At 36.6% G+C, this 115,343-nt stretch carries 117 protein-coding genes, 1 tRNA gene and 11 pseudogenes (2 of these 129 running past the window's edge); 65 read left to right on the top strand and 64 right to left on the bottom strand.

Going from position 1 to position 115,343, the window contains the following annotated elements:
- The 10 genes and pseudogenes from EZY12_22995 to EZY12_23040 all read right to left on the bottom strand — a co-directional run.
- A protein-coding gene (locus EZY12_22995) for a phasin family protein (GenBank protein QSX67523.1) crosses the window boundary here: on the bottom strand, positions 1–316 show its 5' portion. The gene continues 8 nt to the left of window position 1, outside the view; the window shows 316 of its 324 coding nt (coding positions 1–316); the start codon lies at positions 314–316; the stop codon falls past the left edge of the window.
- Positions 317–433: 117 nt separating this feature from the next.
- Positions 434–994, bottom strand: coding sequence for a methylmalonic aciduria and homocystinuria type D protein (locus tag EZY12_23000; GenBank protein QSX67524.1), 561 nt, complete (start codon positions 992–994; stop codon positions 434–436).
- A gap of 499 nt (positions 995–1,493) precedes the next feature.
- Positions 1,494–1,670: pseudogene (locus EZY12_23005) on the bottom strand (pentapeptide repeat-containing protein).
- Between the two features lie 554 nt (positions 1,671–2,224).
- Positions 2,225–3,586 carry a trans-splicing intein-formed DNA polymerase III subunit alpha C-terminal partner DnaE-C gene (locus EZY12_23010; protein ID QSX67525.1) on the bottom strand — a complete coding sequence of 454 codons (1,362 nt, stop codon included), beginning with the start codon at positions 3,584–3,586 and terminating at the stop codon, positions 2,225–2,227.
- A 36-nt stretch (positions 3,587–3,622) separates the two neighbouring features.
- Positions 3,623–3,784, bottom strand: coding sequence for a hypothetical protein (locus EZY12_23015; GenBank protein ID QSX67526.1), 162 nt, complete (start codon positions 3,782–3,784; stop codon positions 3,623–3,625).
- A 119-nt stretch (positions 3,785–3,903) separates the two neighbouring features.
- Entirely contained in the window at positions 3,904–4,029 is a 126-nt protein-coding gene (locus EZY12_23020; protein ID QSX67527.1) for a type II toxin-antitoxin system HicA family toxin, read from the bottom strand.
- On the bottom strand, positions 4,026–4,271 hold the full coding sequence (locus EZY12_23025; GenBank protein ID QSX67528.1) for a type II toxin-antitoxin system HicB family antitoxin: 246 nt from the start codon (positions 4,269–4,271) through the stop codon (positions 4,026–4,028). The genes EZY12_23020 and EZY12_23025 overlap by 4 nt, the downstream gene beginning before the upstream one ends.
- A 49-nt stretch (positions 4,272–4,320) precedes the next feature.
- Entirely contained in the window at positions 4,321–4,632 is a 312-nt protein-coding gene (locus EZY12_23030; GenBank protein ID QSX67529.1) for a hypothetical protein, read from the bottom strand.
- Positions 4,633–4,744: 112 nt separating this feature from the next.
- A complete protein-coding gene (locus EZY12_23035) occupies positions 4,745–5,080 on the bottom strand; it encodes a XisI protein (protein QSX67530.1) in 336 nt (111 codons plus the stop codon).
- Entirely contained in the window at positions 5,068–5,484 is a 417-nt protein-coding gene (locus EZY12_23040; GenBank protein ID QSX67531.1) for a XisH family protein, read from the bottom strand. Before EZY12_23040 ends, EZY12_23035 begins: the two co-directional genes overlap by 13 nt.
- A gap of 197 nt (positions 5,485–5,681) precedes the next feature.
- On the opposite strand from EZY12_23040, the gene gatA reads away from it, so the two are divergent.
- The 3 genes from gatA (at position 5,682) to EZY12_23055 (ending at position 10,753) form a co-directional block, all read left to right on the top strand.
- Positions 5,682–7,142, top strand: coding sequence for an Asp-tRNA(Asn)/Glu-tRNA(Gln) amidotransferase subunit GatA (gatA, locus tag EZY12_23045; GenBank protein QSX67532.1), 1,461 nt, complete (start codon positions 5,682–5,684; stop codon positions 7,140–7,142).
- Positions 7,143–7,890: 748 nt separating this feature from the next.
- On the top strand, positions 7,891–10,245 hold the full coding sequence (locus tag EZY12_23050; GenBank protein QSX67533.1) for a ComEC/Rec2 family competence protein: 2,355 nt from the start codon (positions 7,891–7,893) through the stop codon (positions 10,243–10,245).
- A gap of 118 nt (positions 10,246–10,363) precedes the next feature.
- On the top strand, positions 10,364–10,753 hold the full coding sequence (locus tag EZY12_23055) for a hypothetical protein (GenBank protein ID QSX67534.1): 390 nt from the start codon (positions 10,364–10,366) through the stop codon (positions 10,751–10,753).
- Positions 10,754–10,865: 112 nt separating this feature from the next.
- Here EZY12_23055 and EZY12_23060 read toward each other — a convergent pair whose 3' ends face one another.
- From EZY12_23060 to EZY12_23070, 3 genes are all read right to left on the bottom strand, one after another.
- On the bottom strand, positions 10,866–11,339 hold the full coding sequence (locus EZY12_23060) for a TspO/MBR family protein (GenBank protein ID QSX67535.1): 474 nt from the start codon (positions 11,337–11,339) through the stop codon (positions 10,866–10,868).
- A 213-nt stretch (positions 11,340–11,552) separates the two neighbouring features.
- A complete protein-coding gene (locus EZY12_23065; GenBank protein ID QSX67536.1) occupies positions 11,553–13,367 on the bottom strand; it encodes an ABC transporter permease in 1,815 nt (604 codons plus the stop codon).
- Between the two features lie 42 nt (positions 13,368–13,409).
- Entirely contained in the window at positions 13,410–14,360 is a 951-nt protein-coding gene (locus tag EZY12_23070; GenBank protein QSX70797.1) for an ABC transporter ATP-binding protein, read from the bottom strand.
- A gap of 210 nt (positions 14,361–14,570) precedes the next feature.
- Here EZY12_23070 and EZY12_23075 point away from each other — a divergent pair, with 210 nt between their 5' ends.
- The 5 genes and pseudogenes from EZY12_23075 (at position 14,571) to EZY12_23095 (ending at position 18,671) form a co-directional block, all read left to right on the top strand.
- A complete protein-coding gene (locus EZY12_23075) occupies positions 14,571–15,092 on the top strand; it encodes a photosystem I assembly protein Ycf3 (GenBank protein QSX67537.1) in 522 nt (173 codons plus the stop codon).
- 230 nt (positions 15,093–15,322) lie between these two features.
- The gene (gene gatC / locus EZY12_23080; protein QSX67538.1) at positions 15,323–15,613 is read left to right on the top strand and encodes an Asp-tRNA(Asn)/Glu-tRNA(Gln) amidotransferase subunit GatC; all 291 of its coding nucleotides are present in this window, start codon (positions 15,323–15,325) and stop codon (positions 15,611–15,613) included.
- Positions 15,614–15,921: 308 nt separating this feature from the next.
- Positions 15,922–16,413 carry a GNAT family N-acetyltransferase gene (locus EZY12_23085; GenBank protein ID QSX67539.1) on the top strand — a complete coding sequence of 164 codons (492 nt, stop codon included), beginning with the start codon at positions 15,922–15,924 and terminating at the stop codon, positions 16,411–16,413.
- Between the two features lie 121 nt (positions 16,414–16,534).
- Entirely contained in the window at positions 16,535–17,626 is a 1,092-nt protein-coding gene (locus tag EZY12_23090; protein ID QSX70798.1) for a hypothetical protein, read from the top strand.
- Between the two features lie 4 nt (positions 17,627–17,630).
- Positions 17,631–18,671: pseudogene (locus tag EZY12_23095) on the top strand (hypothetical protein).
- 24 nt (positions 18,672–18,695) lie between these two features.
- Here the strand turns inward: EZY12_23095 and EZY12_23100 are convergent.
- The 3 genes from EZY12_23100 to EZY12_23110 form a co-directional block, all read right to left on the bottom strand.
- The gene (locus EZY12_23100; GenBank protein QSX67540.1) at positions 18,696–19,136 is read right to left on the bottom strand and encodes a DUF29 domain-containing protein; all 441 of its coding nucleotides are present in this window, start codon (positions 19,134–19,136) and stop codon (positions 18,696–18,698) included.
- A 322-nt stretch (positions 19,137–19,458) separates the two neighbouring features.
- Positions 19,459–20,475 carry an adenosyl-hopene transferase HpnH gene (gene hpnH, locus EZY12_23105; protein ID QSX67541.1) on the bottom strand — a complete coding sequence of 339 codons (1,017 nt, stop codon included), beginning with the start codon at positions 20,473–20,475 and terminating at the stop codon, positions 19,459–19,461.
- 69 nt (positions 20,476–20,544) lie between these two features.
- Positions 20,545–21,528 (bottom strand): NAD-dependent epimerase/dehydratase family protein, encoded by a 984-nt coding sequence (locus EZY12_23110; GenBank protein QSX67542.1) that lies wholly within the window; start codon positions 21,526–21,528, stop codon positions 20,545–20,547.
- Positions 21,529–21,641: 113 nt separating this feature from the next.
- On the opposite strand from EZY12_23110, the gene EZY12_23115 reads away from it, so the two are divergent.
- Entirely contained in the window at positions 21,642–22,919 is a 1,278-nt protein-coding gene (locus tag EZY12_23115) for a cytochrome P450 (GenBank protein ID QSX67543.1), read from the top strand.
- A gap of 22 nt (positions 22,920–22,941) precedes the next feature.
- Here the strand turns inward: EZY12_23115 and EZY12_23120 are convergent, their stop codons facing one another.
- Positions 22,942–23,151 carry a hypothetical protein gene (locus EZY12_23120; protein QSX67544.1) on the bottom strand — a complete coding sequence of 70 codons (210 nt, stop codon included), beginning with the start codon at positions 23,149–23,151 and terminating at the stop codon, positions 22,942–22,944.
- Between the two features lie 55 nt (positions 23,152–23,206).
- Between EZY12_23120 and EZY12_23125 the strand changes: the two genes are divergently transcribed.
- The 4 genes from EZY12_23125 (at position 23,207) to EZY12_23140 (ending at position 27,040) form a co-directional block, all read left to right on the top strand.
- The gene (locus EZY12_23125; GenBank protein QSX67545.1) at positions 23,207–23,380 is read left to right on the top strand and encodes a helix-turn-helix domain-containing protein; all 174 of its coding nucleotides are present in this window, start codon (positions 23,207–23,209) and stop codon (positions 23,378–23,380) included.
- 203 nt (positions 23,381–23,583) lie between these two features.
- Complete coding sequence (locus EZY12_23130) at positions 23,584–24,831, top strand: RRXRR domain-containing protein (protein ID QSX67546.1); 1,248 nt, start codon at positions 23,584–23,586, stop codon at positions 24,829–24,831.
- A gap of 99 nt (positions 24,832–24,930) precedes the next feature.
- Positions 24,931–26,394 (top strand): group II intron reverse transcriptase/maturase, encoded by a 1,464-nt coding sequence (ltrA, locus tag EZY12_23135; protein ID QSX70799.1) that lies wholly within the window; start codon positions 24,931–24,933, stop codon positions 26,392–26,394.
- Positions 26,395–26,446: 52 nt separating this feature from the next.
- Positions 26,447–27,040 carry a transposase gene (locus EZY12_23140; protein QSX67547.1) on the top strand — a complete coding sequence of 198 codons (594 nt, stop codon included), beginning with the start codon at positions 26,447–26,449 and terminating at the stop codon, positions 27,038–27,040.
- A gap of 430 nt (positions 27,041–27,470) precedes the next feature.
- On the opposite strand, the gene EZY12_23145 is transcribed toward EZY12_23140, so the two are convergent.
- The 8 genes and pseudogenes from EZY12_23145 to EZY12_23180 all read right to left on the bottom strand — a co-directional run bounded on the left by EZY12_23145 (position 27,471) and on the right by EZY12_23180 (position 31,336).
- Positions 27,471–27,776 carry a hypothetical protein gene (locus EZY12_23145; GenBank protein ID QSX67548.1) on the bottom strand — a complete coding sequence of 102 codons (306 nt, stop codon included), beginning with the start codon at positions 27,774–27,776 and terminating at the stop codon, positions 27,471–27,473.
- 84 nt (positions 27,777–27,860) lie between these two features.
- Positions 27,861–28,073: a type II toxin-antitoxin system Phd/YefM family antitoxin gene (locus EZY12_23150; protein ID QSX67549.1), complete on the bottom strand. Its 213-nt coding sequence runs from the start codon at positions 28,071–28,073 to the stop codon at positions 27,861–27,863.
- Between the two features lie 132 nt (positions 28,074–28,205).
- Positions 28,206–28,403: a DUF2283 domain-containing protein gene (locus tag EZY12_23155; protein ID QSX67550.1), complete on the bottom strand. Its 198-nt coding sequence runs from the start codon at positions 28,401–28,403 to the stop codon at positions 28,206–28,208.
- Entirely contained in the window at positions 28,400–28,660 is a 261-nt protein-coding gene (locus EZY12_23160; GenBank protein QSX67551.1) for a DUF4258 domain-containing protein, read from the bottom strand. The genes EZY12_23155 and EZY12_23160 overlap by 4 nt, the downstream gene beginning before the upstream one ends.
- Before the next feature lie 24 nt (positions 28,661–28,684).
- Positions 28,685–28,898: pseudogene (locus tag EZY12_23165) on the bottom strand (type II toxin-antitoxin system Phd/YefM family antitoxin).
- 129 nt (positions 28,899–29,027) lie between these two features.
- Positions 29,028–29,357, bottom strand: coding sequence for a ribulose bisphosphate carboxylase small subunit (locus EZY12_23170; GenBank protein QSX67552.1), 330 nt, complete (start codon positions 29,355–29,357; stop codon positions 29,028–29,030).
- Positions 29,358–29,430: 73 nt separating this feature from the next.
- On the bottom strand, positions 29,431–29,811 hold the full coding sequence (locus EZY12_23175) for a chaperonin family protein RbcX (protein ID QSX67553.1): 381 nt from the start codon (positions 29,809–29,811) through the stop codon (positions 29,431–29,433).
- A gap of 94 nt (positions 29,812–29,905) precedes the next feature.
- Entirely contained in the window at positions 29,906–31,336 is a 1,431-nt protein-coding gene (locus EZY12_23180) for a form I ribulose bisphosphate carboxylase large subunit (GenBank protein QSX67554.1), read from the bottom strand.
- Positions 31,337–32,194: 858 nt separating this feature from the next.
- On the opposite strand from EZY12_23180, the gene EZY12_23185 reads away from it, so the two are divergent.
- Entirely contained in the window at positions 32,195–36,283 is a 4,089-nt protein-coding gene (locus EZY12_23185; protein ID QSX67555.1) for a DUF3883 domain-containing protein, read from the top strand.
- Between the two features lie 65 nt (positions 36,284–36,348).
- On the opposite strand, the pseudogene EZY12_23190 reads toward EZY12_23185, so the two are convergent.
- Positions 36,349–36,594, bottom strand: a pseudogene (locus tag EZY12_23190) (isocitrate lyase/phosphoenolpyruvate mutase family protein).
- A 152-nt stretch (positions 36,595–36,746) separates the two neighbouring features.
- On the opposite strand from EZY12_23190, the gene EZY12_23195 reads away from it, so the two are divergent.
- Both EZY12_23195 and EZY12_23200 read left to right on the top strand, forming a co-directional pair.
- On the top strand, positions 36,747–38,168 hold the full coding sequence (locus tag EZY12_23195) for an aldehyde dehydrogenase family protein (GenBank protein QSX67556.1): 1,422 nt from the start codon (positions 36,747–36,749) through the stop codon (positions 38,166–38,168).
- Position 38,169: 1 nt separating this feature from the next.
- Positions 38,170–38,418, top strand: a pseudogene (locus tag EZY12_23200) (DUF3598 domain-containing protein).
- Between the two features lie 166 nt (positions 38,419–38,584).
- On the opposite strand, the gene EZY12_23205 reads toward EZY12_23200, so the two are convergent.
- The gene (locus EZY12_23205) at positions 38,585–38,911 is read right to left on the bottom strand and encodes a hypothetical protein (protein ID QSX70800.1); all 327 of its coding nucleotides are present in this window, start codon (positions 38,909–38,911) and stop codon (positions 38,585–38,587) included.
- Between the two features lie 773 nt (positions 38,912–39,684).
- Here EZY12_23205 and EZY12_23210 point away from each other — a divergent pair.
- Positions 39,685–41,073 (top strand): histidine--tRNA ligase, encoded by a 1,389-nt coding sequence (locus tag EZY12_23210; protein QSX67557.1) that lies wholly within the window; start codon positions 39,685–39,687, stop codon positions 41,071–41,073.
- Positions 41,074–41,241: 168 nt separating this feature from the next.
- Here EZY12_23210 and EZY12_23215 read toward each other — a convergent pair whose 3' ends face one another.
- Together EZY12_23215 and EZY12_23220 are read right to left on the bottom strand one after the other, a co-directional pair.
- Complete coding sequence (locus EZY12_23215) at positions 41,242–42,240, bottom strand: AAA family ATPase (protein ID QSX67558.1); 999 nt, start codon at positions 42,238–42,240, stop codon at positions 41,242–41,244.
- A complete protein-coding gene (locus EZY12_23220; GenBank protein ID QSX67559.1) occupies positions 42,204–42,773 on the bottom strand; it encodes a nicotinamide mononucleotide transporter in 570 nt (189 codons plus the stop codon). The genes EZY12_23215 and EZY12_23220 overlap by 37 nt, the downstream gene beginning before the upstream one ends.
- Before the next feature lie 395 nt (positions 42,774–43,168).
- Here EZY12_23220 and EZY12_23225 point away from each other — a divergent pair, with 395 nt between their 5' ends.
- Positions 43,169–43,567, top strand: coding sequence for a nuclear transport factor 2 family protein (locus EZY12_23225; protein QSX70801.1), 399 nt, complete (start codon positions 43,169–43,171; stop codon positions 43,565–43,567).
- An 11-nt stretch (positions 43,568–43,578) separates the two neighbouring features.
- On the opposite strand, the gene EZY12_23230 is transcribed toward EZY12_23225, so the two are convergent.
- Positions 43,579–43,908 (bottom strand): YnfA family protein, encoded by a 330-nt coding sequence (locus tag EZY12_23230; protein QSX67560.1) that lies wholly within the window; start codon positions 43,906–43,908, stop codon positions 43,579–43,581.
- On the bottom strand, positions 43,905–45,704 hold the full coding sequence (locus EZY12_23235) for an aspartate kinase (GenBank protein ID QSX67561.1): 1,800 nt from the start codon (positions 45,702–45,704) through the stop codon (positions 43,905–43,907). The genes EZY12_23230 and EZY12_23235 overlap by 4 nt, the downstream gene beginning before the upstream one ends.
- A gap of 540 nt (positions 45,705–46,244) precedes the next feature.
- Between EZY12_23235 and pstS the strand changes: the two genes are divergently transcribed.
- From pstS to EZY12_23290, 11 genes and pseudogenes are all read left to right on the top strand, one after another.
- A complete protein-coding gene (gene pstS / locus EZY12_23240; protein ID QSX67562.1) occupies positions 46,245–47,285 on the top strand; it encodes a phosphate ABC transporter substrate-binding protein PstS in 1,041 nt (346 codons plus the stop codon).
- A gap of 259 nt (positions 47,286–47,544) precedes the next feature.
- Complete coding sequence (gene pstC / locus EZY12_23245; protein ID QSX67563.1) at positions 47,545–48,537, top strand: phosphate ABC transporter permease subunit PstC; 993 nt, start codon at positions 47,545–47,547, stop codon at positions 48,535–48,537.
- A 286-nt stretch (positions 48,538–48,823) separates the two neighbouring features.
- A complete protein-coding gene (gene pstA, locus EZY12_23250; protein ID QSX67564.1) occupies positions 48,824–49,705 on the top strand; it encodes a phosphate ABC transporter permease PstA in 882 nt (293 codons plus the stop codon).
- Positions 49,706–50,075: 370 nt separating this feature from the next.
- Positions 50,076–50,855 carry a phosphate ABC transporter ATP-binding protein gene (locus EZY12_23255; GenBank protein QSX67565.1) on the top strand — a complete coding sequence of 260 codons (780 nt, stop codon included), beginning with the start codon at positions 50,076–50,078 and terminating at the stop codon, positions 50,853–50,855.
- A 101-nt stretch (positions 50,856–50,956) separates the two neighbouring features.
- Complete coding sequence (locus EZY12_23260; GenBank protein QSX67566.1) at positions 50,957–51,553, top strand: chromophore lyase CpcT/CpeT; 597 nt, start codon at positions 50,957–50,959, stop codon at positions 51,551–51,553.
- A gap of 122 nt (positions 51,554–51,675) precedes the next feature.
- Positions 51,676–51,746: transfer RNA gene (locus tag EZY12_23265), tRNA-Cys, on the top strand.
- 371 nt (positions 51,747–52,117) lie between these two features.
- Positions 52,118–52,423, top strand: a pseudogene (locus tag EZY12_23270) (formylglycine-generating enzyme family protein).
- Positions 52,424–52,666: 243 nt separating this feature from the next.
- Positions 52,667–52,855 carry a BrnT family toxin gene (locus EZY12_23275; protein QSX70802.1) on the top strand — a complete coding sequence of 63 codons (189 nt, stop codon included), beginning with the start codon at positions 52,667–52,669 and terminating at the stop codon, positions 52,853–52,855.
- 2 nt (positions 52,856–52,857) lie between these two features.
- Positions 52,858–53,037: a BrnT family toxin gene (locus EZY12_23280; protein ID QSX67567.1), complete on the top strand. Its 180-nt coding sequence runs from the start codon at positions 52,858–52,860 to the stop codon at positions 53,035–53,037.
- On the top strand, positions 53,027–53,320 hold the full coding sequence (locus EZY12_23285) for a hypothetical protein (protein ID QSX67568.1): 294 nt from the start codon (positions 53,027–53,029) through the stop codon (positions 53,318–53,320). The genes EZY12_23280 and EZY12_23285 overlap by 11 nt, the downstream gene beginning before the upstream one ends.
- 16 nt (positions 53,321–53,336) lie before the next feature.
- Positions 53,337–53,951 (top strand): 2OG-Fe(II) oxygenase, encoded by a 615-nt coding sequence (locus EZY12_23290; GenBank protein ID QSX67569.1) that lies wholly within the window; start codon positions 53,337–53,339, stop codon positions 53,949–53,951.
- Between the two features lie 13 nt (positions 53,952–53,964).
- Here EZY12_23290 and EZY12_23295 read toward each other — a convergent pair whose 3' ends face one another.
- Both EZY12_23295 and EZY12_23300 read right to left on the bottom strand, forming a co-directional pair.
- Positions 53,965–54,480 (bottom strand): DUF2085 domain-containing protein, encoded by a 516-nt coding sequence (locus EZY12_23295; GenBank protein ID QSX67570.1) that lies wholly within the window; start codon positions 54,478–54,480, stop codon positions 53,965–53,967.
- 517 nt (positions 54,481–54,997) lie between these two features.
- Entirely contained in the window at positions 54,998–55,699 is a 702-nt protein-coding gene (locus EZY12_23300) for a Uma2 family endonuclease (protein QSX67571.1), read from the bottom strand.
- A 108-nt stretch (positions 55,700–55,807) separates the two neighbouring features.
- Between EZY12_23300 and EZY12_23305 the strand changes: the two genes are divergently transcribed.
- On the top strand, positions 55,808–57,706 hold the full coding sequence (locus tag EZY12_23305; protein ID QSX67572.1) for an SUMF1/EgtB/PvdO family nonheme iron enzyme: 1,899 nt from the start codon (positions 55,808–55,810) through the stop codon (positions 57,704–57,706).
- Positions 57,707–58,272: 566 nt separating this feature from the next.
- Here EZY12_23305 and EZY12_23310 read toward each other — a convergent pair.
- Positions 58,273–58,551, bottom strand: a complete 279-nt coding sequence (locus tag EZY12_23310; GenBank protein ID QSX67573.1) for a UPF0175 family protein — start codon at positions 58,549–58,551, stop codon at positions 58,273–58,275.
- Positions 58,552–59,082: 531 nt separating this feature from the next.
- Here EZY12_23310 and EZY12_23315 point away from each other — a divergent pair.
- Positions 59,083–59,958 (top strand): Rpn family recombination-promoting nuclease/putative transposase, encoded by an 876-nt coding sequence (locus tag EZY12_23315; GenBank protein QSX67574.1) that lies wholly within the window; start codon positions 59,083–59,085, stop codon positions 59,956–59,958.
- Between the two features lie 42 nt (positions 59,959–60,000).
- On the opposite strand, the gene EZY12_23320 is transcribed toward EZY12_23315, so the two are convergent.
- Positions 60,001–60,618 carry a hypothetical protein gene (locus tag EZY12_23320; protein ID QSX67575.1) on the bottom strand — a complete coding sequence of 206 codons (618 nt, stop codon included), beginning with the start codon at positions 60,616–60,618 and terminating at the stop codon, positions 60,001–60,003.
- A 91-nt stretch (positions 60,619–60,709) separates the two neighbouring features.
- Positions 60,710–62,821 (bottom strand): TIGR00300 family protein, encoded by a 2,112-nt coding sequence (locus EZY12_23325; protein QSX67576.1) that lies wholly within the window; start codon positions 62,819–62,821, stop codon positions 60,710–60,712.
- A 272-nt stretch (positions 62,822–63,093) separates the two neighbouring features.
- On the opposite strand from EZY12_23325, the gene EZY12_23330 reads away from it, so the two are divergent.
- Both EZY12_23330 and EZY12_23335 read left to right on the top strand, forming a co-directional pair.
- Entirely contained in the window at positions 63,094–63,336 is a 243-nt protein-coding gene (locus EZY12_23330) for an antitoxin family protein (protein QSX67577.1), read from the top strand.
- A gap of 26 nt (positions 63,337–63,362) precedes the next feature.
- Entirely contained in the window at positions 63,363–63,581 is a 219-nt protein-coding gene (locus EZY12_23335) for a hypothetical protein (GenBank protein ID QSX67578.1), read from the top strand.
- A 161-nt stretch (positions 63,582–63,742) separates the two neighbouring features.
- Here EZY12_23335 and EZY12_23340 read toward each other — a convergent pair whose 3' ends face one another.
- The 6 genes from EZY12_23340 to EZY12_23365 form a co-directional block, all read right to left on the bottom strand.
- On the bottom strand, positions 63,743–63,955 hold the full coding sequence (locus EZY12_23340; GenBank protein QSX67579.1) for a type II toxin-antitoxin system HicB family antitoxin: 213 nt from the start codon (positions 63,953–63,955) through the stop codon (positions 63,743–63,745).
- Between the two features lies 1 nt (position 63,956).
- Complete coding sequence (locus tag EZY12_23345; GenBank protein QSX70803.1) at positions 63,957–64,154, bottom strand: type II toxin-antitoxin system HicA family toxin; 198 nt, start codon at positions 64,152–64,154, stop codon at positions 63,957–63,959.
- 193 nt (positions 64,155–64,347) lie between these two features.
- Positions 64,348–64,920 carry a Uma2 family endonuclease gene (locus EZY12_23350; GenBank protein ID QSX67580.1) on the bottom strand — a complete coding sequence of 191 codons (573 nt, stop codon included), beginning with the start codon at positions 64,918–64,920 and terminating at the stop codon, positions 64,348–64,350.
- A 7-nt stretch (positions 64,921–64,927) separates the two neighbouring features.
- Complete coding sequence (locus tag EZY12_23355; GenBank protein QSX67581.1) at positions 64,928–65,239, bottom strand: HigA family addiction module antidote protein; 312 nt, start codon at positions 65,237–65,239, stop codon at positions 64,928–64,930.
- 14 nt (positions 65,240–65,253) lie between these two features.
- Positions 65,254–65,589, bottom strand: coding sequence for a XisI protein (locus EZY12_23360; GenBank protein QSX67582.1), 336 nt, complete (start codon positions 65,587–65,589; stop codon positions 65,254–65,256).
- Positions 65,577–65,963 carry a XisH family protein gene (locus EZY12_23365; GenBank protein QSX70804.1) on the bottom strand — a complete coding sequence of 129 codons (387 nt, stop codon included), beginning with the start codon at positions 65,961–65,963 and terminating at the stop codon, positions 65,577–65,579. Before EZY12_23365 ends, EZY12_23360 begins: the two co-directional genes overlap by 13 nt.
- 407 nt (positions 65,964–66,370) lie before the next feature.
- Here EZY12_23365 and EZY12_23370 point away from each other — a divergent pair, with 407 nt between their 5' ends.
- Positions 66,371–66,670 (top strand): BrnT family toxin, encoded by a 300-nt coding sequence (locus EZY12_23370; protein ID QSX67583.1) that lies wholly within the window; start codon positions 66,371–66,373, stop codon positions 66,668–66,670.
- Positions 66,667–66,867 carry a hypothetical protein gene (locus EZY12_23375; GenBank protein ID QSX67584.1) on the top strand — a complete coding sequence of 67 codons (201 nt, stop codon included), beginning with the start codon at positions 66,667–66,669 and terminating at the stop codon, positions 66,865–66,867. The genes EZY12_23370 and EZY12_23375 overlap by 4 nt, the downstream gene beginning before the upstream one ends.
- A gap of 66 nt (positions 66,868–66,933) precedes the next feature.
- On the opposite strand, the gene EZY12_23380 is transcribed toward EZY12_23375, so the two are convergent.
- Positions 66,934–67,356, bottom strand: a complete 423-nt coding sequence (locus tag EZY12_23380) for a hypothetical protein (GenBank protein QSX67585.1) — start codon at positions 67,354–67,356, stop codon at positions 66,934–66,936.
- Between the two features lie 12 nt (positions 67,357–67,368).
- Positions 67,369–67,746, bottom strand: coding sequence for a hypothetical protein (locus tag EZY12_23385; GenBank protein ID QSX67586.1), 378 nt, complete (start codon positions 67,744–67,746; stop codon positions 67,369–67,371).
- A 215-nt stretch (positions 67,747–67,961) separates the two neighbouring features.
- Between EZY12_23385 and EZY12_23390 the strand changes: the two genes are divergently transcribed.
- From EZY12_23390 to EZY12_23430, 9 genes and pseudogenes are all read left to right on the top strand, one after another.
- Positions 67,962–68,234, top strand: coding sequence for a type II toxin-antitoxin system Phd/YefM family antitoxin (locus EZY12_23390; protein ID QSX70805.1), 273 nt, complete (start codon positions 67,962–67,964; stop codon positions 68,232–68,234).
- Positions 68,212–68,575, top strand: a pseudogene (locus tag EZY12_23395) (type II toxin-antitoxin system RelE/ParE family toxin). The gene EZY12_23390 and the pseudogene EZY12_23395 overlap by 23 nt, the downstream one beginning before the upstream one ends.
- Before the next feature lie 152 nt (positions 68,576–68,727).
- On the top strand, positions 68,728–68,961 hold the full coding sequence (locus EZY12_23400; protein ID QSX67587.1) for a hypothetical protein: 234 nt from the start codon (positions 68,728–68,730) through the stop codon (positions 68,959–68,961).
- A 6-nt stretch (positions 68,962–68,967) separates the two neighbouring features.
- Positions 68,968–69,060: pseudogene (locus EZY12_23405) on the top strand (twitching motility protein PilT).
- Positions 69,061–69,368: 308 nt separating this feature from the next.
- Positions 69,369–69,710 (top strand): annotated as a pseudogene (locus EZY12_23410) (twitching motility protein PilT).
- A 205-nt stretch (positions 69,711–69,915) separates the two neighbouring features.
- Positions 69,916–70,158 (top strand): type II toxin-antitoxin system ParD family antitoxin, encoded by a 243-nt coding sequence (locus EZY12_23415; GenBank protein QSX67588.1) that lies wholly within the window; start codon positions 69,916–69,918, stop codon positions 70,156–70,158.
- A gap of 5 nt (positions 70,159–70,163) precedes the next feature.
- Positions 70,164–70,490 carry a type II toxin-antitoxin system RelE/ParE family toxin gene (locus tag EZY12_23420; protein ID QSX70806.1) on the top strand — a complete coding sequence of 109 codons (327 nt, stop codon included), beginning with the start codon at positions 70,164–70,166 and terminating at the stop codon, positions 70,488–70,490.
- A gap of 124 nt (positions 70,491–70,614) precedes the next feature.
- Complete coding sequence (locus EZY12_23425; protein ID QSX67589.1) at positions 70,615–70,836, top strand: hypothetical protein; 222 nt, start codon at positions 70,615–70,617, stop codon at positions 70,834–70,836.
- Positions 70,824–71,267, top strand: a complete 444-nt coding sequence (locus tag EZY12_23430; protein ID QSX67590.1) for a PIN domain-containing protein — start codon at positions 70,824–70,826, stop codon at positions 71,265–71,267. Before EZY12_23425 ends, EZY12_23430 begins: the two co-directional genes overlap by 13 nt.
- A 98-nt stretch (positions 71,268–71,365) precedes the next feature.
- Here EZY12_23430 and EZY12_23435 read toward each other — a convergent pair whose 3' ends face one another.
- Together EZY12_23435 and EZY12_23440 are read right to left on the bottom strand one after the other, a co-directional pair.
- On the bottom strand, positions 71,366–71,578 hold the full coding sequence (locus tag EZY12_23435) for a type II toxin-antitoxin system HicB family antitoxin (protein QSX67591.1): 213 nt from the start codon (positions 71,576–71,578) through the stop codon (positions 71,366–71,368).
- Position 71,579: 1 nt separating this feature from the next.
- Entirely contained in the window at positions 71,580–71,828 is a 249-nt protein-coding gene (locus EZY12_23440; GenBank protein ID QSX67592.1) for a type II toxin-antitoxin system HicA family toxin, read from the bottom strand.
- A gap of 195 nt (positions 71,829–72,023) precedes the next feature.
- Here EZY12_23440 and EZY12_23445 point away from each other — a divergent pair, with 195 nt between their 5' ends.
- The gene (locus tag EZY12_23445) at positions 72,024–72,743 is read left to right on the top strand and encodes a hypothetical protein (GenBank protein QSX67593.1); all 720 of its coding nucleotides are present in this window, start codon (positions 72,024–72,026) and stop codon (positions 72,741–72,743) included.
- 241 nt (positions 72,744–72,984) lie between these two features.
- On the opposite strand, the gene EZY12_23450 is transcribed toward EZY12_23445, so the two are convergent.
- Together EZY12_23450 and EZY12_23455 are read right to left on the bottom strand one after the other, a co-directional pair.
- The gene (locus EZY12_23450) at positions 72,985–73,701 is read right to left on the bottom strand and encodes a hypothetical protein (protein ID QSX67594.1); all 717 of its coding nucleotides are present in this window, start codon (positions 73,699–73,701) and stop codon (positions 72,985–72,987) included.
- A gap of 337 nt (positions 73,702–74,038) precedes the next feature.
- Complete coding sequence (locus tag EZY12_23455) at positions 74,039–78,025, bottom strand: magnesium chelatase subunit H (GenBank protein QSX67595.1); 3,987 nt, start codon at positions 78,023–78,025, stop codon at positions 74,039–74,041.
- Between the two features lie 412 nt (positions 78,026–78,437).
- On the opposite strand from EZY12_23455, the gene EZY12_23460 reads away from it, so the two are divergent.
- The 3 genes from EZY12_23460 (at position 78,438) to EZY12_23470 (ending at position 81,338) form a co-directional block, all read left to right on the top strand.
- Positions 78,438–79,013 carry a Uma2 family endonuclease gene (locus EZY12_23460; GenBank protein QSX67596.1) on the top strand — a complete coding sequence of 192 codons (576 nt, stop codon included), beginning with the start codon at positions 78,438–78,440 and terminating at the stop codon, positions 79,011–79,013.
- 87 nt (positions 79,014–79,100) lie between these two features.
- Positions 79,101–80,159, top strand: a complete 1,059-nt coding sequence (locus EZY12_23465) for a hypothetical protein (protein ID QSX67597.1) — start codon at positions 79,101–79,103, stop codon at positions 80,157–80,159.
- 21 nt (positions 80,160–80,180) lie between these two features.
- Entirely contained in the window at positions 80,181–81,338 is a 1,158-nt protein-coding gene (locus tag EZY12_23470; GenBank protein QSX67598.1) for a DUF1768 domain-containing protein, read from the top strand.
- A gap of 387 nt (positions 81,339–81,725) precedes the next feature.
- Here EZY12_23470 and EZY12_23475 read toward each other — a convergent pair whose 3' ends face one another.
- Together EZY12_23475 and EZY12_23480 are read right to left on the bottom strand one after the other, a co-directional pair.
- On the bottom strand, positions 81,726–81,992 hold the full coding sequence (locus EZY12_23475) for a Txe/YoeB family addiction module toxin (GenBank protein QSX67599.1): 267 nt from the start codon (positions 81,990–81,992) through the stop codon (positions 81,726–81,728).
- Positions 81,967–82,215, bottom strand: a complete 249-nt coding sequence (locus EZY12_23480; GenBank protein ID QSX67600.1) for a hypothetical protein — start codon at positions 82,213–82,215, stop codon at positions 81,967–81,969. The genes EZY12_23475 and EZY12_23480 overlap by 26 nt, the downstream gene beginning before the upstream one ends.
- Positions 82,216–83,248: 1,033 nt before the next feature.
- On the opposite strand from EZY12_23480, the gene EZY12_23485 reads away from it, so the two are divergent.
- Positions 83,249–84,490, top strand: a complete 1,242-nt coding sequence (locus tag EZY12_23485; GenBank protein ID QSX67601.1) for a lipid-A-disaccharide synthase — start codon at positions 83,249–83,251, stop codon at positions 84,488–84,490.
- A 29-nt stretch (positions 84,491–84,519) separates the two neighbouring features.
- Positions 84,520–87,558 (top strand): Eco57I restriction-modification methylase domain-containing protein, encoded by a 3,039-nt coding sequence (locus EZY12_23490; protein QSX67602.1) that lies wholly within the window; start codon positions 84,520–84,522, stop codon positions 87,556–87,558.
- Positions 87,559–87,560: 2 nt separating this feature from the next.
- Here the strand turns inward: EZY12_23490 and EZY12_23495 are convergent, their stop codons facing one another.
- Positions 87,561–87,944, bottom strand: coding sequence for a hypothetical protein (locus tag EZY12_23495; GenBank protein ID QSX67603.1), 384 nt, complete (start codon positions 87,942–87,944; stop codon positions 87,561–87,563).
- Between the two features lie 148 nt (positions 87,945–88,092).
- Entirely contained in the window at positions 88,093–90,000 is a 1,908-nt protein-coding gene (gene ftsH, locus EZY12_23500; GenBank protein QSX67604.1) for an ATP-dependent zinc metalloprotease FtsH, read from the bottom strand.
- Positions 90,001–90,254: 254 nt separating this feature from the next.
- Between ftsH and EZY12_23505 the strand changes: the two are divergent.
- Positions 90,255–90,344 (top strand): annotated as a pseudogene (locus EZY12_23505) (hypothetical protein).
- 55 nt (positions 90,345–90,399) lie between these two features.
- On the opposite strand, the gene EZY12_23510 reads toward EZY12_23505, so the two are convergent.
- Positions 90,400–90,801: a PIN domain-containing protein gene (locus EZY12_23510; protein QSX67605.1), complete on the bottom strand. Its 402-nt coding sequence runs from the start codon at positions 90,799–90,801 to the stop codon at positions 90,400–90,402.
- Positions 90,802–90,809: 8 nt separating this feature from the next.
- Positions 90,810–91,091 carry a hypothetical protein gene (locus EZY12_23515; protein ID QSX70807.1) on the bottom strand — a complete coding sequence of 94 codons (282 nt, stop codon included), beginning with the start codon at positions 91,089–91,091 and terminating at the stop codon, positions 90,810–90,812.
- Between the two features lie 274 nt (positions 91,092–91,365).
- Between EZY12_23515 and aroC the strand changes: the two genes are divergently transcribed.
- Both aroC and EZY12_23525 read left to right on the top strand, forming a co-directional pair.
- Entirely contained in the window at positions 91,366–92,457 is a 1,092-nt protein-coding gene (gene aroC, locus EZY12_23520) for a chorismate synthase (protein ID QSX67606.1), read from the top strand.
- Between the two features lie 162 nt (positions 92,458–92,619).
- Entirely contained in the window at positions 92,620–92,769 is a 150-nt protein-coding gene (locus tag EZY12_23525) for a nicotinate phosphoribosyltransferase (protein QSX67607.1), read from the top strand.
- A 102-nt stretch (positions 92,770–92,871) separates the two neighbouring features.
- On the opposite strand, the gene EZY12_23530 is transcribed toward EZY12_23525, so the two are convergent.
- Positions 92,872–93,552: a tetratricopeptide repeat protein gene (locus EZY12_23530; protein ID QSX67608.1), complete on the bottom strand. Its 681-nt coding sequence runs from the start codon at positions 93,550–93,552 to the stop codon at positions 92,872–92,874.
- Between the two features lie 259 nt (positions 93,553–93,811).
- Between EZY12_23530 and EZY12_23535 the strand changes: the two genes are divergently transcribed.
- Together EZY12_23535 and EZY12_23540 are read left to right on the top strand one after the other, a co-directional pair.
- Positions 93,812–94,138 carry a YbjQ family protein gene (locus EZY12_23535; GenBank protein QSX70808.1) on the top strand — a complete coding sequence of 109 codons (327 nt, stop codon included), beginning with the start codon at positions 93,812–93,814 and terminating at the stop codon, positions 94,136–94,138.
- 255 nt (positions 94,139–94,393) lie between these two features.
- Positions 94,394–95,047, top strand: a complete 654-nt coding sequence (locus tag EZY12_23540) for a hypothetical protein (protein QSX67609.1) — start codon at positions 94,394–94,396, stop codon at positions 95,045–95,047.
- A gap of 8 nt (positions 95,048–95,055) precedes the next feature.
- Here EZY12_23540 and EZY12_23545 read toward each other — a convergent pair whose 3' ends face one another.
- Positions 95,056–95,616 carry a carbonic anhydrase gene (locus EZY12_23545; GenBank protein QSX67610.1) on the bottom strand — a complete coding sequence of 187 codons (561 nt, stop codon included), beginning with the start codon at positions 95,614–95,616 and terminating at the stop codon, positions 95,056–95,058.
- A gap of 6 nt (positions 95,617–95,622) precedes the next feature.
- A complete protein-coding gene (locus EZY12_23550; protein QSX67611.1) occupies positions 95,623–97,311 on the bottom strand; it encodes a SulP family inorganic anion transporter in 1,689 nt (562 codons plus the stop codon).
- 428 nt (positions 97,312–97,739) lie between these two features.
- Here EZY12_23550 and EZY12_23555 point away from each other — a divergent pair, with 428 nt between their 5' ends.
- The 4 genes from EZY12_23555 to EZY12_23570 all read left to right on the top strand — a co-directional run bounded on the left by EZY12_23555 (position 97,740) and on the right by EZY12_23570 (position 102,153).
- The gene (locus EZY12_23555) at positions 97,740–98,993 is read left to right on the top strand and encodes a sugar ABC transporter substrate-binding protein (protein ID QSX67612.1); all 1,254 of its coding nucleotides are present in this window, start codon (positions 97,740–97,742) and stop codon (positions 98,991–98,993) included.
- Between the two features lie 25 nt (positions 98,994–99,018).
- Positions 99,019–99,924, top strand: coding sequence for a sugar ABC transporter permease (locus tag EZY12_23560; GenBank protein QSX67613.1), 906 nt, complete (start codon positions 99,019–99,021; stop codon positions 99,922–99,924).
- 61 nt (positions 99,925–99,985) lie between these two features.
- Positions 99,986–100,837, top strand: coding sequence for a carbohydrate ABC transporter permease (locus tag EZY12_23565; protein QSX67614.1), 852 nt, complete (start codon positions 99,986–99,988; stop codon positions 100,835–100,837).
- 131 nt (positions 100,838–100,968) lie between these two features.
- Positions 100,969–102,153 carry an ABC transporter ATP-binding protein gene (locus EZY12_23570; protein QSX67615.1) on the top strand — a complete coding sequence of 395 codons (1,185 nt, stop codon included), beginning with the start codon at positions 100,969–100,971 and terminating at the stop codon, positions 102,151–102,153.
- A gap of 68 nt (positions 102,154–102,221) precedes the next feature.
- Here the strand turns inward: EZY12_23570 and EZY12_23575 are convergent, their stop codons facing one another.
- From EZY12_23575 to EZY12_23600, 6 genes are all read right to left on the bottom strand, one after another.
- On the bottom strand, positions 102,222–102,482 hold the full coding sequence (locus EZY12_23575; protein ID QSX67616.1) for a hypothetical protein: 261 nt from the start codon (positions 102,480–102,482) through the stop codon (positions 102,222–102,224).
- A gap of 206 nt (positions 102,483–102,688) precedes the next feature.
- Entirely contained in the window at positions 102,689–102,916 is a 228-nt protein-coding gene (locus EZY12_23580) for a type II toxin-antitoxin system HicA family toxin (protein QSX67617.1), read from the bottom strand.
- Positions 102,913–103,140 carry a type II toxin-antitoxin system HicB family antitoxin gene (locus EZY12_23585; GenBank protein ID QSX67618.1) on the bottom strand — a complete coding sequence of 76 codons (228 nt, stop codon included), beginning with the start codon at positions 103,138–103,140 and terminating at the stop codon, positions 102,913–102,915. Before EZY12_23585 ends, EZY12_23580 begins: the two co-directional genes overlap by 4 nt.
- A 61-nt stretch (positions 103,141–103,201) precedes the next feature.
- Entirely contained in the window at positions 103,202–103,483 is a 282-nt protein-coding gene (locus EZY12_23590; protein QSX67619.1) for a hypothetical protein, read from the bottom strand.
- Positions 103,484–103,668: 185 nt separating this feature from the next.
- Positions 103,669–103,902 carry a HigA family addiction module antidote protein gene (locus tag EZY12_23595; GenBank protein QSX67620.1) on the bottom strand — a complete coding sequence of 78 codons (234 nt, stop codon included), beginning with the start codon at positions 103,900–103,902 and terminating at the stop codon, positions 103,669–103,671.
- Between the two features lie 84 nt (positions 103,903–103,986).
- A complete protein-coding gene (locus tag EZY12_23600) occupies positions 103,987–106,200 on the bottom strand; it encodes a hypothetical protein (GenBank protein QSX67621.1) in 2,214 nt (737 codons plus the stop codon).
- A 737-nt stretch (positions 106,201–106,937) separates the two neighbouring features.
- Here EZY12_23600 and EZY12_23605 point away from each other — a divergent pair.
- Positions 106,938–107,174 (top strand): annotated as a pseudogene (locus EZY12_23605) (hypothetical protein).
- Positions 107,175–107,574: 400 nt separating this feature from the next.
- On the opposite strand, the gene sufR reads toward EZY12_23605, so the two are convergent.
- A complete protein-coding gene (gene sufR / locus EZY12_23610; protein QSX67622.1) occupies positions 107,575–108,246 on the bottom strand; it encodes an iron-sulfur cluster biosynthesis transcriptional regulator SufR in 672 nt (223 codons plus the stop codon).
- A gap of 207 nt (positions 108,247–108,453) precedes the next feature.
- Between sufR and sufB the strand changes: the two genes are divergently transcribed.
- The 5 genes from sufB to EZY12_23635 all read left to right on the top strand — a co-directional run.
- Positions 108,454–109,893 (top strand): Fe-S cluster assembly protein SufB, encoded by a 1,440-nt coding sequence (sufB, locus tag EZY12_23615; GenBank protein ID QSX67623.1) that lies wholly within the window; start codon positions 108,454–108,456, stop codon positions 109,891–109,893.
- 83 nt (positions 109,894–109,976) lie between these two features.
- Positions 109,977–110,762 (top strand): Fe-S cluster assembly ATPase SufC, encoded by a 786-nt coding sequence (gene sufC, locus EZY12_23620; protein QSX67624.1) that lies wholly within the window; start codon positions 109,977–109,979, stop codon positions 110,760–110,762.
- Positions 110,762–112,087: a Fe-S cluster assembly protein SufD gene (gene sufD / locus EZY12_23625; GenBank protein QSX67625.1), complete on the top strand. Its 1,326-nt coding sequence runs from the start codon at positions 110,762–110,764 to the stop codon at positions 112,085–112,087. Before sufC ends, sufD begins: the two co-directional genes overlap by 1 nt.
- Before the next feature lie 286 nt (positions 112,088–112,373).
- Complete coding sequence (locus tag EZY12_23630) at positions 112,374–113,639, top strand: cysteine desulfurase (protein QSX67626.1); 1,266 nt, start codon at positions 112,374–112,376, stop codon at positions 113,637–113,639.
- A gap of 283 nt (positions 113,640–113,922) precedes the next feature.
- Positions 113,923–115,343, top strand: partial view of a hypothetical protein gene (locus EZY12_23635; protein ID QSX67627.1) — the 5' portion only. It continues 997 nt past the right edge of the window; 1,421 of the gene's 2,418 nt are visible here — the first part of the coding sequence; its start codon is at positions 113,923–113,925; its stop codon lies beyond the right edge, outside the window.

Below are 115,343 nucleotides of genomic sequence, written 5' to 3' on the forward strand. Positions count from 1 at the left end.
ACAGCTTATTTTCCAAATCCCGAACTTGACGCTCTAAACGGTCAATTCTCCCCCGTAATTCGTCTACTTCTGACTGACGGGCCACTCCCAAGTCCTGCATCATATTCCGCATTTGTCGTTGCATTTGCTCATCCCAATTGCCTTGTTCAGACTGTAACTGATGGACAAGATCATCCATTACTGCCTTAGCTTGCTCAGGATTGAGTTTACCGTCTTTTACCAGTTCATCACTAACCTCTTTCAGTTTGTCAGCAACTAAGGAAGTTGTCCCAATACCCAACATCATTAGCTGTTGCAACCAATTGTTACTATCCATACTCCCTTCCTCTCACTTGTTGCTAAATGAACTAACCGGACTGATTCAGACTATGCTAAAAGCTTAGTAATTCTAACCTACACATTTATTTTGGCAAATTTAGTCCGTGACTCCTGGTTAATTCCCAATCTCTATCCATCCGTGCATTGGTGCTATGGCTTTAGTGACTGACTCAATGATGTTTGGGGGTGCTTCCGAAAGCATAACACTAGGATAAACAGCAGTTCCCCATTGGGGATGCACAAGGACATGGCATTTATTTTCAATGGCGGGATATTTAAGTAAGGCTTGTGCTACTGCTGTATCATCATGGGGTACTAACCCGGAATGAGATAGTAATGGATAACCTGTACGGGGATCTATCAGGTCTGTTAAGTATCCGCGATCGCGCAAATTAAATGCCAGATCGCAACCAAAACGCATAAATTTTTCCCGCAGCTTTTCTTTTTCTTGCTCAGTTTCTGTGGTCATTTCTTCAAGAGAATATTGTGATTGCTGTAAGACAACCATTACCCACAAAACCTGTTGCTGTTTCCAATCTGGTAATATCTGTTCGCAGTTGGCACAGATATATGGACTAGGAGTATGAATAGAAATCTCTACTGCTTGTCCGGTTTTGCCAACTAAATAAATAGGACAGCTAGGCTCGGAAATACAAACTTTGGGATAATACACCACATTTAATCGGTTTATAAAGGTTTTTAAATTTATCTTTGTTAAAAATAATAACCCTTAAATCTACAAATAAATCATCAAATTTTGGCAATATGTAGATTGGTACAATTATTTATAGTATAACTAGAGTGATAGCTCAATCCATCAATTTTCGGTTAAAAAAGACCACTTCGTAGCTTAAGAGCCATTTTATGAAGTAAGCAAAGCCAACAATATATTTTATTAAAATGGGACATCAATCAGCATTGTTTGCCATTCACAATTATTGTGGGGATTTTCTGCGTCATGTTCCCAGTTTTGAGGATTATCATAGATATATTGTCTAATATTACTTAAATGTTGTTCATCCCTAATCACCGATTCATAATAATTACGTTGCCAAAAAGGAATATCAGAATTATTACGAATCCGATTAATACATCGAGTTACAGAACATTTAAACCCATTAATAAATGAACCAAGAGAACGAGACTTCAGACATATTTTTTCAATCCGTAGGGGCTTACGGTGTAAGCCCCCTGAATGTAAGCCCCCTGAATGTAAGCCCCCTGAATGTAAGCCCCCTGAATGTAAGCCCTCTGAATGTAAGCCCCCTGAATGTAAGCCCTCTGAATGTAAGCCCCCTGAATGTAAGCCCTCTGAATGTAAGCCCCCTGAATGTAAGCCCTCTGAATGTAAGCCCTTTTTTTGATCCTCAGCCTGATTTTTAATCCAGACAATTCCATGTAAATGATTAGGCATTAAAACCCATTCATCCAATTCAATTTCTTGACGAATTTCTGAAGATTTCAACCATTCTTGCATAACTATTTGACCAATTTGATTTATTTGCATTTTGCCCTGCTTAATATCACCAAACCAACATTGTTTCTGATGAGTACATATCGTTACAAAATAAGCTCCAGATTGAGCATAATTATAATCAGGAAGCCGAATTGATCGCCGGTGATGTTTTTCAGGGTCGAATTTCATAACCAAATCAAGAATTGTTAATGTTGTAGGGGCTTACGGTGTAAGCCAAATAACGCTGTAACGCAAACAATGTAAGCCCAATAACGCTGCAAACGCAAACGATGCAATCTCAATAACGCTGCAATGCAAACGATGCAAGCCCAATAACGCTGCAAACGCAAACAGTATAAGCCCAATAACGTTTTATTATTATAGTGGGCTGGGGTTTACACCGTAAACCCCTACAATAACCGGATTTGATTTCAGGGCGATAATAATCCTTTAATCGCTGGTTAGTTGTTTGATATGAGCCGGAAATTTGGCGGTTTGTAGTGCTTGTACTGCTGTTCCCGAATCTTGTACCCAGAACTGTCTGCCAAAACGGACAATTTCCCGGTGATTTCCGGCTTGAATAATGCCAATTACAGGTATTCTTGATTTATCTTTATCCCCTGCTTGGGCTTTGAGAATTGTATTCAGACGATGTTGTTCTTCAATTGTCCCTGCTTGTTGTGGACTAAGTTCCACTAAAATCATTTTTACTGTTTCTACAGTTTCGGCATCTTCGAGAATAAATTGAGTTTGATCATCACGGCGATCTACTTTACCCCAAATAATCAATCTCGCATCAATTTCTAGTATAGAACTAATGCGTTCATAGGTTTTAGGAAAAACGACAACTTCCGAGGCAGCAGATAAATCTTCAACTTGCAAAATTGCCATAGAGTCACCTTTTTTTGTAACTACCTTTTTGACATTGTTCAACATTACCACTGCACAAAGAATGGAATCTTCTTTTTGTTCTCCTAATTGTGCAAGGTTAATGGGTGCAAGGACTGAGGATGATTGTCTGATAGATTTAAGAGGATGATCTGAGAGATAAAATCCTAATAATTCTTTTTCCATTCGTAATTTTTCTTGAGGTGGTAAATCATTGACAGGTGGAGCTTTAGGTGCAGATTCAAAACCATTCTTTTGGGGTTGATTATTATTTCCTGCAAATCCACCTCCTAATAAATCAAAGATGTTTCCCTGTCCACTAGCTTTGTCTCTAGCGCGGGATTGCGCCCATTCATAAACTAATTCTGAATCATGAATTAATTGATTGCGATTAGGTTGAATTTTATCAAAAGCACCGCAGTTAATTAATGATTCTAAAGTTCGGCGGTTCATAGCTCGTAAATCAACGCGATCGCAAAAATCAGCCAAAGACTTAAATGGGATTAATTCTCCTGATTCTTCTCTGGCTTCTAAAATTGAGGCGATCGCATTTTGTCCCACATTCCGCACCGCCGAAAATCCAAATAAAATCTTCCCATCTATGGGAGTAAAATCTAAACCAGAGCGGTTAACATCTGGTGCATCAATCACAATACCCATATTAGAACAGTTATCAAGATATTTCCGCACTTTGTCTGTATCTCCACTGTTAGCGGTTAACAGTGCCGCCATATACTCTAATGGGTAATTTGCTTTTAAGTATGATGTTTGATAAGTTACGTAAGCGTAAGCTGTCGAGTGGGATTTATTAAAACAATTAGAAGCGACAAAACCATTTTTAATCACAAAATTATGGTCATTTTCCACACCAATATCATAAACATTGGCTTGACCTACATAAGTACGAGAAATTATTTTAACCATGTTATTTAGCCTTGATATAATTTATTGATTTACACTTTAATAGTCATTATCAGCCACACAAATACCTTTACATTTAATACCGTTGGTGGCAGTGCGTTGACAATGAGGACATAAAACTTCTTCTTCTGTTTTTTGATTTCTCTCTATATTAGTGCTGTTTTGTGGCTTGTTTTTTTCAGTTTGGCGTTTTTCATTCATAGGAAGGGAGGAATTTTTTTGCTATAATTTGTTATACTTCTTCAAAGTCAGACCACTCAATTCCTAGTTGTTTTATGGCTGCGCGTAACGTTCCTAATTTTAAATCCCGGCCACTCCAATCAGGAATTACAGTTGCTTTTGTGAGTAATTGGATTAAACCACTTTCTATGTGAACCTCCACCACGTCTGGGGATTTCTTCACATCCAAGCCTAGATAATTTCTTAGCAACTTCTCTATAGTTCATCTGATGGAGATAATTGTTTCTATTAAAGCTGGTGAGTTTTGGTCTACAGATTGTAGGTTAAGCGGAAGCTCTTTACCTAAATCTTGATATGTTTCCAGAACCGCTTCAAAAGCATCTCTAACATTGACTAAAACTTCATCCATAGAATCTCCCTCGGTTATTAATTCTGGCAATAGTGGAGAAGTTACGGTGAACCCTCCTTCTGGTTGAGGTGTAAGCAGTAATGGAATTTTGTAGAACATAAAAATTTGTTTCTTTGCTTATTTTAGGTTAACAATTTAGGTAGCGAACTTACTCAGCCTCCTCTGCATACTCATCTAAAACACTATCTGATAGATGTGATAAATGCTTTTGCAGTGCCAATTCTTGAACACTTTCATAGGAAAGATATGTACATCTTTCTGACAAAGGTGCTACATCAAGTAATGAGAATACAGGCCGTCGAATCTCTTGAAAAACTTTGTCTCGTCGCTCAGGAGGTGCAACTATATGCAACTTTATATTCATGTTTGGTTGCAGTGCAAGCAAATCTGCCATTCTGAGAATACCTGAATAAATTGAAGTAGTAGTTTCTGGGGAGAAAATATTTAAGTAGTATGCCAATTTTTAATACTCCTTTTAGTCTGATGCTCTTAACTAATTGTATGGAACGAAATAGAACCAGTCATATTACAGATAACTCAATCTACTTATACTATTGGTAATGAGTTATACCTCAAATCACAGCATAGCCTGTATGTTGCCTAACATTTTGCGGGTGAAAACCTAAAACAATTTTATCTTTAGGAATTCCCGCTGCTTCTAATTCATAAGTAACACCATCTTCTGTATCATCTCTTTGTACCCAGACTTTACTATCAATAATGTCAAGATGAACTAAGCAACCGTGAATTCTTTTCGCCCCTTCCCAACCAAGAGTTATTAGTAAATAGCTATCATTTTCATCATCAAAAACTGTTTTACATTCAATCACTCCATAGGAATAAGGAATTTGTGTATAAGGTATTAACACTTCTTTAATAATCAGGCGATAGTTATCTAAGGTATCCATTGGGTAATCCTCTCAGTATCAGAATTAAAAACAAGTAAATTTAGATTTTCGCTTTCTCTTAAAAGTTTACCAATTGGTTCTTCAAATAAATCTGTGAATACAGTGTCACGCACTCCTAAATATAATATTCTATCAGGTTCTAGACGATTCATAACAGCACGATACAAAACAAATCCACCAATAGCATCTTTAAGATCAGCCATTTCCGAAGGACTGACAAAACTCTTAATTTCTACGGCAATTTTTCTAGTTCCTTGTTCTGCCGCTAAAAGTTGTTTTGCTCCTAAATCTACATACATATCTTTTTGACCCCATTTTAAATGTAGAGGGTCATTTGTAATTATCCAGCCTTCTTGAATTAAGGCATTTTTAACAGCATTGTGATAGATGTCCTTTGCCGGCATATTAAAATTGGCTTTTCCCAATGAACTATAAACTGATTATCCAACCATAACTAATATTTTTATTATAACTAAACTCTCTCCGTGCCTCTGTGCCTCTGCGTGAGAAAAAAATTCGCTGTAACTTCAAACGAAAATTCCCCAATCCCCACACCTGTAAATGCTAAAATCAATGACTTGATTCATTAAAAAGAGCAATTATGGCATCCATCCGCGAGTTACATGAACAGCTAATTAAAAAAGAACGTTCTGCCGTTGAAATTACTCAAGAAGCATTAAATCGGATTCAAGAGTTAGAACCGAAATTACGCAGTTTTCTCACTGTGACGACGGAACAAGCCTTAAAACAAGCTCAGGCTGTGGATGCAAAAATCGCAGCGGGAGAAGAGATAGGCATCTTGGCGGGCATTCCCATCGGGATTAAGGACAATTTGTGTACCAAGGGGATTGTCACAACTTGCGCTTCCCGAATTTTAGAAAATTTTATCCCACCTTACGAATCAACCGTCACCCAAAAACTAGCTGACGCTGGGGGTGTAATGGTCGGTAAAACCAACTTAGATGAGTTTGCAATGGGGAGTTCGACAGAAAACTCCGCTTACCAAGTTACCGCTAATCCTTGGGATTTATCCCGTGTTCCTGGTGGTTCTTCCGGTGGTTCAGCAGCAGCCGTAGCCGCAGATGAATGTGTGGTTTCTCTGGGTTCTGATACCGGGGGTTCAATTCGTCAACCGGCTTCCTTCTGCGGTGTGGTAGGGATGAAACCGACTTATGGATTAGTTTCCCGCTATGGTTTAGTAGCTTATGCTTCGTCTCTCGATCAAATTGGACCCTTTGGACGCAGTGTGGAAGATGCGGCTATATTGTTAAGTGCGATCGCAGGTTATGATCCTCAAGACTCCACCAGTCTCAAAGTTGCAATTCCTAACTATGCAGCTAATTTAAAACCCGATCTTAAAGTTAGGAAAAAATTGAGAATTGGTGTAATTACAGAAACCTTTGGTCAAGGTTTAGATCCAGAAGTAGAAGCTGCTGTCACCAAAGCCATAGATCAATTACAAGAATTAGGTGCAGAAATTCATCCTATTTCCTGTCCCAGTTTCCGCTATGGTTTACCAACTTACTACATTATCGCCCCCTCGGAAGCATCAGCTAACTTAGCGCGTTATGATGGCGTTAAATATGGTTTGCGTTCTCCTGATGCGGATAATCTTCTATCAATGTATACCCGGACTCGTTCTCAAGGTTTTGGGGCGGAAGTTAAACGCCGGATTATGATTGGTACTTATGCCCTTTCTGCTGGTTATTATGATGCCTATTATTTGCAAGCGCAAAAAGTCCGCACTCTCATTAAACAAGACTTTGAAAAAGCTTTTACAACAGTAGATGTTTTAATTTCTCCCACTGCACCAACTACCGCATTTCAAGCCGGAGAAAAAACCAAAGATCCTTTGAGTATGTATTTAAATGATTTAATGACTATTCCGGCTAATTTAGCTGGTTTACCAGGAATTAGTTTACCTTGTGGTTTTGATAGTAAAGGTTTACCAATTGGACTACAAATAGTGGGAAAAGTGCTAGGAGAAGAACAAATTTTCCAAGTAGCGTATGCCTATGAACAATCAACTAATTGGCATTTACAAAAACCAAAAATTGCTTAGTTTGTCAGTTGTTTTGATTAGACATCTGGTGAAAATTAAATATGCGTCTTTCCGAACCCTTGTAGAGCCGTTCCAGGTCACGTCTCTACATTCTTTTCCGGAGATGTTTATTAACCGGAAATAATGGGATACAAGCTAGGATGTTGATTTTGTGCCTTTTGAGTAGGTAAAAATTCATGCAAAATTTTTGGGATCTATTTTGGGCCATTGGTGTCAACTTAACGTGAAATCCTTGTAATGACGTTATATCAAACTTTATCATTTACCAATCAATCCCGAAGAACCCCACCCCCGTTTTTGCTAACGCAAAACCTCCCCTCCCCTCTTGAGGGGAGGGGATTGAGGGGTGGGGTAGAACGGTTGTGGGACAATGATTTGAGCCTAAGTTGACACCTATGATTTTGGGTAAACGCATACGTTACATGGACTTTGCGTTCATATAAATACAAAATTTGTATGAACTTACACTGGGGAAATTTCATCAAAATCAACAACCTAGTACAGTGCGGCGTAAGTAAATGAACCATTTTCAATCGCCAAAAAGCTTACTCCATGTTACTTTTGACTTTTGACTTTTGACTTTTGACTTCCGCCCTGCGGTACTAGCCTCATGCTTCCTGCTGTTGTGCGGGTGCGTGAGGTAGAGCTGATTATTGCCAAAGTCACCAAAGATGAATTATATCTTTCCAAAGCAGGTTAAATATTGATGCTATATTTTCTGTTTTGGGCGCTTTAGCAATAAATTTTTATGATGCAGACGAGTGGAGTAATTATCTGTCTTAGTTATATTTTGGGTTTGCTGTTTACCGCAATTCCCTGGGGTGGTATATGGATTTTGCTATTGGGTATAGTGGGAGCGGTTTTGTTTCGCCGAATATATGCTAATTTGCGGAAATTTGCTCTCAGAAAAGAAAATGCCGTTACGAAACAGAAGGCAGTAGTTAATAACTGGGCAGGTGTTCCCCATCCTAGAATATGGTTAATAGCTGGTGTTGTGGGTTTATTGGCAACTGTTTATTTTCAATTTCGAGTCCCTCAACCGGGAATCAAGGATATTAGTCAATTTGCGGCTGGGGATAATAGTAATCTTGAACAATTGGTGATTGTCCGGGGGTTGGTGGATAGTAATCCCCGCGTAACTCGTAGTCAACGAGGACAATTTTGGTTAGCAGCGACTCAGTTAGATGAGGTGAAAAATGATCAGGGCCCTGCGGGAATCCCTAAGGGGGTGACGGGTAGGTTATATGTAACTGTGCCGATTCTGCAATCTACTGGTTTATATCCTGGTCAACAAATTGCGGTGACTGGATTTTTGTATAAACCCACAGCAGCTTCAAATCCTGGTGCTTTTGATTTTCAGAAATATCTGCGGGGGGAGGGGACTTTTGCAGGTTTAATTGGTAGACAGATTAATATTTTAGATGATGAACGTCCTTGGGGATGGTGGCAAGTTCGTGAGAAAATTGGGCGATCGCAAGCTAGTGTTTTAGGTATTCCTGAAGGTCCCCTTGTCAGTGCTATGGTTTTAGGTGGTAAGGCTGTTGATTTACCTTATGATATCCGCGATTTATTTGTGAAGGCGGGTTTAGCTCACGCTTTAGCTGCGTCTGGGTTTCAAACTTCTTTAATTTTAGGTGTGATTTTACAGCTCACAAAACGGGCAAATAAAGCGACGCAGATTACTCTTGGTAGTTTGGGTTTAATTACTTTTTTGTTTTTATCAGGTTTTCAACCTCCGGTATTAAGAGCCGTAATTATGGGTTTTGCGGCTTTGCTAGGTTTGGCTTTGGAAAGAAATGTTAAGCAATTGGGGTCTTTATTAATAGCAGCAACGTTATTATTGTTGTTTAATCCTCTGTGGATTTGGGATTTAGGTTTTCAACTGAGTTTTTTAGCGACGTTGGGGTTAATTGTCACGGCATCATCAATCACACAACGTTTAGATTGGCTACCACCTGCGATCGCTTCTTTAATTTCCATCCCTTTAGCAGCAACGATTTGGACTTTACCGCGATTGCTGGAGTTTTCTAGTGTGATTCCCATTTATAGTGTGCCGTTAAATATTCTGACGACACCATTTATTTCTATCATTAGTATCGGGGGAATGATTAGCGGGTTAGCAAGTTTAATCTCACCAAATTTAGGGGGAACTTTAGCTGGTTTTTTATATTATCCCACCCATTGGTTAATTCAAATGGTGGAATTTTTTGCTAATTTGCCAGGAAGTTTAATAGCAGTTGGGAGTATATCAATTTGGCAAATGTTGATTATCTATATTTTAATTATTTTAGCTTGGTTAGTTCGGTGGTGGCAACAGCGTTGGTGGTTTGCGGGTTTAATGGCTTTTGGGTTGGTAGTTATTCCCGTTTGGCATTCTGCTAATAATTTGGTGAGCATTACTTTGTTAGAAACTAGAACAGAACCTGTTTTAGTGATTCAAGATAAAGGAAATATTTCCATAATTAATAGTGGGAATGAAGGGACGGGTAGATTCACGATTTTACCATTTTTAAGACAGCAAGGGATAAATCAAATTAATTGGGCGATCGCTAGTAAGTTTCCCGGTTATACCCATGATGCTTGGTTGGAAATTCTGCAAAATTTACCAATTAAAAATTTGTATGAATATACCTCTAATGTAGAAAACAATATTGAAACTCAGGTACTGCAACAGGAATTGCAAAAACAGCAAGGAATCTATCAAAATTTGGCACTTAGACAACCAATAAATACTCCAACAATGATGGCACAATTAATTAATGATCAAGTACCGATTTTAAAATTGCAAGTTTTGAATCAAAATTGGTTATTAGTCGGTAATATTAAGTCTCAACAAATTCAAGAATTGATTAAAAGTGGGGATTTGTCTTCTCCCCAGGTGTTGTGGTGTCCATCAGAATCTTTACAAGATTTAGTTTTAGCACTCAAACCACAAATAGCAATTTCTTCTGCAAATAATTTAGATAATAAAACCTTATCTTCGTTGAGTAAAGGAGGAACAAAACTTTTCTTTACTGGGAAAGATGGTGCAATTCAATGGACACCTAATGGGGATTTTCAAACTTTCATTCAGACAACAGAAAATAAATCTTCTGCGTTATAATTCATCTGTAGTTACTCAACTCTAGTTTTGATAATTCAACATTGAATATTAACAAATTAAACATCATCATCTAATGGATAAAATGTTAAAATTTAACTGATAATTTAGGATAAAAACAGTGAAAAAAACGGATATTATCAAAATACTCATTCCATCACTCAGTTGTTTAAGTATATTCGTCTCCAACCAAGCTGAGGCTCAAATTTTACCGCAACCCTGGGTATCAGTTGGGGGAAAGAATGACGAAGTTACTTATGGTGTGGGTGCTAGAGTTTTGAATTTTGGCGTTGAAGTAGGAAAAAGCACTGAAGGTGCTATAGGAGCGGATGTTTTAAAATTTATCAGTTTACCCGTTATTTCACCTTATGTCGGACTGGGTTGGTATTCAGAAAATAAGGGTGTTGCCGTTTCTGGTGGTGTCCAGATAGGCGCTACCGATCATGTTTTTGTCGGTGCTGGTTACAATTCCGTGCGAGGATTTAACGGTCAAATTGGAGTCAAATTTTAAGTTTTTTATATCTAGCCTCACAATAAGCCTATATTACGCACTTCATTTTGTAGCATATACACTTACATTAAGCCTTGTCATGTCTTTATCTATGATTCATCTTGATGAGTATTTAAGCATCCTGAGGATTAAGACGGCTCATTTGCCATGTGGTGTATGTACCTATGGGACTCCAAATTAAATAGGGCAATAATAGTAATGCTGCCCAGAAAGATACTGGTAAGACTGCCAGGGTGATTAACATACAAATAAGTAGTCCTGTACCACCGAGGATTGTACCAACGATGAGACTACGAAAACGTAACATGACAGGGCTGTAAGCTATAGTAAATATCTCTAAGAGTAGGTACAAACCCATCATTAAGCGAGTTATTTCAGTATTTGGATTGTGTTCCCAAATGATGTAAGCTGACCAAGCACCACAGATAAATATTATTGTCCAAATCAGGGGAATTACTGATTCAAAAGTTAACCATTTAGGTCTTTGTAATTGTCTAAACCATTGACTCTGATTTGGTGTAATCCAGTTACCAGCAAAGCCTACAAAGAATGCTATACTACCAATTATCATCCAAGATTTAATCATCGTTGCCTTGGTACTGACTTGCAAAAAGTCTGACGCATCAATACTACTATAAAATAGTTCCTAGAAGTCAATACCTTCGCCATTTTTTTTGTAGGTTGGTTTGAGCAAAGGGAAACCCAACATATTTGTTGGGTAACATCCTTATTGAGAATGTTGGGTTAAGAGTCGCTCAACCCAACCTACATTACAGTATTGCAATAATTTGGCTAACTATTATCTTGCTGTTAATAATGCTTTAGTTGCGGATTCTCCCAAAACTTTGACTTGACGATTTAATTGGAAGTTTAACAAGGCTACAACAGTCAACTCGGCTAAAAGTGCCATAAAAATTGTTGTCGTCTGAGTGTACTCTATAGCTGCCCAAGGACAGGTAGAGAATAACCACAAAATGGGATGTTGTGAGGGACTAACACCCAAGACTGAGAGAATAATTGATGGTAAAAACATAGCTACACCAATAATTCCCACTGTCCACACATAACGCTTGGGGTTTTTCATGAGTAGCATCAGTTGGGCAATTGTAGCATACATCAGCATCAAACTCAAAGCTAAAACCATCGCTAATATGACTTTATGCTTATCAACACTACCATTATAAAAATTAGTAGGTGAGAACAAAATCCAGATTATTATCGGGGTAGTAGCAATTAATAGATTAATGACGATAGCAATAATTGCTGGGCTTTTTTCACCAAATACTAAATCTTGGAATACAGATTTATCTCGATGATTTTGGTGTCTATATCTTGCCCAATCTTGGATAATTTGACGATGAGGTGAAAGGACAATTGTTAAGGTCAAAACTAAGGCAAAATTAAGTAAAGCGATCAGGAATATTATCCCTAAATCACTTTTTTCATTAACTGCACCTACAGTTAATCCCCAAAACATCACCTGACTAAAAGCTAGAAATAAATAACTTTGTCCTTTACTCAATATTGTACTATCTGCATTCCGAAAGCAGCGTTTCATTGCTTGCCAAATGCCGTAGGAACAAATGCCGTAATTAAATAAATGAAAGCTAACTAAGGTAATGAAATTTTCACCTATTGGTAAATAGAAGAATTGTAGTTGCTGTATTGATGAATCTCTATATGAACGGAACAGATTAGGGAATAGATAATTGGTAATATCCCAAGGGCTGAAGAATCTTATCCAAGTTAGAGGATTATTGAAGTGTCCATAAGACGATACCATCGTCATTGTCATAAACAAAAATATGAGTACAGCACCACTTCCCAACCAAGGTTGAAAGTTGCTAAACCAACGACTAACTAAACCAAAGATTAGGGCTGCACTGTAGAAGAAAACACAACTAGCTGCAATCACAGCATAATAACTAAAAATGTAACTTAAAGCGATTTTAGCAGAATGTCCAGCCCATAAATGTAAAGGAATTGCTGTGAGAACAAAGAGATAAATTAGACTGGGGACTCCAAGAATTTTTCCAGTTAAGATGCTTGTTTCCGACTGAGGACTAAGCCGAATAAAGTTCAATGTTCCTCGTTGTTCTTCTTTGGCTAAATCACTGATTAATAAATAAGTTCCCCCAACTAAAAGTGTAAAAATGAAAATTACACTTAATGTTAAAAATGTATATTCCCAATGATCTCTCCACCATAATTGCCAGTCTATTTTATCTAAAGGACAAATATTTTTAGATAAATAATTTTGTAAGTTAGATAAATCTGTTTTAACTTGCTGAAGTTGGGCTTCCAAATTAGGGATTATGGTACTATCTGATAGTTGAATTTGTTGATAATTAGTTATTTTCTGGCTAAGTAAGCTTTGTTGTTTATAGAGTTCTTGTTCTTGGTTTGCGTATACTTTTCCTAAAGTACAGTAAGTTGCTCTGAGATAGTAGTTTTCATCGGGAAATTCTTTTAATTGAAACAGAAAAACTATGAGTTGTAATAGTAAAGAAGAACCCATAGCTATAATGATATTAAAAGGCTTGAATCTGCCTTTTAACTCTCGAAATAGTTGGGGATTTAATTCTCCCACTCTATCTATAAAATTCATGAGCATGATTAATCACTCCAAAATTTTTAATTCTTAATTTTTAGCTGTTTACGATGCTTGTTTATGACCTAATTTGAGGAAAATAGTTTCTAAGTCTTCTTGGGTACAATGAAACTCTGTTAAAGGAATTCCTGCACTCACAAGCGATCGCAATAAATCAGCAGAATCTTCTGGTTTACCGGAAAAATTCACTCGCACATTATTTGTACTCGGTATTACCTCCCATTCTTCCACTAAAGGATTATTTTTGAGTTCACCCACTAATATATCTATATTGCCCAAAGTCGAGATTAAAATCTGCTGTCGGGAAAGACGTTGATAAAGATGTTTGAGTGAAGAACTTTCTACTAAAAAACCTAGTTCCATAATTCCCACGGAGGTACACAACTCCGCTAAATCGCTGAGAACATGAGAAGAAATTAAAATTGTCATTCCCGCTTCTTGCAAAGCTTTAATAATTTCCCGAAACTGCATCCGCGCAATGGGATCAAGTCCAGAAACAGGTTCATCTAAAAGTAGTAAAATTGGTTCATGAATAATGGTGCGGGCTAAACTTAAACGCTGTTTCATCCCCCGTGAGAGGGTAGAAATCATGCTATGGCGTTTATTACCCAGTTGAATGAGTTCTAAAACTTCGTGTAAGCGTTGAGTCCGGTGCTTTCCTTGCAAGCGATACAACCGCGCAAAATAATCGAGATAATCCCAAACTGTCAAATCTTCATATAGTGGGTAGTCATCGGGTAAATAACCAAGACGACGTTTAAGTTTGAGGTTGCTTTGATCTCGCTGGAGGCGATCTCCGTTAATATAAATCTCACCTGTAGTCGGTTCTTCCGCAGTTGCTAACATCCGAATTAGGGTGGTTTTACCTGCACCATTCGGACCAATTAATCCGTAAACTTCACCGGTTTGGATTTCTAAGTCAACATCATTAACAGCAACGTGTCTTTCAAATTGCTTAGTTAGTCCAGTGGTGCGAATCGCTATTTCTTTTACCATCGCGGCTGGGGTGCGGCTTGTGTGCAATAGTTAACTTAACTCGGTTATACAGTAGAATTTACCTTTGTTTCGGAAATGGAAACAAAAGAATTAAAAATTAAGAATTAAAAATTAAAAAAAATATTTGTCCCTTACCTGTGGCTTAACTCAAACCTCCACAAATCAGTTAAATTAGGAGTATGCTTCAATTAAGCAACCATAGAGACGAATATGCCAAGAACACAGAAAAACGATAACTTTGTTGACAAATCTTTTACCGTGATGGCAGATATCATCCTCAAGATATTGCCAACTAACAAAAAAGCTAAGGAAGCATTTGTTTATTACCGAGATGGGATGTCCGCACAGGCAGAAGGTGAATATGCTGAAGCACTAGACTACTATGCAGAAGCCTTAGAAATGGAAGAAGACTCCAATGATCGGAGTTATATTCTCTATAATATGGGCTTAATTTATGCCAGTAACGGCGATCATAATAAGGCTTTAGAGTATTATCATCAGTCTATTGAGTTAAATCCACAATTACCCCAGGCATTGAATAACATTGCCGTGATTTATCATTTTCAAGGTGAAAGGGCTAAGGAAGCCGGAGATAATGACGGTGGTGAAGCATTGCTTGATCAAGCTTCGGATTATTGGATTAGAGCAATTCGCATGGCTCCCAATAATTATATTGAAGCTCAAAACTGGATAAAAACCACTGGGCGATCGCAAGTTGACATATTCTTTTAAATTAGTCATTAGTTATTAGTCATTAGTTATTAGTCATTTGGTAGGAATAAATGTAGAGACGTTCCATGGGTAGGGATTCTCTGCTCTACAAAGGTTTCAAATCACGCATATTTAATTTCTGCCAGATGTCTATTAGTAAAGGAAAACCAACTGACAACTGACAACTGACAACTGACAACTGACAACTGACAACTGACAACTAACAACTGACAACTGACAACTGACAAATTATGATTGATAGTGAACAAGTTCGTAAAGTTGCTAATCTTGCTCGTTTAGAATTGACAGCAGATGAAGAAGCACAATTTACTACTCAACTGGGTAGTATTCTGGATTATATAGAACAACTAAATCAACTGGATGTCACCAATGTAGCACCGACAACCAGAGCTATTGATGTTAGTAATGTCACCAGAGAAGATATTCTTCAACCATATCCTGACAGAGAAGCGATTCTCAACAGTGCGCCTCAGCAGGAAGGTGATTTTTTCCGAGTTCCCAAAATTCTTAATGCTGATTAGGTAGAAACTGACTGAATATATAGGGAGATAGAGAAAAATTTTTTCTTTCTCCTCAACTTCGACTGCAATATGAATACAAAAGAGTAGAGACGCTCCGAGGAACGTCTCTACATCCCCGTAGGGACAGGGGATTAGGGGATTAGGTTTTTGGGTATGAGTTTAATATAGCAGATGATTTTTTATTTGCCAAGTAGTTGAGAATTATTTGCCGTATATTAGTGTCAAAAATAAGCAGTATTTTTGGAAGCCGATGACAATAATAACTTAATGATCTAGGACTTACGCAACAAATATTTCAGTTACATAAAATGAAAAAGTCAAATATTACAGTTAGAAAAGCCACCATAAATGATCATCAAGGCGTGATTAAATACGCGCTCAAACTTGTTCATCAACACCATAATTTTAATCCTTTAAGGTTTGTTGAATTTGAAAATCATGAAAAACAAATTTTTGATTTTTTTGCCGAAGAGATTGTCAATCCCAAAGCAGTTATCTTAGTTGTAGAAGTAGAAAATGAAATTGTTGGTTACTCATTTACACGATTAGAAGAAAGCAGTTTAGTTGATATGGCACCAGCTTCAGTATGGCTTCATGACATTTATATTGATGAATCGGTGCGGGGATTGGGAGCAGGAAAATTGCTATTAAATGCTTCAATATATGCGGCAAAACAGTTAGGTTCACAAATATTGATCCTTGAAGTTGCAGCTCAAAACGAATTTGCTAAAAAGCTATTTGAAGCCAATGGATTTAAGGTTGCAAGTTACAAGATGATCATGAACTTAAATGAAGGCTGAAAAAATGGTAAATATTTTATGAGAGCATTAGGAATAAACGTCACCATAACAAGTGATGATAAGTTGTTAGTCAATAAACTGGTAAGATATAATTTGAGTACCACAAAATATGGATTTATCTATGAAATTCAAAATAATTGATATTCAAGAAGATACAAATCTTAATTGCTACTCTGTTCTTACAGTAGTTAGCATTCCTGATTTTATAGAATTTGTTAAACCTATTCATGAAGAAAAAGGCAATCTTGATGAGCAGAGAGAAGTTTTGCAAAGCAGGTCTGCTAAAATTATTCGTAATCAAATGGTCGAAGATTTGCGAAAAGGGGGAATACTACCTCCTATTGTATTAGGAATTATTTGTGACACCGAAATAATAAATGAAGATAATTTTTTTAGGTTGATTCAAAATCAAGAAAAGATTAGCATTTTAGATGGTATGCAAAGAATACAAGCCTTAGAAGATACTATGTATCTTTATCATAATATTCGTGTTGAATTTTGGTTTACTCAAGATGAATCAGCTTTATTATATAGAATGCTAATACTTAATTCTGGTCAAATTCCTTGGGGACTTGATAAACAATTAGAGGTAGTTTTTAAACCAATTCTCAAAAAATGGAGATATAATATTCCTCATTTAGATTATTTGATTGACAGAAATTTATATAAACAGTCTGAAATTGTGGAACTATTTTTAGCATTTACTTCGAGAAAACTTAGAATTGATAAAAAGCAACAATTAGCAGAATATCATGCTGCTTTAGACATCATGAGTTTAATTAGAGAAAAATCAGGACGCACAATTTATAAATTTGAAGAAGTTTTTACAATCATGATTGAAATTGATCAGCTACTTTCAGGAATTGAAAATCGCTATGTTTTCACTAATAAAAAGGTAAATGTAAGAGTTAGTTTTATGGTAGCTTGTGCAGAAAAAATATTTGGTTTATTAGGAAGTAATATGGAAAAAGAACATGAAAAAGTAGAACATAATTTTCAAGATTTAATTATTAAATTAAATCAATTACGAAATAAGATTAAATCTCAAAATCGTCAGGAAAATCTTAACTTTTTAGCCTTGGATATTTTGATAGAGAAAATACGTTTCTTACCTAAAGATAAATACGGACAAGCTTTTTTGGATGGATTTAAAGTGATTTTTTCTGAACCTGAAATCAACTCTTTTGCTGTTTGCTGGAATAAAATGTACTAAAACTATGAACAGAAATATTATAAAATCAATCAAAAGAGTCGTAGAAAAAATTAAAGCTGTCATTAATACAGAAGAAAATTACAGCATTTATGGTGATGATACTTCTGAAGATTGGTTAACACATCTAAAAATTGACAATAAAATACGTTTATTTCCTGATTTTTATAGCACTTGGTTGACTTATGAAAAATCTCATTATTTGGTATTAGTCAATCGTGGATTTTCATCTCAATTTCCCAGTTTTTTGCAAGAAGAAACTCTTAATTCAGGCACTTGGGTAGTCATTATTGATGAATTAGACTTATTTATTAAAAAAGATGCAGATATATCAATATTAGAAGAAATTTTAGACAACGAATGGAAAACTGAGAAAACTAAAAATGGAGAAGAATTTAAATCAGTCAAGATTGACGAAGAAATTAATGGATATACGCTAAAAGATTTCTTCCCAAATATTTATTTGTATAAAATAATTGACAGATTTACTCAAAAAGAAGAACTAAATCAAATTACAGGTATTGCGTTAACCGAAAGCAATAGTTATTGTTTGCTACCATATAGTGCAGAGGTGTTGCAAGAGTTTAAAAATACCTTTGAAAATGGGAATAAATATATTCCTTTTGAAAATATTTTAGCGAGTTATGTAGCTTCTGATTTTAAATTCGCTTATTTAGATTTGTACAGGTGCATAGAAGGATTACAGCCACTTTATTTTTTAAAAGCTTTTTATGATAAATTGGAATTGAAAGACAAATCTGTCCAAGATTTCTATAGTAATTTTTATGAAACTACAAGATTAGAACCTAAATTAGAGGATTCCTTAAATAAACTACTCGGGTCAATAAGTATAAATTATCAATATGCCGATAAGCAAAATTATAGTGCTAGTTATTATTTGTATAAGCTAAGAAATGAAATTGTTCATTTGCGTCCAAAGCAAATCAATGATTTAATACCCAAATCTATTAATGACTGGAATTTTTTGATATTAGATATGCTAACAATAGTTCAAGAACTTTATAAAAGTAATCAAGACTTATTAACTTGATTAGGAAATCGGTATTTTACTTTATTCTTGCTCCCCTAAATAATCAGGATCAAGAATTTGAGAAATATTATAGGGATTTTCAGCAAGAAAAGTTGTATCAGGTAAATTAGTTTCCTGAACTGCTAAATCTACACCATCTTGGTAAGCAGAAATCATTGCTTCCGATAGATAGGACTTTAGACTAGGGTTTTCTTCTAGAAGTTCTTTAATGCGACGACGTTGTTCTCTAATTGTAGCTTTCCAACTATTACTACGTTTATCGCTTTGATATTCCCACTTTAGTAAATGTCCAATTAAAATCCCTAATCGGTTTCTTAATTCTTGCTTTTCTCGTTTACCCAAAGATTCAATTTCCTCTATTAAATTTAAAATATCAAGTTGATTTAGTTGTCCTTGCTTTAATAGTTTTGCTTGTTCCAATGTCCAAGCATAAAAATCAGTTTCATACAGTTGTGATGTCATATTTTCTATCTCCAATTGTACAAATGATTAATTTCACAATTATTTTATCCTGATTCACATATTTTTACTATCAAAATCAGGATTTAGAGAACTCCACAAAAAAGATGAACTGCTTGCAGCAGCGCCTCGCTATCCAATTTTGTGGGATGGGCATCTGGTCCCTCCCTGTATTATTAGGGGACTTTTCGGCCCGCACCACAAGAAATTTTGGATATTTCTTTAATTGGAAGTCTCTTACTAGATTTGAGGATTAACAACATTGAGTATAAATAATTCCTTAATCCTGTACATCCTTAAATCCTGGATATCCTGATTCAGACAATTACCTACCAAACACAGTAGTTAGAGAACGAGCAATATTTTTCGGTTGCATTGCATCCATTGCTGCTGTCGGTTCATAACCACAATGCACCATACAATCAGCACATTTAGGATTACCACTAGCGCCGCCATATTTACTCCAATCAGTCTTATCCAACAACTCCTGAAAGGTTGTATAGTAACCCTCATTCAACAGATAACAAGGTTTTTGCCAACCGAGAACACTGTAACTAGGACTACCCCAAGGAGTACATTCATAGTCTTTCTCACCAATGAGAAAATCTAAGAACAAAGGGTTGTGATTAAAGTTCCAGTTTTTCTTTCCAGAGGTGTAAGGTGAGAGAATTTCCCGGAATAAAGCGCGGGTTTGTTCTTTTTGCAGGAAATGATCTTGATCTGGGGCCCATTCATAACTGTAACCAGGAGAAATCATCATCCCGTCAGTACCCAATGTTTCCAGAAAGTCGAAAAACCCCTGCATTTCTTGGATATCACAACCTTCAAAAATAGTCGTGTTAGTAGCAACACGAAAACCCTTGGCTTTAGCAGCACGAATAGCTTGGATAGCAGTATCAAATACGCCTTTTCTGTCTACACATTTATCATGCCATTCCCGCATTCCATCCAAATGAACGCTAAAAGTTAGATAGGGAGAAGGTTTAAACTTATCGAGACTTTTTTCTAGTAATAAACCATTAGTACACAAGTAAATATATTTCTTGCGTTTAATTAAACCTTCAACAATTTCACCTATCTGTGGATGTAATAGGGGTTCTCCACCGGGAATAGACACAACTGGTGCGCCACATTCTTCTACCGCCGCAAAACACTGTTCTGGCGTGAGATTTTGCTTGAGGATCTCTACGGGATGCTGGATTTTTCCACAACCTGTACAAGCTAAGTTGCATCGGAATAGGGGTTCTAACATTAAGACGAGGGGAAAGCGTTTCCGTCCTAATAGACGTTGTGTAACTAAATACTTGCCGATATCTATTGCTTGTTGTAAATTAATTGCCATTTAACTAAAAACTCCTCTGTTAATAACACCACATTGTTAGTAGTAAGCACTTAAGTGCTTACTACTAACTTATTTGACATAACCATTCGACATAAACCAATCTACAGCATCCTTGAGGGCTATATTCAGAGGGGACTGAGGTAAACCTAATTCGCGGATAGCCTTAGAAGCATCATAATACATTGGTTGCTGTGCCATGCGAACACCATCTATGGGAACTGTGGGGGTTTTCCCTAAAGGTGAGAGGATTTTTTCATCTATCCAGGCTACAGTTAGGGGTATCCACGAGGGTACAGATATTTGCGGTGCTGGTAAATTTGTGATTTGGGACAGTTGCTCTAGGAGTTGTTTGAGGCTAAGATTTTGATTACCGAGAATATAGCGATCGCCTGATTTGCCTTTTTCTAAAGCTAATAAATGTCCCCAGGCCACATCTCGCACATCAATAAAATTTAACCCCGTATCCACATAAGCTGGCATTTGTCGCCGTAAAAACCGCAGAATAATATCCCCTGTGGGTGTAGGTTTAATATCCAAAGCACCAATGGGACTACTAGGATTAACTATCACAATATCCTGACCTTTTTTTGCAGCCGACCTTGCGACTTGTTCAGCCAAAAATTTAGATTTTTTGTAGTCTCCTACTAATTTTTCTACCGGACTTTGATAGGTTTCATCGACGATTTCGCCAGATTTTCCCACACCAATCGCAGCAACGGAACTTGTATAAACTGTGCGTTTAATTCCTGCTTTTTGGGCTGCGGCTAAAATATTGCGTGTCCCTTCTACATTATCAAAATAAAGCAATTCTCGGTCTTTTTGCCACAAAGAATAATGAGCAGCGACATGAAAAAGATCATCACAACCCCGCATCTGTTCCCAGATATTTGGGTTATTTAAATCACCTTTAACAATATCCACAGCCAAACCCTGTAAATTACCCAGATTACTACTAGGACGTACCAAAGCTGTAACTTGGTATCCTTGTTGTAAAAGTAATCGCACTACATGAGAACCAATAAACCCCGTACCACCAGTCACAAAAGCCCGCATTTAATCACCTCACACTTATTAAGATTTTATTATCAGGCAATTTTTAAGCGATTGCTCCCAAATGGCTATTTTTTTGTGAAAATAAATAGGAAATAACAGATAAATATAACATTATGCTTCAACAATTACCCAATTGTATTCCCGCTCCCCCCTGGTTGCAACTTATCAACTGGATTGGAGATCCCATTGGATTCCAAGAAAAATATCGTCAACAATATGGGGACATTTTCACCATGCGGCTAAGTGGTGTTGGTACTGCTGTAATTATTGGTAATCCCCAAACTATACAGGAGATTCTTACCCAAGATTCTAAATTTGATATTGGCCGGGCTAACAAACTAGCAGAACCGCTCATCGGCAAAAATTCTATCATGTTAATGGATGGCGATCGCCATCGGCGAGAACGAAAATTATTAATGCCACCTTTTCATGGAGAACGGTTACAAACTTACGCTCAACAAATCTGCTCAATTACCCAAGAGATCGCTAGTCAATTACCAATTAATCAGCCTTTTGTAGCTCGATCTATCATGCAAAAAATTAGTCTAGAAGTTATTTTACAAATTGTCTTTGGATTAAGTGAAGGAGAACGTTATCAACAACTAAAACCCCTGCTTACTTCTTGGATAGATATGATTGATTCTCCTTTACGGTCTAGTATGTTATTTTTGAAATTCTTACAAAAAGATTGGGGAGAATGGACACCTTGGGGGCAGATGAAAAGCAAACAAAAAAAGGTTCATGAATTACTTCAAGCAGAAATAGAAGAAAGAAGAAATAATCACAATCATCAACAAAGTGATATTCTCAGCTTAATGATGGCTGCAAAAGATGAAAATGGCCAAGCAATGACTGACGAAGAATTAAGAGATGAATTGCTATCACTTTTATTTGCTGGACATGAAACCACTGCCACAATCCTAGCCTGGGCTTTTTATCAAATTTATCAAAATACAGATATCCTGGCAAAATTGCTGCAAGAAATCAACAGTTTAGGAGAAAATCCTCAACCAATGGAAATTGCCCAACTTCCTTATTTAACCGCAGTTTGTAACGAAACTCTGCGGATGTATCCAGTCTTACCAATTATCTTCCCCCGCATTACTAAATCATCTATAAATATTGCCGGATACGAGTTTGAACCAGAAATAAAGTTAATGCCAAGTATCTACCTTTTACATTATCACGAAGACATATATCCTCAACCCCACCAATTTAAGCCTGAACGCTTTCTAGAAAGACAATATTCCCCTTCAGAATATATGCCCTTTGGTGGTGGTAGTCGGCGCTGTTTGGGTTATACTCTAGCTTTGTTAGAAATAAAATTAGTTTTGGCAACAGTTTTATACGAACAGCCGGTAAGCGTAAAACTCAGCGGCTTGGTTCCCTGAGATATAAGCGGCTCGTGTGACTTTAGTCACAGTCATCTTTCTTGATATTGCCATACATATTTCTACCTACTCTTTCAATTAACTCACTGACGCTGATCTCCAGTGAATTAGAAGCCTTGATTAAATTTTCCCAAGCAGTATTAGTCACCATTATATTTCGGTGCTTCTTCAGTTCTTCATAAAAGACTGGCTGATTTTTTGTTCTTTTAATTCCTTTACCTGTTGACTTCATTAGAATATATGTATATACTAAGTTAAGTCTAGCATATCAAGGTGGTGATTGTAAATTGCTAACAAATTATGTATATAAAATCCGCCCCAATATTAGCCAGTCCAATAAAATGGATAACTGGCTAGATATGCTCCGGTCTACTTACAATTGGAGTTTGGCTGACAGAATAGCTCAATACAACCAGCAGTTTATTCAAGGGATCATTCTAAAACGTAGTAATACGGATTAGATGTGAACCAGACCACCCTGAGCGTAATCAAAGGGTAACTGTTATTTAAGTCAAGACACCTTGGGATTCGCTAGTTCCATGCTCTGTCGGTACTGATTAAACATTCCGAAAGGAAAGTGTCTTTACCTTAACAAGCTTAGATAACCAGGTTGAAGCAAACTTTACTTAGAAATAAGGATTGGTCAAACAGACCAAATTTAACAATGTCAAATTTCGTTTTTCTAATTGATGCTAACAAAACGCCGATGAATCCTATTCATCCAGCACAAGCTAAAAAGCTTTTGAATAGCGGTAAAGCAGCAGTATTTCGCCGCTTCCCGTTTGTCTTAATCATGAATCGTGTAGTCGAAAATATCGTTACTTGTCCCATTGATTTAAAGATAGATCCCGGCTCTAAATTTACAGGTATTTCCTTGGTAAATAACCGAGATGAGGTTATTTGGGGAATGGAATTACAGCATCGTGGTGATGTAATCAAAGGTGAGTTGGAAACACGCAGAGGAATTAGGCGTAGTAGAAGAAACCGCCATACTCGCTATAGAAAGCCACGGTTTTTGAATAGAACCCGCACAAGAAGTTGGTTAGCTCCAAGTTTAAAACATCGGGTATTGACTACTAACACTTGGGTCAAAAGATTAATAAAATATGCCCCAATTGCAGCTATTACTCAAGAGTTAGTTAGATTTGATTTACAACAATTAGAGAACCCTGAGATATCGGGAATAGAGTATCAGCAAGGGGAGTTACAAGGTTACGAAGTTAGAGAGTATTTACTAGAGAAATGGGAGAGAAAATGTAGCTACTGTGATGCAAAAGATATCCCGCTTCAAATAGAACATATTCAACCTAAAGCGAAAGAAGGAAGTAACAGAATAAGTAATTTATGCTTATCCTGTGAAAAATGCAATCAAAAAAAAGGAACACAGGACATTGAAAAGTTTTTGGCTAAAAAACCAGAACTCTTAACAAAAATTAAGTTTCAGTCAAAAAGACCTTTAAAGGATGCGGCTGCTGTTAACTCTACAAGATGGGATTTATTCCACACTTTAAAAGAAACTGGATTACCAATTACGACAGCTTCTGGTGGAAGGACAAAATTTAATAGGAGAAAATTAAATCTCCCCAAGGAACACTGGATAGATGCGGCTTGTGTTGGAGTAGTAGAAAACTTAAATATATTAACAACAAATATATTAAAAGTGAAATCTACTGGACAGGGAACAAGAAGATTGTGCCGTATAAACAAGTTCGGTTTCCCTTGCTCTAACCCCCGACAAAAGTATGAACACAAATGGAACACAGGTGATATCGCCTGTTGTCAAGGTGTCTCAGGTCGAGTTGTAGTGCAATCTGCGACTAGGCTAGAGATAAGGGTAGACGGGAAAAGAATTGGCGGTAAACTTACTGATTTCAAAAAACTCCACAGCAAAGATGCTTATTCCTACTTTTGACTACGAAACACTACATTATTCTGGGATTAGGACGTAAGGCTAGAACTCACTGGTAACTTAAACCTCGGTACAAAGGTCAGTTCAACTAGGCGAGTATGGATTCCCAAGCCTGGAACGGAAGAGAAACGACCTTTGGGCATACCTACAATGAAAGACCGAGCCTTGCAAGCACTTGTCAAACTGGCATTAGAGCCAGAATGGGAAGCGCGATTTGAACCTAACTCATACGGGTTCAGAGCCGGACGCTCAGGCCATGATGCGGTAGAAGCAATATTTAACGCTATCAACGGGAAACCAAAATATGTTCTCGATGCCGATATTGCCAAATGTTTTGACCGCATCAACCAGGAAAAACTGCTAATAAAATTGAATACATCCCCCACCATCCGCCGACAAATTCGCGCATGGTTAAAAGCGGGAGTGATGGACAGTAAGCAGTTGTTTCCAACATCTGAGGGTACGCCACAGGGCGGGGTAATTTCCCCATTACTGGCAAACATTGCCCTTCACGGGATGGAAGAACGGATTAAACAATACGCCGATACCTTCCCTCGCAAAAGTGGTCTGGGTAAACGGGATAACCGTAGAAGCCTAAGTTTAATTCGTTATGCCGATGATTTCGTGATTCTCCATGAAAACTTAACCGTTGTCCAAAGATGTAAAGAGATTATCTCTGAATGGTTACAAGGCATGGGTTTGGAATTAAAGCCTAGTAAAACGAGACTCGCTCACACCCTCATACAGTATGAGCAAGAAAAACCAGGGTTCGACTTCCTTGGTTTTACGATACAACAATTTCCAGTAGGAAAGTATCACTCGAAGCAGGGATTTAAGACAATCATCACCCCAAGCAAGCAGAAGCAAAAGGTACATTACGAACAAATCGCCAGGGTTATCGAGGCTCACAAGGCAGCACCACAAGCGGCACTAATTAGCCGTTTAAACCCAATCATTAGGGGATGGGCTAACTACTACGAGACCGTGGTAAGTAAGGAGGTTTTCTCAGATATAGATGACCTCACGTACCAAAAGTTAAGCTCTTGGGCAAAACGCCGCCACCCCAAAAAGAACGGGGAATGGGTGTCAAAAAGGTATTGGCAATCCATAGACGGTGATAACTGGGTATTCGCAACCAGGAAGGAAGGTTTGACCCCACTTCGGTTAATAAACCATGCCGACACGCCAATAGTGCGTCATGTGAAAGTCAAAGGCGAATCGTCACCATACGACGGAAATCTGGTTTACTGGAGTACAAGAATGGGTAATAACCCAGAAATGCCAACCAGAGTATCAAAACTCCTGAAAAAGCAAAAGGGGAAATGTACCCACTGTGAAATGTTTTTCCGTGAAGACGATGTGATGGAAGTTGACCATATCATCCCAAAATCGAAAGGTGGAAAGGACGAGTATAAGAATCTTCAACTTTTACACAGACATTGCCACGATACAAAGACAGCCAATAATGGCAGTCCTGGCACAAAATCCGGCTGCAATAGTGCCGAGCCTAAGCCCACCAGAAAAATTGAAAAAGTCGAAGGAAAATGGGTAATGAGGTGTGCATGACAAGCACTAAATCATTGAGGAGCCGTGTGAGGTGAAAGTCTCAAGCACGGTTTTGAAGACCAACGGGGTTGGTGACAACCTCGTTGAGTTTACTAAACTTGTCCATCTCTCCGACAGATATCAAATTGATAATCCTAAATTCTCAACTAATAAAAAAGTTAGACGCACCTTGAAAATTAGGCAGCGACGGGTTAATCGTAAAGTCAAAGGCAGCAAGAATCGTAAAAAAGCAGCTAATAATGTAGGACGTTTTCACAAAAAGATTACAGATAAACGAACAGCTTATCAATGGAATGTTGCTAATACAATAGTTTCTAGAAAGGTTGATGCTATTGCCTTAGAAGATTTAAACATCTCTGGAATGTTAACACGTTGCCAGGTGAAAACTGATGAAAAAACTGGGAGATTTTTAAAGAATGGGCAATCAAGAAAGAAGGGGTTAAACCGTTCTATCTCTGACGCAAGTTGGAGTGATTTGATTTTAAAAATTGAGTATCTCGCTGTAAAGCAAGGAAAAGTTGTCATTAAAATCAATCCTAAATACTCCAGTCAAGAATGCAGAAATTGTGGGCATACTGATAAGTCAAACCGTGATGGTGAGAAATTCATAGGAATACCCGGTAAGTGGGAAACTCAGCGGCTTTAGCCCTGAGAGGGAAACGGCACGGGCGGTAATAAAGGCTTTGAATCTTTTTTCATTACCGCCTTGGAGTTAAGAAATTTGGGGTACTTTTGTGATGTACTTTCAACGGGACAATTACCGATTCAAATTTCTCGACTCTGTACGCATAATGTGTTGCACGCGATGTGCCTCCCTTTCGGGGTGATGTTAGCAACGACTGCGTTATAAGAGCTTTTTATACTTGCAACACTGTTTCAGTGACCTTAAAACTGTTTAATTGCAAATGACAGAGCAGGGAACTAGCTTCGCATTCGGTGGGTGTCGTGACTCAAATAACGGCTACCCTTCGACTTACGTTTAGGGTGGTCTGGTCAGTACAGCTTGTTTGATTACTCTTGCAAGCTCAGTCCCTTTAGGGCTGGGTTACTGACCTATAAATGATTCACGTTCATCTTCAGACATAGTATCCCAACTTAGGGACTTCCAAATAAAAAAATGTCCCAAAACTGACGCAAAAATTCTCTCTCTGTGTTCTCTGTGCCTCTGTGGTTCGTTTATTGGGATAATTTATTTCTTGGAAGTCCCTTAAACCACGTCCAGTACATAAGTTATGTAGTTGAGTTTCAGCATACTCCATGCGAGACTCACGCCCATTTTCGCTTTCCTTAGCTAGTGCTAATAAGACTACCCGTTTACTTTCTGGGGGTAGTTGCTTGACTAATTCAATAATTTGCGATTCGCTCAATGTTAATATTGGCATGATAATTACCTCCATTTCTATTTTACATAACTTAGCAGAGTACAATCATGTGATTACTTATTAACATCTATATTAATGTCAGAATCAGGATTTAAAAAGAGGTAAATCAAAATCATCAGTCATTGTTACTTGTCCCTTAGCACTACCAAATTTAGGACGAATTTTAACTGGTAATACAGGAATTAACTTCACCACAGGTTGATTATCCTTCATGATGATAATTTCATCACCACTAATTGCTGCTTCAATTAAATCAGACAAGTGTTGAGATGCTTCATTCACAGTAATTTGTTGCATAATTACTACCTTATTATAAAAAATAACCTCGTATCGCTATCATAACTTTGAATTGTAGATTAAGTTAGAGAAAACCAATTTAACCAAGCTTCCCAATTTTCCACAATTTGAGCAAATTCTGCATAATTGTTATTATTTACTAACAGAATACTCAACTGAGCAAGGATTGTCTATACGTTTAGAAGCATCTATGATTTCAATTCCTATAATATTTCCAGCTTCGTCATAATCTAAAATCATTCCTGGTTTTTCTTCATCACTTTCTTCAATTTGTACATCAGTGAAGATAATTCTTAAAACGTCAACTTCTGGGTCGTAGGTAATTTTCATGATTCGCTCCAGTATTTCTCAATTTTGCTAGTTCTGTAAACAGTGATTACAACTTTGGGGTCAACATCATCTACGATAATAATACGTAGTAAAAATATTTTACTATTACTAAATTCAACTTTGGATTGATATACTTTTAGTCCTTCTCTTTCGAGTAAAATTTGTTGGGGATTGTCTAAAACAGATTCAACTTGAGAAAGAGTAATATTTCGTCTTTGCATTTCTGTTTGTGCGTGACGAGAAATTGTATATTCCATTTCAAATCTATATTAATGTGAAAATCAGGATTTAAAAAGAGGTGCATCAAAATCATCAGTCATTGTGACTTGTCCCTTAGCACTACCAGGTTGACGACGGTGTTTAACTGGTAATACAGGAATTAACTTCACCACAGGCCTGATTATCTTTCATGATGATAATTTCATCACCACCAAGTGCTGCTTCAATGAAATCAGATAAATGTTGAGATGCTTCATTCACAGTAATTTGTTGCATAATTACCACCTTTAGTTTTATATGTGCTACTCAACCAACAATTCTATTCTCCATTAAAAACAAAAAAAGAGAGATAGAAAACTCTACCCCTCTTTTTAATTTATCAAACTACTATTAGCTAATCAGCTTTTAGTATCTGCTGGGTTTGTGAACAAGGAAGCTCATAACTTGACACTGCTTGATGTTGTCAAAACCAACAACACGGATATAGCAGTTGCTATACTGAGAACGGCAACCTTGAACTTCGCTTAATACTTCTTGAGTAGTTTTAGCGCCGAACAAAGGCAATTTCCACATTGTCCAATAAAGTTCTGTAGGTTCAGAAGTTTCGTTGAATTCAATTGCAGGAATGAAACCTTGTGTGATAATGTACTGAACTTGCTTGGCAATTTGCGCGTCAGATAAAGGGGGAAGATAAGAAAGGGTTTCGTAACGACGCTCTTTAGGTAAAGTTTGCATAGTTTTTGGTAAGTGGGGGAGATTTTTTATTATTTGGTTGACAGACTAATTGGATAAATTATCCAAATTAGAATTAGATATTATCTGTCTTTGGTGTTTCTGGGCTAGGACTTGATAAGTCTAGTTGCGTAATGCGTTCGAGGTGCTGGCGACGTTGTTCCATATTGGCTTGCTGAATGCCACTACAAACCATTTCTGGTAAGAATTCTGCCACTTCTGCCGCTATATGTTCCCTAACAGTCATAATCCGCAAAGCTAAATCTGACTTTTCCAGAAACAGTTCCTCTATATATGCTTCTCCGTCTTGGATTTTTCCAGCGGAGAAGTTTTGCAACCAATGTGCTAGAGGAGGATTTGTTTCGCCTAACTGTGCCAATACAGTCCTTAACGCCTGATAAGTCAGGTAGCTTTGGAGAGTGTTGGCTGTGTCTTTCGCAATTTGCTTAAAATCCATACTTGACCCAGCCCATAAACAGTAAAAAGTCAAAAGTCAAAAGAAAGAATAATTATTTTTCTTACCTTTTAACTTTTTACTTGTTACTTGAAGATCAGACGGTATCCATAGCTTCAAACTCGAACTTGATTTCTTTCCACAGTTCGCAAGCAACAGCCAACTCAGGAGACCACTTAGCAGCTTCGCGGATAATATCATTACCTTCACGAGCCAAGTTACGACCTTCGTTACGAGCTTGAACAACTGCTTCCAAAGCTACGCGGTTAGCAGTAGCACCAGGAGCGTTACCCCAAGGATGTCCGAGAGTACCACCACCGAATTGTAGTACGGAGTCGTCGCCGAAGATTTCTACCAACGCGGGCATATGCCATACGTGGATACCACCGGAAGCAACTGCCATTACACCAGGTAGAGAAGCCCAGTCTTGGGTAAAGTAAATACCGCGAGACTTGTCTTGCTCAATGTAGTTTTCACGCAATAGGTCAACGAAGCCCATTGTGATTCCGCGTTCACCTTCTAACTTACCAACTACTGTACCGGTGTGAATGTGATCACCACCAGACAAGCGGAGAGCTTTAGCCAATACGCGGAAGTGAATACCGTGGTTCTTCTGACGGTCAATTACAGCGTGCATAGCACGGTGAATGTGCAACAGAATACCGTTATCACGACACCAGCGAGATAATGTGGTGTTAGCAGTGAAACCTGCGGTCAGGTAATCGTGCATGATGATGGGCTGTTTGAGTTCTTTAGCGTACTCAGCCCGTTGGATCATTTGTTCGCAGGTAGGAGCGGTAACGTTCAGGTAGTGACCCTTGATTTCGCCGGTTTCTGCTTGTGCCTTGTTGATAGCTTCAGATACAAACAAGAAGCGATCGCGCCATCTTTGGAAAGGAGCGGAGTTGATGTTTTCGTCGTCTTTGGTGAAGTCCAAACCACCACGTAAACATTCGTAAACTGCGCGTCCGTAGTTTTTAGCGGAAAGACCTAATTTGGGCTTAATTGTACAACCCAACAGAGGACGACCATACTTATTCAATTTGTCGCGTTCAACTTGAATACCGTGAGGAGGTCCTTGGAAAGTCTTGATGTAAGCTACAGGGAAACGAATGTCTTCCAAACGTAACGCCCGCAAAGCTTTAAAACCAAATACGTTACCTACGATGGAGGTTAGTACGTTGGTGATAGAACCTTCTTCAAACAAGTCCAAAGGATAAGCAACATAACAAATATATTGGTTATCTTCACCAGGAACTGGTTCGATATCATAACAACGACCTTTGTAGCGATCTAGGTCGGTCAACAAGTCTGTCCATACTGTTGTCCAAGTACCAGTAGAAGACTCAGCAGCTACAGCCGCACCAGCTTCTTCTGGGGGAACTCCGGGTTGGGGAGTCATCCGGAAAGCTGCTAAAAGATCTGTATCTTTAGGTGTGTAGTCAGGTGTGTAATAAGTTAATCTGTAATCTTTAACCCCAGCTTGATACCCAGACTTAGCCTGAGTCTTAGTTTGCGCGTAAGACATATTTTTCTTCCAAGAAGTCTTTCTTTTTACTATCAAATCACGTTATGTGCCACTTCTTCCCATTCTTACTCTTAATTCATTCTTAATGAAGTCATAAGTTTTGCTTATAGTTTGGGGCGATAGGACTCTATGGTGGCAGTATGACTCCTGCACAAACTAAGTTGCGGTAACTGCTACTGCAACAAGTTATTTACCATATTTTCAGACGTACTATTTGACGCTGTTATTTGTCGTCCCAGGAATACAAAATCTTTTCATCTTGAGTTTGCATACCCTACTAAATCTACTAAGACGGGTTTAGTTAGGGGATGAGCAAGAAAAGAAGAAACTGCACATCACGGAATTTGTAGCTTACCCCACACTATATCAATAATTCAATAAGTTATTTGACGAATTTTTTTCAGTGATCTATTTAAATTTGTTATTACAGAAAAATTTAACATTTTGTTAAGATTGCTTTACAAATTTGTATATCTCAAGTAAATTTTCATTCATAAATTCGGCAATACCTGTAAATGTATTATCTATTACTTAAAAGGCTTTGTATTATAAATCTGGTAAGCCCAAATGCAATTATTTCGCTTCAACAAACCACATAGACACAGAGAAAGATAGAAAAGATATCTCTACATCTTATCGAGGATTTATTCATATTTTAACAGGGCGTAAGTATATATTCTGTGCTATTTCTAGTCTCAAGTAAATTATTCATTTTTACATCAGATGTTGATGACTAAAAAATTTTTGAGGCGTTTGTGGAATAGATCATTTGCGTGTAGTAGTTAAATTGGGAGATTACACGAGCTTATCTCCACTTGAGGGTAAATTTTGAGTTTTGTATCATAAGAGAGTCAAGAAATGATTACACCCAAACAAATTATTGAAGATATCCGTAAAAACACTTATGGAATTGGCTTACAGACTGACCAAGCTGCTCAAGCAGTTATTGACAGCATCAGAAAAAGTCTGAACAGCGCACTCGAACGACTTTCAATAGACCTTTATTCTAAAGAAACTCATTTTGTATTAGAACTTATTCAAAATGCAGACGATAACCAATATCAAAATGAAGTTATTCCTACATTAAGTTTAACGATAGAAGCAGAAAAAATTATTGTTCAAAACAATGAAATTGGATTTAGTGAGGATAATGTCAGAGCTATTTGTAATGTAGGACGTAGTACAAAAACTAAGGTAGAAGGATACATTGGTGAAAAAGGAATAGGATTTAAATCAGTATTTCGTATTAGTGATGAACCTCAAATCTTTTCCAATGAATTTCAGTTCCATTTTCAGACCCAAGATGATGAAAATAAATTAGGGTTTGTGACTCCTTATTGGATTGAAACAGTTCCTGACTATGTTGATTCTAATTTAACTAATATTATTTTACCACTTCGAGAATCAGCTAAAGATGATTTAGGAAAATTAGGTGAAATTGAACATACATTGATTCTCTTTTTGCGCCAACTTAAAACCGTTAAAATAGATAATATAGTTGACGATAAATTTCACCAAATTACACGTTTAGATAAGGATGAAAAGATAGAAATACAAGAAACAACAGAATCGGGATTAAAAACACATTGCTATAAATTAGTTAAAAAAGGTTTAATTGTACCCGAATCTATTCAAGAATCAAAAAGAGAAAATATCAAATCTACTGAGCTAATTCTTGGCTTTAGCTTGCAAGAAGATGGTTCAGCAGATACCAGATTAGAACAAAAAGTTTTTGCTTTTCTTCCTACCCGCAGTTATGGATTTAAGTTTTTGATTCAAGCTGATTTTCTAGTTCCAGCTAACCGGGAAGATATTCACAAAGATACACAATGGAATAAATGGATTAGAGATAATATTGCAAGTACATTTTTGTTCGCTATAGAGAAATTTAAACAAGATAGTAATTTGCAAAAAACCTATTATGATTATATCCCACTTCATAGCGAAGTTAAAGATGAGTTTTTTGCTTCTGTAGTTAGCGAAATTCATAATCAACTAAAAGTCAGTAAATGTATTTTAAGTGAATCAGGAAAATGGCAAATTCCCGCTCATGTTGTGCAGGTAGATGAGCAGGTTAGGAAATTAATTTCTAATACTGATTTACAAGAATTACTCAACAAAGAGTATATCCATCCTCAAGTTAAAGCTAAATTCGATCTTCTTGAATCTCTTGGGGTTAAAGAATTTAGCTTTGATGATTTATTGCAGTTTTTACAGAATAATGAATGGTTACAGAAACAAAGCGATAATTGGTTTATAAAGCTCTATACTTACCTAAACAATCGTAACTCAACTGATTACTCAGAGTTACCCAGAATTAAGAAATTAAAGATTATTCCCTTAGAAAATAACGAATTAGCTTCAACTGCTGAGACATCAATATTTTTTCCATTTAATAATGCTGGAGAATATAGTTTTGAACTGCAATTTATTAAGAGAACGCTTTTAGAGCCAATTCCTAAGTCTGCTGTAACAGAATTTCTCAAAAAATTGGGTGTTCAGAATGCTTCGTGTTATGAAATTATCGAAAATCATATCTTACCCCTTTATAAAGGAGATAGTTGGAAAAGTAAAGCTAATCAGCTTTTAGGATATATTTGTTATATAAAAGACAACTTATTGGAATATGAAAAAGAGTTTAACAGAAGAAAAAATCCTTATCCTTACTCATATCTCAAAGAAGAGCCTCTAAAAACTTTGAAAGAATTGCTATTGATAAAAACCGATAAAAATAGCTATTCTCGTCCAGCAAATGTTTATCTTTCTGCTAGTTATGGGAATCCAAACGAATTGGAAACATTATTCTTAGGAATACAAGATGTCTGGTTTGTATCACCAGAGTATATTCAATATTTAATGCAAATTGAAAATCCTAGCGAAAAAGCAGAAAAAACTAGAGAGTGGAGAGAGTTTTTTATTAAGTTAGGAGTACATACTGTACCAAAAATAGATGTCAAAATACAAACTGCACGTGGACGGTCTAATCAAAAAATAGATTATTCCCGAGAATACCCTATTTATAGTTCACCTCACATAATAAGAATTTTAGAAACCAAAAATGTAGATAAAAATCAGAAATTGGCTAAACTTTTAGATAGTAATTGGGACTATTACAAGCAGTATAAATCTTGGCGAAATTATGCTTATGCTAATGGTGGTTTTTCTCCCTACAGTTCTAATGATGCAGATTGGTTTACCAAAATTAAAACAGCAGTTTGGCTTCCTACGACAAAAGGCAAGTTAGCTAATCCTTCTGAAATTTTTCTGGATAAAACAGAAACAGGTGCAATACTAGGAGATAGTGTTTCATACTTAGCTATTACTTTCAATAATCCAGATTTTATTAAAGACTTGGGAATAAAAGATAAAATAACTGATCCCAAAGATTATGCTGATTGGTTGCTGGTATTATCCCGTAAAAAAGAACTTGATGAAAAAGATGAGGAATTAGTTCTCAAAATTTATCAGGAATTAAATAAACCGGATATTACATCAAAAAAATGGTGGAAAAGCTTTATCGGTGAAAAAATATTTTGGACAAATAAAAAAATATTCTACACAGCTAGTAAAGTTTTGATAAATGATCATGATGAGGTTTATGAATTGTTTAAAGATAATCCTCAGATAGCTTTTCTCAAACTCCCCTCAAATTATTATCCTAAACTTCAACACTTTATCAAAGCGACTGGTATTCGCTATCTTTCACAGATTATTAAGACTGAATTAGCAATTGGAGAAGTACCAAAAGTTGAGGAAGAAAACCTGACTAAGCAAATTAAAGCTTTGACACCTTACATTTTACGTTATCTTTACCAAGAAGAACAGGAAATTTACCAACAGCTTAAAACCAATCACACCCTAATACAACTCAAAGATTTAGTGTGTTATCGGTTGGAAAAGCTGCAAATTAAATATCTTCTTGATCAGCAATCAGCATATACTCAAAGAAGTGCTTTTTTGGATAATGGAAATCTCTACATCCAATCAGATAGTTTATCAAATACAGATGATTTAGCTTTAGAAATTTCTCAATTATTTGGTAATCCCAAGGGATTAGATAATTTCTTGAGTTTGCTATTTGAGAAAGGAACACCAGAAAAAATTGATAGCTTCATGAAAGCAAAAAAGATCCAATTACTACCTAATGAAGAAAAGGATTGGTTTGAGAACTCAAATATTTATCTAGGAGAAACTAACTTTATAGAAATAACAGCAGAAAATAATCAAAGCATTGAGTTTACAGCGAACAAACATCAAAAAATAGAGCAAGATAACTGTTTAGCTCAATCAGAATTAACAACTATATCTCTCAAAGATGAAGTATTTGATGATGCTCAATGGCAACCTGAGTGTGAACCTAGAGAAATTCTAGACATTGAGGTTGTTCAATGGACAAATGTACCTAATTCAGATACTATTTCTTTGAGTAGTAGCCAATCTGAATTACCGTCAAGTCCACCAATGATTCAATTAATCAGAGAACTACGAACAATAGATAGAGATGAGCCGATTGAAAAGCCTAAACTAAGTGGTATTTGGGGTGAGAAATTTGCTGTTGAATATTTAAAGCGCAAGTTTATTGGTAAGTATTTCCAAGGAAATTTTGAAGAAAATAAAGACGGATTTTTTATCAAAATCAATAGTCAAATAGTAGTTGAAGTTCAGTGGTTAAACAAAACTCAAGAAACAACAGGATACGATATTAAATTAATTGAAAATGGTCGAGAAGATTACATAGAGGTTAAGTCTAGTCAACCTGGAGCAAAAAAATTGATCAAGCTATCAGGTACTCAATGGAAATTAGCTGATGATTTGGGAGAAAACTTTCATATATATCGAGTTTATGATGCTGGAACTCAACAAGCTACACTTATTGATATTTGTAATCCCACACAACTTTTTTCTGAAGGTAGTCTCCGTATAGATTCTATTTGTTTGCGGATTTAGAGATTAAAATAGCCCTAACAACAGATGATAGATTACTCAAAAAAGCTATTGAAAGTTTGTTTTTAATCAGCAATTAAAGGTATATTAATTGCCTGCGCTATTCTGCCCACACTGTAAAACATTTCCGTAGCAGTGAGAAAACCATAGTCAGGTAAACCCAAAGTAGAAGCAGCAATCCCAAAACCACTGGTAGCAGCCACATCAAAACCCGTCTTTTCCACCATTTTTGCACTCAAGCAGTCATAAACACCAGGAATAACGATAATTTCAGGACGTGCCAATAATTCGCGCAGTTTTTGAGCAGCAGACATACAACTAACTATAAATGGACTATTTTGAGAATACAATAAATATTGTCAAAACGTTTTAGGAAACTCACATAAATTTTTCTGTATTTCCTCCTTGATATCTTGGCGCGAAATAAAATTAAATCTTTTTCATTTCATATTTAAATTAATCACAAATGAGTAAACCAATAGAAGTCCGCAACCCTCGCACAGGTAAATTTGATTATGTCATCGTTCCTCCACCACCAAAATTACTTTCCCAACAATGTCACAGGCTGCGGAGAGGACAAGTTATCTGGCAAAAATTAGGAGTTGAAGGCAGAATTGCCGCGTTAAAAGCCTGGAAACAAGCTATATTAGCAGAACGAACTTTATTAACCGAAGCTTTAGTTAGTGATACAGGGAGATTATCAACATCAATTTTAGAAGTAGATTCATTTATTTCTAGTATTGATAAATGGTGTAATTTAGCTCCACAATTACTGCAAGGGACAGCTAAAAATACATCTATTCCTTTTATCGCTTTACAACAAACTGCTGTTCCTTATGCTCTTGTCGGAGTAATTAGTCCTTGGAATTTCCCCCTATTGTTATCTACAATTGATACAATTCCGGCTTTACTAGCGGGTTGTGCAGTAATAGTTAAACCCAGTGAAATTACCCCCCGTTTTGTTGCTCCTTTGATGACCATATTAAATACTATTCCGCAATTACGTGATGTCTTAAACTTTGTCGAAGGAGCAGGACAAACAGGAGCAGATTTAATAGAAGATGTAGATTTAATTTGTTTTACAGGTAGTATAGAAACTGGGCATTTAGTTGCAGAAGCAGCAGCGCAAAAATTTATTCCTGCCTTTTTAGAATTAGGTGGAAAAGACCCAGCGATTGTTTTAGAGTCAGCAGATTTAGATTTAGCAACTTCAGCAATTTTGTGGGCTTCTGTAGCTAATACGGGACAATCATGTTCAGCGATTGAAAGAATATATGTTGCTGAATCTATATTTGAAGAATTTTATCATCAATTAGTTACTAAAGCTCATCAATTAAAACTGGCATACCCGACTATGGAAAGTGGAGAACTTGGTCCGATTATTTCCGAGAAACAAGCAGCTATTATTAATGATCATCTACAAGATGCCATTTCTAAAGGGGCAGTAATTCACTGTGGTGGTAAAGTAGAAGAATTAGGTGGTGGTTGGTGGTGTCGTCCCACAGTTATGACTGAAGTGAATCATTCTATGAAAATTATGACTGAAGAAACATTTGGGCCAATCATGCCAGTTATGCCTTTTTCTACCATTGAAGAAGCGATAAATTTAGCTAATGATTGCATCTATGGACTTAGTGCTGCTGTATTTACAGAATCTGAAGAACTAGCTATAGAAGTTGCTGATAAAATAGAAGCGGGTGTTATTAGTATTAATGATGCCGGATTAACTTCATTAATTAACGAAGGAGAAAGAAATGCATATAAATTTTCTGGACTGGGAGGTTCACGGATCGGTACAATAGGATTAAAACGCTTTTTGCGAAAAAAAGCATTGTTAATTAAAACTAACTCTAATAAAGACCCTTGGTGGTTTAATGATGAGGTTTAGTAAGCATTTTCCAGCCTTATACAAAGATCAGAAAATTTGGTTTGATACTGAACGGATTGCAGGTAAAGCTTGGGAAGTTGATGATTCTACAGTAATGTTGTATTTTAGTTATAAATCATTTCCAGGGATGTATTTATATGAAATTATCCATATTAGTGCAGATAATAACTATCGCGCTCGGACTTGGCATTGGTTTAAAGATCATCAAATTTACCAACGCACTTTAGTGCAAGAAGAAAGGGTAAAATAGGAATTCTATTATCCCAAAATTTCTTGTGGTGCGGGCCGAAAAGTTCCCTAATAATACAAGGACGGGCAAGATGCCCATCCCACAGGATTGGATAGCGACGCGCTGCTGCCCGCAGTTCATTTCTTTTGTGTAGTTCTTTTGTTCATGATGACGAAAGGTTGCAAATTTAGTATACTAGGTTGCCACTACCACGTAATTGTCGCAAAGAATTGATACAAAATGGACAGTCGCACTTAAATATCCTAATTGCAGCCTCGCTTTCTTCATCAGTAAAATTCAGTTCTTTAACTTTACTATCAGATGGTTGCGCTGAGAGTACCATAGATTTGGGTGCAGGAGCAGCTTTTGGATCTCTCTCAGAATCTCGAATACACACAAAATTTTTAAGCCCGTGGGGATTAGTGATACAAGTACGACCGTCATCAGTGTGCATTAATTGCTGAGTTAGATTAACACTAGCATGGGCAGGGTTAATTATTCCCAGTGTAGAAATTAACGATTTGACACTCTCACTGTCTTTAGACGCGCTCGATTCTTTAATCAATGAGCCAACTTACAATTGCTGGATTACTCCAACAAAAACAGAGGTCGATTCTCCTAAAGCGTTAATGACCGTATCCCTACCGGACTCGTTTTTTGCATTTCATTTTTCACCAAATTTAGCTTTCCTAAACAGCAATACCGTTAGGTATGACTACGCACTCAACCAAATAAGTTAAGTTTTTACGTCGTTTAGTTATACTTAAATTCTAGAATTGTTTACATTGTATCACATCTACTGTTATCAAGTCAATGAGTTAGGCTAAATATTTTCGCCCGTGTCGCTTATATCTCAGCACTAAAGTGACTGAGCTTTACGCTTACCGGGTAATACTGTAAAAATAGAAGAACTAGCAAACAAATTAAGTATGAGTTTTTTGTTCATAAACTTTCTCAAAGAAGATAACTACTTGTCTAGGCTATGCTATTTACTATCAAAGATCAAGTGAATTTTGGCATAACTATTAATAATGCCTGTGCAAAGCAAGTTAACATTCACTCAGTTAAATTAAATTCCAGAGCTTTGCTTGTCTATGCTGAAAATAAGCTGATTAGAAATAATTTTCACCTAATTTCTAGCCTGAATATGATTCACTGCTGAATTAGCTCAAAAAGAGCTTGTGTTTGCTAACAACTTGAGGTATTTTCTTATTGACCTGTTATGTGCTGTAAATAAAAGATAAGATAATAGTCTGTAGTTAATTTCCCATTTAGTAAGGTAAAAACATGACTAAAAGTGACAAAATCAACTTTTCAACTCCTAGCGGATTTCCAGAATTTTTGCCTAGCGAAAAGCGTCTAGAAGTATATTTAATGGATATTATTCGTCAAGTTTTTGAAAGTTATGGTTTTACACCCATTGAAACCCCAGCAGTAGAAAGGTTAGAAGTCCTGCAAGCCAAAGGTAATCAAGGTGATAATATTATCTATGGTATCGAACCAATTTTACCGCCAAATCGCCAAGCAGAAAAGGATAAATCTGGAGAAACTGGTTCAGAATCCAGGGCTTTAAAATTTGATCAAACTGTGCCTTTGGCTGCTTATATTGCTCGTCATTTAAATGAATTAACTTTTCCTTTTGCTCGTTATCAAATGGATATGGTATTTCGGGGTGAACGGGCAAAAGATGGAAGATTTCGGCAATTTCGCCAATGTGATATAGATGTGGTTGCTCGTGGTAAACTCAGTTTACTTTATGATGCCCAAATGCCAGCAATTATCACAGAAATATTTGAAAAGATTAATATTGGTGATTTTGTTATTCGCATTAATAACCGAAAAATTCTTACAGGTTTTTTCCAGTCAGTGGGAGTTGCCCAACAGCAAATTAAAACCTGCATTAGTATTATTGATAACCTAGAAAAAATTGGCGAAACTAAAGTTAAACAAGAGTTAGAAAAAGAAGGAATTTCCTCAGAACAAACAGACAAAATTATTGAGTTTGTTAAAATTGATGGCAGCATTGATGATGTTTTAGATAAACTAAAACACCTAGCCGCAAATCTTCCTGAAGCTGAACAATTTAATTTAGGAGTAACTGAATTAGAAACAGTAATTAATGGAGTGAGAAATTTAGGAGTTGCTGATAAACGTTTCTGTATAGATTTGTCTATTGCTCGCGGTTTAAATTACTATACAGGCACCGTTTATGAAACTACATTATTAGGACACGAAGCTTTAGGTAGTATTTGTTCTGGTGGTAGATATGAAGAATTAGTGGGAATGTTTATCGGTGAAACAATGCCTGGTGTGGGTATTTCTATTGGTTTAACTCGGTTAATTAGTCGGTTGTTAAAAGCCGGGATTTTAAATACTTTATCTGCTACACCAACTCAGGTGATAGTAGTGAATATGCAAGAGGATTTAATGCCTATTTATTTACAAGTATCACAACAGTTACGTCAAGCCGGAATTAATGTTGTGACTAACTTTGAAAAACGTTCTCTAGGTAAACAATTTCAAGCCGCTGATAAACAAGGAATCAGATTTTGTGTAATTATTGGTGCAGAAGAAGCAGCAGCACAAAAATCATCATTGAAAGATTTAAAATCAGGTGAACAAATAGAAGTGGCTGTGGTAGATTTAGCTGAGGAAATTAAACGGAGACTGGCGTAATTTTTATTACCACGCTGTTAGAGGATGTTTGATAGTTTGCGTGGCGTTAGCCATAAAGTCCTCTTGTCGGTATCAAAAATTTTAGATCCCTCTAAATCTCCCTTAAAAAGGGAGACTTTGATTCCGCTTCCCCCTTTTTTAAGGGGGGTTAAGGGGGATCTAAAAGTTTCAGAAATCAGCAGTTTTCAATAATTCATCTACTGCCATACAAGCTTTTTGCCAGCGTTGTTCCCAGTCGCCGTTAATGATAATATAGGGTCTATGACGTGATTCTAAGGCTTGAATACAGTGATCGCGGAATTCTTCTCGATAGTTAGGCAAACAACGCTGTGTATCATCTACCCAAGGCACATCTACATCCAACAGTAGATACAAATTATACTCTCGTAAATTACCTTCATCCTCAATCCACTGGGGACATTTACCAAAGAGGACATGACTCCAAATCGTAGTTGTAATCAAGTCCGTATCACAAAATATTACCTTATTTGCCTGTCGCACCAAAGCATCTTCAGCAGCCATTTGTCCCCTAGCAATTACAGGAATATCTGTAAAATCACAATTTCCACCTTTAAAATCTAACAATCCCCGTGCATACTCGCTCACATAAACAGTATTGTAATGATTAGCTAAATTTTGCGTCAGTGTTGATTTACCAGTAGATTCAGGTCCAAAAATGCAAACACGACACGCAAAATAAGGACGCACACAGGGTGGGATATAATGCCAATTAGCAAAGGGATTTTGCCGCACTTGTGTACCAGAAATAGTTACTAAACTCCTAGCATGATCTACAGGAATATAACTTGCTTCCAAAATTTCTGCCAACTGCCAACCATAATTTTCCGAAGCAAAAACGTAATCTGGCCCTTTAGGTAATACCCGACGAATACTGTCATACCAAATTTGCCAAAAATCAGGATGGTCTTTTGGTTCTTGGGGATTTTCATCGGTAACATGAACAACATTGACATCAGGAAACATTTCCCTCATCCAACGGTAGCGCAAATCTCCAGGAATCGGTTCTGATTGAATAGAACAAACCAAAACTGTCAAATTATCAACGTAATTGCGAGCAAAATCTACAAGATATTGGTGTCCTAAATGTGGGGGCATAAACTTGCCCAAAATCATTCCAGTCGTAGCTTTTTGTAAGCCTTTTCCCATTCTCTATATCCTAGTACAGCTAAAACTAAAAACACTAGATAGAGTCCTGTGGTTGGGTAAAGATGTTTAACTCCATAAACTCCCACTGCTATCACATCTACCGTTATCCAAATTATCCAACACTCTAATATTTTTTTAGCCATTAACCACTGGGCAATTAGACTGAAAATAGTAATACTAGCATCAGGGTAAGGCAATGACGCAGTAGTGTAACTACGCATAACATAACCTAAACCGAAAGTACCAATCAATGCTACACTAGACCAAATAACTATTCCCTGTTTGGAGATACGAGTTACAGCAACAGGAGTGTTATCTTTACCTCCATTTAACCAAATATACCAGCCATAAATTTGCAAAAATATATAGATTACCTGGAGAATGACATCTGAGTAAAGACGTGCTTCATAGAAAACGAAGATATAGAAAAATACCATTACCAATCCTGTCGGCCAACACCAGATATTTTCTTTAACAGTCAACCAAACACTTATAAGACCGAAGATAGCAGCAATAATTTCAATAGCACTCATGTAATTTAATTGGGATTTGTAGGGGCGCAGGGCCTGCGCCCTCAATAGTATTGCATCAAGAGCGATAACTGCTATAGGACTCCTATTTGATTTTTGAACATATACTATTGGTGGGCAATGCCCACCAAAACCCGGATATTGTGGGCATTGCCCACCCTACAATACTTAGATATTGTTCAGAAATAATTTAGGATTCCTATATATAGGACTAATATTTGATTTTTAAAATGCACGTAGGGTGAGTTAGCTCGTCTCGTAACGCACCGTTTATCAAGCTTAAGGTGCGTTACGGCTATGCCTAACGCACCCTACAAATACTTGGATTTTTCAAAATTCAAATATTATTGCTATATTGTAAATCCAAATAGCCGCGAATTTAAAATTTGATATTAATGATGACAACAAAATTAGAGAATACTTTAAGCGTTGCTCAACAAGCATTTGGATATTTTACACAAGGCTTGGAAACTGGTGATTGGCAAGCATTTTTAGATATACTCACCGATGATTTTACCTTTTGGTTTCCTACGGGAAAATTTCACGGTTTAAATCAAGGCAAAGCCCGGGCAAAAGAGTTTTTTGAATATGTTTCACAAGCCTTTCAATCAGGAATAAAACTTACCTCACTAGATAGTATTACCAGCAATGAAAAAACCGTAATTTTTGAATTTCGAGACGAAGGATTATTATTAGGAAAACCTTATAAAAATCGGGTTGCCATCGCCTTTGATATTCGTGATAATCAAATTTGTGCCTATCGAGAATACTTTGGTAGTGATGGTAAATCTTATTAAGAATGATGGATTTATCTATGTGAACCAAATAAAATAATCACTGTTCCCAGAAGAGAAATGAACACACCGAATAAATCCCATCTATCCGGCTTGACACCTTCAAATAACCATAACCACAGTAAAGATGAAAATATATAGATTCCTCCATAAGCGGCATAAACTCTCCCAGCATTATCAGCATCTACCTTAGTTAGAGCAATAGCGAAGATGATCAAAGCAAAGATTCCCGGAATAATCCAAAAGATGCTTTTTCCTAATCTTAACCATGCCCAAAAACTGTAGCACCCAGAAATTTCTCCGAGCGCTGCAATTAAGAAAAAAATCAAACTTGATCTGTTCACACTGGAACTACAAATTTTTCACTTCCAGCCAAATTAAAAGCTGAGTGAATTACTTGTAAAGCCTTCACACCGTCATCTTCTCCCACAACACAACTAATCTTAATTTCTGAAGTCGCAATCATTTGAATATTGATATGATTTTGTGCTAAAGCTGTAAACATTTTGGCAGCAATCCCTGGTTGTCCTACCATACCAGAACCAACTATACTAACTTTAGCGATCGCTTTATCCAATACCACCTCACCCCAATCAAATGCTTTTGCAACTGCAATTAATTTTTGTTGGGCGTTTTCTGCATCCATTCTCGCTACAGTAAAAGCAATATCCCGACGGGGAACACCATCTACTATCCGACAACGTTGGGATTGAATAATCATATCTACACTGACGTTATATTCTGCCAGTAATCCAAACAATTTTGCGGCCATACCCGGACGATTTGGTAATTGTCGAATCGCAATCCTGGCTTGATTCACGTCTAAAGCAACACCACGTACAGCAGGGGATTTAGTTCTAGGAGAGGTTAGGGAAGTAGAGGAAAAATTTATTTCAAATGTGTTACAAAGGGCAGCTATAGCGCGATCGCAGTCTGAAGCATCAACTACACAACTCACCTTGACTTCACTGGTAGAAATCATCTGAATATTTACACCAGCGCCAGCCAAACTATTAAACATCTGCGCTGCTACCCCAGGACGACCAATCATCCCTGCGCCCACAATACTTACTTTTGCAGTATCTTTCTCTACCATAACTTCCGCTTCATCAGAAATACGCTGATTTCTCAAAGCTGGGGCTATAGCTAATGATACTGCTTCTGCTCGGTTTAATATTGAGTTATTTACCGTAAATGAAATGTCGTTACTATTACCTTCATTAATAGATTGAATAATTAAGTCCACATCAACATTTTGCTGGGAAATTTCCCCAAATAACTGAGCTGCTACCCCTGGTCTGTCAGGAACACGCAATAAAGACACCTTTGCCTGTTGAATATCAAATTCTACAGTGTCTACAGGATGGGCTAATTCTAAATTTACCAAAGCCCGATTTTGTCTTGGTGGTGTTGTTACCCAAGTTCCTGGTTGATCTGTCCAACTCGAACGCACAACCAAGGGAATGCCATAATTTCGGGCAATCTCCACAGCCCTGGGATGTAATACCTTTGCCCCCAAACTAGCCAATTCCAGCATTTCATCACTGGTAATTTCGGTCAATAATTGGGCTTCGGGAACAATGCGAGGATCTGTAGTCAAAATCCCCGGTACATCTGTATAAATTTCACAAAAATCTGCGCCGATAGCTGCGGCTATTGCCACTGCGGAAGTATCAGAACCACCACGCCCTAAAGTAGTAATTTCTAATTCGTCTGTACTGCTAATCCCTTGGAAACCTGCAACAACAACAACTTTACCTGCATTGATTTGCCGCATTAAGCGTTCTGTTTCAATATGTAAAATCCGAGCGCGGGTATGTTCGGCTTCAGTAACAATGCCTACCTGAGCGCCCGTCATCGAAATTGCTGGTTGGCCAATTTCCTGCAATGCCATACTGAGTAAAGCAATGGTAACTTGCTCTCCCGTAGACAGCAGCATATCCATTTCCCGACGATTAGGAGTTTTAGAGATATCATTAGCGAGTTTAACTAATCCATCAGTAGTTTTTCCCATTGCTGAAACTACTACTACGACAGAGTTTCCAGCTTTGACAGTTTTTTTAACCCTAGTCGCAACAGCTTGAATACGTTCGACTGAACCAACAGATGTACCACCGTATTTTTGAACTATGAGCGCCATAAAATTCTCTTTAATCGCTTGTTATGCCACAATTAAGGCTTCTATAAAAATAAAAAACCCTGGAAGTGCCAGTTTAGATTACCAAAAAAAATACATTAGTTAGCAACTTTAGACTCTAATTTTAATCACAAGTTAACCAGTCATACAAACTATCTTAACCAATTTATACACCTTTTTTATTTATTGTAGTTAAGGATCAGGAAGTATTTATATTTGCGTAAATCTATACCAATCCATTCAAACATGGCAAAAAATATTACCTATTCCTAGTAGGCTATCTCATTGATATAACCCTGCTAGGATATTTTATTCTAGTGTAGGGTGGGCATTGCCCACCAAAACCTGTTTATGGTGAACAACGCCTACGTGTAGTATGGCTACCGTAAGCTATCAAAAAATCAAATAGGAATACTATAGAATTTTTAAATGGATTTTAAACTATTTACCGCATTTCCTTAATCTCTTCTTAACTATTCCATATCAAATTAATACAAGGATGTAATTCCCTAAGTAAGTATTCCTTAAAAGTTTAGAGGCAGTATGGCTTTTTTATCCACTATTTTGAATCGTGTTGTTGCCACTTCAGTGATAACCGGGGCTGTTGTATTGAGTCCAGTCTTGAGTGCGATCGCTCTTGCTGAAACCTTAAACGGCGCTGGAGCAACCTTTCCCGCTCCTCTTTACGAAAAATATGCTCGTGAAGTTAAAAAGAAATTCCCCGATTTGAAAGTCAACTATCAAGCAATTGGTAGTGGTGGTGGTATTCGTCAAACCATTGCGGGAACTGTTGACTTTGGTGGTAGTGATGCAGCGATGAAAGATGATGAAATCGCTAAAGTTAAGAATGGTGTAATCTTAGTACCCACTGCTGGTGGCGCTGTTTCCGTTGTTTATAATTTGCCTGGTGTCAGCAAATTGAGATTATCTCGCGCGACATTACCAGCGATTTTCTCTGGACAAATTAAAAACTGGGACGACGCGAAAATTAAAGCGGACAACCCTGGTGTAAATCTACCAAATCAACCCATTAAATTTGTAGTCCGCGCTGATGGTAGTGGCACAACCTTCATTTTTACTAATCACTTAAGTGCTATTAGTGGTTATTTCAAAGGCAGAATTGGAGCAAACACCGCTCCCAAATGGACCTTACCAAACGCTCTCAAAGGGAAAGGTAATCCTGGAGTAGCTGCTTTAGTTAAAAGCACTCCTGGTTCAATTGGTTATGTTGAATATGACTACGCTACCAAAAACAAACTCAACTCAGCGGAAGTACAAAATAAAAAGGGAGAATTTGTTGCTCCTTCTTTAGCATCTGCTAACTCAGCTTTATCAACTGTCAAGTTTCCTGATAACTACCGCGTGTTTGTAGGAGATCCAGGACAAGGGTATCCTATTGTCGGTTTAACTTGGATGATGGTTTATCAGAAGTATTCTAATCCTGCAAAAGCTGAAGCTGTGAAGAAATGGATTAACTGGGTACTCAAAGACGGTCAACAGTATAATGATGACCTCAACTATACTAAAATTCCTGGTGATGTTGTTAACCGTGTATTACAAACAGTGAATAGCACCGTTAAGTAATTTTCTCTCTTCTTATGTAATTAATTTTGGTTGGGGGTTGGTAATTTCCACTCTTAGCCAAAATATCTAATAGTAAGTAGATGGGCTGAAATAAATATAAAATAATATTGTTGATTAGGGCAGGCTAGAAGCCCACCCCACAAGAATATTATCCTGATTGTGGGGTGGGCTTCTAGCCTGCCCATGTCATATTTAATTATGCCTACTTACTTAAGAAACAGGGAATTCAGATTCTATTTGTATAAAATTTTTATTAATCATGGCTAATTTATTTGGACCACAGGATGATAATTCACTAAATTTAAGTGATGGAAATATTGATTTAACATCTACTGGTGGGATTAATTTCTGGTTTGATAAAGGATTTACATGGCTGGTGTATATCTTCTCAGGTATTACCGTAGCTATTCTATTTGTAATGACTTGGGTAATTTTTAGGGAAGCACAACCAGCTATCAGTAAATTTGGACTCGGCTTTTTATGGGGTCAAGATTGGGATACAGGTAATCAAATTTTTGGGGCATTACCTTATATTTATGGAACTTTGGTAAGTAGCGCGATCGCTATTTTATTAACTATACCTGTAGGCATATCCATCGCCTTAGTCACAAGTGAGGACTTTTTACCAAACCCAATCAAAACAACCCTCGCTTTTGTCATTGAATTAATTGCCGCTATACCCAGCGTTATTATTGGTTTATGGGGAATTTTTGTATTTATTCCCATCATAACACCCTTGCAAAAGTGGTTGGGTAACACTCTTGGCTTCATCCCGCTATTTAACACCCAAGACGCAGCCGGCAACAATATGTTAACAGCCGGAATTATCCTTGCCATTATGATTTTACCCGCAATGGCAGCTATTTCTCGTGATGTATTATTGGTGATCCCCAAAGAGTTACGTAGTTCATCTATGGCTTTAGGGGGAACTCGCTGGGAAACAATTTTTCGGGTTTTATTACCAGCAGGATTTTCTGGGATGGTAAGTGCAGCAATGTTATCTCTGGGTAGGGCATTAGGAGAAACAATGGCTGTGACAATGGTAATAGGTAACTCTGCTCAAATAAGCCTATCTTTACTGGATCCAGCCTATACTATTCCCGCTATTCTAGCTAATGAATTTGCTGAATCTGAACCGGGCTTGCATATTGGTTCATTAAGTTATTTAGGACTAATTCTATTTGCATTAACTCTAGTAATAAATATCGCGGCAGTATTCATCGTGGAATGGGTTGGCAAAAAGAATAGATAATTAGGGAAAAGGAGTCAGGAAAAAGGAGTCACCGAGTCAGGAAAAAGGAGAAAGAAGGAAGAAGAAGAAGGAAGAAGAAGAAGGAGGAAGGAAGAAGGAGGAAGGAAGAAGGAAGGAACGTCTCTTGCCTTTATGGATACAGAATTAATTGCACAAATTGTTTTTCTGTTCCCTGTTCCCAATTCCCTGTTCCCAATTCCCTGTTTCCTACCAACGAATTTAAATTTGTCCGACTACTTATTGCTATAAACAATTTAAAATCCAAAATCTAAAATCCAAAATTAATATGCGCGATTATCCAAATTCAGAAATAGATCAATCTATAGCGGCTGAACTATATCAGCCTCTACCCAGAGGCAGACAAGTATTTACATATCTAATGAATGGGATTGCCTTCAGTTTGACTGGTTTAGCACTTCTGCCATTATTTTCGATATTGTGGGAAATTCTCCGCAAAGGACTTTTTGGCTTCAAACTAGATATGTTATTCCGGCCATTAATTGAAAATGGGTTTGCGAATGCTATTATTGGTACTATACTTATGGTAGGTATCGGTGCATTACTCAGTATTCCTGTGGGAATAATGACGGGGATCTTTTTAGCAGAATTTAGTCAAACCAACCCAATTACTAAGTATGTTCGGTTTATTACTAGCATTCTTACAGGTGTTCCTTCCATCGTCGTCGGGATGTTTGCTTATGGTACGGTTGTTTTGTTAACCAAGGGATTTAGTGCCTTGGCTGGGGGCTTTGCCTTAGCTGTGATCATGCTACCAGTGATAGTATTGACAACAGAAGAGGCTTTAAAGCTAATTCCTGTTCCCCAACGTCTTGCATCCGCAGCTTTGGGCGGAACTCGCTTTCAAACCACCTTTCGGGTTATTGTTAGTTCTGCTATCCCAGGAATAACTACTGGTATTTCCTTAGCTATAGCTCGTGCTTCTGGTGAAACTGCACCACTAATTTTTACTGCTTTATTTAGTCAGAATTGGTCAGATAATTTATTAAGTCCTACTGCTTCCTTACCAGTATTAATTTTTAATCTTTATAATAATCCTGACCCAGAAGTAAACCAATTAGTATGGACTACTTCTATCATTCTTCTGACTTTAGTTTTGTTTTTCAGTCTGTTGTCTCGCGTAATTGCTAAGAAAAGTAAGCTCAAGTGAACTACCTACACTTCCCTGGCGGGTAAGTATAGGCTTCCTACCCAGTTAACAGCTTTTTGCTCTTCGAGAACAACAAGACTGATGTTAAGGCGATAGGCTGACCCCTCGTTCCAAAGGCAAAATCAAGGTTAATCAACAAAAATGATCATGTATCTAGCTTGGTTATCGCTAATCTGATTCGCCTTGCCAAGATATTCAGTTCATAACACAAAATTTGTGAATTGTCTCCATGTTTTCCTTCCTTGCTGTCGCGTTGGTCGAAAAACCGTCGTCAATTCACGCGCCATTCATACCCCGATGCCCTATCGGGTCAGACGTGGAGCTTCTGTCGGTTAAGCTAAAAAATTTTCTGTCCTATCTTTAGTTAATCATGAGTAATCTAACCACTGCCATTCAAGTCAAAAATCTTAGCTTTTATTATGGAACCTATAAAGCTATTGAGGGGATATCATTAGATATCTACAAGAACCAAGTTACTGCATTAATTGGTCCTAGTGGTTGTGGTAAATCTACATTCATCAAAACTATTAATCGGATTAGTGAATTAGAAGGAAAAGTCAAAGTTGAAGGCCGGATAGAATTTTTCGGTCAAAATATCTATGATCCTAAAATTAATATCAATCGTCTCCGTCGAGAAATTGGCATGGTATTCCAAAAGCCCAATCCTTTTCCGATGAGTATTTATGAAAATGTGGCTTACGGTGTGAAAATTGCCGGGAAACAGCCAAAAGTAGCATTAGATGAAATGGTTGAATCTGCGCTTAAGGATGCAGCTTTGTGGGATGAAGTCAAAGATAAACTGAATCAATCTGCTTCAGGGCTTTCTGGTGGACAACAACAACGTCTCTGTATTGCCAGGGCTTTAGCTGTTAAACCTAAGGTACTGCTTATGGATGAACCCTGTTCAGCCCTTGATCCTATTGCTACTATGAAAGTAGAAGAATTAATTCACAAGTTGCGAACAGAATTTACAATTGTGATTGTTACCCATAATATGCAGCAAGCGACTCGCGTTTCTGATTTTACTGCCTTTTTTAGCACCGATGAAAGTCGCATTGGTCAAATGGTGGAATTCGGGGAGACAGGTCAAATTTTTCGTAATCCCTTAGATACTCGGACTCATGACTATGTGTCTGGACGATTTGGTTAACTTTCAGGAGTTACTGAGTCAAAATATTTGTAAAATTACCAAATCAAGGGTCATCAGGATTTAAAATCAAAAGCGTTGCTCATGCAAAATCCAAAATTGGTATGACTCATTCTACAGATATTACTACCTTAGCTAGGTGGATGGCGGCTGATTTTAGTAATCAAGCCCAGGTTTTTGAGAATCCGGCTTTTTTTGCCCATATTCGTGTATGTATGCGTCCCCTTGATTTTGGGGTATTATCAGGGGTAAGTTTGTTTGTGGAACAAGCTTATGACTATATGCTGAATAAGCCCTATCGGGTGCGGGTGTTAAATTTGCTGACAGTAGGGGATAAAATCCACATTGAAAATTACACTGTCAAAGAAGAAAAAGATTTTTATGGTGCTTCCCGCGATTTACCACGGTTGCAAAGTTTAACGGGCGATCGCCTAGATAAGCTTTCTGGTTGTAACATGATTGTAGAGTGGACTGGTAGCAAGTTTAAAGGCACAGTCGAACCGGGAAAAGGCTGTATTGTCATGCGTGACGGGCAAAGAACCTATTTAGATAGTGATTTTGAACTTGATGATAAACAGTTCATCAGCCGCGACAGAGGCCGAAATCCTGACACAGATGAGCATATTTGGGGTTCTGTCGCTGGTCCATTTTACTTTGTCCGCTGGGGTAACTTTGCTGATGAAGTGAAAATAATTCCCTAATCTCCAGTGGAGGACAGGCTTTGCGTCTGTCCAGTTCGTGAAAAAGAATGAATAGCCTAAAAATTTTCGCCTAAATGGTGCAAATTTGGAAAAATGGTGCTAACATTAGTAACTATAGGCGCGGCGACATAGCCAAGTGGTAAGGCAAGGGTCTGCAAAACCTTCACCCCCGGTTCAAATCCGGGTGTCGCCTTTAAGAAAGAACAGCCAAAAATAAGCAATATAAGCATTTTGGCAATCAATGAAGGGACGAGCGCAATGCCCGTCCCTAATTTTTTGGGGCAAGTTTGGGGTAAATTCGGCTAGTTTGGCATAGCTATTGGGGTAAAAGTAAAGAAAAGGTATCTACCCCAATATAGCGGTTCTTAGTCGGATGAAATACAATCGAGGGCGAGAGAAAAAAACTTCAACAACTTCAAGAAAAACTTACAAATTTATTAGAAGAACGAAAAGCTTGTTATCAACAATATTGTGCAACAATTGACTAAGCTCAAAGAGTTCGTTTAAAACGAAATCTTGATAATTTTGATAAAGAAATAGCTGAAGTAGAAAGTCAAATAGCTAAAAGGTAACTATCGTCAACAAACAACTGATGTCGGTAGTTTTCAAGTAGCCAATGAATTTGGGTTGTGTGATATGCACGGTAATGTCTGGGAATGGTATCAAGATGGTTGGCATGATGACTATAAAGGTGCGCCTATAAATGGTAGTGCTTGGTCAAGTCAAAGCGACAATAATCATCTCCTGCGTGGTGGTTCTTGGGACTACATTCCTGAAGCTTGCCGTTCTGCGTGTCGCAACATTAATCATGCGGGCTTCGACTTCAACAACGTCGGTTTTCGTGTTGTGTGTGGTGCTGCGTGGACTTAGTAGTCCTTTATACTCTTGCTCTTTTGCCCTTTACCCTTACGAGCGTAGTGACCTCTTAAAAATTTTTTTGTCTGAATCAGGATTTACAGGATTTGAGGATTTACATGATTTTTTGGTGATTTGTCAGTTTAGGTTTTGTATATTAAAATGATTGGTATGATTCGTGTAATTTGAAGAACAAATATAAACAATAAATAAAGGAAAATTACCTCAAGAATGAATTTTGTTTATCGAAATCAGGGAATTGAATTTGAATGGGATATAAATAAAGCTGAGAGTAATTTTTTTAAACATGGTGTGAGATTTGAAGAAGCAGTAGAAGTATTTTTTGATCCTTTCTATCAAGAAGGAGATGCTAGTACCGCAAGGCGAAAGTCAAAAGTCAAAAGTCAAAAGTCAAAAATAATATGGCGTAAGCTTTTTGGCGATTGAGAATGGTTGTTTTATTTACGCCGTGCTGTACTAGTGCTAATAATGAAGAACGAGATTTTATTTTGGGTTATTCATTATCACAACGTTTATTGTTAGTTGTTTATGTAGAACGACAAACTCGAAACAGAATTATTTCGGCTCGTCTAGCAACAAAAACCGAAAGGAGATTATATGAGCAATAATGAAGAAGTAAAATTGCAACTGCGTCCCCGTGTCACAGAAGTTGTGTCTATCAAAATACCCACAGATACTTTAGCCTCTCTAGAAGAAGTAGCTGTTAATAGAGATATGTCTATAGAAGCCTTGCTGAAATTTTATATTGGACAAGGTTTACGAGCAGATATAGCCAAGTTATTTAATGAACGATTATTAAATACAACTTTACAAGTTTTGTCACGTCATATTCAATCTGAAGAAGAAGTTTCTCAAATTATGCAAGAAATTAAGACGGAAACAATTAGATAAATTAATTTAACTGACCGTGAAATACTATCAACAACAACCTAACGCCTTTCCTGTTCAATATCTCCAGGACTTGTGGGGAGAAATCCAAGCTTGTCCATACTTTGCGATCAATAACCTGAACCGAGATTTTATTAATACTAAAGGCTTTTCTGTAGTATTTCAGCGTCAAGGTTTAGCGGAAGTTTGCCAAAAGTTCCCCTATTTCAAACCTTATTTAGATAAGGCACTTTTATCTAATTGTAATGCCTTTTATTTGAATCCTCTACTACTCAAGGCAGGTTCTCGCGTTGACCCACATATTGATCGGTCTTTGCGTTCCTATTGTAAAACCGTTGAACCACCTGCATCTGTGAGCGTTCTTTATGTGCGTGTACCGGAGGATATGGAGGGGGGAGAATTGGTGTTAAAATTGCAAAAACGCCAAGTTGGACAAATTAAACCTCAAACCAATTCTTTAATTTACTTTCAGGGTGATTTAACTCATGCTGTGAATGCAGTTACAACTCCTGGAAATCGGTTAAGTCTTGTGTGTGAACAGTATTGTTTGAGTGCAGCTGAACTTGAGGAAATACCACAGTTTACATTAGAGTCTAGGGCTAATCAAGGGAATGGGAAAAAGCAAAGGAAGTAAGTAAACTTTGCAACTACTTACCATGTTCCCACTTATGCAAAAGTGGCATTGCAAATAAACCCCAGGCCAAACCAGTAATCAAACCGAAAGGAGTAACAAGATAATTATTAAAATCCCACAAACCGAAAATCTGCGCTGCTAACTCCAAAGGATAAGCCATCATTAATACACTAGCAACAGCCGCACCATTCCAACCGTATTGACTTAACCAATAAATGCCTTTACCAGCAGTTACACTATATAAAATCCGAGTAATTAACAACCCTGTTACTGTCCCATAGCAGCGCATACATACTGCCATGATAAAGGGTGGCGCTAACTCTAAACCCATTGTCGGTTGCGGACAAACGTGATTACCCATAAAGTAAATAATGTCCGCAATACCTGGAAGCAAAAACACGCCAGACGCAGCCAGAAAAGGAGCAAGAGGGGGACCAAAAACCATCCCTGCTAACAGGAAATCAGCAAAAAAACTTACCCAATTAACCTGTTTAATCTGTAAATCTCTTGACAAAATAACCCTTTGCATCTTCCTTTTCTCTACGCGAAACATTTCTTAATCTATTGTATCTGGATCTATCCCCATTGCTCGTAAACGTTCGGCTAATTGTACAGCTTTAAGTTCTGCTTGTTCAGCCCTTTGCTGTTGCTGTTCAGCCCTTTGTTTTTGTTGTTCAGCCCTTAATTTTTGTAATTGGGCTTCTTCTTTACAAGATTACTCGGTAAGCGTAAAGCTCAGTCACTTTAGTGCTGAGATATAAGCGACACGGGCGAAAATATTTAGCCTAACTCGTTGACTAGTAACAGTAGGTGTGATATACTTTTAAAAGTTCCATAGTTTAAGTATAACTAAACAACGTAAAAACTTAACTAATTTGGTTTAGTGCGTAGTCATACCTAACAGTATTGCAGTTTAGGAAAGCTAAATTTGGTGAAAAATGAAATACAAAAATCGAGTACGGTAGGGCATACCGGAATTAACGCTTTAGGAGAATCGACCTCTGTTTTTGTTGGAGTAATCCAGCAATTGTAAGTTGGCTCATTGATTAAAGAATCTCAGTGTCTTTAGACCTGAGAGTGTCAACTACCAATAATAAATTACCATCTAAATCCCACCAGCGTAGCCAAAGTTGTTCAGGATTATTTAAGTAACTTCCTTGCCATAATCCTAATTCTACACCTAAAGGGGGAATGGGATAATGTCCGCGTTCGTTAGGCTGCATTTTTTGGTAAGAAAAATCAACCAAATGATAAACTTCTAATTTGCCATTATTAATTTCATAAATAGCATAGTAGGGAACGCGGATAATGCGCTCGTATACCCAGAATTTACCAGGTTTTTCACCTTCTTTTAAACCCGGTAGAGGTGTTGTGTCTCTTTCTTCTTCACCATTACCACTAGCTAATTCTATAGCAATTAATGGAGGAATATATTCCCGCCATAAAACATAAGAACGGCGAATTTTACCTGCTAATTGTGGTGCTACATCAGGGATATAAAACCAGTCTGGTGCTACTGTACCTTTTTCTGGTGGTTCTGTTTTGCGCCAATAAATCCCACAATCTTGACCTATACAAAATTGTCCGTCGGGATGTAACTTTTGTAAAGTTTGAATTATTGAATCTGTGATAATTATACTTTGAGGATGTTCTTGAAAGTTTTTCACGAAAGTACCATCAGACTCTGGTAGTTGAGTATGATCAGGAAACTGCGGTGGTATAGCAATATCAGCCAGGGTTTCACTCATACTGTTTAAGAAATTGCAGTTGTTAGTTTAGTATTATATCAGAGAACAGGAATCGCGGAATTACTGAATATTGTATTATAAAGGTTATACAGTCATCTATCACAGTTTATGATTTGCTGCTTAAACCCAGATTGTTCCCAACCTATCAACCCTGATGATAACGAGTTTTGTCAAAGTTGCAGAACCCCATTGATACCATTATTAATCAATCGCTTTCGAGTATTGCGGTTGCTTTCTGCTGAAGGTGGTTTTGGGAGAACCTATTTAGCGGAAGATAGCCAGAAACTCAATGAAACTTGTGTAATCAAGCAACTTGCACCTAAACAGTCAGGAACTTACGCTTTAAAAAAAGCCACAGAGTTATTTATTGAAGAAGCTAAACGTTTACAAGATTTAGGAGAACACCCGCAAATACCAACGCTGTTTGCTTATTTTGAAGATAATGGGTTTCTCTATTTGGTACAACAGTTTATTGAAGGGGAAAATTTATTAGATGAATTAGCACAAAAGGGAAAATACAAGGAAACCCAAATTCGGGAATTATTACTAGATTTATTACCATCTTTAAAGTTTATTCATGAGCGCCAGGTTATTCATCGGGATATTAAACTACAGAATATCATGCGCCGAGCCAGTGATGGTAAGTTGGTATTAATTGATTTTGGGGCTTCTAAACAATTAACTACCACAGTTCACACCCAAATAGGAACACGAATAGGTACTCATGGTTATAGTCCACTGGAACAAATTCAGCTTGGTGAAGCTTATCCAGCCAGTGATTTATTTGCTTTAGGTGCAACTTGTTTTCATCTTTTAACAGGGGTTCATCCTTTGAATTTATGGAAAAGAAATGGTTTTAGTTGGGTGAATAATTGGCGACAACATTTACCTAGTCCTGTAAGTCAGGAATTAGGTAAAGTTTTAGATAAGTTGTTGAAAATTGAGATTCTAGAACGGTATCAATCTGCGGATGAAGTCATCAAAGATTTACAAATTCCTTCTACCGGTTATGTACCTCCAAGCACAAACAAAAATTCATCTTCGGGAAATTCTACAATTATAATAAATGGTAAAATAGATCGTCGCGTTTTTATCTATGGAGCATTATCTTTAAGTGCTGTAACTATCCCATTTGTGGGACAAAATTTATTTTCTGGGAAGCAAAATCCAACCTCAATTTCAAATAACCTGAAAACCTTTAGTTTTGAAGTGGTCAGCACTAACGCAACCGGAAACATCATTAACCGACGTAATGAAAGTGCAAAATATTTCACAGAAGATTTGGGAAGTGGTGTGACATTGGAAATGGTGGAAATCCCAGGAGGAACATTTATCATGGGTTCACCGGAAAACGAAGCAGGAAGGGATTCAGACGAAAGTCCCCAACATCAAGTTACTGTTCCTAGTTTCTTCATGGGAAAATATGAATTGACACAGGCACAATATCAAGCTATCGTGGGTAGTAACCCTTCTCGATTCAAAAGCAATAATCGCCCAGTTGAACGAGTCAGTTGGAATGATGCAGTTAAATTCTGTGAAAAGTTAAGTCAAAAAACAGGAAAAAACTATAAATTACCCAGTGAAGCTGAATGGGAGTATGCTTGTAGAGCCGGAACTACTACACCATTTTATTTTGGTGAAAGTATTACCCCAGAATTGGTAAACTATAATGGTAATTACACTTATGCTTCTGCACCAAAAGGCCAGTATCGTCAACAAACCACAGATGTAGGTTCTTTTCCCCCTAACGCTTTTGGTTTGTATGATATGCACGGTAATGTGTGGGAGTGGTGTTTGGATGATTATATAAATAATTATAGTGATGCTCCTAGAGACGGTAGTGCTTTGACAAGTCAAAGTGTATCAATCAAGCTGCTGCGCGGTGGTTCGTGGACCTTCATTCCTGGCTATTGCCGTTCTGCTTCTCGCAGCGACCTCAACCTCCTCGACGACTACTACTACTTTATTGGTTTTCGGGTTGTATGTAGTGGTGCGGCGAGGACTTAGTAGCCCTTTACGCTCTTGCTCTTTTGCCCTTTTCCCTTCTTTCTCTTTCCCCTTCTTAACCCCCGCCGCTAGGCGGAAAAATAAAATTTTTTCTTTCGACAGTAAAGCCGATTGTGGTGTCTTTGCTTAGGATAGCACACATTTTTTAAATTGTCTGAATCAGGATATCCAGGATTTAAGGATTTACAGGATGTTATTGATAAATTTCTGGTTTTCCTTTGCGTCTTTGCTACTTTGCGTCTACCCTGCGGGATCTCTAAGAGAGATTGCGCGAAACTGAATATTAAATGTTCTCAGAATCAGGATTTTCAGTATTTTTGTCATGTCCATATTCCTAAATTATTTTAAATAAATTGAGTATTTGTAATTTGTATTTTGAAAATTTTATGTTTAACAATGTTGAATGACTTAAATTCTGTTCGTATATATTAACCTTAATCATAAATTCTTAAATCCTAAAAATAACAACTTAAACCCACATCCTATAAATCCTAAAATCCTGGACATCCTGATTCTGACAATTTTTAAGATTCTCCTGCTTAATGGGGTTGTATCAGAAACAATAATCATAAATTATTTGCTTTTAACCCCATTCTCGCTTGATTGATTTCTGACTGAAATTCCTCTAAACTCATACTATCGTCAAAAAGAGATATATCATATTTAGACATTAACTCAATCATATCTAATCGAGAAATTCCTAATAATTGACTAGCTTTACCACTACTAATTTCTCCGTGTTTTAGTAGTGTCATTACATAAGCTTCTTTAGCTTTATTTTCTGCTTCTTTTCTGATAGTGTCTGTGACGCTATGGATGGGAATGGTAAACTCTACTTTAGTCATACAATCACATTTGTTTATTTTGATGATGCTTATATTATAAACCCACAGAGGTAGTTATATCTTCAAAATATTGGATTTTACCACGGAGGGAAATAAATAATTCTGCTGTTGAACTTTTTACAACAATATTTTCTGGTCAAAAGAAAGTGATTTTAATTGTCAGAATCAGGATATCCAGGATTTTAGGATTTACAGGATGTTATTGATAAATTTCTGGTTTTTCTTTACATTTTTGTGTGAAACTGATTAAATATTGTCAGAAATGGCTAACGCCACGCTGCGCGAACAGGATTTTTATGATTTTTGTAATGTCCATATTCCTAAATTATTTAAATAAATTGAGTATTTGTAATTTGTATTTTGAGAATTTTATGTTTGAAAATCGTATATATTAACATTAATCATAAATTTCTAAACCCTAAAAACACAACTCAAATAAACATCCTGTAAATCCTGAAATCCTGGATATCCTGATATGGCTAACGCCACGCTTCGCTATCAGACAATTTGACAATTTAATTTTACAACCCTATGAGTTTTGACAACGTTTGCAAACTATTAGCAGAAAAATATCCCTTTGATTTTGCTAAATGGTTGCTTCCCCAAGCACCAAAAACCATCAAAGTCTTAAAAACCGAATTGAGTATAGAACCAATTCGCGCTGATTTTGTCACCTTCTTACAAACAGAAAATCGGATTTTACATATTGAATTTCAAACCAACCCACAATCTAAACCTCCAATTCCTTTTAGAGAGTTAGACTATTCGGTGAGATTAATCCGTACATATCAAGTTCCTGTAACCCAAGTTGTGATTTTCTTACAAGAAACAAATGATCCAATTGTTTTTACTGAAGAATATGTTAACGAAACAACCAGACACCGTTATCGTGTAATCAGAATGTGGGAACAAGAACCAGAATTATTTCTCAATAATCTGGCATTATTACCGTTAGCACCATTAACACAGACAAACTCACCTCAAGGCTTATTATCCCAGATTGCCAATAATGTTGCTAAAATTGCAGATAGGGAGACTAAACAGGATATTGCAGCTTACACAGAGATTTTAGCAGGTTTGCGGTTTGAGAAAGACTTTATTCGTCAATTGTTAAGTGAGGATATTATGCAAGAATCAGTCATTTATCAGGATATTTTGCAGAAGGGAGAAAGAATTGGAGAACAAAGAGGAGAACTGAAAGGAGAACTGAAAGGAGAACTGAAAGGAGAACTGAAATTTTGCTTATTTTTACTTAATCAACGGTTTGGAGAAATTGACTCTTTAATAGTTGAAAAAGTCAAAGGTTTACCTGTTGAACAGTTAGAAAATTTAGGTGCTGCGTTGTTTAATATTTCTGAAGTTGCTGATTTAGTAACTTGGTTAAATCAACAAGATCATCAGAACTAATAATTTGTGGTGTTGGGTTTTGCAACCCAACCTACTTTATAGTTACAAATTTTTCATTAAAGCTACTAAAATTTTCATTAAAATTTCTAAATCATTGGGGACACGATAAAGGTTTAAATCTTGAGTAATTTCTTTTGATTCCCGATGTAAAATTACAAATTGCCAAATATTACCAATAGAAACTGCACCATACAGGATAGGATTATCAATAGGAGACCAATTATCAAAGGCAATTAATTCTACGGCTAATTGGACAATTCCCCTTTCTAAATCGGCATTTTTAGCTTCAATAACTAATAATTGATTATCAGCTTTAATGTAATAATCAATAACTCCTTTTAATTGATTATTGATATTTAACCCATACTCTACTCTAACTTTAGCATGGGTATAGTGAATTAGTTCCATAATTACAGGAGCAATTAAAAATTCTCTCCTGGCGGTTTCACTGGTTAAACTAATATAGGGTAAACTTTCTTCAATACGATTTTTTAGGTCTGTTAATCTTTCTAAATTTTGTTGAGTTGTTGGTAAAGTTAGAGATTGTGATTGAAATTTATAGCCAAAATATCCTATAATTTCATCTGGTTCATAATTCAATTTGAAATAATCAGCAAATGTGTAGGATTGATTAGAGTCAATTATTTGTATTTTTACCATAATTCCTACCTCACTCAATAACAATTATATTGAAATGTTAGCGGGCAAGATGCCCGCACCACAAGATTGAGAATCTTAAAGGATGTATTCCTTATCCTACATTAGCAACATAAGGACTCGTCAACTTATCTAATTGCTGAGTTAACAGACTGAGGAATAAACCCACATCAGTCACCACACCTACAGATTCTATGGAACCGCGATCGCTCAATTTTGTCACTACTGCCGGATTAATATCCACACAGACCATCTTCACACCCGCAGGAGTCATATTCCCCACCCCGATAGAATGCAGCATAGAAGACAGCATCAAAATCATATCTGCACCTTCAATGATTTTAGAATATTCCTGTTGTGCTAAAATCAAATTCATTTGGGTATCGGGTAAAGGTCCATCATCCCGAATCGAACCAGCGAGGGAAAAGGGGATGTTATTTTTCACACATTCATACATCACCCCACTTTTCACCACTCCCGCTTCTACAGCGTTAGCAATGCTACCAAAACGGCGAACAGTGTTAATTATCTTTAAATGATGTCGGTGGCCACCCCGCACAGCTACACCCCGCTTCATATCCACACCCAGGGATGTACCCAAGATATTTTGTTCCATGTCATGAACAGCGATCGCATTTCCGCCCAAAAGACCCTGTACGTAACCTTCTCGAACTAAGCGACAGAGATGTTCACCACCACCTGTATGAATCACCACGGGACCTGCTGTGACAACTACTTTACCACCGCTATCCTTAATTTTACGTAATTCCCAAGCCACTTGTTCCACAACTATTTCCACTCGTCTTTCGCTGGAAACACCGGAAGACATAAAGCTGAATTCTTGAGAATTGCGTTGTTCGCGTGATTCGGCTTTGCGGACAGTGCGGATACCAAAGACATCAACAACTACTTTATCGCCGATTTCTAAATCACGGAGGAGTTTACATTTTGCTACTATACCATTGGCAGTTTGAGAAATTGCGATCGCTCCATCCATGCGTTGATTCTGTACCTTCAGCCATTCCCTATTTACCCGTACTTCTGTGGGATAAATCGTACTGACATAGAAATCATCAGGAGCTACACCCGCTTGGATCACAGGTTCTAACTTAGAATCTCGTTCATCTTGGGGTAAATCAACCGCACCCAAATCAATCAACTGGGAGATGATTTCTTCCATCACGTCGTGAGATGGTGCAGATACCCTCACCTCAGCCGCAGATGTACTTTGACGTTGTTCTCCCAAATTGAATTTGAGAACTTGGAAACTTCCCCCCATTTCCACAATCAAATCTAAAGCGCGGTTAATCAAACCTGCATCTAGTAAGTGTCCTTCCATGCGGATGACACGACTTTCTACAGATGCGTTAGCGTAAATTTCCTCGCCAATAGGTTCTGTTACTCGCAAAGTCAAGCATTTAGCCGCACCACCAGCTTTGAGAAATTCTGTTAAAGGAGTTTCAATGACTTGGAAACCAACTTCTGCTAACCGTGATTTTAAACTTTCACTGGCTTTGTTCATAATCACGATGCTTTCCACATTCACCGCATTACAAGCAAAGTTAACAGCATCAGCTTCTACAATAGCAATCCGCTTTTCAGGTGCAACGCGCATTTCAATCACGCGGTTAGAGTAAGAATCAAACGCACCGGGATAATACAGCAAATAACCATTTGCCAAAGGACAAAAACAGGTATCAAGATGATAAAACCGCTCATCCATTAAGCGTAGGGAAATCACCTCAATGTCCAGCCATTTAGCCAGGTAGGGGTGAGAATCCAATTCTGACCGGAAACCATATCCAGCCCATAACCACCGCCCTTCTCGGTCTAGGAGTGCATCACCAGCACCTTCAAAGGGGAGGTCTTTGGGAAGAGTGTAAACATTAAAACCATTTTGTTCAAACCACTGTTGAAAATACGGTTCTTCACCTTGACGTTCCTTATGCAAAAAGCGGCTGAGAACGACATTTTCACCGAGGACTAAACCCGCGTTAGCACTGAATACCATATCAGGCCAGCCTTTTTCAGGGGCAACTAAATCAACAATGGCATGATCTTTAATTACATGGTATAATTTATTCCATTGCTCCACGGCGCGATCGCGGGAGGATTTATGAATATTCCCTTCCATCCAAGGATTAATCACATAATCCACATCATAATGGTCAGGAGCGCACATCAAAAAACGAATTTGGGAAACCATAAAAATTTTACAAACTTCTAAAATGCTACTAATGTCTTCTGGATACAGAGTTTGGGTGATCCAATTCTGTCAAATCTGCTACTTAACCTCTACCTTTTGCTCTTGGTAGGCTTTACAAGGATATCGCTATTATTCTATTACTGCTAGGGACAATGTGAGGGGAAAAATAAAGAAGTTTGGATGCTAATGCAATATTAACTTGTTAATTGATGGGTTATTGTGATTGTGTGCTTAATTTAATCTATAATAATCAAAATGTGGAGTTAGCTATTATGTTCAATACCCTAAAAGCAGTTTATCGCAATGGCGCGTTCATTTTGGAAACAGCCTGTAATCTACCTGAAGGTTCTGAGGTTGAATTAGTCGTCCAATCAAGTTCTGTTGTTTTACCAACCAGTTCAGATTTAGAGAGTAAACAACTTTTTCTCAAATCTCTAATTTCCCGAATGCAGCAAAATCCAATTCCACTAAACGCACCTTATTTTACACGAGAGATGCTGCATGAACGCCGTTGATACTAATATCTTAATTAATTTATTTTATGAACCACTATAGTCAACTAGCTGATCTTGAATCTCTTCTGTTAGATATTGATGATGAAAATATTAGAGCATATGCAGCAGAGGCTATAGTTGCTTATTCTGGGGGAGCTTATCGATCTGCTATTGTCTCTATTTGGATCGCTGTGGTATATGACCTTTATCAAAAGTGGCTCTTCGGTAGTTATTATGCTAAACGATTAGCTACACTCACTAAATAATATTATTGAAGAAGGAGTCAGGAGTCAGTAGCCGATCGCATCCCCACATCCCAAAAGCGATTCCTAGGTCGCGCTTCGCTATCGCATTCCCTTCATCCCCAAAACAGCGATTCCTAGGTCGCGCTTCGCTATCGCACTCCCAACATCCCCAAAAGCATCAATTAAGCAGATATTAAACGCTGTGTAGGTTCAGGAATTTTTCGACCTAACTCTTGAGCAGTTTCTATCCATTCCTGCATAATAATTTCTATATTTTGCAGTGCTTTTTGATAAGTTTCTCCATCAGCAGCACATCCCGGTAAATCTGGAACTTCTGCGATAAATGATTGGTCTTGTTCACTCCAATAGAGATTAATTTCATAGCGCATAGTCATCTTAACCTCCTAGCTGATATTTAAGTAACATTTCACGAACTTGTTTAACTTGATATGCTTTGGCTTTTGCTTGTTTGGGTTGAAGGTTCAAGATTTCTTCAACTCCTTCTTTTGTAAAAATGTGGTGACTACCACGAATTCTTGCATCAAATCCTAAGCTGATATTTAAGTAACATTTCACGAACTTGTTTAACTTGATATGCTTTGGCTTTTGCTTGTTTGAGTTGAAGGTTCAAGATTTCTTCAACTCCTTCTTTTGTAAAAATGTGGTGACTACCACGAATTCTTTCATCAAATCCTAATCTGATTAAGAGTTGACACAATTGCTCAAAGTTTAATTTTTTGATTCCTAGGTCGCGCTTCGCTACATCCTCAAAGAGAATATTAGTAAGTCAAATCATCCCTAAATTCAAAACAAAACCCTTTAAAATATCTTCCCCCAAAACCGTAGCAGGAGAATCCAAAACCTCAACATCCTTACCTGGTCTATAAATTTCTACTTGACGAAATTTACGATTAATTAATAAACCTAAACGCACACCATTATCTATATATTCTTTCATCTTTTTCTGTGTAGTTTTCAAACTATCACTGGGAGAAAGTAACTCAATTACAAAATCTGGACAAATAGGAGGAAACTTTTCCTTTTCTTCCTCTGTTAAATTATTCCATTTTTCTAATTTTATCCAAGCAGCACTAGGAGAACGAATAGCACCATTGGGTAAAATAAAACCGACATCAGAACCAAAAACTACACCTTGTGATTTGTCATCGTTCCAATTTGCTAATTGAGCAGTTAAACCAGCATTAATATTGCTAGATATACCACCCGATAAAGTCTTTAATATCAGACTACGATCAGCATTACGTTCAATTTTGATTAACTCATTAATTTGACATAATTCAAAAAATTGATTATCTGTTATTTGAATTGATGAAGGTAGATAGAGCGTGATAAAATCCATATTTCTTCTAAACCAAAGTCATAACTTGCTCATATTCTTCTTTGTGACTTTGCAAAGCATCCCAAATATCAACTTTTTGCTGAAGATTTGACCAAAGTCTAGGTCCATTACCTAAAGCTTTACCAAGACGAATTGCAATATCTACAGTAATGGATTCTTCACCATTAATAATTTCCTGAATTGTTTGATTAGATATTCCTAAAATTTCTGCAAAATTGCTAGGATTAATATCTAAATCATCTAAAATATCTGCAATTACTTCACCAGGATGTATTGGTCTTACTAATCTATCTTGAGTAATATCTTGCAAATTATTCATAATCCTTAAATATTTTAACTAACAGCATATTCTGTAAATTGCCTCATAAAAGGAGACTGAAACCCTAACACAATATCCTGCTTACTCACTCCCGCAGCCACTAAATCAGCAGCAATATCATCCTCTGTACCATTCCATTGCAGCCAAATTTTGCTACCTTTAATATCAATATGAATGATACAACTATGTACCCAATCTTGACCTTCCCAACCGACATGAACTATTTGATAATGGTCACGTTCTGTATCAAAAATTGTCTCAACTTCTATATTGCCGTAAGCTGGTTTTTGATCACTATATTCCTGCAATATTTGCTGTATAAGCTGGCGATATCTGGTTAATGTATCCATTTAAAAATTACCTCTTGCTCTACATCATAAACAAGCATTTTTAACTGATTCTCTAATATCATATCTTTGGGAAAATCAAGTTGAAAAAATGTTTTGTAAGTCGTTAAAGGAACTGCTAAATATAAAACACGCTCCGGTTGTAACCTTCTCAATGCACCCCGATAATTAATAAATTGCCCTAATGCTGTATGAAATTCGGAAATAGCAGACGATCTTTCTAAAAAACTTTTGACTTCGACTGCAATTTTTTGTCCTTCCCGTTCTGCGGCCAAATCAATGGAAAGATTAACTCCTCCTACACTAATTGTAAGTGGATCATTAGTAACTTGCCAACCATCTTTTTGTAAAGCTATTTTGACAACTCCATGAAAAATATCTGGCTCTTCGGGACTTACTACCTATCTTCCGCACCCTCAACTGTCACAATCGGTTTTTACTGTTTTTTATGATAAAATGAAGATGTATTATATACCGAATCTCAATTGATTAACGGATGCATGATGCCGACAAGGCATAATTTATATCCAAAAATCAAGAGAAAATCAAGTTATAATACTATGTGACACCCCAGGGTGCGGAATGTGGGTTACTATGCTAAATTAGCCCATCGAATTGTAAAATCCTGACTATATAAGGAATGTAGGTTGATCCATCGGTTGATTTAACATAAGTTTGGCATCAAAAACCATAAAGTCCTTTAATTATAGGGGTTTTGGGGTAAATAAATTCATATTTGGCATAATATGATGTCAACTTATTTAATCTCTTGTAATTTATAAATTTGCGTTATAATTTTGATTGGAATCCAGCAAAAGAAAAACAGAATATTCGTAAACATCAAATCAATTTTCGTTTAGCATCAACTGTTTTTCGTGATCAATATCAATTAAGTTTATATGATGAAGAACATAGTGATTATGAAGACAGATGGATTACTATAGGTTTAGATGAAACGGGTATTTTAAGGGTTGTTATTCATACTTTTGAACAAACAGATGAAGACTCGTGTTTGATTCGTATTATTTCAGTACGGAAAGCAACTTTTAATGAACAGCAGTATTATCAAGGAAGAAAGCTATGAAAGCAGAATATGATTTTTCACAAGCTGAACAAGGTAAATTTTATCATTCTGATGCAACTTTTTATTATCCTATTTACCTTGAACCAGATGTTGATAATTTTTTTAAAAAAATTGCTCAGGAAAAAAACATAGATGTGCAAATTTTAGTCAATGAATGGTTGAGAAATAATATTAAATTAATTGAAAGCATTAAGTAAAAGCGATTCCTAGGTCGCGCTTCGCTATCGCACTCCCAACATCCCCAAAAGATATCACTTAAGCAATTATACAGTAACTCTTTCCTGTGTTAGTTTTAGTTGAGGATTTGATTCAGTAAATTTTTCTTGATTCATCTCCTCTCTTGTAGCATTTTCACTATTACAAAATTGCTCAAATAATTCAAAAAAGTTATTTAGTGCATCTCTTTCATCAGCAGAATAAAAAAGAATAATACTATCCCATCCATGTGAAGAACTAATTTTAAATCTTGTCTGTACCCATTCTTGGAATTGATTAAATTCTAGCTCTTGTTGAGTTGGTGGTAAACCTAAATCTGATCTAGAACCCATATATCCATCTAAAAAAGCTCTTAGTCGAGTAATCGAACATTGACCTAAAAACATTCCTGGTCTTTGTTTAATTCTTTGGAGCATTTCATAGAAATATTCATCGGGAATTATAGTAATACTATGATGATTTTTTTCCATAATCTTTAACTCCTAAAAAGTTTCTTCTGTGATTTGGAACTGCTTGCCGTTATACAGTTTATTATAAAACAGTAAGTTGGCTAACCATTGATTTCTGATGATTCCATCAGGATGATGATTATCAAATATCATTTCTACTCCATCTATTATAATCATAATGCCTTGATGACGACCATTGATAGAGATTGCATCGCCAGAAACACTTTCATCATAGATATAACTATCGCGTCCTATTGCTGAACCTGTATAAAGTTTTAGCCGCTTTCCCGAAATTCTCTGTGATACCAAGTAATCTTGGATAGCTTGAGCGCATTCAACACATTCCAGATTCTTATATTTGGTTATAATTTCTTTAAGTTTGTAGATTTGCTCAATACTAATTGAAATCAAGTTTTCTCCTATAAAGTCAAAGATAAGTGGTTATTTTATCACTAAAGCGATTCCTAGGTCGCGCTTCGCTATCGCACTCCCACACCCTCAATAAGCGATTCCTAGGTCGCGCTTCGCTATCGCATTCCCCACATCCCCGAACAGCGATATCTTCCCTTGACAAAATATTTTCATACAATTAACATGAAATTAGCAAATAATTTATTGAAATTATGATGTTTAGCCTAAGCGATATTCACCCCTTATCAGAATTTCAGCGCGGAGCAAAGATGTTTCTGGATAAGTTAAAAGAAACTCAATCTCCCATTGTGTTGACTGTGAATGGTAAAGCTGCTGCTGTGGTTCAGGATGCTGAAAGTTATCAAAAACTTATTGATAGACTGGAATTATTAGAATCTGTTGCTAAGATACGTCAAAGTATAAATGAGTTTGAACAAGGTGAGGGTATGCCTTTAAATCAAGCATTTGCAGAATTTAAGGAAACATAAGGCATACCGGATTGAGATTTCACCTAGTGCTATTGCTGATATTGAGAGTATTTTCCTGTGGATAAAAGAGGATTCGCACAGAAAGAGCTTTTCGTTGGGTGCGGGGATGTTATGAAATTATGCTGACGTTGGAAAATTTTCCACAACGTTGTTCTTTAGCTATAGAAAGTAAGTATATGGGAATTGATGTTCGACAACTTCTTTATCAAAAACAATTTTTAATTTTATTTACGGTTAAAAATCTTGGGGAAGAGGAAGGAGTTGTATATATTCATCGTGTTCGTCATGGTTCTCAGCAGAGATTGGAAAATATACAGGATTTATTAGGAGATGACTTATAAAATTTGAGACTGAATAGCGATTCCTGCGGAGCGCTTCGCTATCGCACTCCCACATCCCCAAACAGCGATTCCTAGGTCGCGCTTCGCTATCGCTTATCTATAGTGTATAGTTAAAGTAACAACATCAGCCAAAATTACTCATCGTCAAAAATATGTTGCAAGCAATAGAAGGAATTTACAAAGATGGTAAAGTAGAACTTAAAGAATTACCATCTGATATTTCAGAAAGTCTGGTTATTGTCACTTTTTTAAAGTGGGAAAAAAATCACCCAAAAAATAAAATAATGAAGTTTGGTATGTTTTCTGGTAATAACCAGTCAATAGAAGCAGATTTTGAAATTGCTGAATTTCATGGGGATAGTGAAGACAGTTTAGACTGGTCATAATAAATTATGAAATATGTCCTAGATACTCATGCTTTAATCTGGTTTCTTGAAGGTAATTTAAAGTTAGGTGCAAATGCTAAAGCCATTCTATCTAATCCCAAAATAATGTAGTATTTTGGATTCAATAGTAGGAAAACATTTCCTACTATTGACGTTTGTGGTCGGTTTGACCAATCCTTATTTCTAAGTAAAGTTTGCTTCAACCATGTTATTTAAGCTTGTTATCGTAAAGACACTTTCCTTTCGGAATGTTTAATCAGTACAGACAGAGCATGGGACTAGCGAATCCCAAGGTGTCATGACTTAAATAACGTTTACCCTTCGACTCGATTCGCTGACGCGAATGACTACGATTAGGGTGGTTTGGTTCACATCTAATCCGTATTACTACTTTTTAGAATGATCCCATCCTTTGTGATCCTAATTCACAGTTAGTTATTCCTGCGACTACTCTAGCTGAGGCTGTTTGGATTGTAGAAAGAGGTAGAACATCTATTCCTGCCCCTAAAGATGTAATTTTAGCAGTAGAAGCTGATCCTCGTGTGGTAATTTATCCCCTTGATCAAGATGTTATTCAAATGACTATGAGATTATATTCTATTAATGAAATGCACGATAGACAAATTGCGGCAACTGCGTTAGTTTTAGCCAGTAAAGGTGAAATTGTACGGTTATTGACGTGCGATAGCGAAGCGCGACCTAGGAATCAAAATATAACTGCTTCAGGTTTAGTTGCTATTGTTTGGTAGTTTGTAAATGAAGTCTATTTTAGCGATAGCACTACCTCCACATCTCTAAAACAGCGATCGCTCTCCCACCTCCCCAAAACAGCGATCTGCTGAAAGCAGCAGCGCTAGTTCCCTCCGGGACGCAATGCGTTCGCTATCGCCTAAATTCATCACCAGAATAAAAAATGATAGGATACTAATAAGATTTTATTCATATTAGAAACTTATGAATGTGAGTTTTCCGATACCAAAAGAACTTGAGTCTTATCTTGAGGTTCAGCTTCAATCTGGCAATTATGATACTGTAGCGGACTATTTTTTGATGTTGTTGCAGCAAGATCAACGGCGTAAGGATGCTCAAGCAAAATTAGCTAGTTTGTTGCAAGAAGGTTTGGAATCAGAAGCAGAACCTGTAACTCCTGAATATTGGCAGGATTTGCGCCGATCAATCTTTGGTAAGGCGCAGTAGTGAGTATGGCTTTCCAGGTAATTGTTCGCAATCGTGCTACTCAAGATATCAGACAACAAGCAAATTATATTTTGGTGAATGGTAATCGGGAATTAGGGGAGAAGTTTTTGGAGTTTGTTGAGTATGCTTTTACTCAATTGGCGATAACTCCCAATATGGGTAAGGTTGTGTCGTCTTTGTCGGATATGGGAACAATTCGTCAGTGGCGGATTAAGAATTTTAAGGACTATTTGATTTTTTATAAAGTTCAAGAGAAAGTGGAGGTTCTACGGGTTTTGCATGGAGCGAGAGATTTAGAGGATCTCTTGCCATTCTTAGATGAGGAAGTTTAATTTTTTGATTACTAGGTCGCGCTTCGCTATCGCACTCCTCCCCAACATCCCCCAAAAGCGATCGCATCCCCACATCCCAAACAGCGTAAAATTAGGCTTAAAACTATAAGCAAGCAAAAAATGTATGTCTAATTATCAAGAATTGTTACAACAAGCTAAAAGTCTGACTCCAGAAGAACAACTTAAATTAGTTGAGGATTTATCTATCTTAATTCGTCAACAATTGAAAATGACATCAAACCCAAAGCGTAGTATTTTAGAATTGCGTGGTTTAGGTAAGGAAATTTGGGGAAATATTGACGCTCAGAAATATGTTAATCAGGAGCGTGATTCATGGAATGGCTAAACAAATTACAAGGTAAAATTATAGGTTTAGATACTGCACCGCTAATTTATTTTATAGAAGAAAATCCTATTTATTTAGAAGTTACAGATGCTTTTTTTACAGCCATGTATAGAGGTGAGTTTAGTGTTGTCACGTCGGTTTTAACTATATCAGAAGTTTTAGTTTATCCTTTACGTGCAGGAAATACGATATTAGCTCAACAATATCGTGATATTCTTTTCAATTCTCAAGGTTTAACAACTATTGAAGTTTTACCAGATATTGCTGAAAATGCAGCTAAATTAAGAGCAGATTACAATTTAAGAACACCAGATGCTATTCAAATGGCTACTGCTGTTTATGGTGGTGCGTCTTTTTTCTTGACAAATGATATACGTTTACCTTCTTTACCAGGGTTAACAGTGTTGGTTTTAAATCAGTTGATGAGTTAAGTGCTTTGAAATACAGCGATCGCACTCCCACATCCCCAAAACAGCGATCGCATCCCTCACATCCCCCATGAGCGATCGCACATCCCCAAAAGCATCAATTAAGCAGACATTAACCGCTGTGTAGGTTCAGGAATTTTTCGACCTAACTCTTGAGCAGTTTCTATCCATTCCTGCATAATAATTTCTATATTTTGCAGTGCTTCTTGATAAGTTTCTCCATCAGCAGCACATCCCGGTAAATCTGGAACTTCTGCGATAAATGATTGGTCTTCTTCACTCCAATAGAGATTAATTTCATAGCGCAGAGTCATCTTAACCTCCTAGCTGATATTTAAGTAACATTTCACGGACTTGTTTAACTTGATATGCTTTGGCTTTTCCTTGTTTGGGTTGAAGGTTCAAGATTTCTTCAACTCCTTCTTTTGTAAAAATGTGGTGACTACCACGAATTCTTTCATCAAATCCTAATCTGATTAAGAGTTGACACAATTGCTCAAAGGATATATTTGTGTCAGATGCGCCTGATAGAATTTTAGCTAATAGCTTGTCTTGTTGACTCACAAGTTATGATTTTGTTAACTCAAATGTTTATAATAACCGATTTTAGCGGTCGCACTCCCTCCAAAACCCAAACAGCGATTCCTACGGAGCGCTTCGCTATCGCACTCCCAACATTCCTAAATCAACCCTTGTGGGTAGTTGAAAATACTGATAAGATAAAACTTGAATTATTGTTTAATTTTTTAAAAAATAACTATGTCTAGTCAGTTTTCCCAAGAACACCAGAATTTTTCTAAGTCCTGCGTATGTCCTCTGTGTAAATACGCTCCTAGTATCCCAAAATATTTTACAGGTAATGGAGAGAAAATTAATGCAAAAGAATTACTCATAAAAAATGATCTTGCCTCATATGCCAAGTGTAACAAATGTGAAAAAACGTGGAATATTTTTTTTCAATTACAGTCTTCATCAATAATTATTCCAAATTCAGACAACAATACACCAGTAAATGATTCAACAATATCAACAATAATTGAAGCTGATAATTTTATAGAAAATGTACGTACAGACCAGAGCCTAATTGCTAATCCGACCCGTGCTAAAATTACGAGAAAAATTACAAGTTCACTAGAATGGTCTCAAACTTACACAGTTGAATATGAAAAAACAAGAACCATAGGTGGTGAGTTAGCATTTGAAATATTTAAATTTATTCATTTACCTAACTTTAAATTAAAAGTTGATTATGCAATTAAAGATAAATACTCTTTTGCTGAAAATAGTAAACAAACCCATAGCAATGAGGTTATTATAGAAGTACCTGAATATACCAGCATTAGAGTATATTTATACTGGAAACTTTTATTGCGGAAAGGTTTAATACAATTCAGAGATAGCAATGGTGGAGAATTTAAAGTACCATTTCAAGCTGTTATTGGTAGCTGTGTTGATTGTGTACAGTCTGTAGAAAAATAGATATAAGATTAGAAATCTCCAAAAAAGAAGATGAAAGCCTTGTACAATCAGGGTCAATACCTCATTTCTGGAGATGTCTATTAGAAAAATATATAAGATTAGAGGCGTTGCTGAAATCAAGTATGAATTTAGCGGTAGAGACGAGAATACTTACCCATGGAATGTGTCTAAAAGGTTTATAAAATTATCAAAAATTATTTTCATACCTCAAATCAGCAACGCCAGGAAAACAAGCTACAAATTATTGTTGTTGTTGGTTGTCTTTATACAAAGAGTTTAATCTGAAAAATAAAAATACATAGTAGGTTGCAATAATTGGATTCACAATCAAACTGTAGGACGCACTTACTAAGCTATTCAACATTTCTGCATCCGCAGGTATGAAATTATAGATTATCAGTTCTGGTATAAATAATACAATACACCACAAAGAAGCCCTAACTATCACCCACCAGCGCCCCTTGGTTAAATTCCAACTTAGCTGAAAAGCGCCAAGTACAGAACTGTTTTCAATCATTACTGCATAATAAATAAAAGACCATCGAAAACTTAGATAGATAGCAGGGATAACTAGTAGAAGAAATGCAGGTATTAAAAAAACAATTAGTAAAATTGTTATCAACGCTAATTTTATGAATTTTTCTCCAGATGCTTGTAAAGACTGAGGGACAGTAACTTTACTTACAATACTCTGATGCACATAATAAATTGAACACCCAGCAGTGAATGGGATAACACAAAAATAAACAATGAGCATTATTATAATTTCACTGCTGGGTGGTAACTCTGGAGGTATTGATGGTGATGGGAAATTCTTAAAAAATTTGTCATATTCAGGGGTAAGAAAATAAAATACAAATTGTGGTATAAAAAAAAGTAACATTGAAAAGTAAATTTTTTTAACAATAGATAATGAGTCTTTTAAAAGACTACTTGTTGATACATTAAAATTCTTCATAATTTATTACCTTGTTTGCTAATGTCTAGTAGATTTAACTAAATATACAAGAAACACTACCATATAATATGTACATTTAGTAGTTTAATACAGCACTTTGCGGAACGGTTAGGTACAAGAATTTAGCACATCAAATGAAAAATAAGATATAACCTGTGTCAGATAGACGCGCAAAGTGCTGTATCTATAAGCATTTATTATCGTAAGCCTTGATTTTTAAACATAAAATAATTTCACTCTTATCATTTTTACCTTTGTAGGAAGCTAATTCGTAATTTAGATCAGTATCTCCAATATTTAAAGGTGGGCAACAATTACCCACCTTTTTTATTCACACTTACTCAATTCCCTCAATCCGGTTTTCCACCTCCTGATACAACTCTCTCAACTTGTCTAAATTCTCCTCGCTAGTCTCCCAATAACCGCGTCCATTCATTTCCAACAAAGTAGAAACAATCTTGCGGAAAGAATGAGGATTAAGATTCATCAAACGCTTTTGCATTTCCTCATCTTTGATGAAAGTCTCATTCGTGTCCTCATAAATCCAGTTATCCACAGCGCCAGCAGTCGCACTCCAACCAGTAGTATTTACCAACCGCTTCGAGAGTTCCCGCACACCTTCATAACCGTGAGACAACATCCCCTCATACCATTTGGGATTTAACAACTTCGTCCGCGCATCCAAACGCACAGTTTCCGATAAAGTTCTGACCTGTGCATTCGCAGTAGTTGTATCTGCAATATAAGAAGATGGTTTTTTACCATCAGCACGCAGACTTGCCACTAACTTAGTAGGATCAGAGTCAAAATAATGGGAAACATCTGTTAAACTGATTTCCGAAGAATCGAGATTTTGGAAAGTTGCATCAGCAGTTTTCAAAGTAGTTTCAAAAATCGCCCGTGACTCATCCATTACCCCAGGATTATCAGAATTGAAAGAGAAAGATTTGCGTTTCAAATACATTTCTTGCAATTCAGCTTCACTATCCCAAGTGCTATTTTCTACCGCAAGGTTAATGTTAGAAGAATAAGAACCAGAAGCATTAGAGAAAACGCGAGTTGCAGCTTGACGTAGATTTATGCCCATGTCCTCTGCTTGTTTCAAAGCGTGCATCCGCACAAAGTTCATTTCCAAAGGTTCATCAGCTTCAGCAGCCATTTTCACACCTTGGTCAAGCAGGTTCATTTGGTTAATGAACAAATCGCGGAATACACCAGAACAGTTAATGACAACATCAATTCTGGGTCTTCCCAACTCTTCTAAAGGTATCAATTCCAGCTTGTTAACCCGTCCCAAAGCATCGGCAACTGGACGCACACCAATCATCCACATAATTTGGGCGAGGGATTCACCGTAGGTTTTGATGTTATCTGTACCCCAGAGGACACAGGCAATGGTTTCTGGCCATTTTCCATCATTTTCTGACTTGTTGCGTTCCAACAACCTATCAACGACGATTTTCGCAGATTGGACTGCGGCAGAAGTGGGGATAGATTGGGGATCTAAAGCGTGGATATTTTTACCTGTGGGTAATACGTCAGGATTACGGATAGGATCACCACCGGGACCAGGAAGAATATATTCACCGGCTAAACCTTGGAGAAGTCCACCGAGTTCGTTATCTGCACAAACTTGTTTTAAGCAGAATTCCAAATACTCGAATAATGGTTTTAACGCAGAGGTGTCAACTTTGGAATAACCTGATTGATGAAGAGATTCTACCCAAGGTTCTTTTCTGCCCATGTTGAAGAAGTTCAACTTGGAAACTTGAACAACTCTACCTTCAGCGTCAATTTGTTCTTGGACTAAAGCTGTGACAGCCGCACGGGTAGCGAGGGTGATATCTTGGAGTAATTGCACATCTTCCAAAATTCCCGCGTCGTTGTTCTTGTAGATATCTTCAATGGTGCGTCCCAGACTTCTGGCAATAATTCCGGGTAAACCGAGAAGTTCTTCCTCTTGGCGATCTAAACTAGCAATATTGACTAAAGTTGCGATCGCTTCTTCGGCACTAGGAGGCTTACCAATCACGTGCAGTCCACAAGGTAACAAGCGTGATTCAATTTCCATCAACCGACGATAAACGCTACCAACGATATTATCCCGTTCTTCGGAGGACATATCCTTAGAATCGGTTTCTGGTAAGTGAATATCCTTATCCAGATTGACAATTCGGCATTTATCCATGATGGAATTGACAATGGAAACACCGCGTCCAGTATCTTTCAAAGTTTGGTAAGAAGCAATTAACTCACTGAGTTCTTTCAAACCTTTGTATAAACCAGCATTTTCCGCAGGTGGTGTCAGGTAAGAAATTGTTTCTGCATAACTGCGACGTTTGGCAATTGTGGCTTCACTGGGGTTATTGGCTGCGTAATAATACAGGTTAGGAATTGAGCCAATTAGTTGATCTGGGTAACAATCACCAGACATCCCCATTTGCTTACCAGGCATGAATTCCAATGAGCCATGGGTACCAAAGTGTAATACAGCATCAGCGCCCCAAATCCGTTCTAAATAGGTGTAGTAAGCGGCAAAACCGTGGTGAGGACTAGCAGACCGGGAGAATAACAACCGCATGGGGTCGCCTTCATAACCAAATGTGGGTTGGACACCGATGAAAACGTTACCAAACTGTTTTCCGTAGATTAACAGATTTTGACCGTCGCTGTTGAGGTTTCCGGGAGGTGGTCCCCAGTTTTCTTCTAAGCGGTGGGAGTAGGGTGTCAGTGCTTCATATTCTGGCACAGACATTTTGTAAGCAATGTTGAGTTCGGGACTGTTGTATTGTGCTTGCGCGTCGTGGATGACTTGTTCTAGTAACTCTTGAGGAGTTTCGGGAATGTCTTGTACGTCGTAACCGTTGTTTCTCAGTCCTTTCAAGACTTCGTGGATAGAACCGAATACATCTAAATATGCGGCTGTACCGACGTTACCTTTATCGGGAGGGAAGCTGAAAACGGTGATGGCGACTTTTTTGATTAATTTGGGCTTACGGCGAAGATTTGCCCATTTTAATACCCGTTGAGCAACAATTTCGACTCTATCTTGTAATGCGATCGCTTTGCCAGTTGCCCCATCTTTACCTGATAAGATAATCGGCTCAATTGCGCCGTCAAGTTCGGGGATAGCAATCTGTAAAGCCACTTGAATGGGATGTAAGCCTAAATCACTATCTAGCCATTCTTCGGTGGTTTGGAAGACCAAAGGCAACGCCACCATGTAGGGACGGTTGAGGCGTTTTAATGCTTCAATAGCTTTAGGATGATCCTGTCTAGCAGGTCCACCCACTAAAGCGAAACCAGTTAAGGATACTACTGCATCTACTAATTGTAATTTGGTTACTGGTTCATAGAAGTAAGCTTCTATTGGTTTGGAGAAATCTAAACCACCAGCAAACACAGGGAGAACTTTTGCCCCTAATGATTCTAATTCCTGGACAATTGCTACATAATGGGCATCATCGCCAGTCACTAGGTGTGTGCGTTGTAAAACCAATCCTATACATGGTGCTAGGGGATCTTTAATATTTCTGGAAATATCTCTGCGGGTAGCATACCAATTCAGATATTCTCGCACATCCTCAAACATATTTGGCGCTAAGGGATGCCAAATACCCATGTCAGGATAAACAACTGGTGCTTGATATTCAGCAGCAGCTAATTTTTGTTTATCTTCGCCTTTCAAGACGTATTTATCAGCCAGCATGAGGATGAAGTTTTCCAGGTTTTCGGCTGAACCACCTAGCCAATACTGAAAACTTAGCATGAAGTTTCTCGCGTCTTGTGCTTTTTCCATGGGTAGGAATTTCAGCACTTGGGGAAGTGTCCGCAACAGCTTCAACATTCCGTCTTGGAAGCCAGCGCCAGATTTCTCTTTACGCTTCTTCATGAACTGAGCAATTACGCTCTTGGATTGTCCTAATTGCGCTAATGAGAAAGTACCCATTTTATTAAGGCGCATTACCTCTGGCATAGAGGGGAAGACAACGGAAACATCTAGGTTATCCCGGTGCGGTTCAACGGCTGCAACTACTTTCTGTGCTAAGTCTTCAATAAAAATCAGAGAAGCAATGAATATATTCGCACTCGCTATATCGCGTTTTAACTCTTCGTAGTTTTCCGGGTTACGGAGTTCTTCAATCATGTAACCACTGATTTCAATCGCTACGCTGGGATGATTAGCGTTAATTGTCCTTACCGCTTGAGACAATGAACTCTGGTATTGGGACTCAAGCACGACATAGACAACCTTGATTAACTTACGTCCCCGTAAATCATCAGGTGTAATATGTCTAATAGTGGACTTGACTTGGGTAAACATTCAAATAAGTTCCTTTAAAGCGTGTTTGTTTGAAGTTCATCACGGTTAATATTTCCGTTTGTAACTTCAATTAATTTCGGCAATAAGAGTTTTTTAACAGAAAACTCTGATTTTGTGGGGGTTTTGTCCTATATCTGAAACAAAATGATATAGAAAACAACATATTTATTAATTAATCTTAACAAAGAATGCAGGTTTTCTCACTTGTTTTTAAATTTTGTTTACATAGCTAAATAATTACTTAGTTATAAACTAACGGAATTGTTCAGCAAATTTAACATTTTATGGTTTTATTTGACACTAAAAGCTCCAAAATTATGACAAAATAAAGCTATTAATTGGTAACTAATAATATAGAATAGGATATGAGATAGTTAAATTTTCTCCCTGAACATTCAATGAGGATATGACAATGAATGCTTTAACTGTCAATTTAGATTCAGTAATAAAAATGACTGATGACCAGTTTTTTAAACTATGTCAAGCAAACTGTGATTTAAGATTTGAACGTACTGCAAATGGAGAGTTAATAATTATGCCACCAACGGGAGGAGAAACGGGAAATCGTAATGCGGGTATTACCGCTCAAGTTTGGATTTGGAATGAGCAAAATAAGAAGGGTATAGTTTTTGATTCTTCTACTTGTTTTAAGTTACCAAATGGTGCAGATCGTTCTCCTGATGCTTCTTGGATTAAATTAGAAAGATGGGATGCTTTAACTGATGAGGAAAAACAAAAGTTTCCTCCTATTTTTCCTGATTTTGTAATTGAGTTACTTTCTCCTAGTGATAGTTTGAAGACTACACAGGAAAAGATGAAGGAATATATAGATAATGGTGTGCGTTTGGGGATATTAATTAATCGGAAATCTCGTCAAGTGGAGATTTATAGACAAGGTAAGGAGGTTGAGGTTTTGGAATCTCCTGCTACGGTTTCGGGGGAAGATGTTTTAAAGGGTTTTGTTTTGAATTTGGGGATGGTTTGGTAATAGAGAGTAATAATTTATTGTATTATTTAGGAATGAGTACACATACCTCATCGTCAATTTTTTAATCGTTTAACAAGAATATCTCAAATGAATCGCCAAAATTTACTAGAATCAATAGCCATCACTATTAGCGATTATCGCTTCAGTGAAATTCCTCCTATGACCACTGATCACGTTGATAGGTGGGTATCTCAGTTTGATAATCATGAACAATTAATTATTCTGGCGGAAATGAATTATCTGCTGAGTAAATATTATATATCTAAATCTAAAGCTGAATCTTTTCTAACTGAGATTTTAACATCTGAGATAATTTTTGGTAAAACTCCTTCAGGGGTAATTCCCTACTTCCAGTTCCTAGATATTCAGCGCAAAGGAAGTAGTCAAAAAGATTTACTGAAATTAGCTAATGAAATTACGATGCGTGAATATGGAATTACCATTAATCAACCATCTTCACAACCTCTTGGTTATATATATTTAGATGATTGTCTATTTTCTGGAAGTACAGTTTACTATGATATTGAAAGATGGTTTAATCAAGCTATTCCTAATACAACTATTTATTTGATTTTTTTAGGTCGTCATATTTCTGGTGTAAATTATTATATTGATCGGAAATTAATACCACTAGCGCAACGAAGATCGGTATCTGTCAAGACTGGATCTTTTTTAAAATTTGATAATAATATATCCAGAAATCAGGAAATATATGAATGCTTGTGGTCAAAAGAAATTTTTGATGATGAGTTAGTAAATAATTTTGTTAAGATAGTTAATGAAAACTCTGCAAAAAAATCTGTTAATCCAAGATTATTTCGTCCTGATAGAGTACCTAACACAGAGACATTATTCTCTACTCCTGAAGCTAGGAATATTGTAGAATCAGCTTTTTTAAGAAAAGGAGCTTACATAGCGTCTTTACCAGAAAACCGTAAACCTTCTATGCGACCTATGGGTTATGAGTATTTAGAATCTCTTGGTTTTGGTTCAGTATTTATTACCTACAGAAATATTGCTAATAACTGTCCGTTGGTTCTTTGGTGGGGTGACACAACTTATTCTCCTAATCATCCTTTTAGTAAATGGTATCCTTTATTCCCTCGAAAAGTAAATGAATCAACAAATTATGTCATACCGTATTAACTGATTTTTAGAGGTAAAATCATGAAATCTTCCCAAATAAGAATATACAACAGAAATGAATGTATAACCTTTCGTAAAACCAAAGAAGCATTTGGTGGATTATCAAATATGGCTGGAGGTTATAACTTAAAAGTTAATGGTGTCAATATACTCACATCAGAAGCATTATATCAGGCTTGCCGTTTTCCACATCTTCCCAAAGTGCAACAATTAATTATTGCTCAAAATAGTCCCATGACAGCTAAGATGAAAAGTAAACCTTATCGAGATCAATCTCGACAAGATTGGGATAAGGTAAGAGTTAATATAATGCGCTGGTGTTTACGAGTTAAGTTGGTACAAAATTGGGAAAAATTTGGACAATTATTATTACAAACGGGTGATAAACCTATAGTAGAAGATTCCAGTAAAGATGATTTTTGGGGTGCAATACCAACTGAAAATAATCAATTAGTTGGTGCAAATGTTTTAGGTCGTCTTTTAATGGAATTAAGAGAACATTTAAAACAAGGTGCTAATTTTTTAGAACTTGTCAAAATTCCAAATATCCCTAATTTTTATCTTTTTAATCAACCTATTGAAAATATTTTAGTAAATAAAAATGTAGTCAATTCATTTAATGTGCAAGAATCTGAATTAATCACTCCAGATTTGCCATGTATTGACGATCAAAATATTGAATATCCACAAGAAGACATTATGATTTCCCATGAACATGAAATTAATGGAGATATAGTAGAACATCAACAAGAACAATTCAATATTCTTCAAGAAGAAATTAATGAAAATACTTTAACTATCAACACAGAAATAAATCAAAATTTGGATAAAGAAGATAAAGAGAAAGAAGATAATATTTTTGAAAATTGGGTATTACCTAAATTAGAGAAAATATTACAAACTCCCTTAGCTGTTGAAAATATTTTAGAGCATTCTAATTTTAAAACAGTTCATAAGAAACAGTTGCAAGATTGGCTAAAACTAGCGGTAGAATCAGGTAAAGTTATAAAATTAGAAAAACCAGTGAGATATATTTGGTATTCTACTTCTGAGTATAAATATGTTTGTCACAAACCTAGAGCAAACAAACCTAGAACCACTCAAAAAACATTATCTCAGTCTGTAACGAAAAGCAAATTAAATGTCAATGAAGAAATTACACAACTTTCTTTAATCTAATGTGATCGCCATTTAGGGATAAATTGGAATAGCGATCGTTTAAAATTGAGGTGGTTGTGTGCGATAGCGAAGCGCTCCGCAGGAATCGCTGTTTGGGGATGTTGGGGTGCGATTATGATTTTTTGTCAGAATCAGGATAACCAGGATTAAAGGATTTACAGGATGTTATTTAATAATTGTTGGTGAAAATTTGGGGATTATTTCATTTATTCTGATATGGCTAACGCCACGCTATGCTATCAGACAATTACAACATTAACCACCAACAAACAAATGAGCAATTACATCCTGTACATCCTCAAATCCTGGACATCCTGATTCTGACAAAAAATCCGTGTTAATCTGCGTTCACCTCTGAATCAAGAAAAATAGGCGATCGCATTTAAATCAATCATAATGATATTTACATGAAATGATAATTAATAAATCTTCTTCAGCTTTATAAACCAACCTATGTTCATCAGTAATTCTCCTAGACCAGTAACCTTGTAATTCATATTTTAATGGTTCTGGTTTTCCTATACCTGAAAATGGTTCTCTTTGGATATCTTTAATAAGTGACAAGATTTTTTTAAAGACTTTTTTATTTTCTGTTCCCCATTGTCCTAATTCTTCAAAGGCTTCTGGTTCAAATGCTACTTTTTTCATATTCATCTAAATCAACATAAATTAAATTTCCTTTTTCAACATTTTCTATAGCTTTTAGTAAATGTTCTTTATTAGATTTTGATTTTAAAAGATATGTAGTTTCATCTTCAATCACTTGGTCAACTAACACAATTACCTCTACAATTGTTCCCTCTGGTAACTCAGTTGTAGGTAATTCAATCTTGCCATTTTTACCAACAGTTGCTTTTTGTTTAATTTTAGTAATCATGGTTTATATTGATTTCCTTGTTTATTCTCATAATAACATCTATAATAGTATTATAGCGGTTATAGCTAGGATGCAATGCTATTGAAGGCGCAGTCCCTGATCGCCTAAAGGCTTTGCGATTTACTGGCTGTATCTCACTCAAATAAAAACCGCTATAGTAGTGTTTGGATATTATAGCTTATTTTACAAATAGTTGCTTTTTGTTTAATTAAGTACAAATAACCATCAATGCTGTAAAACAATTGGCTGAATTTCATATCTTTTTTCAAAAATATCAAATATTATTTTTAGATGATTTAGAAATTATTGAAAAATCTTGTTAAATTCATGCAAGATTAAAAGCCAAAGGTACACCTATTCAAGATGCTGATATTTTAATAGCAGCTACAGCAATTGTCCGGGATTTAATTCTATTTTCTAATGATTCTGACTTGTTAAGAGTTGAAGACGTTAATTTAGAAAATTGGTTATTATTATAAAACAATGGTCAAAAAAATTTGCTCTTTACCTGAAAAATCAAATGGAATTATCCATATATCTACAAGGATAATTCCATTAATCTGTTAAAAGCTAAAAGCCTAGAACCCTTTTCATACCCTACAAGAAATTCTCATGAAGTTGTCTTTTCTTACTTGCCTAAACCATCATATCTGTTTGGGTCTTTTTTCTCTTTTTTGTCCTTGGCATCTTTCTTAGGCTTTTTAGTTTCTTTGTTACCTTTTTTTTCCTTAGACATCAGTTTTACCCAACTAGGTTTACTTGTCAATACTTATACATTCTGCTATTAGTAAATCAGGGCGTAGCTTACCTGATATCCTTTGAAGACAGCAAGGAAAGTATTGCACATTTACACTACTAACTACTATGATACATTGTTATTTAATTTTGTTATGAATTTTATTAACTATGATACAAAACTTTAGATACCCTGTCACTGGGTCTAATTCAGATTTTAACTTCTATATTCTGTTTTATTGCCTTCGTTCATTATATCAGTATAATCGTATTTGATAACTTATTAGGTAATAATTAAATGACTTCACCAGTAGATATTCTTATTCTTTCCAATGGACCAGGGGAAGTTACAACCTGGGTGCGTCCTGTTGTTAAAGCATTGAGAGCAGAATTAGGAAATGATCGTTCACAAGTGAGAATTTCTGTAATATTATCACCTTGTCCCCATGCTAGTGGTAAAGAAGCTGCGATAGCGTTGGGTTATCTAGAGGTTGATAGAGTGCAAGCACCTGAGCATTTTTGGCAATTTTTAATATGGGGAAAAACCGCAGAAAATTGGGAATGGAGAAATAAAGGTGTAGTCGTATTTTTAGGTGGTGATCAAGTTTTTTCGGTGATTATTGGTAAGAAGTTAAAATATAAAACTGTAGTTTATGCGGAATGGGAAGCACGTTGGCATAATTTTATAGATAAATTTGCCATTATGAAAGCTCAAGTTGCAAAAAATGTCTCTGCTAAATATGCTGGTAAATTTGCTGTTGTTGGTGATTTAATGTTAGAAGCCGCAGAGGATGAAATAACATCTGCAAGTGAAAATTCAAAATCTAAAATTAACATTATTGGCATATTACCAGGTTCAAAAACAGCAAAATTAACTCAAGGTGTACCTTTAACTTTAGCTATTGCTGAATATGTTCACAGTAAATTACCCCAAACAAAGTTTTTTATTCCTGTTGCACCAACGTTAGATTTACCGACTTTAGCCAGTTTTGCTAATCCTGAAAATAACCCATTTACAAAAGCTTTTAATTTTCAAGGTGCATCTTTAAAGGATAATTATTTAATAACTTCCACAGGTTTAAAAGTGGAATTAATCCAAGAAAATCCTGCTTATCATTTATTATCCCAATGTTCTCTTTGTTTAACTACAGTTGGTGCAAATACCGCCGAATTAGGGGCGTTAGCTGTACCCATGATTGTCTTATTACCCCTACAACAATTAGATGCTATGCGTTCTTGGGATGGTTTACCAGGAATATTAGCAAATTTACCGGGAGTAGGTTCTAGTTTTGCTAAACTAATTAATTGGTGGATGGCAAAAAACAAGGGTTTATTCGCTTGGCCAAATATTTGGGCGCAGGAAGAAATTGTACCAGAATTAGTAGGAAATTTACAACCAGAAGCAGTAGGAGAAATGGTTTTAGATTTGTTAGAAAATCCAGGCAAATTAGATGCCATGGGAGATAAATTACGCAGTGTTCGGGGTGAAAGTGGTGCTGCGAAAAAGTTGGCAATTTTGGTGAGAGAAGAGTTATACTAGATTCATGAAAAATGAGGATTTAAAAAAATATGAAAGCACCCGATCAAATTATTCAATTAGTTGAAAGTTTCCATCAACAAATAGACTTATATCGCTCTGGAGGAATGAATGAAACGCAAACCCGGATTCAATTTATTGATCCATTTTTTGAAGCATTAGGATGGGATGTGAGAAATCAAAAACAAATTATTGGTATTTATCAAGATGTTATTCATGAAGATTCTTTAAAAATTAGTGACGCAAATAAAGCTAAAGCACCTGATTATAGTTTTCGTGTTGCTGGAGTCAGAAAATTCTTTGTTGAAGCTAAAAAACCTGCTGTCAATGTTGGTAAAAGTATTAGTGCTGCTTTTCAAGTTAGACGTTATGGATGGTCTGCAAAATTAGCTGTCAGTATTTTAACAGATTTTGAGGAATTTGCAGTTTATGATTGTCGAATTATGCCTAATAAAAATGATCCAGCATCTCAAGCTAGAATCAAACATTTTAATTATACAGAATATGTGGATAAATGGGAAGAGATTTATAATCTTTTTTCTAAGGAAGGTGTATTAAATGGTTGTTTAGAAAGGTTTGCAGAAACTAAAGTTAAAGCCGGAATTACTGTTGACAAAGCATTTCTCCAAGAAATAGAAATTTGGCGAGAAAATTTAGCTACTAATATAGCTTGGCGTAATTTACAAATTCAACAACGAGAATTAAATTTTGCGGTACAAATGACAATTAATAGAATAGTCTTTTTACGCATTTGTGAAGATAGAGGCATGGAAATTTATGAACAGTTAGGGAATTTATTAAAATTACATAATATTTATCAAGAATTAGGACGTTTATTTGTTAATGCTGATTATCGTTATAATTCAGGGTTATTTAATTTTCAGAATCAAAAAGGAAGAGAACAAGCTGATGATTTCACACTAAATTTAACCATTGATGATTCTATTTTAAAAGAAATTATTAGAAAACTTTATCCTCCAGAAAGTCCCTATGAATTTTCTGTAATTCCTGTGGAAATCTTAGGACAAGTTTATGAGCAGTTTTTAGGTAAAATTATTAAAATATCTGCAAGTCGTCAAGCAGTTATTGAAGATAAACCAGAAGTGAGAAAAGCTGGAGGTGTTTATTATACTCCCAGTTATATTGTTGATTATATTATTAAACATACCATTGGTAAAATTTTATCAGGTAAAACTCCAGAACAAGTTCAAGAAATTACAATTCTTGATCCTGCTTGTGGTTCCGGTTCTTTTTTAATTGTGGCTTATCAATTTCTACTAGATTGGTATTTACAACGATATCTGCAAAAGCCTAAGAAATATAAAAATCTATTTTATCAAATCTCTGATCAGAATTGGCGGTTAACTTCTAGCGAAAGAAAACGGATTGTATTAACTCATATCTATGGTGTAGATATTGATCAACAAGCGGTAGAAACCACTAAGTTATCTTTATTATTAAAGGTGTTAGAAGGTGAATCTGGAGAAGCTATTACTAGACAATTACAGCTATTTAAAGAACGGGCTTTACCTGATTTAGATAATAATATACTTTGTGGTAATTCTTTAATAGATGGAGAATTTTATCATAAAAGTCAAATGAATTTATTAGACGAAGATACAGCTTATCGAGTTAATATTTTTGATTGGAAATCAGCCTTTTCTGCAATCATGAAACGTGGTGGTTTTGATGTGATCATTGGTAATCCTCCTTATATTCGGATTCAAGCTTTAAAAGAATGGGCTGCTTTAGAAGTAGATTTTTATAAACAACAATATGTTTCTGCTAGTAAAGGAAATTATGATATTTATGTTGTCTTTGTCGAAAAGGGATTGGAGTTATTAAGAAAAGATGGGCATTTAGGTTTTATTTTACCTCATAAGTTTTTTAATGCTCAATATGGAGAATCTGTGAGAAAGTTAATTACTGACGGTAAATATCTCGAAAAAATAGTTCATTTTGGAGATCAACAAATCTTTCCCAAAGTTTCAACTTATACTTGTTTATTTTTCCTGTCTAAGACGAAAAAATCAGAATTAACTTTTATTCAAGTTAAGGATTTATTTCAATGGATTACTGATGGTAGTACGGAAGAAACATTGATTATCAATGAATCTATTACAGATAAAAATTGGGACTTTGGTAAAATTAGAAATTCTGTATTTTTTGATAAATTTAAAACTTCTAAATTTATTCATTTAAGTCAGCTAAAAAATAATATTTCTCAAGGTATTAGAACAAGTGCTAATGAAATATATGTTTTAGATTGGATTTCTGAAGAAGATAATTTATTACAAGTATATTCTCAAGCTTTAGGTAAAAGACTCACAATCGAATCTAATTTGACTTCTCTTTTTTTACAAGGTAAAGAAATAAAACCATATCAACTTCTATATTCTGGGAAGTTATTAATTATTCCTTATGAAGTAAATAACGGAAATGTTAATCTTATTCATGAGGATAAACTACGTAATCACTTTCCTTTAACTTTTAATTATCTAATGCAAAATAAAGAAGTATTAGAAAATAGAGAAAAAGGAAAAATGCTTGGTTCAAGTTGGTATGCTTATATTTATCCTAAAAATATTGAACTCATGAAAAGTCCTAAAATATTAGTTCCTGATATTGCCAATCGAGCTTCTTTTGCTTGGGACGATCAAGGAGATTATGCTTTTACCAGTGGTTATGGAATTACATTGAAGAGTAACGTAAAAGAATCAATTAAATATATTTTAGGATTACTCAATAGTAACCTATTAGATTTCTATCTCAAAAACATTAGTACCACAATGCGAGGAGGATTTTTCCGTTATTTTACTCAATTTATTGAACAATTACCAATTCGATTGATTGATTTTTCTAATACCAAAGAAAAAAATATTCATAATCAAATAGTTAAACTTGTTGAACAAATGCTTTCTCTCCATGAAAAATTACATGAGGTAAATACACCCCCAGCCAAAAGAATGGTTCAGCAACAAATACAAGCTACTGATAGACAAATAAATCAATTAGTTTATGAACTCTATGAATTAACTAATGAGGAAATAGCTATTGTAGAAGGTATATGAATTTATTCTTCTTCTTCACCCTGTCTGCGTCCTAATTCATACACACCAGCGCCCATACAAGCCAGAATACCAAAACTAATTCCCCAGCTATTACCTAAACTAATATCTAAAATCCAGTTAGATAAACCACCAAATATCAAAAACGGAAAAATGCTAAATAGTGAAGCGTAGAAGGAATTTTGAGATTCCCTAGCAGGACGAGTCTTTTCAAATTCTGACTCACTGGTATAGAGGGAACGTTCAGCAAAATTGAACCAACGGTTAAGTTGTGTAGTTACCCATTCTCTAAATTGGGAAAAACTCACATATAACGCTAAAGCCCATAAACAAGCTCCTGCAATCGCAACTTTATCTAACTCAAAGCTAAAAGGCAATATCTCAAACATGACATAATTTAACTCTCCAATTGTTAATTTTAGCTTTTATTTGGCGATAAATCTCACTATAGGCAAATTTTTATTTAAAGGTTAAGTGTAGAGACGTTCCAGGTCACGTCTCTACAAGGAATCCGAAAAATGCACATTTGACTCTAAACTAATGAGGTACGGCTACCTGCTCATTAGTGACTTTGATTGCAGTATTATCGGCAACAATTTTACGGAATACATCACCCTCAATAGTTTCCTGTTCTATCAATAAATCAACTACCCGTTCCAAAATTAAACGGTTTTCTTCAATAATTTCCTTAGCCTGAATATAGCATTTGTTCACAATTTCCCGGACTGCGGCATCAATTTTAGCAGCAATGTCTTCAGAGTATTCGGATTTATTTCCCCAGTCACGCCCTAAAAATACATCATTATTTTGATTTTCTAAGGAAACTGGACCCAAATCAGACATTCCAAATTTTGTTACCATTTGTCGGGCCAGACTAGTAACTTGTTGTAAGTCATTTCCTGCACCTGTAGTCACTTCTGCTTTCCCAAACACGATTTCCTCAGCAGCGCGACCGCCTAAAGTGGCAGCAATTCGGGCTAAAATTTGAGAACGGGAAATTAAACCCTGTTCTTCATTGGGAGTAAACCACGTTAAACCTAGTGCTTGTCCTCTGGGAATAAGAGTAACTTTTTGTACAGGATCATGTCCATTAACTAACGTACCTACCAAAGCGTGTCCGACTTCATGATAAGCAATTAGGCGTTTACTTTTGCTGTCTACTAAAGCAGTTCCTTCCATACCTGCAACTACTCTATCTATCGCATTATCAATTTCTAAATCTGTAACAGCTTCTTTGCGTCTTCTCGCAGTCAGAATGGCGGCTTCGTTGAGTAAATTGGCTAAGTCTGCACCTGTAAAACCAGGAGTGCGGCGAGCGATCGCTTCTAATGATACAGTGGGATCAATTTTCTTATTCTGGGCGTGAACTGTCAAAATTTCCTGTCTTCCCTTCAAATCAGGAACATCTACAATTACCTGCCTATCAAAGCGTCCTGGACGTAACAGAGCCGAATCTAGAACATCTGGGCGGTTAGTAGCAGCAATAATAATAATGCCGGTATTCCCTTCAAAACCATCCATTTCCGTTAATAGCTGGTTGAGAGTTTGTTCCCGTTCATCATTTCCCCCACCAATACCCGCACCCCGTTGTCTACCTACCGCGTCAATTTCATCAATAAAGATCAAACAAGGAGCATTATCTTTGGCTTTTTTGAACAAATCACGGACACGGGAAGCACCCACACCCACAAACATTTCCACAAATTCCGAACCAGACATACTGAAAAATGGTACACCTGCTTCACCAGCAATGGCTTTTGCGAGTAAAGTTTTCCCAGTTCCTGGAGGTCCAACTAACAGCACACCCTTGGGAATTTTTGCACCCACAGCCGTAAATTTTTCTGGTAGTTTTAGGAAAGTTACAACTTCCTCTAATTCTTCTTTTGCTTCCTTAACTCCCGCAACATCATCAAATTTTACCCCGGTTTTCGCTTCCATTTGAAACCGAGCGCGAGATTTACCAAAACTCATGGCTTGGTTAGAAGCATTTGCAGAACGACGCAGGAATAATAACATTAAAGCTACTAGGGGCAAAATCCACATTAAATTGATTAACAACCCCACAGCGGCTCTATTTCCAGCGGAGGAAACCTCCCCAAAATCAACGTTTTTTTCTTTAAGTTTATTAATTAACTCCGCATTTTGATCTAAAAGGCGCACCTGTAAAGGTTGAGTATCGGGCTTTTGTCCAACTAAATAAACCCTAGCTGTTTGTTCACTTTGATCTAACTCGACCTTTTTAATTTCTCCTTTATCTGCTTTGCGAATTAACTCCCCATAGGTTAAAGAATTCCGCTCAGGTTTTTGTTGCGCTAGAACGGAACTACCACCAACCATTCCCGGTAACATCATCAACCCAGCAGCCATGACTCCCGTTAAAAGATGACGCGGAGACGAACCGATTAAACGCTGTTTCATCAAAGCCTTTTTGTGGAAATTTTTCATAATACTTACCCTTTATGGCTGTTTTTCTGAGAAATTGTCAAATCTAGAAATTACAGTTTTCTCATCTAGTTTAACTGTCAGTCCCAACTATTGACAGGTGACAGTGGAGAAGCTAAGAGTCTTTAATATACTTTAATATCAATACTGCTCGGTTCAAGCTAAAAAGTTTTGATATCGGAGGTTGAGTTGAACGACAGCAAAATAAGGATGCTGTGGGGTTTCCTTGCGTTAAACCAACCTACATTTAGTATACATATGTTAGGTCAGTAGCCATTAGTCCAGATGGGAGGACTTTAGCTAGTGGTAGTATGGACAACACTATCAAAATCTGGTGGGTATCTTGACGTTAATGGTCAGAATCAGGATTTCCAGGATTTAAGGATTTACAGGATGATGATATTACAACAACCAATTTTCTAAACTCAAACCTTCAACTCTAGTTAAATCACTATCATTAGAAACAACTGTTAAACCTTTAATCATTGCAGTCGCAGCAATTAAAACATCTTCACTTTGAATTGGTAAACCTTTTAATCTTAAACTAGCGTGAATTTCCGCCGCTTTTTCTAAAATTGCCAAATCATCTAAAAAAATAATCGGATACTTTTGGCAAATTTTGTTAAATCTTTCTCTTTTCTTAGGAGCATCAACTGCTAAAAATCCTCTTCTAATTTCAAAATAAGTAATGCAGCTAATGTAAATACCTACCTCCTCAAATTTCAGTATTTCTAACTTTCTCCGGATCTTAAAATCGTTTTTAATATCTAAAGAAACAATATTAGTATCTAACAAATAACTCATGAAATTACCTATTTTCGTTTAATTGCCTCATCAAAAATTGCCATTTGTTCAGGTGTGAACTTTTCTCCAATTTTGGATAAAATTTCTGACGACATGACAAAACTGCAATTTTCTTTTAACTTGTCGTCAGACATATTATTAAATCTCTCCAGTGTTAAATTGTCTTGAACAATTTGAAGTATATGTTTGACTGTTTCTGCATAATTAAGATCCTCTTTAAATATAGAGTCTTCTTCCATTAACATAGATACCACGCTTTCAATTCTGTTAATGATTGATTCTGGCTTAATATTTGTTGATAACATAATAGACCTCTCATTTTAACTATCTTGCAATTATATCATATAATTGTCATTATTCAGTTATAATCAACTTGATTTTAACATTCTGTAAATTCTGATTAAAAAATAACTTTTGTAGAGAACAATATAGGTTTATCTGGTGAAAAATTATGAATCAACATCTTTAAATTAACTTGCTGAAATTGAGGAATTTTTAATTTTCCGCCAAACTTGGCACAATTCCTGGTAGAATACATATTCCAGTCTGTATTTTCTCAACATCATGGGCAGCACTTTTGGTCATCTTTTCCGTATCACTACTTTTGGCGAATCTCACGGCGGCGGTGTGGGGGTTATTATTGATGGTTGTCCCCCACAACTGGAAATTTCTGCCGAGGAGATTCAATTTGAGTTAGATAGAAGACGGCCAGGACAAAGTAAAATTACCACTCCTCGCAAAGAAGCAGACACCTGTGAGATATTATCTGGGGTGTTTGAGGGGAAAACTTTGGGAACACCAATTGCCATTTTAGTCAGAAATAAAAATACTCGTCCTGAAGATTATGATGAGATGGCGCAAAAATACCGCCCTTCCCATGCAGATGCTACCTATGATGCTAAATATGGTTTCAGAAATTGGCAAGGTGGTGGCAGGTCGTCAGCGCGTGAGACAATAGGTAGAGTAGCAGCAGGTGCGATCGCTAAAAAGATTTTACATCAAGTTGCCAATGTTGAAGTTATTGCTTATGTTAAGCGCATTCAGAATTTAGAAGGCGTAGTGGATACCAATACCGTAACTTTAGCAGATGTAGAAAGCAATATCGTCCGTTGTCCAGATGGCGAAATTGCTAACACGATGATTTCATTAATAGAACAAACTGGAAGAGATGGTAATTCCATCGGTGGTGTCGTTGAATGTGTGGTGCGGAATGTTCCCAAGGGTTTAGGTGAACCAGTTTTTGATAAATTAGAAGCAGATTTAGCAAAAGCGGTAATGTCATTACCAGCAAGTAAAGGGTTTGAAATTGGTTCAGGTTTTGATGGAACTTTATTAACAGGTTTTGAACATAACGACGAATTTTATATTGATGAAAATGGCGAAATTAGAACTGTAACTAACCGTTCTGGAGGAATCCAAGGGGGAATTTCCAACGGTGAAAATATTATTATCCGAGTGGCTTTTAAACCAACTGCAACTATTAGAAAAGAACAAAAAACCGTCACTAAAGAAGGTGAAGAAACCCTTTTGAGTGGGAAAGGAAGACATGATCCTTGTGTTTTACCTCGCGCTGTACCTATGGTTGATGCGATGGTAGCTTTGGTTTTATGCGATCATCTTTTACGTCATTATGGACAATGCAAGGTTTTGTCATAGATCATCAATATTCCCAATTCCCCAATTATAAAGTATTGCAAAGTTATCTAAAAAAATGTTGTGTTTAATATAGATATATGAAGAATATGAGCAAGTAGATAGTAACAGTATTAAAGTACAAATATCGCCAATTAAAAGATTTAAAAAAGGGGCTATAGTATTATGGCTATCTCCAAAATGTTTGCTAATATGGCTCAGTTTATTTCTGAAGCCTTCATGCGGATTTTTACCCCTGCCAATGATGCCTATCCTGTGACTGGAGTGCAACCTTTTACAGGTAATATACATAAAAAAGGTAAAGCAATTTGGTAGGTATTAATTTAGTAACACTGAAGAAGATTTTTCTACATAATAAAAGTAGGGATAAGGTAAAAATTCTGATACCATGTCCCTATTTTTAATTGCTAATCTACTCTAACCACCTATTTCTTGTAGCATTGCTTGTATGCGCTCTGCACTTTCTGTGTCATTTCCCCGCTGATATAAATTCAATGCTTTTTTGAGAACTTTGTTTGCTTGTGTCATTTGTCGTCGTTGTTTAAACATAGAACCGATTAACTCATAGGTGCGAGGATTATTTTTATCTAAATTAATTGCTTGTTCATAAGCCCACAAAGCTGATTGATAATCACCCAAACTAACTTGAGAAACTCCTAATCCTAAATAAGCGTTGACATTATTCCGATTTAACTGGATAGCCCGTCGGTAAGCCTCCTTTGCTCCTTTGTTATCGCTTTTACTACTTTTGATATAACCAACAGCATAGTAAAAATCACTATTATTAGGATTAATGGCAATAGCTCGACGATAAGCATCTAAGGCTGAGGAAAGATTGCCTTGTTGAGTATATAAGTAACCGATAGTAGCATGAATTCTGTCATTTTTACGATCTAATTGTGCTGCTTGTTGATAAACTGCGATCGCTCCATTATAATCTTTAGAATCTACCAGTTTTTTCCCCTCTTCTATCAGATTTTTCAACTCTGCATTATCAGCTTGTACCACTAATACATCAGTTGTTGCTACTACAGGTGTGCTAGTAAATAAACATCCTAATAAGATAGCAGTTAATACGAATGATGTTTTTTTGTACATAGTAAATTTTCCTAGATTTTCTGTAACCGTTTTTATGCGGATATTAAACCAAAAATATTTATCTTTATAATCTATATTATTCACATTTACATAATACAGTATTAATATTTTCTTAAATCACTTAACATCTTTGAGGATTATAGCAATAAATTAATACTTTCGCCCATCGGTACTGATAAATTGCAGGTAAATGAAGTATCAAGCAAGTTTTATTCCTGAATTTTGGTATAATTCCCTAATTTATCTTCTCAATAAATGTATGCTTTTAACTACTACTGATGTGATTCAAGGGGCTGTAATTCAATCATACTTGGGCATTGTGACAGCAGAAGTTGTCTATGGTAGCAATTTTCTTCGAGATTTTTTAGCAAGTATTCGGGATATTGTTGGTGGCCGCACTGGTAGCTATGAGCGTCTCTTTGAAGAAGGACAACGGAAAGCAATGGAAGAATTAGAACAGAGAGCGCAACGCTTAGGTGCTGATGCTGTTATTGGTATTGCAGTTGATACGGGAACAATTAACGTTGATCAATCTGGTGTTTTATTAGTAATTACAGCCACAGGTACAGCCGTAAAAATTCGTTGATATTTTCCTGATTTTGTAATTTTCAACCATTTACTGACCTAACTAATTTATAACTATAGAAAGAGTCAATAACTCTTTCTATTGATAGAGATTTGAAATTATAATTAGCGATTTAATATTAGATATAAGCTTAAATAATTCAAAATTCCAAGCAGTGTTGAAAAGAAAGAATTCCCTTCTTAGAGTTTTTTCTTGTGAAAATATACAATATATAAACGAGCAACTTTGTTGCAATAACAAGGGAGAAAAATAGCTATGGCATACGTAAATCGAGTAGGCGAAGAAATTGGTTCTTCTGAGTCCTTGTCAGCTAATAGAGTCACTGAATACCGAGACCGTGTCCGCTGGGGTCCAATAATTTCCGGTGTGTTAGTTGCTTTAGCAACTCAATTAATATTGAGTTCCTTTTTTAGTGCCCTCGGTGCCGGAAGAATTGCCGAATCCTTAGAGCCAAGAAGCATTACCCCTACTACTATTAGTAATGTCGGAATTTGGTCAACTATTGCCTTATTACTGTCCTTGTTTATCGGTGCTTGGATAACAACCCGTGCTTGTGGACCCATGCACCGAGATACAGCCATACTCAACGGTGCAATTCTTTGGGCAACAACTATCGCACTTAGCTCTTTTCTCTTAGCTAATGGAGTTTTTGGAGTTTTTGGAGTAGCCGCTTATAATGCCACCCAAGTTATTAATCAATTACAGCAACAGGGGAATGTTGTCACGTCGAATATACCCGTCTTGACTGCTGAACAAACTCGCAATATTGCTGCTGCAACCTCAAGAACTTTGTGGTGGTTTGTGTTTGGTTCTTTGTTAGGTTTACTTGCTTCCTTGGTAGGAGCAGTATCAGGTGCGCGTAGTACCTCTAACTCTAGTACATCTAGAACTAATAATTATAATTCCTGATTGAAAAGTTATGGAAGTGTTGGTAAAATTTGTTGAAATTCTGCCGAGTTGAGAGTTGCAAAATACAGTTCAATTTCCATCTGAGGATAGCGACTACGAATTGATGAATAAGCTTGATTTAAATAATCTGTATGTACTTGCAACTCTCGTTCTTTATCTTTACTTAAATTAGAGTCAATCATCATGGCATAAGCTCCACAATCTTGATGATCAATAATTATCACTTTGTGAATATGGTGCAGTCTATAGGAAATATCTAATTGATCCCAAAATGCTTCAGCATCAGATTGATGAGGAAATCCAGTTACAGCTAGAGAAGCTCCTGCTAAGGCTGTCCAATCATATTTACCACCTAAATTTTTATTCATTAAAAAATATTGCTCTGCTGTCATGAACCGAAAGTCAATACAACTTAGAACTAAAGCTTGAGCTTGATTAACTTCAGCTTTCACTGGTGTCGCTGATTGGAGAACAGTAAAAGCGACTGCTGCGGGAAGAAACGATTTCAGAAAATGACGACGACTAGCTAAGGGATGACAACAAAGACATTGATTGATAGTTTTATTCATATTTTATCAGTCATTTAATTCCATCAATTCTTTTGATTTTAAATCAGTGACTCCACGTGGCAAACATCCTATAATTTGAGGAGAGATAGAGCAAATAGCATCTGTAGTTGTTTCAAAACAATTTGATAAACCAATTGTTTCTAATAATCCCGAACGTTCTAGTAGTTGTTTAACTTCCAGTTGTAGACCTGTGAGAATTAAACGGCAATTGTGGCGTTGCAAATCGTGATAAATGTCTTCTAATGCTACTAACCCAGTCGTATCCATATTTGGCACAAACCGTAACCGCAAAATTAAATATTTTACTTCTGGTTCATCTCTAAGAAAGGTAGCAAACCTTTCCGCAGCCCCAAAAAATACCGGACCATCTACCCGATAAACAGCAATTTCTTTCCCTAATTCCAGAGGAGTACCGGGGGGAAATACTTCAGTTTCGGGAATTTTCACCAAACTTAAATCACTCATCCGTTTGATGAACAAAGCACCAGCCGCAATTAATCCTACTTCTACAGCGAGAACTAAGTCAAACAAGATTGTTACCAACCAAGTTAAAATCATCACCGCAAAGTCAGAATAGGTAGCCCGCATTAATAAACCAATGGCTTCCCACTCAATCATCCGCCAGCTAACTACCATGAGAATTCCCGCCAATGCGGCTAGGGGAATCTGTGCTGCTAAGGGCGCTAAAGTGAGAACAATAATGGCTAAAGCAACGCCGTGAATTACTCCTGATAGTCGAGTTTTACCGCCAGAACGGACATTAACAGCAGTCCGAGCAATTGCCCCTGTGGCTGGGATACCGCCAAAAAATGGGACAATCATATTTGCTAATCCTTGACCAATTAATTCGCGATCGCTATTATGTTTCTCACTAACAGTCATACCATCAGCCACAACTGCCGATAATAAAGATTCAATACTACCCAAAGCAGCTAAAGCCAAAGCTGGATTAATCAATTCTCGAATCACACTAACATCATTCCAGTGGGGAATCCCTTGGGGCATCGGTAAAGATTGGGGAATCGCCCCAATTGTGGGAACATTTAGATGAAAACAAGTAGCTATTCCCGTTGCTAATACCAACCCCACTAAAGAACCTGGTATTGTATTATTAATCCTCGGCCACAAAACTGTAGTCGCAATTACCACAATTGCCAGTCCCACTGCTGCCAAATTTACAGTTTCTACATGAGTTAAAGTTTGCCAAACTCCCGGCAAAAAATGTTCACTCCGTGGTAGTTTTAAACCAAATAAATTATTTAATTGACCACAAAAAATAATAACAGCAATCCCATTAGTAAAACCTGCTGTGACTGGATAGGGAATAAACTTCACTAGCTGTCCGAGTTTGGCTACTCCCAAAGCAATTTGGATAATTCCCGCCATTACCCCAGCAATCCAAACTTTCTCAATCCCGTACTTGGCGACAATTCCCACCAAAATCACGGCCATTGCTCCCGTGGGTCCGGTAATCTGGACTGGAGAACCGCCAAAGATAGCCGCCACAATTCCTGCGACAATAGCAGTATAAAGCCCCGCCTTTGGTTCGACTCCACTAGCTACAGCAAAAGCCAAAGCCAAAGGCAATGCTACTACTGCTGCGGTTAATCCTCCCGTCAAATCCCCACGCCAGCTACTAAACCAACGACCTAGACGGAAAAGCTTTGATTCTTGGAGAGTATCAGAGATGGCCATATTGTTATTCTCAACTCTTATACAATTTGCTGCTATTTTACTGCAATTATAAAAATAAGATTTTTTAACCTCAACTTAGTAATAGGATGTCCTCGCCCAATATGCTTAGTTTGGGTGAGAATTTTTGCGTTTGCATTCAGCAAGCTCTAATTATTACAAATATTAACACTTCACTCAAACATAGAATATATCTAGTTTTCACTTAAATGCAGATCTCAATTTGAGGAACTCTCAATATCTACTGATGGCATATTGGTTTAAAATCTTCGTGTCAAGTCCGTTCTTTAGTTCTAATGATCAAATTGTGTAAATTCTGTAATTATCCCCCATCAGACTTTCATTAAAAATGTCAATTTATCCTCTAATTCGACAAGTGTATGTTTAGATATCCTAAATATTCAACTGTTCCTCTATTATGCAGTTTATTTTTGATTTCTCTGATCTTGGTTGCTTGTGTAAACGGTAAAAATGACGATCGCATTTTGGATGTTTGGGTTCATGCTGGCCAAGAAGCAGAACGCCAGACCATCGCTGCACAGGTGGAACGGTTCAACCAGTCAGAAAATGACATTAAGGTGCAATTGACCTTTATTCCCGAAGGTTCTTACAATTCTCAAATTCAAGCTGCGGCACTTTCTAGAGATTTACCAGATATTTTAGAATTTGATGGCCCTTTTGTTTATAACTACGTTTGGCAAAAGAATCTAATTCCCATTGATAATATAATTTCCCCAGAGGTAAAAGATGATTTGCTACCTTCTATTATTGAACAGGGAACTTATCATCATCACCTTTATTCAGTTGGTACATTTGACTCTGGTTTAGGACTCTATGGCAACCGTAAACAGTTAGAAACCGCAGGAGTTTCCATTCCTAAAAATAATACTAATGCTTGGACAGTGGCAGAGTTTAACCAAGTATTGGCTAAGTTAACCGAGAAAGACCCTAATAAAGATGGGCAAGTGCTTGATCTAAAATTAAACTATGGTGGTGAATGGTTTACCTATGGTTTCGCTCCCATTATCCATTCTGCTGGGGGTTCTTTACTCCGTCAAAAGGGTGAAACATTGGAAGCTGAGGGAGCAATTAATGGAGAAAAAGCAATTCAAGCGATCGCACACTTGCAATCTTGGTTACAAAATAACTATGTTGATCCTAACCTGGATGATGCTGCCTTTACCAGTGGTAGAGTAGCTCTTTCTTGGGTTGGTCATTGGGCTTATGCTGGTTATGCTAAAGCATTGGGGAATGATTTAGTTTTATTACCCTTACCTAATTTTGGCACAGGCTCAAAAACTGGACAAGGTTCTTGGAATTGGGGAATTACTAGTAATTGCAAAAACCCCAAAGCCGCGATGAAATTCTTAGAATTTTTGTTAAAACCCCAGGAAGTATTAGCCATGACTAATGCTAATGGTGCAGTTCCAGCTACCAAAAGTGCGATCGCTCAATCTCCACTTTATCAAGAAGGTGGTCCCCTACGTTTATTTTCTGCCCAACTCTTAAACGGAAACACTGTACCCCGTCCTCGTACTCCTGGATATGCGGTAGTAACTTCAGCATTTCAACAAGCATTTAATAATATTCGCAATGGTGTGGATGTGGAAAAAGCTTTAAAAAAAGCCGCTATTAACATTGACATTGATATTGAAGATAATCAAGGTTATCCCCAAGTGAGTTAGTGAACCATTCACAAATTAATCAACCATGAATTACTTATTGTCCCAATTAAAAAATGAACGAAATACACCTGCTTTATTTGTCTCTCCGGCTTTAATTGGACTCTTTTTATTTTTGGGATTGCCATTTTTATCAGCAATCATCTTATCCTTTACAAATTTGCGTCTTGGTTCTCCACTGCCTTTAGAATTTTTAGGTTTAGAACAATATCACCGCATTCTTAAAGATCCAGCATTTTTACGAGCATTATTGAATAATGGCATTTTTGCCCTAGTGATAGTACCTTTACAAACAGCGATTGCTTTAGGACTAGCCATATTATTAAATCAACCATTAAAAGGCATGGCAATTTTCAGAACATTCTTTTTCATGCCCGTTGTCTTTCCCATGTCTTTAGTTTCAGTGGTTTGGATATTAATTTATGCCCCCAATGCTGATGGAATGATGAACTCTTTTATGGAGTTATTAACATGGGGATTTTGGGAAGCAAAGGACTTTCTGCGTGATTCTTGGTTAGCTTTACCCTCCATTATCCTGTTATCTATGTGGCAGGGTGTCGGCTTTCAAATGGTGATTATTCTCGCGGGTTTACAGTCAATTCCTGAAAATTTATATGAAGCTGCGGCTATTGATGGTAGTAATAAATTGAATCAATTTATTTATATCACCTTACCTCAATTACGAAATACTTTGATTTTTGTGATGTTAGTGACTTCAATTTTGGCTTTTAGACTATTTGATCAAATTAAAATTATGACTCAAGGCGGTCCAAATGAGGCAACCACAACGGTAATGTATGAAGCGGTAAAAGCTGCTTTTGAACAGCAAAAAATGGCTAAGGGTGCAGCAATGACTGTGGTATTTTTTGTGGTGGTCTTGGCAATTACTATTATTCAAAGAATTGTGGTGAAACAGGAAAGAGCTATTGATTAAGAGATGATGGGAACGCAGATAAACGCGGATAAACGCAGATAAATTTAATGGTTTAGATAATATGTCTATTTCTCAATCACAAGTACAAAAAATAATTGGCAAAGTCGTTATATATTTGATCTTGACTTTGTTAGCTTTTTTATTTGTTGCCCCAATTTTATTTATGATTGTGGGTAGTTTGAAACCTGATGATTTAGTATTGATAGAATCTGGAAGTATTAAGGCATTTATTCCTGATCAAATATCTTTTCAAAACTATCAAAATGTTTTTGAACGGGTTAATTTTACGAGATTTTTCTTTAACTCCCTGTTCATTACCAGTATGATTGTATTGGTGGGTTTATTGGTCAATTCAATGGCAGCTTATGCTTTTGCCAGAATGCAATGGCAAGGTAGAGATATATTATTTGCTGTAGTTTTAGCTTTAATGATTATTCCCTTTGAAGCTATAGCTGTACCCTTGTTTTTTCAAATTACTTTAGTTGGGTTGCGTAATACTTATATTGCCCAAATTGTCCCATTTATTGCTAATTCTTTGGCGATTTATTTGTTTTACACCTTTTTTATTGGCTTACCCAAAGAATTAGAAGAAGCAGCAAAAGTAGATGGAGCAAGTACATTTCAGACCTTTTTTGCCATAATTGTCCCCGTTTCTAAACCTGTATTTGCTACCGTAGCAATTCTCACCTTCTTAACACAATGGGGTTCATTTTTATGGCCTGTAATGGTGACAGTGGGGGAAAATGTCCGTCCTTTACCAGTAGCAATAGCCGAATTTCAAACCCTACCACCATTACAATGGGGCGATATTATGGCCTTTGGAGTTATGATGGTAGCACCAGTTTTAATTATCTTTTTAATCTTCCAAAAATGGTTTGTAAAAGGAGTTGCATCTTCAGGAGTCAAAGGCTAAAAATCCCAACCTTCCAAAAACAACATCACCCAAACAAGATATCTCTCACCACCTCTTACCTTTGTGTCCTTCGCTCCTTCGTGGTTCATTAAATAAATATCTAAACACAAAACAAATAAACTAAAGTAACAATGGCAACAATAGAATTTAAACAAATTTTCAAAGTCTACTCCAACGGTTACACAGCCCTAAAAAACCTATCCTTAAACATCAAAGATGGAGAATTTTTAGTATTCGTTGGTCCCTCCGGTTGTGGTAAATCAACAGCTTTAAGAATCCTAGCCGGTTTAGAAGAAATTAGTGGCGGTAAACTAATGATTGGTGGAGAAATTGTCAACAACAAAACCCCCCAAGAACGTAACATAGCAATGGTATTTCAAAACTATGCTCTTTACCCTCACATGACAGTTAGGGAGAATATAGAATTTCCTTTAAAAATGCTGAAAATGCCCAAACAAGAACGACAACAACGGGTAATGGCAGCAGCCGAAAAATTAGGTTTAACCAACTTATTAGATAATAAACCCAAACAAATGTCAGGAGGACAACGCCAAAGAGTAGCAATGGGTAGAGCAATTGTGCGTAATCCTTCCGTATTTTTAATGGACGAACCATTATCTAATTTGGATGCCAAAATGCGGGTACAAATTAGAACGGAAATTTCCCAATTACAGCGCAGTATGGGCATCACTATGGTATATGTCACCCATGATCAGGTAGAAGCGATGACAATGGGCGATCGCGTTGCAGTTATGCGCGGTGGTGAACTCCAGCAAATTGCTCCACCCCAGGAACTTTATGACTCTCCTGCAAATACCTTTGTAGCGGCTTTTATTGGTTCTCCAGCTATGAATATTTTCCACAGTCAACTAGGTAAAAATGAAAGAGGTGAGTTTACCTTTGATTTCGCTGGACAACCATTTATCATAGATCCAGAAGCTCTTGATCACTATCAAGAATTAGAAAATTACCTCAATCAGAAAATATTAATTGGTTTGCGTCCAGAAGCCTTTGCTTATCAAAAAACTTCGATAAACCAAGGTCACAAGATAGAGGTAGATGTAGAAACAGTTGAATCCCTTGGTCATGAAATGATCATTTATTTCTATGCTGGGGTAGATAAAATTGAAGTGGAAGAAAACCGCGATGGATCTGCACAAGCAGGGATGAATAAGGAAGAAAATCGGAAAAAATCCTCAATTTTAATTGCTAGAGTCGCAACTTCTCCCGAAATTCAAGGTAAACCGAAATTAACTTTGAAAGTAGATACAAAAAAATTGTATTTCTTTACTAAAGATGGTCAAGCCATTGTCTAATATATCAGAATGTAAGTAAACTGCGGCTAAAAAACTTCTGCCTGAAGTTATATAATATTTAATTAAATCTACCACTTGAGAAATGCTTCTTCAATCCCTTTCTCTCTTCTAACTTTGGCATCTATTTCAAACCAAGTTATAATTTGCTTTGTTGTCAATTCCTCAATAGAAACATCATATTCTTTGGCAATATGTTGTAAAATCCTCAAAGAAGAAATAGTCAGTCTTGTTAAAAACTTTTCAGGAGAAGATAACAAAGCTGCGTCAACTTGAGCAGATTCTTCTGAAGATAAAAATTGGGTTGATGATTGATTAGGTGAAATATCCATAAAATTCAAAAAATTGTCTTTCTACTATTAAATCATATTATTGTCACTCCTGAGCAATAAAAGCAGATCAATAGCGAGGATGTGCAAAGGGAAATTCTGCTTTTGATTTTTGGATGTGATTATGTTTACGTTTAGACTTAGATATTCCTGTGATTGAGGATATTAATGTAAATCAAACTACACAACCTGTCTAAAATGCCTAATAACTAATGTAAAAGTTCTATCAGTTCATCTTTAGTTAAATCTGCATCTCGAATTATTTTTACTAATAAACCTTTTCCGATAGTTTTACCACTATGGGAAGGAATAGAAACAACTCGATTATCTTCATGTTTCATTCTTACATGACTTCCCTTTTGTCTGACTATATAAAAACCTGCTTTTTCTAATGCAGCAATCAGTTCTTCTCCTGTAATTGTTGGTAATTTAGTCATGATAATACTACTTTTTGCACACCAATAAATTCTGTGGTTAATTCCTCTTCTAGTTCTTCTAAACACATTTCAATAACTTCTTTAATATTTTTTATTAGTTCATCAATAGTTTCTCCTTGACTATAACAGGCTTTTAGTTGAGGAACTTCACCAATATACATACCATCTTCATCTCTTTCAATTACTACATAAAATTCTTTGTTTTTCATGGTTTTATTTGTCATGGCGATAGTTTACTAATAAAGTTAGCAATATTCGGTTTTTATTATAACACAAAGGAAAGTTCTATAGATCCTTCCATGCTTCGTCTTCCTCTGGATCAAGCCAAACTTTGTTTAAAGATGATTCACTCATTTCTAAAAATTCTTTAACCAATATTTTATCATCATCTGTATCAACAGCTTGTAAATTTTTAACCGCTGCTAATGGTAATCCAGTTAGTTTGACGATAAAATCTAATTCAATACCTTCTCGTAACATATTTATAGCAACCTTGGTTAAACCTTGCTGTAAACCTTTTTCCCATGCTTCCTGTAATGTTTGCGCTGGAATTGATAGGTTGTTCATATTTTTTATATTTATGTAGTTGTATTTTTGTAACTCGATTATATTGTATCATAAAATGATTGATAACCCTGAGTTGATAAGAAAAGGTTATCAATTTTTAACTTTGACTTATGAACATTCAAATAAAAATTTATCGAAAGCGATCGCAGAAGTTTTAATACAGTTATCAGGTGGGGTAAGTTGGTTTAATAAGCATTTTGCAATCTTAAAAAATAACCATCTGAAAATCTAAAATAGAGCCAAAGGCATAAATTTATATCTGCTGTTATTTTAAGTCTACCTGTAATATTTCCTTGAATAGTAGGATAAGTTAAATCTAAATTAACAGCTAAAGTATTTTCGCTGATATCTAATTCTTCTAAAAATTCATATTTTAAAACTTTACCAGGATGGGGATTATGTAGTAAGTTGTTTTCCATGACATTTTCTCCTAATGGTAATCCACTATTTCTACATTATAACCATTTCCATTTTCCCAAAAGAAACAGATCCGCTTAAAACCTTTAAAACTCTTGCCTCCAAGATTCTACCAAGTTTCTATCTACCAGTTGATCTCCCTCATCCCAACTATATTGTCTGATAGGTTCTCCTACAGATACAACTTGATAATGAAGCAACTTCTCTTTTGAAACTACAAGTAACCCAACATTCAGTTGCCATTTTTCTTTTATTTCATTCTCTTTTTGACCCCATAGATAGAATGTATCATTGAGTAGGAGATGTACTCCAATTCCTTTTTCGGTTGCATTTTGTGCCACATCACTCACAAGGGAATGTAAGTCACAGGTAATTGATGTAGTCACAATACCTAAAACTACTACTTTGGCGTTTACAAGGACTGCTGTTTCAATTACTTTTTCAAGATGCTTGATTATATCGTTTGCCTTTGATTCATCTATTACACGCCAAGACTTACATTCAGCAAGCATTAGAACATCTTTAACAAGGATAAATAAATCAATTTCTGCGAACGACTGATTTTCACCTAAGTGTGAAATGTCTCCTCCTAGTTGAATATGTCCAGAAGAAGCAAGCCAGGACAAAAAAACTGCTGTTGAAAGTACAGCCTGTCCACCAGTTTTGAGAAAACGGGTTGCTAATTCGTTGGGTTTATATGAAAATTCTAAACTAGTCAAACTTTCTAACTGGAAATTTTCTGCACAACCATTACATTCAACAAATTCGTTAACTTTTTCAAGCTTGTACCAGTCTTCTAATCCACAGGTCGGGCATTTTAGAGGGTGTCCTCGGTATAATAACCCTGCTTCCAATAATGCCGGAAGATTTTGCTTAACTATCTTCCTTGCATCTGCCTGACTTAGATTTAATTTTTGTTTTAAAAAACCCTCTATTTGTGAATACTTTAATCCACTTTGTTCTGATTTATGTGAAAGTTTTGATCCCTTGATATCGGATTCATTGGTATCAAAAGCCAAAAATATTTTCGCTCCACCTGACATAATTAAATCTCTAGTTCTATCAAAACCTCCAAAAAGTTTAATAAACCCTTTAGCATACCGAGTATGATCATTTAATTCAAAAAATAGACATTTACTTTTTAACCATCTTGCAATAATTTCTTCGCTTTCAGGTAAATATATACAGCATTCTGCGTTAGAGTAAACTAACCCTGCAACACCCTTTTCAGCAGGTCGTACAGGTTGTGTTTTCCTCTGTTGCCAATCTTTTAATAGAGAATTTTCTGAATATTTAATTTGTTGTATGTGATTAGATAGGAGTACAGCAGAAGTTTGTGTAAAAGGTGCAGAAAATGATTCACCAGAGGCAAACTCAATTTCTGCATCATACCCAAAAAGATAATTAGAATTTTCGTGTCCAGAAGGTACGACAGGACTAAACCGTATGGATTTATCTAATAATGAAATTTCTCGTGTTGTAACAATAGGTTTGCTAGAGTAAACGCTTCCTGGCTCAAAGTCAAAACCGGAATTTTGATAAAATACTCTTACAAAAATATCTCGTTTAAATTTGTTAAAAATAGTATTAATTTGGTTGGCTAAATCTATCGCTTCCTCATGTGGTAATTTTACATAAATTCTCAATTCTTGCATCGAAAGAAAAAATTTGTCCAAAATTGAAATACATTCTTCTAATTTTTCAATGAAGTCTTTTTTAGGCAAAAGAAATTTATTACTATAACCTATATCTAAACGGCGGTAGTTCCAAAAAATAGCTGCAATATTAATATCATTAGATTCATAAAGGAATAAATTGCAAACTTTTTCATGATCTCCAATACCCCCAAAAACTGAATATTCTGTATAGATAATCTCCATTTTCGTCATAGAGAGTGAGTTTCTGAATATTCTTGTTACTGTTAGTAAGCTTGCCTTTAGTAAAGCTTCAATAGAATTGATGGAAATTAAACGAGCATTGAGATAATTGCTTAGGTATCCTTGATATTGGTTCGATGGTTTACCAAATTGCAAAAATATCTCATGTTCAAATATAGAATTATCTGAAATTAAACAAATATTAGTATCAGACATGGGATTCCTGTATACAGAATTTAGCATATAAATAATATGTGGAAATCCTGCAATTTTAGAACCATTTACTGTCAGTAATGGAAGCCCGATAAGATGATCGTTAACATTAGCTATGTCCTCAATTCTCTTAGATGGAAGTTTTAAGCAGCAACTTGGAAACTGATCTAAGATTTCAGTAACATTTTCTGGAATATTTTGTTCTGGCAAGAAAATATAATCAGGATTAATTGAGCGTAAAGCATACTCCAAGAGGATAAGTTTATCAGTATCATCGGGTACTGGAAAGATTGTATTTGAGAAGCCCCCCATAAATGTGTGTAAAGTGTCACCGCATTTTTCAGGTCTGTTGTTGTATTCACTAAGTAAACTAAGCGGAGAGGGCGCGGTTTGAGTTTCAGTATTGCCTCATGCTGCATAATAAAGTAATGCCTGTAAATTTTTTGAGTAATTCATATTACTTAATTATCATACTAAATTGCATAGTTTTCAGTTTCCGATCAGAAATTAATTTAGTAACACTTTGCTTTTTTTAACATTTTGAGACAACACCGTAAACCATAATATCAGCAGTTAGAGAGTAGGAAAGAGATAAGAGCGATCGCTATCAGCCAATACAGTTACATTAAGAGACTTCCAAATAAAAAATATCCCATATTTATCACAAGGGTAGGTGCGTATTGCAATACGCACCTACACAAATTGGATCATCTTTTTTGTGGAGTTCTCTTAGTAAAAGTAATTCCTCATAGGCAAATAGGTGTTACAACAGTGGGAGAGGTTCTGGAAGAGGTTATCATGCAACACTAAGTGGTTTAACTCCAGAAGAAATTAGTAATCTGCTTACACCTACAATTACTAAACCAAAACCATAATATTTATATAGATTACCTATGAACACACCAGCTATTTTTTTCAACTCTCAGGACAATAATAACCAACAGAATTTGAATAAACAATTAAGAGTTTTTGCAGACTTTAATAATGCTGATGAAGAAAGTCGGTTGCGTTTAAATTGTATTGGCACAATTGAAGATTTAGCACGTCAAAAAATTGAATTACAAGATGGTCAAACACTGACTTTTTATAGCGAAGATTTAGAAATAGAGGGAATGGTTAAACATTCTCCAGAAGAGAATATTTGGGTTGCAGTTATTGATTGGGATAATATTAGACAAGTGGAATATTTACCTAAATTGATGGAAAAATTGCGTGCAGATAATCCCAATAGAAGATCAAAAACAAGAAGAACAGTAATAGTAGAAAAACCTAAAAAAATGCAAAATCCTACTGTGGAAGCGGCTAAGGGTTTAAAAGCATTAAAAGAAATATTTAAAGAGGGAATTATCACAGAAGAAGAATATCAAAGTAAACGTCAATCTCTAGTTGATAAACTTTAGATAAATTTTGTTGGTAATTTGTCGCTGAAATTTTCATAAAATCACACCCTTTCAATTCCTAAACTGTAGGAGTTTAACACCGCAAAACCCCAATCAATTCATTGTCAAATCATCTATTTTCATCCCACATCCACAACAAAAATAACCGACTTCCTCATCTGCGTCTATCTGCGTTCAAATAGTTCTAACTTTTTTCCACCAAATAACCACAACGATGTTCACCATGAATCAACCAATGAGTCCGCTCCACAGTACAATCTGGTAGAATAGCCGCAAACATTTCTAACTCATGGCCACACACACTAGGAAACGATTCCGCTACATTAGAAATAGCGCAAGTGTGTTCAATAAAAACGTATTTTTCATCATCATTAATATTAGAATCAACAGCGTGAAACTCCGCCATGAAACCTTCTGCTTTTCGCAATTCTACCAAATTTGCTACCCGTTCTTTCAAAGAACCATGTCCTACCCTTTCCCAATATTCCTGCGCTTTGCGTTCCCACTGCTTTCTTAAAATCGTTTTAACTTGCTCACTCCCTACAGTTTCCGCTAAAGTATCCAAAAGCGAAACCGCAAACTCTCCATAACCATTAATTAAACTGGTTGAATTTCGTTGTAATTGTTCCCGTCCCCGTTGACTGAGTTGATAAAGATGCTGGGGACGACCCATACCTGAATTTTCAGGTATAAAATATATAACTAAATTATCAGCCTCCAAATCTTTCAGATGACGGCGAATAGCTTGGGGACTGACATCTAATACTTCTGCAAGCTTCAAGGATGTAGCTTGTACTTGTTTTAATAGATACTCTAAAATATCTTGCTTAGTTGTGGACTGCTGGGTAGTGGCCATTTTAGTCCCAAAAAATTTTCTAAAAATTTGACTTAAACAACATTGTTGTTGTTAATCTATCGTACAATGAAAATAGATTAAACAACAGCCGAATTGTTTTAGTCCTTAAACCTATTCTAGCAGTCCTGTTAGGAATCAGTAACACAGAACGGGAATTAGCTTTATTTAGCCCGTCGCCAGTCCTTTAAAGAGAGAACAAGAGAACCGATGAGCGCATCCGTCACCACCTTAGTCAACCAACCTTACAAGTACGGCTTTGTTACTGATATTGAAGCCGATACTATCCCCCGTGGGTTAAGTGAAGACGTTGTTCGCCTGATTTCCGCCAAAAAGAATGAGCCGGAATTCATGTTGGAGTATCGTCTCCGCGCCTACCACCAATGGCTGAAAATGACAGAACCAACTTGGTCTCATGTCCAATATCCGCCTATTAATTATCAGGATATTATTTATTATTCCGCACCGAAACAAAAGAAAGCCAAACTCAACAGTTTAGATGAAGTTGATCCGACTTTACTGGAAACCTTTGCAAAATTAGGTATTCCTTTAAATGAACAAAAGCGATTATCTAACGTTGCTGTTGATGCGATTTTTGATAGTGTTTCTGTCGCTACTACATATAAAGAAAAACTCGCCAAAGATGGTGTAATATTCTGTTCTTTTTCGGAAGCTCTCCAAGAACACCCAGAACTGATTAAAAAATATTTGGGTAGCGTTGTTCCCATTGCTGATAATTATTTTGCAGCCTTAAATGCGGCGGTATTCAGTGATGGCTCTTTCGTTTATATTCCTAAAGGCTTAAAATGTCCCATGGAATTGTCTACATATTTCCGCATTAACAACGGAGATACAGGACAATTTGAAAGAACATTAATTGTCGCCGAAGAAGGCAGTTATGTTTCTTATTTAGAAGGTTGTACAGCCCCCATGTACGACAGCAACCAATTACACGCTGCGGTTGTCGAATTGGTAGCTTTAGATAATGCCGAAATTAAATATTCTACCGTACAAAACTGGTACGCTGGTGATGTCAATGGTAAAGGCGGAATTTACAACTTTGTGACTAAACGTGGTTTGTGTCAAGGTGTCAATTCTAAGATCTCTTGGACTCAAGTAGAAACAGGTTCAGCTATTACTTGGAAGTATCCTAGTTGTGTGTTGATTGGTGATAATTCTGTCGGTGAATTTTACTCAGTTGCATTAACCAATAATATGCAGCAAGCTGACACTGGTAGTAAGATGATTCACGTTGGTAAAAACACCCGCAGTACCATTATTTCTAAAGGCATTTCTGCTGGTAAATCTAGCAATAGTTACCGGGGTTTGGTGAAGATTAATCCTACTGCTAAGGGCGCAAGAAATTATTCTCAATGTGATTCGATGTTAATTGGGGATAATGCTCAAGCTAATACTTTTCCTTATATTCAAGTTCAGAATAATACGGGTAAGGTTGAGCATGAAGCTTCTACTTCTAAAATTGGTGAAGATCAATTATTCTTTTTTGCTCAACGCGGTATTTCTTCAGAAGATGCTATCTCGATGATGATTAGCGGTTTCTGTAAGGATGTTTTTAATCAGCTTCCTATGGAGTTTGCTGTTGAGGCTGATAAGTTGTTGAGTCTGAAACTAGAAGGTAGTGTTGGTTGATCTGTTTTCTTTGAGGTTTTTTTGGAAACGAACCGCAGAGACGCAGAGGACGCAGAGGCAGAGAAATAAAGAGAGAAGAAAAGATGATTATTGAGAATAGTGATTTGATTTTGTCGGTTAAGGGTTTGACGGCTAATGTTGATGAAACTCCTATTTTGAAGGGGTTGGATTTGGAGGTTCGTGCTGGGGAAGTTCACGCGATTATGGGACCTAATGGTTCGGGGAAAAGTACGTTTTCTAAGGTTTTGGCGGGACATCCAGCTTATACTGTTACTGGTGGTGAGGTGGTTTTTCAAGGAAAAAATCTTTTGGAAATGGGTGCGGAGGAAAGAGCTAGAGGTGGTGTGTTTTTAGCTTTTCAATATCCTCTGGAAATTCCTGGTGTTAGTAATTTGGATTTTTTACGGGTTGCTTATAATTCTCGTCGCAAAGCTCAGGGTTTGGAAGAGGTTGATGCTTTCGATTTTGATGATTTGGTTGAGGAAAAGTTGGATATTGTGAAGATGAATTCTTCTTTTCTTAACCGCAGTGTGAATGAGGGTTTTTCTGGTGGGGAAAAGAAGCGGAATGAAATTCTGCAAATGGCAATTTTAGAACCAAAGTTGGCGATTTTAGATGAAACTGATTCTGGTTTGGATATTGACGCTCTGAAAATTGTCGCTAATGGGGTTAATCGCCTAACCAATTCCGAAAATGCCACAATTATGATTACTCACTATCAGCGTCTTCTTGATTATATTGTCCCTGATTTTGTTCACGTTATGGCGCAGGGACGGATTATTAGAAGTGGTGGTAAGGAATTAGCTCTTGAGTTAGAATCTCGCGGTTATGATTGGGTATTGGAAGAAGCTTTAGGGGTGGGTGTGTAATGACAATTCCAATGAATGTAGAAGTGTTAAATGAGGCTGCTTTATTATTAGATAGAGATGCTTTTTTGACTGGTTTGTTAAATCAGGTAATTACCAATAAATCAGATGGTTGGTTACAAGATTTACGTAACGGTGCTACTAAGTGGGTTCGTCATTCTGTTATCCCTAATACCCGTGATGAAGAATGGCGTTTTACTGATTTATCACCTTTAAAAGAGGTAAAATTCAATAATATAGGGATAATTCATGAATTGTCCTTACAAAATGAGTTTGTTTTACCTGAAGTGTCTCAGCGTTTGGTATTTGTAAATGGTGTTTATTCACCTAGTTTATCTAATACTGAAAATTTACCTTCTGGGTTAATTATTGGTAATTTAGATGCTTTACCTAGTGAAGTTGCAAAGGAATATTTAGCACAATCTGAGGGAACAAGAGAAGTTTTTGCTGCTCTAAATACTGCGGCTTTAAATGATGTCGCAGTAGTATGGGTTGGTAAAAATGTGGTGGTTGAAAATCCCATTCATTTGTTGTTCATTTCTATTGCTGGTGAGTTTGCGGTTATTTCTCAACCTCGTTGTTTAGTAGTAGCTGAAAGTAACTCCCAAGTAACTTTAATTGAAGAATATATACCATCTTCTTCAGAGCAAGTTTATTTTAATAATAGTGTGACAGAAATTTGGGTTAATGAAAATGCTCAGGTTAGTCACAATAGAATTGTCACCGAAGGTAACGCTGCTTTTCATATTGGCAAAACTGCGGTGACTCAGGCGCGGTATAGTCGTTATAGTTGTAATGCTGTGACTGTTGGTGGGAAAATCTCTCGTCATAATTTGGAGATTTTGCAAACTGGTGAGCAAACAGAAACGACGCTCAATGGTTTAACTGTGATTGCTGATAATCAATTAGGTGATACTCATAGTGCGTTATCTTTAAATCATCCTCATGGTGTGAGCAAACAGTTACATAAGTGCATTATAGGCGATCGCGCTCATGGTGTCTTCAATGGTAAAGTTTTTGTTCCTAAACTGGCGCAATTAACTAACGCATCTCAATTAAACCGGAATTTGCTGTTATCATCTAAATCGAGAATTGACACCAAACCTCAATTAGAAATCACGGCTGATAATGTTAAATGCGCTCACGGTGCTACTGTCAGTCAATTGGAAGATGATCAAATATTCTACCTGCAAAGTCGCGGTATTGATGAAAATGATGCTCGCAAGTTATTAGTTAATGCTTTCGCAACTGAAGTTATTAACTTTATCCCTGTTCCTTCTTTACGTGAGAGTTTGTTGAAAACTGTTACAAGTCTCACGAATAAATAGCCCTGGCGATTAGAAATCGCGGCTATACAAACAAAGTCCGCCTTCGCGGACTAACAACAAATTAAAGATTATAACCCACGAAGGTGGGTTTCGCCTGTGTAGCCGCGATTTCCAATCACTAATAAATAGCCCTGGCGATTAGAAATCGCGGCTATACAAACAAAGTCCGCCTTCGCGGACTAACAACAGATTAAAGATTATAACCCACGAAGGTGGGTTTCGCCTGTGTAGCCGCGATTTCCAATCGCCTGGTGTAATTAAAATTTCCCTAAACTTTTTATTAAAAATGGTCATCACTTCTACCAAATCTCTCGCTGATAAAGTTCGCTCTGACTTCCCGATTTTGCATCAGGAAGTTCACGGTAAACCCCTGGTTTATCTGGATAATGCGGCTACTTCTCAAAAGCCTTTAGCTGTATTAAATGCTTGGCGTGATTATTACGAACAATATAACTCAAACGTTCATCGTGGCGCACATTTTTTGAGCGGAAAAGCTACTGATGCTTATGAGGGTGCGCGTGATAAAATTGCTAAATTCATTAATGCCAAATCACGCCAAGAAATTGTTTACACCCGCAACGCAACTGAGGCTATTAACCTCGTAGCTTACAGTTGGGGAATGCACAATTTACAGCCAGGAGATGAAATTATTCTCTCGGTAATGGAACATCATAGTAATATTGTTCCTTGGCAATTTGTCGCCCAAAAAACAGGCGCAGTATTGAAATTTGTCGAATTGACACCAGAAGAAACTTTTAATTTAGAACAGTTTAAAACACTGATTTCTGATAAAACAAAACTGGTTTCTATAGTTCACATTTCTAATACTTTGGGTTGTATTAATCCAGTTAAAGAAATCGCTGAAATTGCTCACAGATACGGCGCGAAATTCTTACTTGATGCTTGTCAAAGTGTTCCCCATACTCCTATTGATGTTCAAGAACTCGACTGTGATTGGTTGGTAGCTTCTGGACATAAAATGTGCGCTCCCACTGGCATTGGTTTTTTGTATGGTAAATTGGAATTACTAGAAGCAATGCCGCCATTTTTTGGTGGGGGTGAGATGATTGCAGAGGTGTATTTAGACCATTCCACCTATGCAGAATTACCCCATAAATTTGAAGCTGGTACTCCGGCTATTGGGGAAGCGATCGCACTTGGTGCAGCCATAGATTATCTTACTAGTATCGGTATGGATAAAATCCATGCTTATGAAGCTGAATTAACGGCTTATTTATTTGAGCAATTAGCACAAATACACCAAATTAGAATCTACGGACCAAAACCCGATGCTCATGGCGAAGGTAGAGCCGCATTAGCAGCTTTTACCGCCGAGGGTGTCCACGCTAATGATTTAGCAACTTTGTTAGATCAAGAGGGTGTAGCTATACGTTCTGGACATCATTGTACACAACCGTTACACCGTTATTTAGGTTTATCAGGAACTGCACGGGCAAGTTTATCTTTCTACAATACCCGCGAAGAAATTGATATTTTCATCAAGGCTTTAAAGGAAACATTGGACTTTTTTGCTGGTGTATTTGCTGAATAAATGTAGGGTGGGCAATGCCCACTTTTTTTAATTTATAATTATTTTTTGACAATAAATTCGCCCGTGTCGCTTATATCTCAGCACGCTTTGTGACTGAGCTTTACGCTTACCGGGTAATCTTGTCAAAAACTCTGGACTCCAATCAGGGTTTTTTACTTGGATAAAATATAGTTATAATTTACACATTGCAAGATACAGCGCAAAGTGGTAAATTTTGCAATCTTCCATCTCTAACTAGTTGACGTTATAGTCTTAATTTGTAAGTCAGCAACAAAACTTTATTATGGTTCAAGAACTGGAACGTAAACGTCAGAGTGCATCTTTTCCTAAAACTGCGACCGCAGCCAATCCTGTGTTTTTTAGAACCTACAGTCGTCGAACAGACGCAGGTTTACGAGAAACATGGGACGAGGTATGCGATCGCACATTACGCGGTTTAGTCGAATTAGGCAAACTTACCCGTCAAGAAGCCGCCATTTTAGACAAAATGCAGCGGAATATGAAAGCCCTCCCTAGTGGGCGCTGGATGTGGGTTGGTGGCACAGATTGGTTAAACAAATCCAAAAACTTCTCTGGTGCTTATAACTGCACATCCACAAACCTTATAGACTGGAAAGCCTTCGGTTTAATGATGGATTTGGCCATGATGGGCTGTGGTACAGGTACTATTATCGAACCGCAGTATATTAATCAATTGCCATCTATCCGTAATCGCCTTCGTATCACCGTTACAGGTGAAATTGGTAGTACACCCCAAGCACAACGTCGTGAATTTACACAAACCCATATAGAAGCTAATACCGCTACTATTTACGTTGGAGACAGCCGAGAAGGTTGGGTAAAATCCTATCAAACCCTTTTAGAACTTTCTACTGATGAACGCTTTACAGGTGAAGTTGAAGTAATTGTAGATATTAGCGATGTGCGCCAATCTGGGGAAACCCTCAAAGGCTTTGGGGGTATGGCTAATCCTGTAAAATTACCTGGATTGTACCAGCGTTGCGCCTCAATTCTCAATAAGGCTTTAGGTAGACAATTAAACTCAGTTGAATGCTGTTTGTTAATTGATGAAGCTGCTGTCACAATTGTTGCTGGAAATATTCGGCGCTGTCTTCCTGAAGAGGCCTTAGTTCATACAGAATCAGGCTTAGTTCCCATTGCTAAGGTGCGTGTAGGTGATCGCGTTCTTACCAGTAAGGGTTTCTATCCTGTTACTAACTTCTTTGTTCAAGGTGAACAATCTCTTTGCCGTATTCAAACTCAAGATGGCAGCTTTGAATGTACAGCCGATCATAAAGTTGCCGTTTTCACAGATGTGTACGGCAATTATCAAATGGTGAAGGCTCAGGATTTGCAATCAGGCGATCGCTTGATTTTCGTACCACGAACTATACCCGGTACACCTACTGAACTGCCTGAGTTTCGAGGTAAAGTCGAAGGTAAAACCAAAAAAATTACTATTCCTGCCTTAACTCCCGATGCTGCTTACTTCATCGGCTATTTACAGGGTGATGGTTCAGTTAGTTCTGATGGTTCAAGAGTCAGATTCCGCGTTCATGAAGATGACCCCAATATTTTAGACCGTTTAATTGCCGTTGGGAATGAATTTGGTTTAAAAACTCACACCATAAGAACCCCAGAACAATGCAAAACCAAAGCCTACGAGTTACAATTTAACTCAGCAGCTTTAAACCAATATCTGGG

The sequence above is a fragment of the Dolichospermum sp. DET69 genome (genome assembly GCA_017355425.1).
Classification (GTDB): Bacteria; Cyanobacteriota; Cyanobacteriia; order Cyanobacteriales; family Nostocaceae; genus Dolichospermum.

Excerpts from the sequence above, each read along its gene's own strand:
- EZY12_23010 (QSX67525.1), bottom strand. The coding sequence starts at position 3,586 with ATGGTTAAAATAATTTCTCGTACTTATGTAGGTCAAGCCAATGTTTAT.
- EZY12_23015 (QSX67526.1), bottom strand. The coding sequence starts at position 3,784 with ATGAATGAAAAACGCCAAACTGAAAAAAACAAGCCACAAAACAGCACT.
- EZY12_23020 (QSX67527.1), bottom strand. The coding sequence starts at position 4,029 with ATGAACTATAGAGAAGTTGCTAAGAAATTATCTAGGCTTGGATGTGAA.
- EZY12_23025 (QSX67528.1), bottom strand. The coding sequence starts at position 4,271 with ATGTTCTACAAAATTCCATTACTGCTTACACCTCAACCAGAAGGAGGG.
- EZY12_23035 (QSX67530.1), bottom strand. The coding sequence starts at position 5,080 with ATGGATACCTTAGATAACTATCGCCTGATTATTAAAGAAGTGTTAATA.
- EZY12_23040 (QSX67531.1), bottom strand. The coding sequence starts at position 5,484 with ATGCCGGCAAAGGACATCTATCACAATGCTGTTAAAAATGCCTTAATT.
- gatA (QSX67532.1), top strand. The coding sequence starts at position 5,682 with ATGGCATCCATCCGCGAGTTACATGAACAGCTAATTAAAAAAGAACGT.
- EZY12_23050 (QSX67533.1), top strand. The coding sequence starts at position 7,891 with ATGATGCAGACGAGTGGAGTAATTATCTGTCTTAGTTATATTTTGGGT.
- EZY12_23060 (QSX67535.1), bottom strand. The coding sequence starts at position 11,339 with ATGATTAAATCTTGGATGATAATTGGTAGTATAGCATTCTTTGTAGGC.
- EZY12_23065 (QSX67536.1), bottom strand. The coding sequence starts at position 13,367 with ATGCTCATGAATTTTATAGATAGAGTGGGAGAATTAAATCCCCAACTA.
- EZY12_23070 (QSX70797.1), bottom strand. The coding sequence starts at position 14,360 with ATGGTAAAAGAAATAGCGATTCGCACCACTGGACTAACTAAGCAATTT.
- EZY12_23075 (QSX67537.1), top strand. The coding sequence starts at position 14,571 with ATGCCAAGAACACAGAAAAACGATAACTTTGTTGACAAATCTTTTACC.
- gatC (QSX67538.1), top strand. The coding sequence starts at position 15,323 with ATGATTGATAGTGAACAAGTTCGTAAAGTTGCTAATCTTGCTCGTTTA.
- EZY12_23085 (QSX67539.1), top strand. The coding sequence starts at position 15,922 with ATGAAAAAGTCAAATATTACAGTTAGAAAAGCCACCATAAATGATCAT.
- EZY12_23090 (QSX70798.1), top strand. The coding sequence starts at position 16,535 with ATGAAATTCAAAATAATTGATATTCAAGAAGATACAAATCTTAATTGC.
- EZY12_23100 (QSX67540.1), bottom strand. The coding sequence starts at position 19,136 with ATGACATCACAACTGTATGAAACTGATTTTTATGCTTGGACATTGGAA.
- hpnH (QSX67541.1), bottom strand. The coding sequence starts at position 20,475 with ATGGCAATTAATTTACAACAAGCAATAGATATCGGCAAGTATTTAGTT.
- EZY12_23110 (QSX67542.1), bottom strand. The coding sequence starts at position 21,528 with ATGCGGGCTTTTGTGACTGGTGGTACGGGGTTTATTGGTTCTCATGTA.
- EZY12_23115 (QSX67543.1), top strand. The coding sequence starts at position 21,642 with ATGCTTCAACAATTACCCAATTGTATTCCCGCTCCCCCCTGGTTGCAA.
- EZY12_23120 (QSX67544.1), bottom strand. The coding sequence starts at position 23,151 with ATGAAGTCAACAGGTAAAGGAATTAAAAGAACAAAAAATCAGCCAGTC.
- EZY12_23130 (QSX67546.1), top strand. The coding sequence starts at position 23,584 with ATGTCAAATTTCGTTTTTCTAATTGATGCTAACAAAACGCCGATGAAT.
- EZY12_23145 (QSX67548.1), bottom strand. The coding sequence starts at position 27,776 with ATGCCAATATTAACATTGAGCGAATCGCAAATTATTGAATTAGTCAAG.
- EZY12_23150 (QSX67549.1), bottom strand. The coding sequence starts at position 28,073 with ATGCAACAAATTACTGTGAATGAAGCATCTCAACACTTGTCTGATTTA.
- EZY12_23155 (QSX67550.1), bottom strand. The coding sequence starts at position 28,403 with ATGAAAATTACCTACGACCCAGAAGTTGACGTTTTAAGAATTATCTTC.
- EZY12_23160 (QSX67551.1), bottom strand. The coding sequence starts at position 28,660 with ATGGAATATACAATTTCTCGTCACGCACAAACAGAAATGCAAAGACGA.
- EZY12_23170 (QSX67552.1), bottom strand. The coding sequence starts at position 29,357 with ATGCAAACTTTACCTAAAGAGCGTCGTTACGAAACCCTTTCTTATCTT.
- EZY12_23175 (QSX67553.1), bottom strand. The coding sequence starts at position 29,811 with ATGGATTTTAAGCAAATTGCGAAAGACACAGCCAACACTCTCCAAAGC.
- EZY12_23180 (QSX67554.1), bottom strand. The coding sequence starts at position 31,336 with ATGTCTTACGCGCAAACTAAGACTCAGGCTAAGTCTGGGTATCAAGCT.
- EZY12_23185 (QSX67555.1), top strand. The coding sequence starts at position 32,195 with ATGATTACACCCAAACAAATTATTGAAGATATCCGTAAAAACACTTAT.
- EZY12_23195 (QSX67556.1), top strand. The coding sequence starts at position 36,747 with ATGAGTAAACCAATAGAAGTCCGCAACCCTCGCACAGGTAAATTTGAT.
- EZY12_23210 (QSX67557.1), top strand. The coding sequence starts at position 39,685 with ATGACTAAAAGTGACAAAATCAACTTTTCAACTCCTAGCGGATTTCCA.
- EZY12_23215 (QSX67558.1), bottom strand. The coding sequence starts at position 42,240 with ATGGGAAAAGGCTTACAAAAAGCTACGACTGGAATGATTTTGGGCAAG.
- EZY12_23220 (QSX67559.1), bottom strand. The coding sequence starts at position 42,773 with ATGAGTGCTATTGAAATTATTGCTGCTATCTTCGGTCTTATAAGTGTT.
- EZY12_23225 (QSX70801.1), top strand. The coding sequence starts at position 43,169 with ATGACAACAAAATTAGAGAATACTTTAAGCGTTGCTCAACAAGCATTT.
- EZY12_23235 (QSX67561.1), bottom strand. The coding sequence starts at position 45,704 with ATGGCGCTCATAGTTCAAAAATACGGTGGTACATCTGTTGGTTCAGTC.
- pstS (QSX67562.1), top strand. The coding sequence starts at position 46,245 with ATGGCTTTTTTATCCACTATTTTGAATCGTGTTGTTGCCACTTCAGTG.
- pstC (QSX67563.1), top strand. The coding sequence starts at position 47,545 with ATGGCTAATTTATTTGGACCACAGGATGATAATTCACTAAATTTAAGT.
- pstA (QSX67564.1), top strand. The coding sequence starts at position 48,824 with ATGCGCGATTATCCAAATTCAGAAATAGATCAATCTATAGCGGCTGAA.
- EZY12_23255 (QSX67565.1), top strand. The coding sequence starts at position 50,076 with ATGAGTAATCTAACCACTGCCATTCAAGTCAAAAATCTTAGCTTTTAT.
- EZY12_23260 (QSX67566.1), top strand. The coding sequence starts at position 50,957 with ATGACTCATTCTACAGATATTACTACCTTAGCTAGGTGGATGGCGGCT.
- EZY12_23280 (QSX67567.1), top strand. The coding sequence starts at position 52,858 with ATGGTTGTTTTATTTACGCCGTGCTGTACTAGTGCTAATAATGAAGAA.
- EZY12_23285 (QSX67568.1), top strand. The coding sequence starts at position 53,027 with ATGAGCAATAATGAAGAAGTAAAATTGCAACTGCGTCCCCGTGTCACA.
- EZY12_23295 (QSX67570.1), bottom strand. The coding sequence starts at position 54,480 with ATGCAAAGGGTTATTTTGTCAAGAGATTTACAGATTAAACAGGTTAAT.
- EZY12_23300 (QSX67571.1), bottom strand. The coding sequence starts at position 55,699 with ATGAGTGAAACCCTGGCTGATATTGCTATACCACCGCAGTTTCCTGAT.
- EZY12_23305 (QSX67572.1), top strand. The coding sequence starts at position 55,808 with ATGATTTGCTGCTTAAACCCAGATTGTTCCCAACCTATCAACCCTGAT.
- EZY12_23310 (QSX67573.1), bottom strand. The coding sequence starts at position 58,551 with ATGACTAAAGTAGAGTTTACCATTCCCATCCATAGCGTCACAGACACT.
- EZY12_23315 (QSX67574.1), top strand. The coding sequence starts at position 59,083 with ATGAGTTTTGACAACGTTTGCAAACTATTAGCAGAAAAATATCCCTTT.
- EZY12_23320 (QSX67575.1), bottom strand. The coding sequence starts at position 60,618 with ATGGTAAAAATACAAATAATTGACTCTAATCAATCCTACACATTTGCT.
- EZY12_23325 (QSX67576.1), bottom strand. The coding sequence starts at position 62,821 with ATGGTTTCCCAAATTCGTTTTTTGATGTGCGCTCCTGACCATTATGAT.
- EZY12_23330 (QSX67577.1), top strand. The coding sequence starts at position 63,094 with ATGTTCAATACCCTAAAAGCAGTTTATCGCAATGGCGCGTTCATTTTG.
- EZY12_23335 (QSX67578.1), top strand. The coding sequence starts at position 63,363 with ATGAACCACTATAGTCAACTAGCTGATCTTGAATCTCTTCTGTTAGAT.
- EZY12_23340 (QSX67579.1), bottom strand. The coding sequence starts at position 63,955 with ATGACTATGCGCTATGAAATTAATCTCTATTGGAGTGAACAAGACCAA.
- EZY12_23350 (QSX67580.1), bottom strand. The coding sequence starts at position 64,920 with ATGGATTTTATCACGCTCTATCTACCTTCATCAATTCAAATAACAGAT.
- EZY12_23355 (QSX67581.1), bottom strand. The coding sequence starts at position 65,239 with ATGAATAATTTGCAAGATATTACTCAAGATAGATTAGTAAGACCAATA.
- EZY12_23360 (QSX67582.1), bottom strand. The coding sequence starts at position 65,589 with ATGGATACATTAACCAGATATCGCCAGCTTATACAGCAAATATTGCAG.
- EZY12_23375 (QSX67584.1), top strand. The coding sequence starts at position 66,667 with ATGAAAGCAGAATATGATTTTTCACAAGCTGAACAAGGTAAATTTTAT.
- EZY12_23380 (QSX67585.1), bottom strand. The coding sequence starts at position 67,356 with ATGGAAAAAAATCATCATAGTATTACTATAATTCCCGATGAATATTTC.
- EZY12_23390 (QSX70805.1), top strand. The coding sequence starts at position 67,962 with ATGTTTAGCCTAAGCGATATTCACCCCTTATCAGAATTTCAGCGCGGA.
- EZY12_23400 (QSX67587.1), top strand. The coding sequence starts at position 68,728 with ATGTTGCAAGCAATAGAAGGAATTTACAAAGATGGTAAAGTAGAACTT.
- EZY12_23415 (QSX67588.1), top strand. The coding sequence starts at position 69,916 with ATGAATGTGAGTTTTCCGATACCAAAAGAACTTGAGTCTTATCTTGAG.
- EZY12_23420 (QSX70806.1), top strand. The coding sequence starts at position 70,164 with ATGGCTTTCCAGGTAATTGTTCGCAATCGTGCTACTCAAGATATCAGA.
- EZY12_23425 (QSX67589.1), top strand. The coding sequence starts at position 70,615 with ATGTCTAATTATCAAGAATTGTTACAACAAGCTAAAAGTCTGACTCCA.
- EZY12_23430 (QSX67590.1), top strand. The coding sequence starts at position 70,824 with ATGGAATGGCTAAACAAATTACAAGGTAAAATTATAGGTTTAGATACT.
- EZY12_23435 (QSX67591.1), bottom strand. The coding sequence starts at position 71,578 with ATGACTCTGCGCTATGAAATTAATCTCTATTGGAGTGAAGAAGACCAA.
- EZY12_23445 (QSX67593.1), top strand. The coding sequence starts at position 72,024 with ATGTCTAGTCAGTTTTCCCAAGAACACCAGAATTTTTCTAAGTCCTGC.
- EZY12_23450 (QSX67594.1), bottom strand. The coding sequence starts at position 73,701 with ATGAAGAATTTTAATGTATCAACAAGTAGTCTTTTAAAAGACTCATTA.
- EZY12_23455 (QSX67595.1), bottom strand. The coding sequence starts at position 78,025 with ATGTTTACCCAAGTCAAGTCCACTATTAGACATATTACACCTGATGAT.
- EZY12_23460 (QSX67596.1), top strand. The coding sequence starts at position 78,438 with ATGAATGCTTTAACTGTCAATTTAGATTCAGTAATAAAAATGACTGAT.
- EZY12_23465 (QSX67597.1), top strand. The coding sequence starts at position 79,101 with ATGAATCGCCAAAATTTACTAGAATCAATAGCCATCACTATTAGCGAT.
- EZY12_23470 (QSX67598.1), top strand. The coding sequence starts at position 80,181 with ATGAAATCTTCCCAAATAAGAATATACAACAGAAATGAATGTATAACC.
- EZY12_23475 (QSX67599.1), bottom strand. The coding sequence starts at position 81,992 with ATGAATATGAAAAAAGTAGCATTTGAACCAGAAGCCTTTGAAGAATTA.
- EZY12_23480 (QSX67600.1), bottom strand. The coding sequence starts at position 82,215 with ATGATTACTAAAATTAAACAAAAAGCAACTGTTGGTAAAAATGGCAAG.
- EZY12_23485 (QSX67601.1), top strand. The coding sequence starts at position 83,249 with ATGACTTCACCAGTAGATATTCTTATTCTTTCCAATGGACCAGGGGAA.
- EZY12_23490 (QSX67602.1), top strand. The coding sequence starts at position 84,520 with ATGAAAGCACCCGATCAAATTATTCAATTAGTTGAAAGTTTCCATCAA.
- EZY12_23495 (QSX67603.1), bottom strand. The coding sequence starts at position 87,944 with ATGTTTGAGATATTGCCTTTTAGCTTTGAGTTAGATAAAGTTGCGATT.
- ftsH (QSX67604.1), bottom strand. The coding sequence starts at position 90,000 with ATGAAAAATTTCCACAAAAAGGCTTTGATGAAACAGCGTTTAATCGGT.
- EZY12_23510 (QSX67605.1), bottom strand. The coding sequence starts at position 90,801 with ATGAGTTATTTGTTAGATACTAATATTGTTTCTTTAGATATTAAAAAC.
- aroC (QSX67606.1), top strand. The coding sequence starts at position 91,366 with ATGGGCAGCACTTTTGGTCATCTTTTCCGTATCACTACTTTTGGCGAA.
- EZY12_23525 (QSX67607.1), top strand. The coding sequence starts at position 92,620 with ATGGCTATCTCCAAAATGTTTGCTAATATGGCTCAGTTTATTTCTGAA.
- EZY12_23530 (QSX67608.1), bottom strand. The coding sequence starts at position 93,552 with ATGTACAAAAAAACATCATTCGTATTAACTGCTATCTTATTAGGATGT.
- EZY12_23535 (QSX70808.1), top strand. The coding sequence starts at position 93,812 with ATGCTTTTAACTACTACTGATGTGATTCAAGGGGCTGTAATTCAATCA.
- EZY12_23540 (QSX67609.1), top strand. The coding sequence starts at position 94,394 with ATGGCATACGTAAATCGAGTAGGCGAAGAAATTGGTTCTTCTGAGTCC.
- EZY12_23545 (QSX67610.1), bottom strand. The coding sequence starts at position 95,616 with ATGAATAAAACTATCAATCAATGTCTTTGTTGTCATCCCTTAGCTAGT.
- EZY12_23550 (QSX67611.1), bottom strand. The coding sequence starts at position 97,311 with ATGGCCATCTCTGATACTCTCCAAGAATCAAAGCTTTTCCGTCTAGGT.
- EZY12_23560 (QSX67613.1), top strand. The coding sequence starts at position 99,019 with ATGAATTACTTATTGTCCCAATTAAAAAATGAACGAAATACACCTGCT.
- EZY12_23565 (QSX67614.1), top strand. The coding sequence starts at position 99,986 with ATGTCTATTTCTCAATCACAAGTACAAAAAATAATTGGCAAAGTCGTT.
- EZY12_23570 (QSX67615.1), top strand. The coding sequence starts at position 100,969 with ATGGCAACAATAGAATTTAAACAAATTTTCAAAGTCTACTCCAACGGT.
- EZY12_23575 (QSX67616.1), bottom strand. The coding sequence starts at position 102,482 with ATGGATATTTCACCTAATCAATCATCAACCCAATTTTTATCTTCAGAA.
- EZY12_23580 (QSX67617.1), bottom strand. The coding sequence starts at position 102,916 with ATGACTAAATTACCAACAATTACAGGAGAAGAACTGATTGCTGCATTA.
- EZY12_23585 (QSX67618.1), bottom strand. The coding sequence starts at position 103,140 with ATGACAAATAAAACCATGAAAAACAAAGAATTTTATGTAGTAATTGAA.
- EZY12_23590 (QSX67619.1), bottom strand. The coding sequence starts at position 103,483 with ATGAACAACCTATCAATTCCAGCGCAAACATTACAGGAAGCATGGGAA.
- EZY12_23595 (QSX67620.1), bottom strand. The coding sequence starts at position 103,902 with ATGGAAAACAACTTACTACATAATCCCCATCCTGGTAAAGTTTTAAAA.
- sufR (QSX67622.1), bottom strand. The coding sequence starts at position 108,246 with ATGGCCACTACCCAGCAGTCCACAACTAAGCAAGATATTTTAGAGTAT.
- sufB (QSX67623.1), top strand. The coding sequence starts at position 108,454 with ATGAGCGCATCCGTCACCACCTTAGTCAACCAACCTTACAAGTACGGC.
- sufC (QSX67624.1), top strand. The coding sequence starts at position 109,977 with ATGATTATTGAGAATAGTGATTTGATTTTGTCGGTTAAGGGTTTGACG.
- sufD (QSX67625.1), top strand. The coding sequence starts at position 110,762 with ATGACAATTCCAATGAATGTAGAAGTGTTAAATGAGGCTGCTTTATTA.
- EZY12_23630 (QSX67626.1), top strand. The coding sequence starts at position 112,374 with ATGGTCATCACTTCTACCAAATCTCTCGCTGATAAAGTTCGCTCTGAC.